Below are 114,143 nucleotides of genomic sequence, written 5' to 3' on the forward strand. Positions count from 1 at the left end.
ACAGCGCGCGCAGGGCCTGCCGAAAATGAGGGGCGCGAATTATAGCGGAAATTGCTCAGGATTTGACCAACTTTTGTACAGAAGGTTTGCCGATGTGGCCAGAGTCAGTATTTGCGCCGCCTGCCCCGGGCCTTTCGCGGGTACACCTACCCCCGCAGGGGTGGATTTGGCCTGTGGCAGCGGCTTTACCCGTCAACAGGCCCTCAAACAAAGCACCACCCTCCAGCAGCGCACCAACATGGTGCAACAAGATGTTTTCTTGCCTCTAATGGGTGCGTTTTTCAGTCATCAACCCTAAGTTAATGCCCGCAAACGCCCCCTTTTATCCCGCCCTCGCCATTTTCGGGCACTGGCATGCAATTTGCTCCCTTGTGAGGCAGGTAAGCTTGGCCGACTATCCGCGCCCGGCAACACCCCTTTTTCCAGGGCAGCGGCCCACCGCGCTCTAGACCATCCGGAGGACAACATGTCGAAGTCGGTTCAACTCATCAAAGATCATGACGTCAAGTGGATTGATCTGCGTTTCACGGACACCAAAGGCATTCAGCACCACGTGACCATGCCAGCGCGTGACGCTCTGGACGAAGACTTCTTCGAAGTCGGCAAGATGTTCGACGGTTCCTCCATCGCTGGCTGGAAAGGCATCGAAGCTTCCGACATGATCCTGATGCCGGTCGACGACACCGCCGTGCTGGACCCGTTCACCGAAGAGCCGACCCTGATCATCACCTGCGACATCGTCGACCCGTCGAGCATGCAGGGCTACGATCGCGACCCGCGCGGCATCGCCAAGCGCGCCGAAGAGTACCTCAAGAGCACCGGCATCGGTGACACCGTATTCGCAGGCCCGGAGCCTGAGTTCTTCATCTTCGACGAAGTGAAGTTCCACTCGGACATCTCCGGCTCGATGTTCAAGATCTTCTCCGAGCAAGGCTCGTGGATGACCGGCGCTGACGTGGAAGGCGGCAACAAAGGCCACCGTCCAGGCGTGAAAGGCGGCTACTTCCCAGTCCCGCCGTTCGACCACGACCACGAAATCCGTACTGCCATGTGCAACGCACTGGAAGAAATGGGCCAGACCGTTGAAGTTCACCACCACGAAGTGGCGACTGCCGGCCAGAACGAAATCGGCGTCAAGTTCAACACCCTGGTGAAGAAAGCTGACGAAGTACAGGCCCTGAAATACGTCGTGCACAACGTTGCCGACGCTTACGGCCGTACCGCCACCTTCATGCCTAAGCCGCTGTACGGCGACAACGGCTCGGGCATGCACGTACACATGTCGATCTGGAAAGACGGCAAGAACACCTTCTCGGGTGAAGGCTATGCCGGCCTGTCCGACACCGCCCTGTACTTCATCGGCGGTATCATCAAGCACGGTAAGGCCCTGAACGGCTTCACCAACCCGTCGACCAACTCCTACAAGCGTCTGGTCCCAGGTTTCGAAGCCCCGGTCATGCTGGCCTACTCGGCGCGCAACCGTTCCGCCTCGATCCGCATTCCTTACGTCGGCAGCCCGAAGGCCCGTCGTATCGAAGCGCGCTTCCCGGACCCATCGGCCAACCCGTACCTGGCCTTCGCGGCCCTGCTGATGGCTGGCCTGGACGGCATCCAGAACAAGATCCACCCAGGCGATGCTGCCGACAAGAACCTGTACGACCTGCCGCCTGAAGAGGCCAAGGACATCCCGCAGGTTTGTGGCAGCCTGAAAGAAGCCCTGGAAGAGCTGGACAAAGGCCGTGCGTTCCTGACCAAGGGCGGCGTGTTCTCCGACGACTTCATCGATGCCTTCATCGAGCTGAAGAGCGAAGAAGAGATCAAGGTCCGTACCTTCGTACACCCGCTGGAATATGAGCTGTACTACAGCTGCTGATCTGATTGGCGCCTGGCGCCGATGACATCACCAAGACGGCCTCCTTCGGGAGGCCGTTTTTGTTTATCGCTGGCCAAATCAGACACCTCCTACAAGCAGAACCTGACCGACTACGCACAATCAAGTCTCCATCAATAAGGAGAACACCATGCGCCTTGTCATCCCTTCGCTCTGCTGCTCGCTCGTACTCCTCGGCTGCAGCGTTGCCACGCCCTCCCAACCTGAATTCCACCCACTGCTTGCCCATATCGAGCACCGCCTGGACCTGGCAAGCTCGGTTGCGCGGCACAAGTGGGATCACCACTTGCCGGTAGAGGCGCCTGAACGCGAAAGACAGGTCATCACCCGTGTTCGTCAACACGCTGACAGCTATGACATCAATGCTGATCGTGCCGCCGCCTTCTTCAACGACCAGATAGAGGCCAACAAACTCATTCAGTACGCTTTGCTCGACCGCTGGACCCTACGGGGACAAAGGCCGCCAACTGAGGCCCTGGACCTGATTGATCAACTGCGCCCACGCCTGGACAAACTGCAGGCCACCCTGCTGTTCGAACTGGGCCGATTTGACCGACACCCCCCGGCCGATTGCGCGCGCAAACTTGCTGATGCCTTGATCAGCCATACCAACGACCCGTTACGCCACCTGGCCATGGTTCGCGCTACCGGGCAGCTGTGCCCTAAACGCTGAACACAGCAATGCTCTATATTGGTGCATAACAGCTACGAGTGCTCTGTCCTGCGGCCCAAAACGGGTCGTAATGAGCGCTCGAACAGCGCTTTCTGGTCCGAATAAGCGCAAACCCAGGGCTTTCTCAGGTAAATCCGCTTCTTTTCGGAGCCTTGGTTTGTTTCTTGCATTTCTTGAAAGCACAGAGTCTCGCATCAGCGGATCCACAGCGCGCCCAGCTCTGGCCACTTCTGCCAGGCAAGCGCAAAAAGAGGTCAACGACGCCTTATGACCATCAGCGATGCACAGCACCGTCTGCTTCTGGACAACCTGACCACTGCCACGCTCCTGCTCAATGCCGAGCTGCGCCTGGAGTACATGAACCCGGCCGCGGAAATGCTGTTGGCCGTCAGCGGCCAGCGCAGCCACGGGCAGTTCATCAGCGAGTTGTTCACCGAATCGACAGAAGCGCTCAGCTCATTGCGCCAAGCGGTCGAGCAGGCGCACCCGTTCACCAAGCGCGAAGCGCAACTGACCTCGCTGACCGGGCAGACCATCACCGTCGATTACGCCGTCACCCCCATTCTGCACCAGGGCCAGACCCTACTGCTGCTGGAGGTGCACCCGCGCGACCGGCTGCTGCGCATCACCAAGGAAGAGGCCCAGCTGAGCAAGCAGGAAACCACCAAAATGCTGGTGCGTGGCCTGGCACACGAAATCAAGAACCCACTCGGCGGCATCCGCGGCGCGGCGCAACTGTTGGCCCGCGAGCTACCCGAAGACGGCCTGCGCGACTACACCAACGTGATCATCGAAGAAGCCGACCGGCTGCGTAACCTGGTCGACCGCATGCTCGGCTCGAACAAGCTGCCCTCGCTGGCCATGACCAACATTCACGAAGTGCTGGAGCGGGTCTGCAGCCTGGTGGAGGCCGAAAGCCAGGGGTGCATCACATTGGTGCGCGACTATGACCCGAGCCTGCCGGATGTGCTGATCGACCGCGAGCAGATGATCCAGGCGGTGCTCAACATCGTGCGCAACGCCATGCAGGCGATCAGCTCGCAGAACGAGCTGCGCCTGGGCCGCATCACCTTGCGCAGCCGTGCCCTGCGCCAGTTCACCATCGGCCACGTGCGGCATCGCTTGGTGGCACGGGTCGAGATCATCGACAACGGCCCGGGCATCCCGTCGGAACTGCAAGACACCCTCTTCTATCCCATGGTCAGTGGCCGCCCGGACGGTACCGGGCTGGGCCTGGCCATCACCCAGAACATCATCAGCCAGCACCAGGGCTTGATCGAATGTGAAAGCCATGCAGGCCACACCGCCTTTTCGATCTACCTGCCTCTGGAACAAGGAGCCACCGCCTCATGAGCCGAAGTGAAACCGTATGGATCGTCGACGATGATCGCTCCATCCGCTGGGTCCTGGAAAAAGCCCTGCAACAAGAAGGCATGACCACCCAGAGCTTCGACAGCGCCGATGGCGTCATGGGCCGCCTGGCACGCCAGCAACCGGATGTGATCATTTCCGATATCCGCATGCCCGGTACCAGTGGCCTCGATCTGCTGGCCCAGATTCGCGAGCAGCACCCGCGCCTGCCGGTCATCATCATGACCGCCCATTCCGACCTCGACAGCGCCGTGGCCTCCTACCAGGGCGGTGCCTTCGAATACCTGCCCAAACCGTTCGACGTCGACGAGGCGGTGTCGCTGGTCAAGCGCGCCAATCAGCATGCCCAGGAGCAGCAAGGCCTGGATGTACCGCAGGCCTTGGCCCGCACGCCGGAGATCATCGGCGAAGCGCCGGCGATGCAGGAGGTGTTCCGCGCGATCGGGCGCCTGAGCCACTCCAACATCACGGTACTGATCAACGGCGAGTCCGGCACCGGCAAGGAGCTGGTGGCCCATGCGCTGCACCGGCACAGCCCGCGTGCGGCGTCACCGTTCATTGCCCTGAACATGGCAGCCATCCCCAAGGACCTGATGGAGTCCGAGCTGTTCGGCCACGAGAAAGGGGCCTTCACCGGTGCCGCCAACCTGCGCCGCGGCCGCTTCGAGCAGGCCGATGGCGGCACGCTGTTTCTCGACGAGATCGGCGACATGCCCGCCGATACCCAGACCCGCCTGCTGCGGGTACTGGCCGATGGCGAGTTTTACCGGGTTGGCGGCCACGTGCCGGTCAAGGTCGATGTGCGCATCATTGCCGCCACCCACCAGAACCTGGAATCGCTGGTGCAGGCGGGCAAGTTCCGCGAGGACTTGTTCCACCGCCTCAACGTGATCCGCATTCATATACCGCGCCTGGCCGACCGCCGCGAAGACATCCCCGCCCTCGCCCGCCACTTCCTCGCCCGCGCGGCCCAGGAGCTGGCCGTGGAGCCGAAGCTGCTGAAGCCGGAGACCGAAGAGTTCATCCGCAACCTGCCGTGGCCGGGCAACGTGCGGCAGATGGAAAACACCTGCCGCTGGATCACCGTGATGGCCTCCAGCCGTGAAGTGCTGATTGGTGACCTGCCGCCAGAGCTACTGAACCTGCCGCAGGACGCGGCCCCCGTGACCAATTGGGAGCAGGCGCTGCGCCAGTGGGCCGACCAGGCATTGGCCCGGGGCCAGACCAATCTGCTCGACAGTGCGGTGCCCAGCTTTGAACGGATCATGATCGAGACCGCGCTCAAGCATACCGCCGGGCGGCGCAGGGATGCGGCGCTTCTGCTGGGCTGGGGGCGCAATACCTTGACGCGCAAGATCAAGGAGCTGGGGATGAATGTCGCCGGCGGAGATGATGACGACAGCGAAGAGCATTGAGTCATAGGTAGGCCATGACATCCGGGGGCTGCTTTGCAGCCCCCAACATTTTAAGCCCCATGCACCGATCCTGTGCCCCCTGCACCGCCCGAAGGCACAAAACCCCTCAAAACTTGGCAAAAAAGCCCTGAAAGCCAATGTTTCCGGGTTTTGCAAAACTGGCACGCCCCCTGCAATAAGTACTGTATCTCCCAGTTTCGGGGTCCTCGGTACAGGCAGGCCGGGAAAACCCCACTTTTATTTGCAGCAGCGCAAGTTTTGGGGACCCTGGTACAGGCAGGCCGGGACATCCCCTCTTTTATTCGTGCAGCCTCACCTGCACACGCCAACGCCCAGCGTCCTCTGCACCGGCCCATTCACCGTGCAGGGGGCGCGCGGCAACCACCGTCAGCAACAAGCCTTCCTCGCTTTTCTGCACGCGCCAGCCGACCGGTTTGCCCTGCAGGTACAATTGCCCTCGCTGGGCCTTGCCCTGGGCCTCGAACAGCACCGCAACCGTCCCTTCAACGTTTTCGCCGTGCAGCTTGGGTTCTTCGTTGAACCACAGGTCGAGCCCGTCCTGCACCACCACGACCTGCTCCAGCACCCGCTCATCAGGGGTGGTCAGGCGGCCGATCATCAGGCCCACCATCAGGCCGACAATGGCCAGCGAAAGCATTACCCGCGGGAAGGCCTTCGAACGCAGGTCCGGTTCAGGGGTAGAATGCTCGTCATCTTCACGCCTGGAGCCGTGCATGTTTCACGTCATCCTTTTTCAACCAGAAATTCCGCCGAATACCGGCAACATCATTCGCCTGTGCGCCAACAGCGGTTGCGACCTGCACCTGATCGAGCCCATCAGCTTCGAGCTGGATGACAAGCGCCTGCGCAGGGCGGGGCTGGACTACCACGAGTATGCCACGCTCAAGCGCCACGAGAGCCTGGCTGGATGCCTGGAAAGCCTGGGCAACCCTCGGCTGTTCGCCTTCACCACCAAGGGCTCGCACCCCTTCCATGAAGTCACCTACCAGCCGGGCGATGCCTTCCTGTTTGGCCCTGAAAGCCGTGGGCTGCCGGCCGAGGTGCTGGACAGCCTGCCCGCCGAGCAGCGCCTGCGCCTGCCAATGCGGCCGGGGTGCCGCAGCCTGAACCTGTCCAACACCGTGGCGGTTACGGTGTATGAGGCGTGGCGCCAGAATGGGTTTGCCGGGAGCTGATCCATCGCCTGTGCCGGCCTCTTGGCGGATAAACCCGCTCACACAAAAAAGGCGACCTCGAAGGTCGCCTTTTTACAACCGGGCAGCGTTACTGAACGGTCGGAGTTTCGCCAGTTTCCTGCATACGCTGCAGCTCTTGCGCGTACAGGGCGTCGAAGTTGACCGGGGACAGCATCAGTGCCGGGAACGAACCACGGGTCACCAGGCTGTCCAGGGTCTCACGGGCGTAAGGGAACAGGATGTTCGGGCAGAACGCGCCGAGGGTGTGGCTCATCGAAGCCGCGTCGAGGTTGGCGATCAGGAAGATGCCGGCCTGCTGCACTTCGGCGATGAAGGCCACTTCGTCACCGTTCTTGACGGTAACCGACAGGGTCAGCACCACCTCGTGGAAGTCGCCTTCCAGGGCTTTCTGCTTGGTGTTCAGGTCCAGCGCAACGCTCGGCTCCCACTGCTGGCGGAAGATCTGCGGGCTTTTCGGGGCCTCGAACGACAGGTCACGCACGTAGATACGCTGCAGCGAGAACTGAGGGCTGTTGTCTTCGGCAGCTGCGCCGTTGGTCTGTTGGTCAGTCATGGCAGATCCTTATCCTAATGTTTTTGAATGCAGTGCAAATCAGGCCGCCAGCAGCGCGTCGAGCTTGCCCGCGCGCTCCAGGGCATAGAGGTCATCGCATCCACCGACATGGGTACTGCCGATCCAGATCTGCGGCACCGAAGTACGGCCGGCCTTCTGACTCATTTCGGCACGAACCTGCGGCTTGCCATCGACCTTGATTTCCTCGAACGCAATGCCCTTGCTCTCGAGCAGGTACTTGGCGCGCATGCAGTAGGGGCAGTAGTCGCTGGAATAAACGATGACGGGCTTCATATCACTTCACCAGGGGCAGGTTATCGGCTTTCCAGCTGGAAACGCCACCGCTCAGCTTGGCAGCGGTGAAACCAGCCTTGAGCAGTTCGCGGCAGAGCGTGCCGGACTGCTGGCCCATCGCATCGACGATGATCAGGGTCTTCTCTTTGTGTTTTTCCAGCTCGGCCATGCGGCTGACCAGTTTGTCTTGCGGGATGTTCACCGCACCGACGATGTGGCCCGCGGCATACTCCTTGGAGGTGCGGATGTCGATGACCAAGGCCTTGTCGGCGTTGACCAGGGCAGTCAGCTGGCCATTGCTCAGGCTCTGGCCGCCACGGCGGACTTCATTGATGAGCAACAGGACCAGCAGAACAACGAAGATCGCAACCAGGATGTAGTGATCTGTCGCGAATTGAATCAGGTGAGCAACCATCAGCGGTGTTCCAGGCGATTGAAAATGCCGGCCAGTATACACAGCCCCCCAGTGCCACCAAAGCCCGACCGGCCGGCCGGAAAAGCACCTTGGCCCTGTCAGCGTGGCCGCGCCGGTCGGGGGATAGGACGAATATTCGCCGCTGATGGCGCATTTGCCCTAAAATGCGTGTCTTTATCATCTTTGAACAACCGTGAGTTTGATTGATGACGAGTACGCCCAAACCCCTGGTCCTGATCATCCTGGATGGATTCGGCCACAGCGAAAGCCCCGAATACAACGCCATCTTTGCCGCCAACACACCGGTCTATGACCGCCTGCGCGCCACACGGCCGCATGGCCTGATTTCCGGTTCAGGCATGGATGTGGGCCTGCCGGACGGGCAGATGGGCAACTCCGAAGTCGGCCACATGAACCTCGGTGCCGGCCGTGTCGTCTACCAGGACTTCACCCGCGTCACCAAGGCCATTCGTGATGGCGAGTTCTTCAGCAACCCGGTGCTCACCGGCGCGGTGGACAAGGCGGCCGGTGCTGGCAAAGCCGTGCACATCCTCGGCCTGTTGTCCGACGGTGGCGTGCACAGCCACCAGGACCACCTGATTGCCATGGCCGAACTGGCCGCACAGCGTGGCGCCGAAAAAATCTACCTGCACGCCTTCCTCGACGGCCGCGATACGCCGCCACGCAGCGCGCAGTCGTCCATCGAACTGCTCGACACAACCTTTGCCAAGCTCGGCAAGGGCCGCATCGCCAGCCTCATCGGCCGCTACTTCGCGATGGACCGCGACAACCGCTGGGACCGCGTCGCCGCTGCCTACAACCTGATCGTCGACAGCGTTGCCGACTACACGGCAGAAACCGCCCTCGCCGGCCTGGAAGCCGCCTACGCCCGTGAAGAGAACGACGAATTCGTCAAAGCCACGCGCATTGGCGAGGCAGTCAAGGTCGAAGACGGCGACGCGGTGATCTTCATGAACTTCCGCGCTGACCGCGCCCGCGAACTGTCGCGTGCCTTCGTCGAGCCGGACTTCAACGAGTTCCCCCGGGCGCGCCTGCCGAAGATGGCGGCCTATATCGGCCTGACCCAGTACTCGGCAAAAATCCCGGCCCCAGCCGCCTTCGCCCCCTCCAGCCTGAACAACGTACTGGGCGAGTACCTGGCCAAGAACGGCAAGACCCAGCTGCGCATCGCCGAGACCGAGAAGTACGCGCACGTCACGTTCTTCTTCTCCGGTGGCCGCGAAGAGCCGTTCGAAGGCGAAGAGCGCATCCTCATCCCATCGCCGAAGGTCGCCACCTATGACTTGCAGCCGGAGATGAACGCGCCTGTAGTCACCGACCGTATCGTCGAAGCCATCGAGCAGCAGCGTTACGACGTGATCGTGGTCAACTACGCCAACGGCGACATGGTCGGCCACACCGGCGTGTTCGAGGCTGCGGTCAAGGCGGTCGAAGCGCTGGATACCTGTGTCGGGCGTATCGTCGAGGCGCTGGAAAAGGTCGACGGTGAGGCACTGATCACCGCCGACCATGGCAACGTCGAACAGATGGAAGACGAATGCACCGGCCAGGCGCACACCGCCCACACCACCGAGCCGGTACCGTTCATCTATGTTGGCAAGCGCAAGCTCAAGGTTCGCGAAGGCGGCGTGCTGGCCGACGTGGCGCCGACCATGCTGCAACTGCTGGGGCTGGAAAAGCCTGTGGAAATGACCGGCACGTCGATTCTGGTCGATGCCTGATCGGTGTATCGGGGCCGCTTTGCAGCCCCTTTACCGATGAATTCCAGACAAACGCCTCGCCGCATCTGCCGCGAGGCGTTTTTTTTGCAGGCCCGCGCGGGCATACTAGGCCAGTCTCCATCCCTGGTACGCCCAACCCCATGCTTCGCGCCCTGATCCTACTCGCCCTGTCTTGCCTGCTCAGCCCGGCGTTCGCCGATGAGCGTGCGCAGACCCAGCAACAACTGGACGCCACCCGCCAGGACATCGCCGAGCTCAAAAAGATGCTGGGCAAGCTCCAGGAAGAGAAGTCGGGCGTGCAGAAAGACCTCAAGTCCACCGAGACCGACATCGGCGATCTCGAAAAGCAGGTGGAGGCACTGCAACAAGAACTAAAAAAGACCGAGGGCGAGCTGGAGCGCCTTGATACCGAGAAAAAAAAACTCCAGAGCGCCCGCGTTGAACAACAGCGACTGATCGCCATCCAGGCCCGTTCCGCCTACCAGAACGGCCGCGAGGAATACCTCAAGCTGCTGCTCAACCAGCAGAACCCCGAGAAATTCGCCCGCACCCTGACCTATTACGATTACCTGAGCAAGGCGCGCCTGGAACAACTGCGCACCTTCAACGAGACCCTGCGCCAACTGGCCAATGTCGAACAGGACATCGGCCGCCAGCAAGCGCAGTTGCTGGCCCAGCGCGGCGACCTCGACAGCCGCCGCCAGGCGCTCGAAACCGAACGCAGCAAGCGCCAGCAAGTACTGGCCAAGCTCAACAGCGACATGAAAGACCGCGACCAGAAGCTGCAGGCCCGCGAGCAGGACCAGGCCGACCTTGGCAAAGTCCTCAAGACCATCGAGGAAACCCTGGCGCGCCAGGCCCGCGAAGCCGAGGAAGCGCGCAAGAAAGCCCTGCTGGCCCAGCAGGAGGCGGAAAAACGCCGCCAACAGGAAGCCCTGGCTGCCGCCGCCGCACGCAACGATGCCCGCGAAGCCGCAGAGCCACCGAAAAAAGCCCGCACCACCCTTGGCCCGATAGTGTCCAGCGATGGCGCAAACTACGGCGGCGCATTTTCTGCTGCGCGGGGAAAACTTCCGTGGCCCGTCAATGGTCGATTGCTGGCACGCTTCGGCGATGCACGCGGCAGTGACGCCCGCGCCAAATGGGACGGGGTGATGATCAGCGCCAACCCAGGCACTCAAGTACGCGCCGTACACGGCGGCCGTGTGGTGTTTGCCGACTGGTTGCGCGGTGCTGGACTTCTGGTCATTCTCGACCATGGTAATGGTTACCTGAGCCTGTACGGTCACAACCAGAGCCTGCTCAAGAGCGCCGGCGACATCGTCAAGGCCGGCGACGCCATTTCCACCGTGGGTGACAGCGGTGGCCAGGACAGCGCAGGCTTGTACTTCGCCATCCGCCAGCAGGGCCGGCCTACCGACCCTTCACAGTGGTGCAGAGGTTAGGGTTGCAACCCAATTCACCTTTTTACGGCGTAGCCTGAATGCTGCGCCGATGCTCCTCAAGGAGCGCCTACAGGATCAGGAGTTCGTTCGACATGCTGCACTCGCCTCGTCTCACCCAGCTGGCCCTGTCCATCGCCCTGGCGGTCGGTGCGCCCCTGGCCACTGCCGCAGAGCCGGCCAAGCCAGCCGCGGTGCCGGCCACCGAGGTGACGGCCAAGGCGCCGCTGCCGCTGGAGGAGCTGCGCACCTTCGCCGAGGTCATGGACCGCATCAAGGCCGCCTATGTGGAGCCTGTGGACGACAAGACCCTGCTGGAAAACGCCATCAAGGGGATGCTCAGCAACCTGGACCCGCACTCGGCCTACCTTGGCCCCGAAGACTTCCAGGAGCTGCAAGAAAGCACCAGCGGCGAATTCGGTGGCCTGGGCATAGAAGTTGGCCAGGAAGACGGCTTCATCAAGGTGGTCTCGCCTATCGATGACACCCCAGCGTCGCGGGCCGGTGTGCAGGCCGGTGACCTGATCGTCAAGATCAACGGCGCACCGACTCGGGGCCAGACCATGACCGAAGCGGTCGACAAGATGCGCGGCAAGATCGGCGAGAAGATCACCCTGACCCTGGTCCGTGACGGCGGTAACCCGTTCGACGTGACCCTCGCCCGCGCGGTGATCCAGGTCAAGAGCGTGAAGAGCCAACTGCTGGAAAACGACTACGGCTACATCCGTATCACCCAGTTCCAGGTCAAGACCGGTGACGAAGTGGGCAAGGCCCTGGCCAAGCTGCGCAAGGACAACGGCAAGAAATTGCGCGGCGTGGTGCTCGACCTGCGCAACAACCCCGGCGGCGTGCTGCAGTCGGCGGTAGAAGTGGCCGACCACTTCCTGACCAAGGGCCTGATCGTCTACACCAAAGGCCGTATCGCCAACTCCGAACTGCGCTTCTCTGCCGACCCGGCCGATGCCAGTGAAGGCGTACCGCTGGTGGTGCTGATCAACGGCGGCAGCGCTTCGGCTTCGGAAATCGTCGCCGGCGCCCTGCAAGACCAGAAACGTGCGGTGCTGATGGGCACCGACAGCTTCGGCAAAGGCTCGGTGCAAACCGTGCTGCCGCTGGCCAACGATCGCGCCCTGAAGCTCACCACCGCACTGTATTACACCCCTAATGGCCGTTCGATCCAGGCCCAGGGCATCGTGCCCGACATCGAGGTGCGCCCGGCCAAGCTCACCGCCGAGGTCGACACCGACAACTTCAAGGAAGCCGACCTGCAGGGCCACCTGGGCAACGGCAACGGCGGCGCCGACCGCCCGACCGGCAGCAGCAAGCGCAAGGAACGCCCGCAGGATGATGACTTCCAGCTGAGCCAGGCGCTGAGCCTGCTCAAGGGCCTGAACATCACCTCGGGCAAATGATCCAGCCGATGCGCTATCTGCTGTGTCTGCTGTTCTGTGTGTTGGCTGGCGTCGCCCAAGCGGCGCCGACCAACAAGGCCTACATGAGCATCATCATCGACGACCTGGGCCAAAGCAGCGAGCGCGACCACCGCACGCTTGCCCTGCCCGGCCCGGTCACGATGGCGATCATGCCCGACACCCCGCACGCCACCGACTTCGCCCGCCAGGCGCACAAGGCCGGCAAGACGGTGATCCTGCACATGCCCATGGATCCTGCCACCGGCCCATACGCCTGGCACCCCGGCCTGCCGCTGCCCGAACTGGCCAGCCGCCTGGATGCGGCCCTGGCCAAGGTGCCTTACGCCGCCGGCATCAACAACCACATGGGCAGCCGAATGACGGCCCAGCGGGACCCGATGACCTGGCTGATGGGTGAACTGCAACGGCGGCATCTGTTCTTCGTCGATAGCCGTACCAGTGCAGCCACCGTGGCAGCGGCCCAGGCGCAGGCCGTTGGCCTGGCGCACGTTTCGCGTGACGTATTCCTCGATGACGAGCGCTCCGTGGAGGCAATCGACCGCCAGTTGCGCCAGGGGGTTGAGCTTGCACGGCGGCAAGGCTCAGCCGTGTTGATCGGCCACCCCTACCCCCAGACACTGCAGGTGCTGGAACGCGAACTGCCCCGGCTGAAGGCTGAAGGCATCGTGCTGATCGGCCTTACGCAGATGATCGCCGAGCGTGGCAACCAGGCCATGCCTGCCCACGGCAAGCATGGCCGTTACAGCAACCGCTGAGCCCCTCAATCGAACGGGATGATACCGCTCGCCTGCTCCAGGGTCAGCTTGCCGCGGTGTACACGAACGCTCGCGGCAGCTTCTTCGCGTCCACTCATACGGCGCTGGCTCCAGGTTTTCAGGTGGCCCTGGGTAAAGTCCCGGGCAAGCGCATCAGCTGAGCGCATATGAAAATGCGCCACCCACAATGGCCGCCCCGACGTTGCTCCAGGTTGCGCCAGACGCATGATCTTGTACTCATCGAAGGTGCTGCCATTGCTCATGACTTGCCTGGGGCTGACATATTCCACCTTGAGCAAGCGTTGCTCATGCAAGAACCGCAATGCTTCAGCGCTGGGGTAGTGTGTATTGGTGTAAAGCGTGGTCAGCTTGAGGTTCTTCTCCGCTCGAAGCCGGTCCGAGGCCGCTTCCAGGCTTTTTATCAAGGCGGGGTTTGCGCCCTCCTCACCCAGCGATGTCGCCGCGCGGCCGAGCTTGTCTATCTGGCGTTCGAACAACCGCGCCAGCCGAGGGCCCTTGAGGTCGTTGTCGATGTACGCTTGCGCCTTGAGGCTCAGCTCGTCGTTTTCGTCCAGCAGGGTCTGCACGCGCATGGCTGTATCAACGGGCTCTGCCTGCGATTCGAGCGGAACCTGCTCAGCCACACGCTCTCGCCACTGGCCATGCTCCCAGTCGAAAATGGCCAGTACGACGCCGCTGAAAGGGTCACGCACCTCAAGCACTTTTTGCCCGTCGTCATCGCGCTCGGTACCGATGAGTGTTTGCCCCTCGGCGTTTCGCACTACCCGTTGCGGCTCGCTCGAAACAAGGTAGGCCGCCCGCTTCGGCGGCACGTTTGCGCCTTCCTGTTCTTTGATGGCCTCGACCAGGCGGCGACCGGCATCGAGCTTCAGTTTTTCCAGCTGGGTGCGGTACCGGTCGGTCATCGAGACTTCGACCAGCGCCCCACCATCACTGCGAATGCGTGCGCTGTTGACCAACGCCTCGGCATACTCGTCCCACGCTTCCTGAAGGATGACAACCCGGTCTTCCACCGGCAGGTTGGCGAAATCGAGCTCGCCATGAGCGCCGGCCGCATTGCGCAAGGCAGCCCCGGTAAGCTCCTCCCTGAACCGGGCTACTTTGCGCTGGCCGGTGGTGACGTCCAGGTGCAGCGCCAGATTCGCTAGGTTCATCGCCTGATGGAAACGGAACTGCACTGTGCTGAATTTGCGCAGCGCAATGAGTGAGTCAACGGTGCGACTGTGCATTTCAATGGGGCTGCTGATTACCAGATCGCCAGGCGCACCCGGCAACAGCTCGTCCAGGCGCTCGTAGGCGGCGAGTATGCGGTCTTGAAGGCCCACTACATATTCGAGTCTACGACGCAATGCTCGATAGGGCTCGAGCACCTGCAGCAGCGGCTGCCCATCGAGCCTGGCTTGCATGCGATCCAGCCCTGGGTAATCCGCCAGGTTCCACAACTCATTGAGGATGAAATCGCTGTTACGGATCTGATTGATCAGAACAGTGCGCCGCTGCTGTGAAATGACCTCTTCCCAACCGCTCCGAGCGCTGGCGAACTTGGGTTCGAACAGGGTTTCAAGAACACTTTGTATGGCTGTGTCACTTTGAACAGCCTCTTCGAGGTACCCGACCGCCTCTTCGCGCTTACTGACGATTTGTGCCTCCCACTCAGCGATACGCACAGCGTACTGACCGATGAGAGCTTGGGACGCTTCCCGCTCACCGTCACTGACAGCGGCGTCCACCCTGGCCTGTGCCCTTGCGCGCAAGGTCTTGAGCTGGGTGAGTTTGTGTTGCAGTTCCGTGATTTCAGTTCCAACCGTTCCAAACTGCGCCGTCGCACTGTTCACCTTGCCATTGAGGTTGTCGGCAAACTCCCTCAGTTTATCAAAGCGCCGGGCCAGTTGCGCTCGCGTGTCGCCCCGCCTCATTCCGCCAACCAGGCGTAACGCAGTATCCACTCGCCAAACACCCAGCGTACAGGCCAGCCATGGCCCATACCCGCCTTTAGAGTCGATCACTCGCACACCGTCCGGGCCCACTTCAACGGGGTAAGCATCACCCCCCATGGCCGCGTAGAGTCTACCTTGGACTCGATACAAACCTTCAGCATCGCCACTTGCCTGCAAGTTCGACTCATCCAGTGCTATGTCCACCCGCATGGCCCGCAGCGCCTGCCGCTGCGCAGGCGGCAGCCAGTTGAACCCGTGGTTGCCGCGCCAGCTCAAGTCAAGCTGACGCCCAGGCAGCGCTGCCAGCGCACCAATCGCCGCTTCGGCTTCAGTGGCAGGCGCCACCGACACTTCGGCAAATGCCCCGCGTTGCGCGGCAGGGCCTTCGAACTGGTCTGCGCCGGGGGGCTGCCCGGCCACACCAAGCTGCAGACTGGGTTGCCGCGCATGCAGCAACACCATCCCCAGGTTCAGCAGCAAGTCAGCGATGGCGGCGGAGCGGTCGAATTCCCCCCCCTGCTCGAGGGCCAACAGGTCGTTTTCCAGCGACGTCAGCAGTTGTACCAGCCACGCCACGCTGGCCACCGGGCCGCGCAGCGCCAGGGTGGCCAGGTCAAACAGCAGCCAAGCGCCCTGGCACAGGGTTTGCCAACGGCGCTCTGCATTGGAGGTGGATTGCATGTCAGCCAACTCGACGAGCAGGTCGCGGTTGGCGTTGTAGAGTTTGTCGTCGATATCGCTGCCCCACAGCTGCGGATCGATGACGGGTGGCTCAGGCTTCTCAGGCAGGCTGAAAGGGTCCGGCCCCAGACTCGTGACATGTGGTTCGCGGAACCCACCATGGTCATAGATAGAGCGAACCTGGGGGTCCAGCCAATCCAGAATGCTCACTTGCAACAAGGGGGACTGTTGGATGTGCTCCAGCAACGCCGCCAGGCTTGCGTATTCCCGCAGCGTGTCCTGCCTGTACAAAGGGCGATAGAACAGCACCCGCGACGGCTCGACGCAGAACAGCAAATACATGCCACGCACGTTGTCATGTTGCCCAGAGTGAGGCTGGCGCCTGAATGCCAGCGGCATCAGGACCATGCGCGGGGTTTGCGGGTCGACATGGCCAGCGCAGAAATCAACCACACACTGCAAGCCGGCATCCGTGAGCTTGCCTTCAAGCTTGCTGGTCAGCGCGCTGAACCGCAGGGCGCTGCGCCATTCCCGGCCAAATCGCCTGACGCGCTGTGCACGCTGCAGCGGGTCGTCCAGTTGGCGGGCAACGTACGCCGGGTAATTGCCACCGATATCGACCTGGCTCACCAACTGATTGGCTGCGTCGGCATCCAGCCAGGCAGGTACGTCTGCACCGTTGGCGCACCGGATACGCAGCACCGAGGCACCCCCGAGTGCACCGAGGTTGCCGATGGCGAATTCGGTGAGGGTCTTCTCGCCTTCGAGTACCACCGGCTCGCCGCCCCCTGTGCCCGTTCCGGCGCCACCCGGTACCCCACGGGCCACGAAGAACTGCAATATCAGATCGTCCGGGGATGTGTGATCGGCGTGGGCCAGGCGCATCTGCTCGCTCAGGCGCTGACGGGTGTAGTCGGCCAGGCCCTGGATGCCATCCAAGGCTGGGATACTCTCAGCGTCGAGCTGGTCGAGCGCAAGCTGCAGCAAGCCCGCGTGATAAGCCATGCTGTCATCACCGTCGCTCAGCGACAAGCCAGGCGGAGCCTCGACCGCCGGGGTATCGTCGGGGTAACGGTCGAACCACTGTGCGGGGTCGCTCATCTGAGCAAACAGCCGCTCAAGTGCCGCGACATCGGCCAACTGCCCATAGCGCACCCTGTCGACCTGAGTGAACAGCGTCTCGAGCAGCAGCCCGACTTGCTGAGCGAATACATTGCCCTCGACCGGGTAGCGTTGCCATGACAGGCCATCGAAGCTGTAGCGCTGTGCAAGCTCGTCACGCAGGGCAAGGGCGAACGCGGCCAAGGATGGAAAACCTCGCACATTGCCAGAAGGGGCGCACCACAACACGACCTGCCGTTCGTCCCATTCGCCGGTGATCAGCAGATGGCACAGCGTCTCATCCCAATACCCGGAGCCCGTCGTCAGCCGGGTTTGCACGAAGCTCACCGCCGGTTGGTCACGACCGCCCCGTATCAGGTCACGGACGCAGTCTTGCTCTTGCGCATCCAGGCCTTGTAACGGCAGGCCGCGCAGCAGAGCTGTTTTCAACAGCAACTGCAGCCACTCATCACGGCTTGCACCGCTGCTGCCCTGGCTGCGCCAATAGTCGAGCTGCGCCTGGCAAAAGTGCTGCGGCAGTTGTTCGATCAGGTCATTGATAGGGCCCGTCAAGCCACTGAGCTGCCGGGTGTCGAACGCGCTGTCGGAACCGGCGAACCGGTACGGATCGACCAAACCGAGGTTATGGTGGCGCCCATCGACAGGCTCCAGGTCGACCGAGTTGGTCTGGAGCATGGCCTGCAGCACCCTGTCGACCAGCGGCTCAGTGGACCAGTAAGGTGTGGAAGGATCAGGGCTGTCCAACATCAGCGCGTCGGCAGACGGCAAGGTAGGCTCGACGACTGCCAGCCACGGCAGCTCACTCAGCAACAGCGTGAGCAGTTGCTCGCTGACGACCTGACGCAGGGTCGGACGGTCGCCGAACTGCAGGGCAGCGGCGCGTTTGAAATCGAATGTCGAAGTGTCGGAACTGGACATGTCCAGGGCCTCCTGGTGGATGGACCAGAAGCCTTGCGCGAACGCCTGCGGTAGCGGTGCTACTTATTACATGCACAAAGGCAACAGGCCCTGCTTATCGGGCAGGGCCTGTTGCAACCGCATCAGCTGTACACACGCCCCAACAACTGGCGGTGGCTTTCGAACTGGTCCAGCACATCACGCACGATCTGTTCCGGGACAAAGCCCATCAGGTCGTACTCCTGGCTGCCATCATGCAGGTAGACCTCGGCACGGTAGAAGCGCTGGCGCACTTCCGGCTCACCCTCGACCGGGGCCTCGCTCGGCGCGGCCATGTAGCCGTCCAGGCTTACTTCGTAGACGAAGGGGTTGCCCTCTTCCATCATCACCCGCAGGCCCATGGTGTTGCGAGACTGGCCAACCCGGGACTCCACTTCGAAGCCCAACGTACGCAGCTGCTCGGCCGCTTCTTTCAAGGCCGGGCTGACCTGCTTGTCCATGAAGCGCTGTACCACCGCCTGGGTTGGCTGCAGGTCCAGCTGGGTCAGCCGCTCGCTGAAGCCGCGGCGGCCACGGGCGGCCAATTGGGCGCGCTCCTGCTCGACGGCGACGTCCTGCTTCATGGCCTTGTACAAGCCGAACATGAACAGCACCAACACCACCGAGAACGGCAGGCCGGCCAGCACCACCATGGTCTGCATGGCTTCGAAGTTGCCGGCGAACAGCAGGCCGATGGTGACCAGGGTGATGATCACCGACCAGAACACCACCATCCAGTGCGGGGCGTCTTCATCGACCTTGCCGCCTTTGCACGACAGGTTGGCCATCATCACCGCACCGGAGTCGGCCGGGGTGAGGAACAGCACGAAGCCGACGAATACCGCCACGCCGATCACGATCTTGGCCGCCGGGAAGTATTCCAGCAGTTGGTAGATCGACATCGACGGCTGTTCAAGGGCTGTCTTGCCCAGCTCCACGGCGCCCTGGTTGATCACCAGGTCCAGCGCGGTGTTGCCGAAGATCGACAGCCAGGCCAAGGTGAAGCCCAACGGGATCAGCAGCACGCCGCTGACCAGCTGGCGCACAGTGCGGCCCTTGGAGATACGGGCAATGAACATGCCGACGAACGGGCCCCAGGAAATCCACCAGGCCCAGTAGAACACGGTCCACAGGCCCAGCCAGCGCTCGGATTTACCAGCCTCGCCTTCGTAGACGTACAGGTCGAAGGTTTTCAGCACGATGCCGTTGAGGTAGTCGCCGACGTTCTGCACGAAGCCGTTGAGCAGGTGCAGGGTCTCGCCACCCAGCAGCACGAAGATCAGCAGGCCGCTGAACAGCATGATGTTCAGGTTGGACAGACGGCGGATGCCGTTCTCCACGCCCGATACCGCCGCCACGGTGGCAACGCCGGCCATCACCAGGATCACCATCAGCAGGTTGGTCTGGCTGTGCTCCATGCCGAACAGGTATTCCAGGCCCGAAGAGACCTGCATCGAACCGATACCCAGGTTGGTCACCAGGCCCAGCAAGGTGACGAACATGCCGAAGATGTCCACGGCATTGCCGGCAGCGCCCTTGACCCAACGCTCGCCGACCAGCGGGTACAGCGCCGAGCGCAGTGCCAGCGGCTGGTTGTGGCGGTAGGCGAAGTAGCCCACGGCCAGGCCGACCAGGGCGTAGATCGCCCAGCCGTGCAGGCCCCAATGCAGGAAGGTCAGCTGCAGGCCCTGGCGCGCGGCCTCGAGGCTGGCAGGGGTGCCTTCTGGCGGGTTGAAGTAGTGGTCCAGGGGCTCGGAGGCGCCGAAGTACAGCAGCGAAATACCGATACCGGACGAAAACAGCATGCCGGCCCAGGCGCCGTAGCTGAAGTCGGGCTGGTCATCCTTGCCGCCAAGCTTGAGCTTGCCGTAGTCGGAGAACGCCAGGTAGACGACGAACAGCAGGTAACCGCAGATCACCAGCATGTAGTACCAGCCGAAGGTGCGCGTCAGCCATTTCTGGGCCACGCCCAGCACTTGGCCTGCGGTTTCGGGTACAGCGATAAGCAAGGCAGTCAACGCAAGGATCAGCAGCGCCGAGGTGTAGAACACCACGCTGTTGACCCGGACCCTCTCGGCGGGGGGGTTGGTAAGGGAGGCAGAACTCATTGCACGAATGCTCCGGGCAGTACGGCTATGGAGGCTAATCAGTGTTTTCCCGAGCAATTGGTGGAATACCCCCACTGCATCAGGTGTTATAAAAGCACCCTGGAAACCGTGATCCCGAATCGAATCGTTGCAAAAAAAACAGACTCAGGCCCGCTCCAAGGGCCCTGCGCGCGGCCTTTGACCGCTCGGCAGAATCTGCATTTCGCATCGCTCATGCCCGTCAACGCCTTGTATTCCGGGGGTTACACGATTTTCCTGGGGTGTCGATTCGTGCTGCCTGGCTGCCCTCAAAGGGTGTCAATGGCACAAATTGTCGCAGAGCTTATTCTTTATTGATTGAACGTTCAATCAAAACAAAATAGACTGGCCTTCGCCGAGTCAGCCGCCCGTCGTCTGCTCGCAGGCCTGAGGAGATAGCAAGATGCCCAAGGTCGGTATGCAACCCATCCGCCGCCAGCAGTTGATCGAAGCCACCTTGTTGGCGGTCGATCAGGTCGGACTGGGGGACGCCAGCATTGCGCTGATTGCCCGGTTGGCCGGGGTGTCGAACGGCATCATCAGTCACTACTTTCGGGACAAGAACGGCCTGATCGCAGCGACGATGGGTTACATCATGAGCATGCTCAACGAAGGCGTTGCAGCGCGGCGCCAGGCACTGACGGACGACAGCCCGCGTGCCCACCTGAAAGTGATCATCGAAGGTAACTTCGATGCCAGCCAGGTGAACGGCCCGGCAATGAAAACCTGGTTGGCCTTCTGGGCTTCCAGCATGCACCAGCCCGACTTGCACAGGTTGCAGCGGATCAACGATCACCGCTTGTATTCCAACCTCTGCTGTCAGTTCCGCCGCGTCCTGCCGCTTTACCATGCGCGCAAGGCAGCCCGCGGGCTGGCGGCCCTGATCGACGGCCTGTGGCTGCGAGGCGCCCTGTCGGGAGATGCTTTCGACACAGACCAGGCGATACGAATCGCTTACGAATACATGGATCTACAACTGGCTAAACAGCAGACCCTGGGCACAATCGACCAGGCCTCTGAACAACCGCGCACGGCGATTGCCAAACAGGCAGGCGCGTGACGCAGTAGCCAACCACACACTGCACTTGCGAGGACACTATGGCCCGTTTCGGAACGCAAAAACTCTACATTGATGGCGGTTATGTCGACGCTGGCAGCGATGCCACTTTCGAAGCCATCAACCCGGCTACCGGCGAAGTCCTCGCCCATGTGCAGCGCGCCACTCAGGCCGACGTCGAAAAAGCCGTCGAAAGCGCCGAACGCGGCCAGAAAGTCTGGGCAGCGATGACCGCCATGCAGCGCTCGCGCATCCTGCGCCGCGCCGTCGACATCCTGCGCGAGCGCAACGATGAGCTGGCCCAGCTGGAAACCCTGGACACCGGCAAGTCGTACTCCGAAACCCGTTACGTCGACATCGTCACCGGCGCCGACGTGCTGGAGTACTACGCAGGCCTGGTTCCGGCCATCGAAGGCGAGCAGATCCCGCTGCGTGAAAGCTCCTTCGTCTATACCCGCCGCGAGCCGCTGGGTGTGACCGTGGGTATCGGCGCCTGGAACTACCCGATCCAGATCGCCCTGTGGAAGTCCGCGCCAGCCCTGGCCGCCGGCAACGCGATGATCTTCAAGCCTTCGGAAGTCACCTCGCTGACCACCCTGAAACTGGCCGAGATCTACACCGCAGCGGGCCTGCCTGACGGCGTGTTCAACGTCCTGACCGGCAGCGGCCGCGAAGTCGGCACCTGGCTGACCGAACACCCGCGCATCGAAAAAGTTTCCTTCACCGGCGGCACCACCACCGGCAAGAAAGTCATGGCCAGCGCCTCGAGCTCGTCGCTCAAGGAAGTCACCATGGAACTGGGCGGCAAGTCGCCACTGATCATCTGCGCCGACGCCGACCTGGACAAGGCCGCCGACATCGCCATGATGGCCAACTTCTACAGCTCCGGTCAGGTGTGCACCAACGGCACCCGCGTGTTCATCCCTGCCCCGATGAAAGCCGCCTTCGAAGCCAAGATCGCCGAGCGCGTTGCCCGCATCCGTGTAGGTAACCCGGAAGACGAGAACACCAACTTCGGCCCGCTGGTCAGCTTCCAGCACATGGAAAGCGTGCTGGGCTACATCGCCAAGGGTAAAGAGCAAGGTGCCCGCGTGCTGTGTGGCGGTGAGCGTCTGACCGAGGGTGATTTCGCCAAGGGCGCTTTCGTCGCTCCGACCGTGTTCACCGATTGCACCGACGACATGACCATCGTCAAGGAAGAAATCTTCGGCCCAGTGATGAGCATCCTCAGCTACGAGACCGAAGAAGAAGTCATCCGCCGCGCCAACGACACCGAATACGGCCTTGCCGCTGGCGTGTGCACCAACGACATCACCCGTGCCCACCGCATCATCCACAAGCTCGAAGCCGGCATCTGCTGGATCAACGCCTGGGGTGAATCGCCGGCCGAAATGCCGGTCGGTGGCTACAAGCAGTCGGGCGTTGGCCGTGAAAACGGCGTCAGCTCGCTGGCTCAATACACTCGCATCAAGTCGGTCCAGGTCGAGCTGGGCGGCTACAACTCGGTTTTCTAAACCCTGTCTAGCCACGCCCGTGCCGCCGTGCACGGGCGTCCCCGCTCCCTGATCACCGCCAAACGAGGGTACTTTCATGTCCCAAGAATTCGATTACATCATCGTCGGCGCAGGTTCGGCCGGTAACACCCTGGCCACGCGCCTGACCGAAGACGCCAGCGTCACCGTGCTGCTGCTCGAAGCCGGTGGCCCCGACTACCGCTTCGACTTCCGCACCCAGATGCCGGCCGCCTTGGCGTTCCCGCTGCAGGGCCGTCGCTACAACTGGGCGTACGAGACTGACCCGGAGCCGCACATGGACGGCCGCCGCATGGAATGTGGCCGCGGCAAGGGCCTGGGTGGCTCCTCGCTGATCAACGGCATGTGCTACATCCGCGGCAACGCCATGGACTTCGACGGCTGGGCTGAACTGCCAGGCCTTGAGGACTGGACGTACCTGGACTGCCTGCCGTACTTCCGCAAGGCAGAAACCCGCGATATCGGCCCTAACGACTACCACGGCGGCGAAGGCCCGGTCAGCGTCGCCACGCCCAAGGCTGGCAACAACCCGCTGTTCCACGCCATGGTCGAGGCCGGCGTGCAGGCCGGTTACCCGCGCACCGAAGACCTCAACGGCTATCAGCAGGAAGGCTTCGGCCCGATGGACCGTTCGGTGACCAAGAACGGCCGCCGCTCGAGCACCGCCCGCGGCTACCTGGACCAGGCCAAGAAGCGCCCGAACCTGACCATTGTTACCCACGCCCTGAGCGACCGCATCCTGTTCGACGGCAAGCGCGCCGTTGGCGTGACCTACCTGGTCGGCGACAGCGAAGAGCGCGTCGAAGCCCGCGCCCGCAAGGAAGTCATCGTCAGCTCCGGCGCCATCGCCTCGCCGCAACTGCTGCAGCGCTCTGGTGTTGGCCCGCGCGCCCTGCTGGAAAGCCTCGACATCCCGGTGGTGCACGACCTGCCGGGCGTCGGCGAAAACCTGCAGGACCACCTTGAGCTGTACCTGCAGTACGCCTGCACCCAGCCGGTGTCGCTGTACCCGTCGCTGCTGTGGTGGAACCAGCCGGCCATTGGTGCCGAGTGGCTGTTCAACGGCACCGGCATCGGCGCCAGCAACCAGTTCGAGGCCGGTGGTTTCATCCGTACCCGTCCTGAGTTCAAATGGCCGAACATCCAGTACCACTTCCTGCCGGTAGCGATCAATTACAACGGCTCCAACGGCGTCAAGGAACATGGCTTCCAGGCGCACATGGGTTCGATGCGCTCGCCAAGCCGTGGCCGCATCCAGGCCAAGTCGAAAGACCCACGCCAGCACCCGAGCATCCTGTTCAACTACATGGCCACCGAGCAGGACTGGCAGGAATTCCGTGACGGCATCCGCCTGACCCGCGAAATCATGGCCCAGCCGGCGCTGGACCCATACCGTGGTCGCGAGATCAGCCCGGGCGCGCACGTGCAGACGGACGAAGAGCTGGACACGTTCATCCGCGAGCACGCCGAAACCGCCTTCCACCCGTCCTGCTCGTGCAAGATGGGCACCGACGACATGGCGGTGGTCGATGGCGAAGGCCGCGTGCACGGCATGCAGGGCCTGCGTGTGGTCGATGCGTCGATCATGCCGATCATCATCACCGGCAACCTCAACGCCACCACGATCATGATCGCCGAGAAAATCTCGGACAAGATCCGCAACCGCAAGCCATTGGCGCGCAGCACTGCCAAGTACTACGTGGCTAACGGTGCGCCGGTCAAAGGCAAGCCGATGCGTGAAGTGAAGCAGGGCTGACCTGCACTGGCCTCTTCGCGGGGCAAGCCCGCTCCCACAGGAACCACCTATCCCTGTGGGAGCGGGCTTGCCCCGCGAAGAGGCCCACCCTGGCAGTACAAGAAAAGGCACCCACCGCGGTGCCTTTTCTACATCTGCAGAAACGCTTTACATGCTGCCAATTCATCAGGTTAGAATCGATTGGCACGCGACCTGCTAGTCATCAACGCTATCGAGTCTTCTTCCCCGCGTTTCCCGGAGTACTGCCTTTGGATGCCAGCACCATCAACAGCCTGTTTCTGATCGGCGCTTTGCTGGTGGGTGCAAGTATCCTGGTCAGTTCACTGTCGTCACGCCTGGGTATCCCTATTCTGGTCATCATCCTCGCCGTCGGCATGGTCGCAGGCGTGGACGGTGGCGGCATCATCTTCAACAACTACCCGACCGCGTACCTGGTGGGCAACCTGGCCCTGGCGGTGATCCTGCTCGACGGCGGCTTGCGCACGCGTGTGGCCAGTTTCCGCGTGGCGTTGTGGCCGGCCTTGTCGCTGGCCACCGTCGGCGTGATGATCACCACCGCCCTCACCGGCCTGGTCGCGGCCTGGCTGTTCGACCTGAGCCTGATCCAGGGCCTGTTGATCGGCGCCATCGTCGGCTCCACCGACGCCGCAGCAGTGTTCTCGCTGCTGGGTGGCAAAGGGCTGAACGAACGGGTCACGGCCACGCTGGAGATCGAGTCGGGCAGCAACGACCCGATGGCGGTGTTCCTCACCGTCACCCTGATCGAGATGATTGCCAGCGGCCAGACCGGCCTGCACTGGAGCCTGCTGGGCCACCTGCTGCGCGAGTTCGGTATCGGCGGCCTGCTGGGCCTGGGCGGCGGCTGGCTGATGCTGCAGTTGGTCAACCGCATCAACCTGGCCGGCGGCTTGTACCCGATTCTGGTCGTGGCCGGCGGCCTGGTGGTGTTCTCGCTGACCAACGCCCTGCATGGTAGCGGCTTCCTTGCCGTGTACCTGTGCGGCCTGGTGCTGGGCAACAAGCCGATCCGCAGCCGCCATGGCATCCTGCACATGCTCGACGGCATGGCCTGGCTGGCGCAGATCGGCATGTTCCTGGTGCTGGGCCTGCTGGTCACACCCCACGACCTGCTACCCATCGCCTTGCCCGCCTTGGGCCTGGCCCTGTGGATGATCCTGATCGCCCGGCCGCTGTCGGTGGTTGCCGCACTGCTGCCGTTCAAGGCCTTCCACGGTCGCGAAAAGGGCTTCATTTCCTGGGTCGGCCTGCGCGGTGCGGTACCGATCATTCTGGCGGTGTTCCCGCTGATGGCCGGGCTGCCGGATGCACAGCTGTTCTTCAACCTGGCGTTCTTCATCGTGCTGGTGTCACTGCTGGTGCAGGGCACCAGCCTGCCGTGGATGGCCAAGCTGCTGAAGGTCACCGTACCGCCAGACCCTGCGCCCATCTCACGCTCTGCGCTGGAAGTGCACATCACCAGCGAGTGGGAGCTGTTCGTCTACCGCCTGGGGGCGGAAAAATGGTGCATCGGCGCTGCCCTGCGCGAGCTGAAGATGCCTGAGGGCACCCGTATCGCCGCGCTGTTCCGTGGCGAGCAACTGCTGCACCCATCGGGCAGTACCGTGCTGGAAGTCGGCGACATGCTTTGCGTGATCGGCCACGAACATAACTTGCCCGCGCTGGGCAAGCTGTTCAGCCAGGCGCCGCAACGTGGCCTGGACCTGCGCTTCTTCGGCGACTTCGTGCTTGAAGGCGATGCCGAACTCGGCGCCGTGGCGGCGCTTTATGGCCTGAAACTTGACGGCCTGGACGCGAAAATGCCGCTGGCGCAGTTCATCCGACAGAAGGTCGGAGGCGCTCCAGTAGTAGGCGACCAGGTCGAATGGCATGGCACGATCTGGACCGTGGCGACCATGGACGGGAACAATGTGCAGAAAGTGGGCGTCAGATTCCCCGAAGGAACGCGACCCGGACCAGGATTGTTCCTCTAAACTGCGATTCTGCCCCGATCCACAATGTAGTCTGCCTATGTCCCTGCGCGTGTACCTTCGCACAGCCCTACTCGGGTTGTGCCTGTCCTTCTCGTTCGCGGCCACCGCGAACGCCGCGGCCGAAGCGCCGACCACTGCCAGCATCCAGCACAGCCTCGACAAGATTGCCGAGCGCAAGCTGCCCGAGGCCGATCAAAAGGCCCTGCAGCAGGTGCTGGAGCAAACCCTGAGCCTGCTTGCCAGCAAGGAAGACAGCGAGAAGAAGCTGGCCGCGCTCAAGCAACAGTTGGCCGGCGCGCCGAAAGAAGCCAACGACAGCCAGAAAGAACTGGCCAGGCTCAAGGACAGCAAGCCGCAACCGGTCGCCCAGCGCTACGCCACCCTCACGGTGCCGCAGCTTGAGCAACTGCTCAGCGAGCGCAGCACCCTGCAGGGTGAGCTGCAAAAGGCGCTGTCCGAAGCCAACAGCCTGATCATCAATTCCCAGACCCGCCCAGAGCGCGCCCAAGCCGAGATCAGCAACAGCCAGGCCCGCACCCAGCAGATCAACAACAACCTCAAGTCGGGCAAGGACAACGGCAAGGCGCTCAACGCCGACCAACGCAACCAGCTCAACGCCGAGCTGGCCTCGCTCAACGCGTTGACCCTGCTGCGCCGTCAGGAGCTGGCCGGCAACAGCCTGCTGCAAGACCTTGGCAGTGCCCGACACGACCTGCTGATCGAGCGCGCGGCGCGCCTGGAGCAGGAAATCCAGGACCTGCAAACGCTGATCAACGACAAGCGCCTGGCCCAGTCCCAGGAGGCCGTCACCCAGCAGTCGATCGAAGCCCAGAAGGCCGGCGGCAGCAGCCTGCTGGCCAGCGAAAGCACGATCAACCTCAAGCTTTCCGACTACCTGCTCAAAAGCACCGATCGCCTCAACGAACTGACCCAGCAGAACCTGCGCACCAAGCAGCAGCTCGACAGCCTGACCCAGGCCGACCAGGCGCTGGACGAGCAGATCAACGTGCTCAAGGGCAGCCTGCTGCTGTCCAAGATCCTCTACAAGCAGAAGCAGACCCTGCCGCACCTGAAGGTCGACCGCGACCTGGCCGACCAGATCGCCGACACCCGCCTGTACCAGTTCGAGATCAACCAGCAGCGCGAGCAGATGAGCAGCCCGGTCACCTATGTCGACAAGCTGCTGGCCAACCAACCGCCGGAAGACGTCACCCCGCCACTGCGCAAAGCGCTGCTGGAAGTGGCGATCACCCGCAGCGACCTGCTGGAGCGCCTCAACCGCGAACTCTCGGCCCTGCTCAACGAATCGATCACCCTGCAGCTCAACCAGAAGCAACTGCTGGGCACCGCCCAAGGCCTGCGCACCACCCTCGACGAGCAGATGTTCTGGATCCCCAGCAACAAGCCGCTGGACTGGGACTGGCTGCGCTACGTCCCTGAGCGGTTCGCCGACCAGGTCGCCAGCCTGCCCTGGGGCTCGGGCATCAAGGAACTGGCCGACGGCCTCAGCCAGCGACCGTTGCTGTTCCTGCCGCTGCTGCTGGTGATCGGCGGCCTGCTGTGGCGGCGCAAGTACCTGTATCAACGGCTCGGCAAGGTGCACCAGGACATCGGCCACTTCCGCCGGGACAGCCAGTGGCACACGCCCCAGGCGATCCTGATCAATATCCTCCTGGCGATGCCGGTGAGCCTGGGCCTGGCGCTGTGCAGCTATGCCTTGCAGATCGACGCCCGCGGGCAGAATGCCAACCTGGGCGCCGCGCTCTGGCAACTGGCCCAGGCCTGGCTGGTGTTCTACACCGCCTACCGCATCCTGGCGCCTGGCGGCGTGGCGGAAATCCACTTCCGCTGGCACAAGCCCCAGGTCGAGTTCCTGCGCGGCTGGGTGCGCAGGCTTGGCACCGTGGTGCTGGCACTGGTCGGCGTGGTGGCGGTGGCCGAACATCAACCTTCGGCGCTGGCTGATGACGTGCTCGGCATCGGCGTAGTGCTGACCTGCTACGCGCTGATGGCCTGGCTGCTCAGCCGCCTGCTGCTGAGCAGCCCGGCGCATCGCGACACCTCGCTGTTCCGCCGGGCGGTCGGGGTGGCGTTCACGGCCCTGCCCATCGCCTTGTTCGTAGCGGTGTGCTTCGGTTACTACTACACCGCCCTCAAGCTCACCGACCGGCTGATCTACACCCTCTACCTGCTGATGTTCTGGCTGGTGATCGAGGCTGCCTTTGTCCGTGGCCTGTCTGTGGCCGCGCGGCGCCTGGCCTACCAGCGCGCCCTGAGCAAACGTGCAGCGGCCAAGGAAGGGCTGGATGGCGAAGTGATCACCGAAGAGCCGACGCTGGACATCGAACAGGTCAACCAGCAGTCGCTGCGCCTTATCCGCCTGGCCTTGCTCGGCGGCTTCATCGCCGGCCTGTACTGGGTATGGTCGGACCTGATCTCGGTGTTCGCCTACCTCAACAACTTCACCTTGTACGAATACACCAGCGGCACCGGCGCGGCCGCCAGCATGGTGCCGATCAGCCTCGGCGACCTGCTTGGCGCGCTGGTGATCGTCGGCATCACCTTCGCCCTGGCCGGTAACTTGCCAGGTTTGCTGGAGGTGCTGGTGCTGTCGCGCCTGAACCTTGCACAGGGCAGTGCCTACGCCACCACCACGCTGCTGTCGTACACCATCGTCGGTATCGGCATCGTCAGCACCCTGTCGACCCTGGGGGTCAGCTGGGACAAGCTGCAATGGCTGGTGGCGGCGCTGTCGGTCGGCCTGGGCTTCGGCATGCAGGAGATCTTCGCCAACTTCATCTCCGGCATCATGATCCTGTTCGAGCGCCCGGTGCGCATCGGCGACACCATCACCATCGGCAACCTGTCCGGCACGGTGAGCAAGATCCGCATCCGCGCCACCACCATCACCGACTTCGACCGCAAGGACATCATCGTCCCCAACAAGACCTTCATCACCGGCCAGTTGATCAACTGGTCGCTGACCGACACGGTTACCCGGGTGACGCTGAAACTGGGCATCGACTACGGCTCCGACCTGGACCTGGTGCGCGACCTGCTGCTCAAGGGCGCCCACGAGAACCCAAGGGTGCTCAAGGACCCAGAGCCGATCGTGTACTTCCTGAACTTCGGCGAAAGCTCGCTGGACCACGAACTGCGCATGCACGTGCGTGACCTGGGGGACCGCAACCCGACCCTGGACGAGATCAACCGCTACATCAACCGCGAGTTCAAGGCGCACAACATCAAGATCTCGGTGCGCCAGGTCGAGGTGTTCCTGATGGACACGAAGGGCGGCAAGCAGCAGCTGGTGCCCGTGGAACAGCCGAAATCGGATGGCACTGCGCAGGCCTGAGTGGGCTCGAATGCTTTATTCTGTGCTGAACCCCAGGAGCAGCCCGTGAAAGCCCTCGACCAACTCACCTTCGACAACCGCTTCGCCCGCCTGGGCGATGCGTTCTCTACCCAGGTCCTGCCCGAGCCCATCGCAGACCCACGCCTGGTGGTGGCAAGCGCGTCGGCCATGGCCCTGCTCGACCTGGACCCAGCCCAGGCCGAATCGCCCTTGTTCGCCGAAGTGTTCAGCGGCCAGAAACTCTGGGAAGAGGCCGACCCACGCGCGATGGTCTACTCCGGCCACCAGTTCGGCTCCTACAACCCGCGCCTGGGCGATGGCCGCGGCCTGCTGCTGGCCGAGGTGCTCAACGAGGCGGGCGAACACTGGGACCTGCACCTCAAGGGCGCCGGCCAGACGCCGTACTCACGCATGGGCGACGGCCGTGCCGTGCTTCGCTCGTCGATCCGCGAGTTTCTTGCCTCCGAAGCCCTGTATGCCTTGGGCATCCCGACCAGCCGGGCGCTGTGCGTGATCGGCTCCAGCACCCCGGTCTGGCGCGAAACCCAAGAGAGCGCCGCCATGCTCACCCGCCTGGCGCAGAGCCACGTGCGCTTCGGCCATTTCGAATACTTCTACTACACCAAGCAGCCGGAACAGCAGCGCGTGCTGATCGACCATGTGCTGGAACAGCACTACCCCGAATGCCGCGAGGCCGAACAGCCCTACCTGGCCATGTTCCGCACCATCGTCGAGCGCAACGCCGAGCTGATCGCCCGCTGGCAAGCCTATGGGTTCTGCCACGGCGTGATGAACACCGACAACATGTCGATCCTGGGCATCACCTTCGATTTCGGCCCCTATGCCTTCCTCGACGACTTCGACGCCAACTTCATCTGTAACCATTCCGATGATCGCGGCCGTTACAGCTACAGCAACCAGGTGCCGATTGCCCACTGGAACCTCAGTGCGCTGGCCCAGGCACTGACCACGGTGATCGAGGTGGAACCGCTGAAGGAAGCGCTGGGGCTGTTCCTGCCGCTGTACCAGGCGCATTACCTGGACCTCATGCGCCGCCGCCTGGGGCTGACCAGCGCCGAAGACGAAGACATGGCCTTGGTCGAGCGCCTGCTGCAGTGCATGCAAAAGGGGGGCGTGGATTACACCCTGTTCTTCCGCAAGCTGGGCGACCAGCCACTGGCCGAGGCACTGCAGGTGGTGCGTGACGATTTCATCGATTTGGCGGGTTTTGATGCCTGGTGCGTGGATTACCTGGCCCGTTGTCAGCGCGAGGCAGGCAATGAACAAGGACGCCGTGAGCGCATGCATGCGGTGAACCCGCTGTATGTGCTGCGCAACTACCTGGCGCAGAAGGCCATCGAAGCGGCTGAAGCAGGCGACTACAGTGAGGTGCGGCGGCTGCATCAGGTACTGAGCCGGCCGTTCGACGAGCAGGCCGGGATGCAGGCCTATGCCCAGCGGCCGCCTGAGTGGGGCAAGCATCTGGAGATCAGCTGTTCTTCGTGATCCGGGGGCCGGCGCACGGCCCCCAAAATTCCAAAGGAAACCCAAATGACCGATCCACTGCTGATCCCCTGCCCCCACTGCAACGGCCTCAACCGCCTGCCCGCCACACGCCTGAGCGACGCCCCAAAATGCGGCCGCTGCAAACAGGAGGTGCTGCTCAGCCAGCCCTTCGAACTGACCGAAGCCAGCTACGCCAGCCAGGTCAAAGGCGACCTGCCGCTGCTGGTGGACGTCTGGGCCGACTGGTGCGGCCCGTGCAAATCGTTCGCCCCCACCTTCGAACAGGCGGCCCGCCAGTTGAGCGGGCGCTGCCGCTTGGCCAAGCTGGACAGCGAAGCCAACCGCAACCTGGCAGGGCAATTGGGCATCCGCTCGATCCCTAGCCTGATCCTGTTCAAGAACGGTCGAGAAGTCAGTCGCCAGGCTGGGGCGTTTCCGCTGCAGTCGTTGCTGGAGTGGCTACGCAGCCAGGGGGTTTAATTTCAAGCGTTTGCTAGAAGAGACTCGTAGGGAATACGAAGGCCATCATGCAGGCGCTTAATCATGGATAGACTGAGCCCGCGCTTTCCATTCAAGATTTCTGAAACCCGCCCGCTTGAGCCTATGAAGGGTTCAAGATCCCGTGGCGTAAGACCTTGTTGGTCCATGCAAAATTTGATGGCCTCGATGGGATTGGCGGGGTGAATCGGATAGTGCTTGTTTTCGTACACTTCGATCAGTGCCACAAGTACTTCCATTTCATCAGCTTCTGGGGTGCCCGCCTCTGCCTGAAAAATAGCTTCGAGTCGCTGAAATGCTTCTCGAAGATCGTCATCATTGCGTATCGGCTTAATATTCACAGATTGTCTCCACGTCAATCTCGTCATAGCGCTTGTGCGTACCGACGAACTTCACCCAGGCAATACCGGCTCGATACTGCATCTCGACCACTAGTCGGTACTTGTTTCCTCCGATGTTGAAGACCACGCGGTTATTGCCACATACGCTGGCATTGCCTATCTGATCCTTTACATCTTGTGGTGTTCGCCAGATGGCTTTGATCGCCATATCGTGCCAGCTTTCCAAGGGGGCCTTGGCATCGTCATGCCCAGGTAATTCCCAAAATTTCACCAAGGTGCTTTTGGCAATGACACGCATCCAAGCAAATCTCCCGTTTTGGGAGATTATGCTCGGCAACGAGGGAACGTGCAAGGACTGGGAGTGACGCCTACTCGCTGCGCTCTAGCAAATCGTGCAACTCGACAAACTGCTGGGTCAGCTTGTGCCGTGGCTCCAGGTGAATCAACGGCAAGCTGGCGTGGTGCGACTCGCGCATCTTCACCGAGCTGCTCAGGTACACCGGTAGCACCGGCAAACCCTCGGCCAGCAGCTCGTCGAGCATCTGCTGCGGCAGGCTGGCGCGGGACTGGAACTGGTTGACCACGATGCCTTCGACCATCAGGTCTTCGTTGTGATCGTCCTTGAGCTCTTCGATTTCGGCCAGCAGGCCGTAGAGCGCCTGACGCGAGAAGCTGTCACAGTCGAAGGGTATCAGCACACGATCCGCCGCGATCAACGCAGATACCGCATAGAAATTGAGCGCAGGCGGCGTATCGATGTAGATCCGTTCGTAATCCTCATCCAGCTCGTCGAGCAACTTACGCAGCTTGTTGATCTTGTGCTTGGCTTCGAGCTTGGGCTGCAGGTCGGCCAGCTCGGAAGTCGCCGTGACCACATGCAGGTTGTCGAACGGTGTTTCGTAGATATCGACTTTGTTCTTCTTGCTGAAGGGCCCGCTGGACAGGCTTTGCTTGAAGAAGTCGGCGATCCCCATGGGGATATCTTCACCCGTCAGGCCGGTGAGGTACTGAGTCGAGTTTGCCTGGGCATCCAGGTCGATCAACAAGGTCCGGTAACCTTCGCTGGCGCTGACCGCCGCCAGATTACAAGCGATGCTCGACTTGCCCACGCCACCTTTCTGATTGAACACCACGCGACGCATGAGAGACCTCCGTGTATCAACGAATGCCCGAGTATGTGGCGCCTCGGCAGCTAAGGCCAGTGGCAATTGTCGGGCGAAGATGGCCAGCCATTCACCTCACCACACTTGCCCGGTCAACAGCTCGGCGAAGGCCTTGGCCATCGCCGAGCCCCCGCGCTCACGCTGCACCAGCCACACTGCCGTCGTCGCGCCTTCGTCCAGCAGCGTGCGATACACCACACCCTCGATGCGCATGCGCTGGAACGACGCCGGTAGCACCGACACCCCCAAGCCCGCCGACACCAACCCGATGATGGTCATCGCTTCGCCCGCCTCCTGGGCAAAATGCGGGCTGAACCCCGCGTGGCGCGCCAGGCTGAGCAATTGCGCATGCAGCCCGCTGCCATAGCTGCGCGGGAAGAACACGAACGGCTCCGGTGCCAGGGAGGCCATGTGCACCCCCTGCTCGGTACCCACGGCCAATGGATGCGAGGCATTGATCACCGCCACCAACGGTTCGCGAAACAGCTCGGTCGCCACCAGCCCTTCCGGCAATGGCATGGGCCGCATCAACCCCACTTCGATCGACTCGTCGAAAACCGCTTCGGCAACATCGCGGCTGCTCATTTCCTTGAGGTTGAGGTGCACCGCCGGAAAACGCTGGCGAAAAGCATGGATGGCCTTGGGGATCTTCGACGTGAACGGTGCCGACGAGGTAAAGCCGATCTTCATCTCGCCCAGCTCACCCAATTGCGCACGCCGGGCCACGTCGGCCGCCTTTTCGACTTGCGCCAGCACTTGGCGGGCTTCTTCCAGAAACAACCGCCCCGCCTCACTCAGTTCGACCCGACGGTTGGTACGCTCGAACAGGCGAGCCCCCAGTTCCTGCTCCAGCGCCTGGATCTGCTGGCTCAAGGGCGGCTGCGAAATGCCCAGCTGCTGGGCCGCACGGCCAAAGTGCAGCTCTTCAGCCACGGCGATGAAGTAACGCAGATGGCGCAGTTCCATAATCGGCTCCAAACAAGTCGTAGAACGTCTTAAATAGGTCGAACAATATATTGGATGTAATCATTAGCCAGCTATATGCTTTTTTCATTGCGCCAGAGGTACCCGCCCGTGAAAACTGCTGTAGCCCCCCTACCCGCCGACCCAGAACCTGCCCCCCTGAACGACATGTGGATCGAAAAAGGCACCCCCGCCTTCATGAAGACTGTGCTGGCCCTGTTCAGCGGCGGCTTCGCCACCTTCGCCCTGCTTTACTGCGTGCAGCCGATGATGCCGCTGTTGTCGCAGGAGTTTTCCATCAACGCGGCCCAGAGCAGCCTGGTGTTGTCGGTTTCGACCGCAATGCTGGCGTTCGGCCTGTTGATCACCGGGCCGATCTCTGACCGCATCGGCCGCAAGCCGGTGATGGTCTTTGCGCTGGTCTGTGCGGCCCTGTCGACCCTGGCCAGTGCGGTGATGCCGACCTGGGAAGCCGTACTGGCGACGCGAGCACTGGTCGGCCTGTCGCTGAGCGGCCTGGCGGCAGTGGCGATGACTTACCTGAGCGAAGAGATCCACCCGCAGCACATCGGCCTGGCCATGGGCTTGTACATTGGTGGCAACGCCATCGGCGGCATGAGCGGGCGGCTGATCACCGGGGTGCTGATAGACTTCGTCAGCTGGCACACGGCGATGCTGACCATCGGCGGCCTGGCCTTGGTCGCGGCGCTGGTGTTCTGGAAGGTATTGCCCGAATCGCGCAACTTCCGCCCGCAGGCCGCGAACCCGCGTAGCCTGCTGAATGGCTTCGTCATGCACTTCAAGGACGCCGGGCTGCCTTGGCTGTTCCTTGAGGCGTTTCTGCTGATGGGGGCCTTCGTCACGCTGTTCAACTACATCGGCTACCGCTTGCTGGCAGGGCCTTACCACATGAACCAGGCGTTGGTCGGCCTGCTGTCGGTGGTGTACCTGTCGGGTATCTACAGCTCTGCGCAGGTGGGCGCGCTGGCCGACAAGCTGGGGCGGCGCAAGGTGTTCTGGGTCAGTATCGTGGTGATGGCCAGCGGCTTGTTGATGACATTGGCCAGCCCGCTGCTGATGGTGATCCTCGGCATGCTGGTGTTCACCTTCGGCTTCTTCGGCGCGCACTCGGTGGCCAGCAGCTGGATCGGGCGACGGGCATTGAAGGCCAAGGGGCAGGCATCGTCGCTGTACCTGTTCAGCTATTACGCGGGGTCGAGTGTGGCGGGGACGGCGGGCGGGGTGTTCTGGCACCAGTGGGGCTGGAACGGGATCGGGTTGTTCATCGGTGGCTTGCTGACGATAGCGTTGCTGGTGGCATGGCACCTGAGCAAGTTGGCGCCTAAGACACCTTGAACAAGGGGCCGCCTTGCGGCCCCGAAATCGTGGATCAGTTGACGATCTCGACAATATCCACATCCATTTCACGGCTCATCAGGTGCTTCTCCACCTCGCCGGTCAGCTTGACCTTGGTCTTGTCATTGAATGGGGTCGGTGGCAGGTCTTCATCGTCGATTTCGACGGTGATGGTGCCGGTGTTGTCCTTGAACTCGTACTTGTCGTCGTTGTTGACCTTCTTGGTCACATACCCCTGCAGCACCACCGGTGTGTCATCTGCGGCATCGTTTGCAGCCGCCACGGTAGTCACCGACTGGGCACCCGGGCCGGTATAGCTGGCCGCCAGGGCAGCGGTGCTGAACAGGGGAGCGAGGATCAGAGCAAGGTAACGGATTTTCATGAGGATCAGGTCCTGTTTCGGTTTCGATGGGACCAGATTAACGACGATCGCTGAACTCAAACTTAATGCAACAAAAAACCCGGCATCAAGGCCGGGTTCTTTGTTGCAGCTGCATCAGATCACTGGTGGTACTGCGCCGACAGCTCATGCACGGCGTTGATGAACACACCGGCGTGCTCCGGGTCGACCTCAGGCGTAATGCCATGGCCGAGGTTGAACACGTGGCCAGTGCCCTTGCCATAGCTGGCCAGAATGCGCGCCACTTCCTTGCGGATGGCCTCAGGCTTGGCGTACAGCACGGTCGGGTCCATGTTGCCTTGCAGCGCAACCTTGTCACCGACACGGCGGCGGGCATCACCGATGTCGCAGGTCCAGTCCAGGCCCAGCGCATCTGCACCCGCTTCGGCAATGCTCTCCAGCCACAGGCCACCGTTTTTGGTGAACATGATGACCGGCACCTTGCGCCCATCGTGCTCACGGATCAGGCCGCTGACGATCTTGCGCATGTAGGCCAGGGAGAACTCCTGGTAAGCCGCCGCCGACAGGTTGCCACCCCAAGTGTCGAAGATCTGCACCGCCTGTGCGCCGGCCAGGATCTGGCCGTTGAGGTAGCTGGTGACCGACTGGGCCAGCTTGTCCAGCAGCAGGTGCAGGGCCTCTGGGTTGTCGTAGGCCATGGCCTTGGTCTTGCGGAAGTCCTTGGACGAGCCGCCTTCGACCATGTAGGTGGCCAAGGTCCAGGGGCTGCCGGAGAAGCCGATCAGCGGCACGCGGCCGTTGAGCTCGCGGCGGATGGTGCTGACCGCGTCCATCACGTAGCCCAGGTCTTTTTGCGGGTCGGGAATCGGCAACGCTTCGATGTCGGCCGGAGTGCTGATCACCTTCTTGAAACGCGGGCCTTCGCCGGTCTCGAAGTACAGGCCCAGGCCCATGGCGTCGGGGATGGTGAGGATGTCCGAGAAGAGGATCGCCGCGTCCAGCGGGTAGCGGTCCAGCGGCTGCAGGGTGACCTCGCAGGCGAACTGCGGGTTCATGCACAGGCTCATGAAGTCACCGGCCTTGGCGCGGCTGGCGCGGTATTCCGGCAGGTAGCGGCCGGCCTGGCGCATCATCCACACTGGGGTGACGTCTACGGGTTGCTTGAGCAGTGCACGCAGGAAACGATCGTTCTTCAGGGCAGTCATGTCGGCATCCGGCAAAAAAGTGCGGGCATTTTCTCAGACGCCAGCACAAAAGGCACGGCCAAGGCCATGCGTTTTGTCTATTGGGTGCCGTGGATCAAGCAATTTTGTATACAAAATATGCCAAGGGCTGCTTTGCAGCCCCCGCAATCGGTCAGACTTCGAGGTAGTCCAGAATACCTTCAGCCGCTGTACGGCCTTCGAAAATGGCCGTTACCACCAGGTCCGAACCCCGCACCATGTCGCCACCGGCAAACACTTTAGGGTTGCTGGTCTGGTGCTTGAACTTACCTTTCTCCGGTGCTACCACGCGGCCCTGGCTGTCCATCTGGATGCCAAACTGCTCGAACCACGGCGCCGGGCTCGGGCGGAAGCCGAAGGCGATCACCACGGCGTCAGCCGGCAGGATCTCTTCGGAGCCCGGGATCGGCTCAGGGCTGCGACGGCCACGGGCATCCGGCTCGCCGAGACGGGTCTCGACCACTTTGACGCCTTCGACCTTGTCCTCGCCGACAATGGCGATCGGCTGACGGTTGTAGAGGAACTTCACGCCTTCTTCCTTGGCGTTCTTCACCTCTTTGCGCGAGCCCGGCATGTTGGCCTCGTCACGGCGGTAGGCACAGGTCACCGACTTGGCGCCCTGGCGAATCGAAGTGCGGTTGCAGTCCATCGCGGTGTCACCACCGCCCAGTACCACGACCTTCTTGCCCTGCATGTCGACGAAATCTTCAGGCGACTTTTCGAAGCCCAAGTTGCGGTTGACGTTGGCGATCAAGAAATCCAGCGCGTCATGCACCCCCGGCAGGTCCTCACCCGGGAAGCCGCCCTTCATGTAGGTGTAGGTGCCCATGCCCATGAACACGGCATCGTACTCGGCGAGCAGTTGCTCCAGGGTGATGTCCTTGCCCACCTCGGTGTTCAGGCGGAACTCGATGCCCATGCCGGTGAAGACTTCGCGGCGATTGCTCAGCACGGTCTTTTCCAGCTTGAATTCGGGAATGCCGAAGGTCAGCAAGCCGCCGATTTCCGGGTTGCGATCGAACACAACCGGGGTCACACCGGCACGTACCAGCACGTCAGCGCAGCCCAGACCAGCTGGGCCGGCACCGATGATGGCAACACGCTTGCCGGTCGGCTTGACCTTGGACATGTCCGGGCGCCAGCCCATGGCGAAGGCGGTGTCGGTGATGTACTTCTCCACCGAGCCGATGGTCACCGCGCCAAAACCGTCGTTCAGGGTGCAGGCACCCTCGCACAGACGGTCCTGCGGGCATACCCGGCCGCACACCTCAGGCAGGGTGTTGGTCTGGTGCGACAGCTCGGCCGCCGCCAGGATGTTGCCTTCGGAAACCAGCTTCAACCAGTTGGGGATGAAGTTGTGCACCGGGCACTTCCACTCGCAATACGGGTTACCGCAGCCCAGGCAGCGGTGCGCCTGCTCCACGGACTGCTGCGGCTTGAAGGGCTCGTAGATTTCGACGAACTCTTTCTTGCGCTGGCGCAGCAGCTTTTTCTTCGGGTCTTTACGCCCCACTTCGATGAACTGGAAGTCGTTGTTCAGACGTTCAGCCATTTTTCAAAACCTCTTTACCGCAGTCGCAAGCTAGAAGCTGCAAGCTGCAAGTCGATCACTTGGGTCCGGCAAGCCTCGCACTGCATTACCTGCAGCTTGAGGCTTGCCACTTGCAGTTGTTGTTACTGCGGGTTGGCGCGGGTGCTGGACAGCAGTTGCTTGAGGGTGGCCGCCTTGGGCTTGACCAACCAGAAGCGACGCACGTAGTCGTCCAGGTTTTCCGAGAGCTCACGCCCCCACTCGCTGCCGGTCTCGTCCACGTACTCGGCAAGGACCCGCGCCAGGTGGCTGCGGTAGGCCTCCATCGCTTCACCACTGATGCGCTGGATTTCCACCAGTTCATGGTTGAGCTTGTCGACGAAGCTGTTGTCCATGTCGAGCACGTAGGCGAAGCCGCCCGTCATGCCAGAACCGAAGTTGTAACCGGTCTTGCCCAGGACGCAGACAAAGCCGCCGGTCATGTATTCACAGCAGTGATCGCCAGTGCCCTCGACAACAGCGTGAGCGCCAGAGTTACGCACAGCGAAGCGCTCGCCCGCGGTACCGGCGGCAAACAGCTTGCCGCCAGTGGCGCCGTACAGGCAGGTGTTGCCGACGATGGCGCTGTGCTGGGTTTCGAACGGGCTGCCGGCAGGTGGCACGATGGTGACCTTGCCACCGGTCATGCCCTTGCCGACGTAGTCGTTGGCGTCGCCTTCCAGGTGCAGGTTCAGGCCACCGGCGTTCCACACGCCGAAGCTCTGGCCCGCAGTGCCCTTGAAGCGGAAGGTGATCGGCGCGGCGGCCATGCCCTGGTTGCCGTGCAGGCGGGCGATCTCACCAGAGATACGCGCGCCGATGGAACGGTCGCAGTTGCAGATGTCGAGGCTGAACTCGCCACCGGACTGGTCGCGGATCGCCGACATGGCCATCTCGACCATCTTCTCGGCAAGCTCGCCCTTGTCGAACGGCGGGTTCTTGTCGACTTCGCAGAACTGCGGCTTGTCCGCCGGAATGTGCGAGCTGCCCAGCAGTGGCGACAGGTCCAGGTACTGCTGGCGCTCGGTGTCGCCTGGCAGTATGTCGAGCAGGTCGGTGCGGCCGATCAGCTCGCCCAGGCTGCGCACGCCCAGCTTGGCCAGCCACTCGCGGGTTTCTTCGGCGACGAAGGTGAAGAAGTTGATCACCATGTCGACGGTGCCGATGTAGTGGTCCTTGCGCAGCTTGTCGTTCTGGGTGGCTACGCCGGTGGCGCAGTTGTTCAGGTGGCAGATACGCAGGTACTTGCAGCCCAGGGCAATCATCGGTGCGGTGCCGAAGCCGAAGCTCTCGGCGCCGAGGATGGCGGCCTTGATCACGTCCAGGCCGGTTTTCAGGCCACCGTCGGTCTGTACCCGCACCTTGCCGCGCAGGTCGTTGCCGCGCAGGGTCTGGTGGGTTTCGGCAAGGCCGAGTTCCCACGGCGCGCCGGCGTACTTGATGGAGGTCAACGGCGAAGCGCCGGTACCGCCGTCGTAGCCGGAGATGGTGATCAGGTCGGCATAGGCCTTGGCCACGCCTGCAGCGATGGTGCCAACGCCTGCCTCGGCCACCAGCTTGACCGAAACCAGCGCCTGCGGGTTGACCTGCTTGAGGTCGTAGATCAGCTGGGCCAAGTCTTCGATCGAGTAGATGTCGTGGTGCGGCGGTGGCGAGATCAGGGTCACACCCGGTACCGCGTAGCGCAGCTTGGCGATCAGGCCGTTGACCTTGCCGCCTGGCAGCTGGCCACCTTCGCCCGGCTTGGCGCCCTGGGCCACCTTGATCTGCAGCACTTCGGCGTTGACCAGGTATTCCGGGGTGACGCCGAAGCGGCCGGTGGCCACTTGCTTGATCTTGGAGCTGCGCACCGTGCCGTAGCGCGACGGGTCTTCACCGCCCTCGCCGGAGTTCGAGCGCGCGCCCAGGCGGTTCATGGCCTCGGCCAGCGCCTCGTGGGCTTCTGGTGACAATGCGCCCAGCGAGATACCGGCGGAATCGAAGCGCTTGAGGATGGCCTCCAACGGCTCGATCTGCTCGATCGCCAGCGGCTGGTCAGCCACTTTGACCTTGAGCAGGTCGCGGATCATCGACACCGGGCGCTGGTCGACCAGCGAGGTGTATTCCTTGAACTTGGCGTAGTCGCCCTGCTGCACAGCGGCCTGCAGGGTGTTGACCACGTCCGGGTTGTAGGCGTGGTATTCGCCACCGTGGACGAACTTGAGCAGGCCACCTTGCTGGATCGGCTTGCGCGCGCTCCAGGCTTCGGCAGCAAGCAGCTTCTGGTCGCTTTCCAAGTCTTCGAAACGCGCACCCTTGATGCGGCTCGATACACCCTTGAAGCTCAGGCCGACCACGTCTTCGGCCAGGCCGATGGCTTCGAACAGCTGCGCACCGCGGTACGAAGCGATGGTGGAGATGCCCATCTTCGACAGGATCTTCAGCAAGCCCTTGGAGATGCCTTTGCGGTAGTACTTGAACACCTCGTCCAGGTCGCCCAGCACTTCGCCGGTGCGAATCAGGTCGGCCAGCACTTCATAGGCCAGGTACGGGTAAACGGCCGAGGCACCGAAGCCCAGCAGCACGGCAAAGTGGTGCGGGTCACGGGCAGTGGCGGTTTCGACCAGGATGTTGCTGTCGCAACGCAGGCCTTGTTCGGTCAGGCGGTGGTGCACCGCACCCACGGCGAGCGAAGCGTGCACCGGCAATTTGCCCGGGGCGATGTAGCGGTCGCTCAGTACCAGTTGGGTCTTGCCGCCGCGCACCGCTTCTTCAGCCTGGTCGGCGATGTTGCGGATAGCCGCTTCCAGGCCGACACCTTGCTCGTAGTTGAGGTCGATCAGCTGGCGGTCGAAGCCTTCGCGCTCCAGGTTCATCAACGAGCGCCACTTGGCAGGCGAGATCACCGGCGAGCTGAGGATCACTCGCGAAGCGTGCTCCGGCGACTCTTGGAAGATATTGCGCTCGGCGCCCAGGCAGATTTCCAGCGACATGACGATCGCTTCGCGCAGCGGGTCGATCGGCGGGTTGGTCACCTGGGCGAACTGCTGGCGGAAGAAGTCGTACGGCGAACGCACGCGCTGCGACAGCACGGCCATCGGCGTGTCGTCACCCATCGAGCCGACCGCTTCCTGGCCCTGCTCACCCAGCGGGCGCAGTACCTGGTCACGCTCTTCGAAGGTGACCTGGAACATCTTCATGTACTGCTTGAGCTGGTCAGCGTCGTAGCTGGCCGCGCCCTGGTCGTCGGTAAGGGTCGCCTGGATGCGCGTGGCATGCTGACGCAACCAGCGCTTGTACGGGTGGCGCGACTTCAGCCGGTTGTCGATGGCGTCGGTATCGAGGATCTGGCCGGTTTCGGTGTCCACCGCGAAGATCTGGCCCGGGCCGACACGGCCCTTGGCGATCACCTCTTCAGGCTGGTAGCCCCATACGCCGATTTCCGAGGCGATGGTGATGTAGCCGTTGGTGGTGGTTACCCAGCGCGCCGGGCGCAGGCCGTTGCGGTCGAGCAGGCACACCGCGTGGCGGCCTTCGGTCATGACGATACCGGCCGGGCCATCCCACGGCTCCATGTGCATGGAGTTGTATTCGTAGAAGGCGCGCAGGTCGGCGTCCATGGTCTCGACGTTCTGCCAGGCCGGCGGTACCAGCATGCGCACGCCGCGGAACAGGTCGATGCCACCGGTGACCATCAGTTCGAGCATGTTGTCCATGCTCGACGAGTCGGAACCGACGCGGTTGACCAGCGGGCCGAGTTCTTCGAGGTCCGGGATCTGGTCATTGGCAAACTTGGTGCGACGGGCCATGGCCCAGTTGCGGTTGCCGGTGATGGTGTTGATCTCGCCGTTGTGGGCGAGGAAGCGGAACGGCTGCGCCAGCGGCCATTTCGGCAGCGTGTTGGTGGAGAAGCGCTGGTGGAACACGCAGATCGCTGTCTGCAGGCGCGGGTCATCCAGGTCTGGATAGAACGCCGCGAGATCGCGCGGCATCATCAGGCCTTTGTAGATGATGGTCTTGTGCGAGAAGCTGCAGATGTAGTGGTCGGTGTCGTGGGCGTTGGCCACGGACGAGCGACGACGGGCACTGAACAGCTTGATGGCGAATGCCTGATCGCTCAGGCCTTCACCGCCGATGAACACCTGCTCGATCTGCGGCAGGCGCTCCAGGGCCAGGCGACCGAGCACGCTGGTGTCGATCGGGACCTTGCGCCAGCCAACCAGCGTGAGGCCGGCGGCGAGGATTTCGCGGTCCATGTTGGCGCGGGCAGCTTCTGCTTTGACCGGGTCCTGGTTGAAGAACACCATGCCGACGGCGTACTGCTTGGGCAGTTCGACGGCAAAATGCTCCTGGGCCACGGCCCGCAGGAACTGATCGGGCTTCTGCATGAGCAGACCACAACCGTCACCGGTCTTGCCGTCGGCGTTGATACCGCCGCGGTGGGTCATGCACGTCAGCGCCTGCATGGCGGTTTGCAGAAGGTGGTGGCTCGGTTCGCCCGTCATATGGGCGATCAGGCCAAAACCACAGTTGTCCTTGAATTCTTCGGGATGGTACAGACCTGTTTTCATAGACACTTTCTCACCAGGTTCACCTCTCAACGGAGGTAAATCTCTTTTTTAACAACCACTTACCATCCACGCCGATCAAATGCCAGCTTTTTTGCGGTGGCCATGGAAAACCATTGTTGCACAGCGACAGCGATGCCCACAAATTTTCATGTCTCACCATTGAAAATTTATGTCGCAATTTTGAATGTTTTTGCGCCATGCGCCGTGATAGCGGCTTGACTGGAGTCTGAAGCGTTTCAGCCATGACTGCAAGAGAGGCTTGTGGCCGGCAGTCTGGGACAGAAAAGCCTGCCGCGCTCAGGCGCAGCAGGCTAGACGAAAAGTCAGGATTCGCTCAGCAACTGGGCGGCGGGGTGTTGCCGCCCGGCAGGTATCAGCGGGCCGAGGCCAGCTCTTGTTGGACGCTGGCGACGGTACGTGGCCAAGGTTTACCAGCCTGGACCTTCGCTGGCAAGTTCTTGATTGCCGCAACCGCTGCGTCGCGGTTGGCGAAGCTGCCGTAAGTTACGACGTACAGCGGCTTGCCCTGCAGGTTTTTCTTGAAGTAGCGATAGTCGCCACCCTGGGCCTTGACGAACGCCTGGGCCGAGGCTTCAGAGCTGGTACCGAGGATCTGCACCACATAATTGCCCGGTTTCTGGCCTGCATACCAACCCCCACCGGCGCTGCCACTGGCGACTGGTTTTTCGGCAGGTTTGGCGGCCGGCTTGGCACTAGCGACCTGGGTCGGCGCCGGGGCAGGCTTGGCAGGTGCAACCGGTTTAGCAGGCTGGGTTGCAACGGGTTTTGGCGCAGGCGCAACCGGCTGAACCGGGGCACTGGCGATTGGCTGCGCGGGTACCGGGGCCGGGCCAGCCGGCACACCTTGCGGTGGCGCGATGGTGGTCACGGTCGGCGGGTTGCCAGGCTGCAGTGCGGTATTGCCCGCCGGGCTGCCTTCTTCGCCATCACCCATGCCAGCGGCCTGGGCCAGTGGCTCGCGCATCACCGGTTGCGACTGACCTACCAACGGCAGTGGCATCGGCTGGGACGAGCCGGAGAATTCGATGGCCGGGTTGCCATTATTGGCCTGGGCAGCACCTGGCTGGCCTTCACCGAGGGGCAACTGAGCCTGGGCGGCCGGCACCTCGGCAGGTGCCTTGTCGCCTTTCTTGGGCATGAGAACCGCGGCAGCAACGGCGACCACGACCACTGCGGACAGCGCGAGCACGTGTTTCTTAGGCATTTTCAACCCCATGGATGGTCGCTTGGCCGTCGAACGGCTGGCGATCATGGCTTCGATCAAAGTGTCACGGGCAACCTGGTTGATAGTGCCAGGCCAACCGTCGGAGTGCTCATGGATATCGACGATCTGTTCACGGGTGAACACCTCGATGCCCCGGCCGGCGCCATCCAGACGCTGCTCCAGGTACTCGCGGGTCTCTTCTTCGCTGTAGGGGGCGAGTTCGATGACGTGGAAACGTTCTTCCTCGATGCTGAGCTCATCCAACCCGGCAATCAGCGACGATTCGCCGAACAGGAACACGTGCGGGCGCCCTTCCGGAACACCCGCCGCCAGTTCCAGCAACGCTTGGAGTGCCGACTCGTCGAGTTGTTCCGCATCATCCACCAGCAAATACACTTCCTGCCCGGTCAGCGCCAGTTGCACCACCTTGGACAAGATAGCCTGGACCTCAGGCTGGGCGACTTCCAGCGACTGCGCGACCTGGCCAAGCACACTGGCCGCATCGCTGGCGCCACGGGCGGAAACCACCACGCTCTGCACCGACTGCTTGTTGGTGCTGGCCACCAGGGCCTGGCGCAGCAGGGTCTTGCCGCTGCCCAGGGGGCCGGTGACAACCAGCATCAACTGGCTGTAACGCGCCAGGTGGTGCAGCTGGCCCAGCACCGGCTTGCGCTGGGCAGGGAAGAACTTGAAACCGGGCACGCGGGGCGCGAACGGATCGTGGCTCAACTGGTAATGGTCGAGAAAGGCCTCATCGGCATGCAAACTGGTCATTGCGCTGTCACAACCTCAAAGCTGGGCCACGATCGCGCGGTAATCCGCCGACAGCGTGGCCTGAAGAATCTCTTTCGGATAGTCGTCGGTGATCACGGCCTCGCCCATCTGGCGCAACAGCACCAGACGCAGACGACCGTCGAGCACCTTCTTGTCGACCGCCATATGCTCCATGAAATGCGCCGGGGTCATTTCCTGTGGTGGCACCACCGGCAAACCTGCGTCCTGCAACAGGCGGATTGCGCGATCACGCTCGGCCTGGTCGATCCAGCCAAGGCGCATGGACATTTCCAGGGCCATCACCGTGCCCGCCGACACGGCTTCGCCATGCAGCCAGACACCGTAGCCCATGTGGGTTTCGATGGCGTGCCCAAAGGTATGCCCAAGGTTCAGGGTCGCCCGCACGCCAGATTCACGCTCGTCGGCGCCGACCACGGCAGCCTTGGCCGCGCAGGAGCGGCTGATGGCTTCGGTCAGGGCCGCAGAATCCAGGGCACGCAGGGCATTCATATTGTCCTCGAGCCAACCGAGGAAAGGCTTGTCGCAGATCAGACCGTACTTGATCACTTCGGCCAGGCCTGCGGACAGTTCACGCGCTGGCAGGGTCTTGAGGCTGGTGGTATCGATCAGCACTGCGTTGGGCTGGTAGAAGGCACCGACCATGTTCTTGCCCAACGGGTGGTTGATGCCGGTCTTGCCACCGACCGAGGAATCGACCTGGGACAACAGGGTAGTCGGCACCTGGATGAAATCGACGCCGCGCTGGTAACAGGCTGCGGCAAAGCCGGCCATGTCGCCGATCACGCCGCCACCGAGGGCTACCACCGTGGTGCGGCGGTCGTGTCGCGCGGTGAGCAAGCCATCGAAGATCAGCTGCAGCGTTTCCCAGTTCTTGTAGGCTTCGCCATCCGGCAACACCACGGGCAACACTGAATACGCACCCAGGGTCTTGGCCAGGCGTTCGAGGTACAGAGGCGCGACGGTTTCATTGGAAACGATGGCGACCTGCCGCCCGGCAATATGCGGCGCCAGCAGCTCAGGCTGGTCCAGCAGGCCTTCGCCAATGTAGATCGGGTAGCTACGCTCGCCCAGGTCGACCTTTAGTGTCTGCATGTATCCCCACAATGTACTTGGGTGCGGCGCCGTTTGGGCGACGCACGCGGTAAGTTGAACCTCGCCTCGGCGCTGGTGGCCGAGAATAGTCCCGGCTTATCGGGGCGGCAACTGCTGCAAGCGCTCGAGAATATCGATCACCACCATGCGCGGTGGCCGCTCATCGGTTTCAACGACCAGGTCGGCGATCTCGCGGTAGAGCGGATCGCGGGCTTCGAGCAGGGCGCGAAGGGTCGCTTCCGGGTTGGCGGTGCGCAACAGCGGGCGATTGCGATCGCGTGCGGTACGACCGACCTGCTGCTCCACCGAGGCATGCAGGTAGATGACCCGGCCACCCTGGTACAACGCCTGACGGTTGGCATCACGCATGACCGCGCCGCCACCCGTGGCCAGCACCACGCCGTCGAGCGCGCAGAGCTCGGCGATCATCGCCTGCTCACGGTCACGGAAGCCCGGCTCGCCTTCCTTGTCGAAGATCCACGGGATGTTGGCGCCGCATCGCAGTTCGATTTCCTTGTCGGAATCCTTGAACAGCAGGCGCAGCTCTTTGGCCAAGAGGCGTCCAATGGTGCTTTTACCAGCGCCCATGGGCCCCACAAGTATCAAATTTCGCACAGAATCAACGACTCACAGCAATCGCCTGGTCACTCATGATACGCGGAGTCAGGAAGACCAGCAGCTCGGATTTTTTCTCTTGTAATACATCGCGTCGAAACAGCCGCCCAACATACGGCAGATCGCCGAAAAATGGCACCTTGTCGACCACATTGTTTTGCGTGGTCGAGTAGACGCCACCGATCACGATCGTCTCGCCGTCGGCCACGCGAACCTTGGCATTGACCTCGTTCTTGCGGATCGGCGGTACGTTGTTCAAGGCATTGACGTAATCAGGCTCGTCCTTGGTCACCCTGACGGTCATGATGACCTTGTTGTCCGGGGTGATTTGCGGGGTGACTTCGAGCGACAGCGAAGCCTCGCGAAACGACACCGAAGTGGCGCCGCTCTTGCTGGTTTCCTGGTAAGGCACTTCAGTGCCCTTGAGGATCCTGGCGGTTTCCTTGTCGGCCGTGACCACCTTCGGCTGCGAGATGATTTCGCCATTGCCGCTCTTCTCCATGGCACTGAGTTCAAGGTCGAGCAAGATGCCCCCGCGCAGCACACCCAGGCCCACACTGGAGCCGGCACGCTCCACGCCAAGGTCGACGAACAGCTCCTTGCCTGGCCGCACGCGCTCATCGTACAAAGGCCCACCCCAACGCACCCCTAGGCTCTTTTCGTAATCGACGCTGGCCTCGACAATACGCGCCTCGATCGCCACCTGGCGCACCGGCACATCCAGCTGCGCCACCAGTTGGCGTAGCTCGTCCAGGCGATCGGCGGGTTGGTAGGCCACCAGGGTGTTGGTGCGCGCATCGACGCTCAAACCGCCTCGCCCGGTCAGGATGCCGTCGTCCGCCAGTGTCGCCAGCAGCAGTTGCGCGAGCGCTGAAGCTTCGGCGTGATGGATCGGCATCAGCTCACGCTGCAGGGGTTGCAACTGGGCATCCAGCACCTGGCCCATGCGGGCGTCGAGCGACTGCCCGGCAAGCTCGGCCGCTGGCGCCACCAGCAGCACATTACCCTCTTCGCGACGGGCCAGGCCCTTGCTGCGCAGCACCAGATCAAGCGCCTGGTCCCAGGGCACATCCTGAAGCCGCAGGGTGATATTGCCCTGCACCGCGTCGCTGGCGACCAGGTTCACACCGGCGTAGTCCGCCAGCACCTGCAACACCGCGCGCACCTGCACATCCTGAAAGTTCAGCGACAGTGGCTCACCCCGATAGGGCATTGCCGACGCCAGCGGGATCGCCAAGACCCACGCCACCATCCATTTCCAGAGCTTCTTCATGCGGGTCCGGGACCTCCTTGTCCAGGGCTTTTCGGAGCGTGAGTATCGCGGTGCGTTCTTGCCAGGCATTGGCCATGAACCAACGTTCGCGCACTTCGACCTGCCGCTCGTCGACACGCACCACAACACCTTCATCGCGCCCCAGCCGATCACCTGGGCGCACGCGATACAGCCGCCCTGCGGACAGCAGCAGGGCTTCATGCGCTGTGCCACGTGCCAGGCTGCCGACCATTTCCAACTGTGCCAAGGGCACGCCCCCCAGTTCGCCGGGCGGCATTCGCGCCGCACCAGAGGCGAACGGGTCGAGCAAAGGCGGCATGGCCGCTGCCCTGGCGGGCAAGTCCGCCAGTGACGCGGGCGCCGGAGGCGCCGCATCGGCATGGTAGGCATGAACCCTCAGGCGCAAGCGCAACACGGTAGGCCGCCCCTCGGCTTGATGCAGGCTCATGTCTTCGACGCGCAGCAGCCGCGCCTGGCCCAGCCAGTCATCCAGCCAAAGGCGCAACGCCGTGTATCGCCCCACCACGTGCACATCCAGGGGGGTGGTTCGGTAATCGGCCTGGCTCACTTCGTCATGTATGTCTAGCCGCTCGAACAACAGGCCATATTCATGCCCCGAGGCCGCCAGGGCATCGAGCAAGTCACTCATGCGCTGCCCTGCCGAAAGCTGCCACCGGGCGAGCTGCAATGCCTGCCGCGCGGCAGCCAGAGAACCCTCTGCGCGCGCCAGCTCAACTACCTGCGCCGCCTTGGCCGCATGTGCCTCATTCAACTGCTTATGCTGGGCAGTTACCTGCGCTTGAGCCTGCCGAAGCTCCGGCAGGCGGACTGCACACCCTAGCGCCAACACCAGCACACCCAGCAGGAACGAAGCGCCCCACCGGAAGCGGCGGGACCGCTCGACCCTTGCTTGCCAACGCATCCACCACGCTGCACTCACGACCAGAACGCCGACACGCGCGCAGTCAGGACGAACTCGTCACCCGAAGGCAGGTGCTTCACATGCTTGAGTGCCAGGCCTTGCAACACTGCGGAGCGTTCGAGGTCGCGCATGAACTGGGCGACCACGGCGCCGGATGCGGCCACACCGGTGACGTGCAAACGGCCGTGCGCAAGCGTTAGCTCAGTGAGCTGCAAGCCTGCGGGCAACGCGGCCTCCACATCTGCGAGCAAGGCAGGCAGTACCCCCTGATCGGCCCTCAGGCGGGCCAGGGCCGCAACCTGCGCCTGGGTGGCATCGTGGTCGGCACGCACGTCGGTGTGCTGCTCCAGCTGCTTGCCCAGCAGCGCCAGCGCAGACTGGTGGCTGGCATTGCTCGTCGCTTGCTGCTGGGCGCGCTGGCGTGCCAGTTGGTCAATCAGCATCACGCAACAAAGCGCCAGGATTGCACTGCCAAGCAACATCCACTGGAAGCGCCGAAGCATCGAGCGGCGCTGCCGCTCGCGCCAAGGTAATAGGTTCAGACGCATCATGGGCGCATGCCCCCTGAGGCCAAGGCGCATGCCAGCAGCATGCCGCCGTCTTCCGGCGCCAGCCCCGCACGCAGCGGCAGTTGCCGACAGGGCAGGTTCACCGCTTCACTCAGGCCTTCAAGCCACCCCTGCTCAATCACCGAGCTGCTGACGACCAGCAAGCACTTCTGCTGGGCTTCGCCCGCCAAATGCGCATGCAATTGGGCAGGCATTTGCCCGAGGTGCAACTCGCGGCGCTGCGCTGGCACGCCCTGTTGCCAGCAATGCAACGTCGCACCTTGCGCCTCCAGGCGTAACAAGGCCGAGCCCGCAAGCTCGCTCTGCGGCAACATTCGCTGCAACGCGACGCTGTCGACTTCCATCACCTCCAGCTGCAGCCCGGCGGCATCAAGCAGGGCTTCAATCGGCTCCAATGAGCGCTGGCGACAGGCAGCCACCATGACATCCAGGCAGCCGGCCTGGTCCTTGGAAGGGCCAAGCACCTGAAAGTCCAAGGCCAGATCCTCCAGCGCAAAGGGGAACAGGCGATCGGCATCGGCCAGCAACTGCGCTTCCATGTCCGCCTCACTCTGGCCTGCCGGTAACTGGCAAGGCTTGCAGATCACCTGATTTGCCGGCAGCGCTAGCGCCGCCCGCCGCTGCCGAATGCCGCTGCGCCTGCAGGCACGCTGCAAGGCACCTACCACGCGCACAGGGTCGCTTGCCCAGTCACCGCCACTGTAGGGTTCATACGGTTCGTGCGCCCAGGCCGCGACCTGGCAACGCCCATTGCGCTGCCGCAGCTGCACAACCCGAACCGAATCGGAGGCAATTTCCACCCCCATCAATGAACCGGCATCCATGCCGAAACGTCCAAGCATCACTGCTCCTTTGCTGTATGCCGCAAACCCGCGTCAACACTAGGCCTGCGCGGCCGAACGGATCGACGGGCCGCCTGGCCGGTCACCCGGCGAGGCGAAAAAATGCTTATAATGCCCAGCGTTTTTGGTCCGCTGGACCCGTACGCAATTCACTTATCAACCTGGACGCCCAAAAGCCTTGATACGTCTGCTGAAGTTCTTCTGGTGGTCTTCCGTCGCAGTCATTAGCGCGCTCGTACTCGGTGTGAGCGGTGCGTTTCTGTATCTTAGCCCTAGCCTGCCCTCGGTCGAGTCACTCAGAAGCATCCAGTTGCAGATCCCCCTCAGGGTGTACAGCAGCGACGGCAAGCTGATTGCCGAGTTCGGCGAAATGCGCCGCTCGCCGATCCGCTTCGCGGAAATCCCCCCACAATTTATCCAGGCGCTTCTGTCAGCCGAGGACGACAACTTCCTCAATCACTATGGCGTCGACCCCAGCAGCCTGATGCGCGCGGCCACTCAGTTGGTCAAAACCGGTCATATCCAGACCGGTGGCAGCACCATCACGATGCAGGTGGCGAAGAACTTCTTCCTGACCAGCGAACGCAGCTTCTCGCGCAAGACCAACGAAATCCTCCTGGCCCTGCAGATCGAACGTGAGCTGACCAAGGACGAAATCCTCGAGCTGTACGTGAACAAGATCTACCTGGGCAACCGGGCGTACGGCATCGATGCGGCCGCACAGGTCTACTACGGCAAGTCGATCCGCGACGTGAGCCTGGCGCAGATGGCAATGATCGCCGGCCTGCCCAAGGCTCCTTCGCGCTTCAACCCGCTGGCCAACCCGGTGCGCGCCAAAGAGCGCCGCGACTGGATCCTGGGCCGCATGTACAAGCTCGGCAAGATTGACCAGGCCAGCTACCAGACCGCCCTGGCCGAACCGCTCAACGCCAGCTACCACGTGCCGACCCCCGAGGTGAACGCCCCGTACATCGCTGAAATGGCCCGCGCCGAGATGGTCGGCCGCTATGGCAGCGATGCCTACACCGAAGGCTTCCGTGTCACCACGACCGTGCCGAGCGACATGCAGGAGATGGCCAACAAAGCCATTCTCGGCGGCCTTTCCGACTACGACGAACGCCACGGCTACCGCGGCCCCGATGCGCGCTTCCCGGGCAAGACCCACGCAGCCTGGCTGCTGGAGCTGGGCAAGCAGCGCACCCTGGGCGGCCTTGAGCCGGCCATCGTCACCCAGGTCGACAAGGCCGGGCTTACGGTGCTGACCCGTAGCGGCCAAGAAGAAACCGTCGCCTGGGACACCATGAAGTGGGCGCGCCCGTTCCTCAATAGCAACTCCCAGGGCCGCACACCGCAGAGCCCGGCAGATGTTGCACAGGTCGGCGACCTGGTGCGCCTGCAACGCCTGGATGACGGCACGCTCAAGTTCAGCCAGGTGCCGGGCGCACAGAGCGCGCTGGTCACCCTCGACCCTTACAACGGCGCTATCCGTGCCCTGGTCGGCGGCTTCTCGTTCGAGCAGAGCAACTACAACCGCGCCATGCAGGCCAAGCGCCAACCCGGTTCGAGCTTCAAGCCTTTCATCTATAGCGCGGCACTGGACAGCGGCTACACCGCCGCCAGCCTGGTCAACGATGCGCCGATCGTGTTCGTCGACGAGTACCTGGACAAGGTCTGGCGACCGAAGAACGACACCAACACCTTCCTCGGCCCGATCCGCATGCGCGAGGCGCTGTACAAGTCGCGCAACCTGGTATCGATCCGCCTGCTGCAGGCAATGGGCGTGGACCGCACCATCGACTACATCGCCAAGTTCGGCTTCAACAAGCAGGACCTGCCCCGCAACCTGTCGCTGGCACTGGGCACGGCTACCCTGACCCCGATGGAGATCGCCACTGGCTGGAGCACTTTTGCCAACGGCGGCTACAAGATCACCCCCTACCTGATCGATCGCATCGAGAGCCGCAACGGCGAGACACTGTTCACCGCCAACCCGGCCCGTGTACCTCAAGGTGCCGAGGACCAGGCCGGCCTTGCCGCGCCTGAACAGCCGATCAGCACCGTAGCGATGCCGGGCGAGGCGCCAGCCGCCTTTGGCCAGGTCACACCGGCGCCACAAGTGCCGGCAGTGGCTGAGCAGATCATCGACGGGCGCACCAGCTACATCCTCACCAGCATGCTGCAGGACGTGATCAAACGCGGCACCGGCCGCCGTGCACTGGCCCTGGGCCGCACCGACCTGGCGGGCAAGACCGGTACCACCAACGAGTCCAAGGATGCCTGGTTCTCCGGCTACAACGCCGATTACGTGACCACGGTATGGGTCGGTTTCGACCAACCCGAAACCCTGGGCCGTCGTGAATACGGTGGCACAGCGGCACTGCCGATCTGGATGAGCTTCATGGGCGCCGCGCTCAAGGACAAGCCCAACCACGCCCCTGCGGAGCCGGAAGGCATCCTCAGCCTGCGGGTTGACCCGGTCAGCGGTCGCGCCGCCTCGCCGAGCACGCCCAACGCCTATTTCGAGCTGTTCAAGGCTGAAGACTCGCCGCCGTCGGTGGATGAGCTGGGCAACGGTGCGGCACCGGGCAGCCCGCTGCCGGCAGATGAAGCGGCGCCGATGGATCTGTTCTAAAAGCGCAGTGCTGTCTTGAGGTTTGAGTGGGCGCGTAAATCGAGCGCCGCCCGCGCGGCGCCCAATTTCGCAGCCGACAAAAGTGTGGTGACGAATCCCACTGCCCCTACGCCTCCAAGACAAAAAAAGCCCCGACTCTCACGAGCCGGGGCTTTCTTGTGTGGCTACGACCAGAATCAGCCGTTGAACACTTCATCCACGCTGTTCAGCGGGTAGTGCTTCGGATACGGCAGGGTCGCCACGCCGGATTCGATGGCTGCCTTGGCAACGGCATCGGAAACGACGGTGATCAGACGGGCATCCAGAGGCTTCGGAATGATGTACTCACGGCCGAACTCCAGGCCTTCGACGCCGTAGGCTTCGCAGACTTCCTTCGGCACCGGCAGCTTGGCCAGGTCTTTCAGGGCGATGGCGGCGGCGATCTTCATTTCTTCGTTGATGCGCTTGGCGCGAACGTCCAGGGCACCACGGAAGATGAACGGGAAGCCCAGTACGTTGTTGACCTGGTTCGGGTAGTCGGAACGACCGGTGGCCATGATCACATCGTTGCGAGTGGCGTGAGCCAGCTCTGGCGAGATTTCCGGATCGGGGTTCGAGCAGGCGAACACGATCGGGTTGGCCGCCATCGACTTCAGGCCTTCTGCGCTCAGCAGGTTCGGGCCGGACAGGCCAACGAACACGTCGGCACCGTTCAGGGCGTCAGCCAGGGTGCGCTTGTCGGTTGCGTGGGCGAACTGCGCCTTGTACTGGTTCAGGTCGTCGCGGCCAGCGTGAATCACGCCGCTGCGGTCGATCATGTAGATGTTTTCGACCTTGGCACCCATGCTGACCAGCAGCTTCATGCACGAGATGGCGGCAGCGCCGGCACCCAGGCAGACGATCTTGGCTTCTTCCAGCTTCTTGCCCGCGATTTCCAGGGCGTTGATCATGCCGGCGGCGGTAACGATCGCGGTGCCGTGCTGGTCATCGTGGAAGACCGGGATGTCGCACTGTTCGATCAGGGTGCGCTCGATTTCGAAGCACTCGGGTGCCTTGATGTCTTCGAGGTTGATGCCACCAAAAGTGATCGAAATGCGGCGAACGGTGTCGATGAAGGCTTGCGGGCTCTCCGACTCGACTTCGATGTCGAACACATCGATACCGGCGAAACGCTTGAACAGAACACCCTTGCCTTCCATGACCGGCTTCGAGGCCAGTGGGCCCAGGTCACCCAGACCGAGGATGGCGGTACCATCAGAGATCACCGCAACCAGGTTGCCCTTGCCGGTGTACTTGTAGGCCAGCTCTGGATCACGGCCGATTTCGCGCACGGGTTCGGCAACACCTGGGCTGTAAGCCAGGGCGAGGTCGCGGGCGGTGGCGGTGGGCTTGGAGAGCTCGACGCTCAGTTTCCCCGGACGAGGTTGAGCGTGATATTCGAGAGCGGCGGTTTTCAGGTCTGACATGGTGGGCATTCCGCTATTTACTGTTCTGACGGACCGCCGAGGATACGCAAAGAGCCGGGGAGTCACAAGACTGGTCGGTCACTTGTGTCAAGGCCTTTAGCCTACGACTTTACGCTATAACCCACGGGGCATAAGACTGACAGTGTGTACAATCCAATAGCGAAATGTCTACATCTTTTCAGCCTGAAATGCGTTCCAACATGCTCGGATCGGTCAATGGCAACACCCAGCGTCGCTGCCCAGGCTGCAGGCCGCCCTTGCGGGAACGATCCAGCACCCAGCCACGTGCCTCGACCTGGCGTCCTTTGAGGTTATCGAAGAAGCTGGGCGGGAAGTTGCGTTGCAGACGAGCGGGAACCTGCAGCACCACGGTGGAATCCAGCGTCAGCCAGACGCCGCCGCGATTACGCTCGACACCTTGAATGCGGCCACCGATGACAGCGAAGCCGGACTGCCGGACATCCCTCGCGCGCACCACCGGCGAACTGCGCCACAGGCCGATACCCGCCTTGCGCGCGACTTGCTCGGCCAGTTGCTGGCAACCCACCAAGCGCACATTGGGGGCAACGGCGACGCGGTAGCCAAGCCCCTCGCTGAGCAGCTGTGCTTCAAGATTGTAGCCATTGCGGCCGTAGATATGTGCCAGCGTGCGGCCGTATTTGTCTTTGGCCTCGGCACCCGGCACCAGCCCGACACGCCCGTCGCTGGCCTTGACCAAGGCCTGCAGCCGCCGCTTGGCGGCCTCGGCATAGGGCTCGCTGGTGCGCCCCTTGCGCCCGATCTCCGGGGCATTGATGCCGATCATGCGTACACTGCGGCCATCGGTCAGGCGCAAGGTATCGCCATCCACCACCTGCCGCACCGCCACGGGCTGCGGGTTGGCCGGCAGCGGGCAGAACGCCAGGGCCGGCAAATGCCAGATCACGGCCACAAAAAAAGCGCCCACAAGGGGCGCTTTTTTTTGCAACAGCGCGAAACCCGAGGGATTCGCCATGCGCATTATTACTTCTTGGCACCGAACATGCCGAAGCGATCGGCAAACTTCTGTACGCGACCACCGGTGTCCAGGACTTTCTGCTTACCGGTGTAGAACGGGTGGCACAGGTTGCAAACGTCGATCGCCAGGGTGCTACCCAGGGTCGAACGGCTTTCAAACTTGTTGCCGCAGCTGCAGGTGACTGCAACTACTTCGTAGTTCGGATGAATATTTGCTTTCATGGTCACTTCCTCGAGCTGCGTGCCGCCACCCAACACCAATTGTTGAATACCGCACGTAATTAGGCGGCGAATAATACCAGAGCCCAGCTTCAGCGCAAGTTGTCGCTTGCACCGACTGTCGTCTGCTAGGCTCGCCAGTCTTTGAAACGCCCTTGCGAGACCTTCCGCGTGTCCGATGTCATCCTGCGCCTTGCCCTGCCCTCCCCGCTGCGTCGCCTTTTCGACTACAGGGCACCGGCGAGCATGGCGCGCCAGCCCCTCACGCCCGGCATGCGCATTCGCGTGCCCTTCGGGCGCCGCGAGATGATCGGGGTGCTGGTGGAAGTGTGCGACCAGAGCGAAGTGCCCGCCGACAAGCTCAAACCGGCCACCGCACTGCTGGACCCGGTGTCGCCGCTGCCACCCGCCTTGTTCAAGCTGTGCTTATGGACCGCCCAGTACTACCAGCACAGCCTGGGCGACACCCTGAACTGGGCGTTGCCGACCTTGCTGCGCCAGGGTGAACCGGCAGAGATGCGCCAGGAACGGTTCTGGCATGTGGCCGCTGATGCCCGCCACGATGACCCGCGTATCGCCCGCGCCCCACGCCAGCGCGATGCGCTGAAGACTCTGGCGCAGCATCCACACGGCGTGGCGCACAGCCTTCTGGGCAAGCTCAACCTGAACAAGGACAGCCTCGACCTGCTGCTGGCCAAGGAACTGGTCACGGTCGAAGTTCGCCGCCACTTGCCGACCCCGCGCCACGAGCACTGGCTGGCGCAGCCCGAACTGCCGCTCAATGAAGAACAGCGCAACGCCTTCGACGCGGTATGCACGGGGTTCGGCAGTTTCAATGCCTTCCTTCTGGCCGGGGTGACCGGCAGCGGCAAGACCGAGGTCTACCTGCAGCTGATCCGCGAAACACTCGAGGCCGGTAAGCAGGCACTGGTACTGATCCCGGAAATCAACCTGGGCCCGCAGACCCTCGCGCGCTTCGAGCAGCGCTTCAACGCCCGCATTGCCTTGTTGCACTCGGCCGTCGGCGACCGCGAACGCTTGGATGCCTGGCTGGCCGCCCGTGATGGCGAGGCAGACATCATCATCGGTACCCGCTCGGCGCTGTTCACGCCGATGAAAAACCCCGGCCTGATCATCATCGACGAAGAACACGACGGCTCTTATAAGCAGCAGGAAGGCCTGCGCTACCACGCCCGCGACCTGGCCTTGGTGCGCGCCCACCAGGAGAACATCCCGATCCTGCTCGGCTCGGCCACGCCTTCGCTGGAGACCCTGCACAACGCCCAGACCGGCCGTTACACCTTGCTACGCATGAACCACCGCGCCGGCGGCGCCCGCCCGCCGCGCATGCTGCGCCTGGATGTGAAAAGCCTGCCACTGGACAGCGGCATCAGCGGCCCGTTGCAGCAGGCCATCCGCCAAACCCTGGAAGCGGGCCAGCAAGTGCTGGTGTTCCTCAACCGCCGCGGCTTTGCCCCGACGTTGCTGTGCCACGATTGCGGCTGGTTGTCCGAATGCCCTCGCTGCGATGCACGCATGACCGTGCACCAACGTTCCGGCGTGCTGCGCTGCCACCACTGCGGCTATGACGAACGCCTGCCGCACCAGTGCCCGCAGTGCAACCACGTCGACCTGCGCCCGGTGGGCGCGGGCACCGAACGGGCCGAAGAGCGCCTCAAGGTGCTGTTCCCGGACTACCCGATCCTGCGCGTAGACCGTGACAGCACGGCGCGCAAAGACGCCATGCACAACCTGTTCGGCACCATCCAGCGCGGCCAGCCGAGCATCCTGGTGGGCACCCAGATGCTCGCCAAGGGGCACCACTTCCCACGGGTGACCCTGGTGGCCATCCTTGACGCCGACGGCGGGCTGTTCTCGGGCGATTTCCGCGCCAGCGAGCGCATGGCGCAATTGATCGTGCAGGTGGCCGGGCGCGCCGGGCGTGCAGAAGAGCCCGGCAAGGTCATCATCCAGACCCATCTGGCCGACCACCCGTTGCTGGTACAGCTGACCGAACAAGGCTATTTCGCCTTCGCCGAACAGGCCCTGGACGAGCGCCGCGCGGCCGGCCTGCCGCCCTTTTCGCACCTCGCCCTGCTGCGCGCCGAGGCGCACAAACCGGGCCAGGCCGAGGGTTTTCTCGACGAAGCCTGCAGCGCGGCAGAGCGCCTGGTGACCGAACAGCAGCTCCCAGGCATTGAACTGTTGGGCCCCGTACCGGCTCCGATGGAGCGCCGAGCGGGCCGCTTCCGCGCCCAACTGTTGATACAGGCCAATACCCGGGCACCTCTGCATCGACTGATCAGTGCCTGGTTGCTAGTGTTGGAGCAGATGCCGAGCGGCCGGCAGGTTCGCTGGTCCCTGGATGTGGACCCGGTAGACCTTTACTGACAGCCCGAACCTTGGCAAAGGTTGGCAACCCGCTCTCGGCAACGGATAATGCCCAGTTTTTCCACCTGCGCATCGAAGCGCTCCACCGCGCTTGCGGTCGAAAAGAGAACCCCATGAAAGACACCATTCGCCAGCTGATCCAGCAAGCCCTCACCCAACTCGTCACCGACGGTGTGCTGCCTGAAGGGCTGTCGCCGGCGATCCAGGTGGAAAACGCCCGGGACAAGACCCACGGCGATTTCGCCAGCAACATCGCGATGATGCTGGCCAAACCGGCCGGCATGAAGCCACGCGACCTGGCAGAAAAGCTGATCACCGCGCTGCCGGCCAGTGACGACATCAGCAAGGTCGAGATCGCCGGCCCGGGCTTCCTGAACTTCTTCCAGAACACCAGTGCCCTGGCCAACCGCCTGGACGCCGCCCTGGCCGACGACCACCTGGGTGTGCGCAAGGCCGGTGCCAGCGAGAAGGTGGTGATCGACCTGTCGGCACCCAACCTGGCCAAGGAGATGCACGTCGGCCACCTGCGCTCGACCATCATCGGCGACAGCGTCGCACGGGTACTGGAGTTTCTTGGCGACCAGGTCGTGCGCCAGAACCACGTGGGCGACTGGGGTACCCAGTTCGGCATGCTGATGGCCTACCTGCAGGAAAACCCGATCACCAGCGACGAGCTGTCGGACCTGGAGAACTTCTATCGTGCGGCGAAGAAGCGCTTCGATGAATCCGAAGAATTCGCCACCCGTGCCCGTGGCCTGGTGGTCAAGCTGCAAGCCGGTGACCCTGAGTGCCTGGCGCTGTGGACCCGCTTCAAGGACATTTCGCTGTCCCACTGCCAGAAAACCTACGAGCTGCTCAACGTCAAACTGACCATGGCCGACGTCATGGGCGAAAGCGCCTACAACGACGACCTGGCCAACGTGGTCGCCGACCTCAAGGCCAAGGGCCTGCTGGTCGAGGACCAGGGCGCGCAGTGCGTGTTCCTCGAAGAATTCAAGAACAGCGAAGGCGAGCCCCTGCCGGTGATCGTGCAGAAGGCCGACGGTGGCTACCTGTACGCCACCACTGACCTGGCGGCGGTGCGTTACCGCAGCAATGTGCTCAAGGCCGACCGCGCCCTGTACTTTGTCGACCAGCGCCAGGCCCTGCACTTCAACCAGGTGTTCGAAGTGGCGCGCCGCGCCGGCTTCGTCGGCCACCCGATGCAGATGGAGCACATGGGCTTCGGCACCATGAACGGCGCCGATGGCCGCCCGTTCAAGACCCGCGACGGCGGCACCGTGAAGCTGATCGACCTGCTCACCGAGGCCAAGGAGCGTGCGTACGCCCTGGTCAAGGAGAAGAACCCGAGCCTGTCCGAAGACGAACTGCGCCACATCGGTGAAGTGGTCGGCATCGGCGCGGTCAAGTATGCCGACCTGTCCAAGCACCGGACCAGCGACTACAGCTTCAACTTCGAGCTGATGCTCAACTTCGAAGGCAATACCGCGCCTTACCTGCTGTATGCCTACACCCGCGTGGCGGGCGTGTTCCGCAAGCTGGGCAAGGGCTTCGACGAGGTCGATGGCCAGATCGTGCTGCAGGCCGAGAAGGAACAGGACCTTGCCGCGCGCCTGGCGCAGTTTGGCGAAGTGCTCAACAGCGTGGCCGACAAGGGCACTCCGCACGTGCTGTGCAGCTACCTGTACGACCTGGCGGGCCTGTTCTCGAGCTTCTACGAGAACTGCCCGATCCTCGCTGCCGACACCCCAGAGCAGCAACAAAGCCGCCTGCGCCTGGCCGCACTGACCGGTCGCACCCTCAAGCAAGGTCTGGAACTGCTCGGCCTGGAAACCCTGGAGCGCATGTAAGTTGGCTGCCAAGAAAAAACCTGCTCCAAAGCGCGGCGCCAGCCGCCAACAGGCGCCGGCCAAACAGCCGATTCCCGGCTGGGTATGGCTGGCGGTCGGGCTGACCGTAGGCGCGTTCATCGTCTTTCTGATGAAGCTGGAACCGGGTGGCGGTGACATTACGCGCACCAAGCCGGAGCAGCAGAAACCGGAAAAGGCCGCCGAAACCAGCAAGACCACAGCGACCACCCCGCAGCAGCCGGTGAAGCCGAAGTACGACTTCTACACCCTGCTGCCGGAGTCCGAAGTCATCGTGCCGCCGGAAGCGGTACCCGAGAAAACCCCACCGGTACCGGCCCAGCCGGTGACACCGGTTACCCCGGCGGAAGCGGCGAAGATCGACACGGCGCGGGCCCAGGCTGCACTGCTGGGCCAGACGCCACCCCCTGCACCGCCGGTGATCAAGCCAGCGGCGACCACCCAGTTCTTCCTGCAGGCCGGCTCGTTCCGCAAGCAGGCTGACGCCGACAAGGTCCGCGCGCAGATCATTCTGCTGGGCCAGTCGGTGAAGGTGGAGTCGGGCACGGTCAAGGACGAGACCTGGTACCGCGTGCTGGTCGGGCCGTTCAGCAATCGTGAACAGCTGACCGGGGCGCAGAAGCAGCTTGCCGGCGCTGGGTTCAGCAACCTGCTGTTGCAACAGCGCCAGACCCGCCAGTAACCAGAAGGCCTTGCCGCAGTGATGCGCCAAGGCCTTTTTCTTACCCTTTTTTCGTACGCTCAGCGCCGGTCGCTGTTGGCTTCGGAGATCTGGCTGTTCAGGGTCCAGAAGTCGTACAGCACGCCGACCAGGAACAGGCCACCGGTAAAGAAGTAGATGATCGCGGTGACCCATTTACCTTGGTACAGGCGATGCACGCCGAAGATGCCCAGGAACGTCAGCAGAATCCAGGCGATGTTGTAGTCGATTCGGCCAGCCCGGAAGCGCAAGTCAGCCTCGCGGTCCATCGCGGGAATCAGGAACAGGTCGATCAGCCAACCGATGCCCAACAAGCCCAGGGTGAAGAACCAAAGGGTGCCGGTGATCGGCTTGCCATAGTAGAAGCGGTGCGAGCCGGTGAAGCCAAAAATCCACAACAGGTAACCGATGACCTTGCTGTGGGTGTCGTGAAGCGGTTCACTCTGTTGATAACTGTTCATTCATAGCCCTCGTGGGTTATCCGAAAATTTTCTAAGAAAAAATGTGACTTTCTCGTTGCTGGCCGACGTATGGCACCCTGCCAATCGACCAACGGATCAAAAATTGATCAAAAAGCTGTTATAAAGTTGCGCGCCCAACACATAACTATTCATAAAGAGCTTCATCTATGCCGCCTTTACTCAAGACATGGCTGACCCTCTGTCTATTATTACCCTTGGCCGCCCACGCCACCAATCGTGAGCAACGTCTTCCCAATGGTTTCACCGGCTATACCACCAATGCCTCGGTGAAACACGCGCCGGCCAAGCACACCACGCTGCGCGCGCGCCCGAACAATGCCGCCAGCAGCCGCAGCGCGCCGGTGGCTGCCATGTCGCCGAAGCAGAGCAGCGATGTGCTCAGCCGCGCGGTCAATGTGCTCGGTACGCCCTATGTCTGGGGCGGCAGCAGCCCGAAGAAGGGCTTCGACTGCAGCGGGCTGGTCAAATACGCCTTCAACGACGTGGCCGACGTCGACCTGCCGCGCACCTCCAATGCCATGGCCCAAGGCCACGGCGTGAAGGTAGCCAAGGGCGACCTCAAGCCGGGTGATCTGATCTTCTTCAACATCAAGAGCCGCCGGGTGAACCACGTTGCCATCTACCTGGGCAACGATCGCTTCATCCATGCACCGCGCCGCGGCAAGCGGGTGAGCATCGACAACCTGAGCAAGCCTTACTGGCAGAAGCACTATGTCGTGGCCAAGCGCGTATTGCCGAAAGAGCAGCAACTGGCGTTGGCCAAGCGCTGATCAAGCTTTGTGTGAATGTGTAGGAGCGGCCTTGCGTCGCGAAAGGGCCGCAGCGCGGCCCCGACGATCTTTGATGCGAAGCTGAAAACCTGGGGCCGCGCTGCGGCCCTTTCGCGACGCAAGGCCGCTCCTACAAGGTTTCGGTCAATCCTTTAGCGTGCAGCTCACGCAACGCCGCCTCCATCGTCCGCATGCCCGCCGCGGCTCCCGACTGCATCACCGACTGCAACTGCGCCAGCCGCCCCTCACGGATCAGGTTACGCACCGCCGTGTTGGCCACCAGCACTTCCCGCGCCGCAACACGGCCGCCGCCCACGCGCTTGACCAGCACCTGCGCCACCACCACCCGCAACGACTCGGCCAGCATCGCCCGCACCAGTGGCTTTTCCTCGGCAGCAAAGACCTCGACCAATCGGTCGATGCTATTGATGGCCGAACGGGTGTGCACCGTCGCCAGCACCAGGTGCCCCGTCTCCGCCGCCCGCAACGCCAGGCGTATGGTCTGCAGATCACGCAACTCACCAATCACGATCACATCCGGGTCCTGACGCAGCGCACTGCGCAGCCCCTGAGCGAACCCGCCACAATGGCGGCCAATTTCGCGCTGATTGACCAGGCTGCGCTGGCTGCTGTGGATAACTTCGATAGGGTCTTCCAGCGTGATGATATGCACAGGCCGTTCGCGGTTGAGTTGATCGAGCAGCGCCGCCAAGGTGCTGGACTTGCCGCTGCCGGTTGGCCCGCCCACCAGAACCAGGCCATCGGTACACTGCGCAACAGCTAGAAACACTTCGCCCAGGTCGAGTTCATCGAGCGTCGCTATGCGTTTCGGGATCACGCGAAAGGTTGCCGCCAGGCCGTTCAACTGGCGAAACAGGTTCAGGCGAAAGCGGCCCAGCGCTGGCAGTTGCAACGCGACGTCCAGCTCATCACCCTGTGCCCATTGCTGGCACTGCTCATCCGCCAGCAAGGGTGTCATCGCATCGCTCAGGGCCGCCGACAGCAGTGGCGGCGCGTCCATGCGTTGCAGCTCGCCATCAAGGCGCAGCATCGGTACCTGGCCTGCAGCCAGGTGCAGGTCCGAAGCCCCCGCTTCCACGGCACGGGCCAACAGGTCGGTCACATCCATGAGACTCCCCAAAGGCGATCAAGCAGGTAGAATGCCGCAGACCCTATCGCCGCCGGCATCGATCCATGTCCACCATAGCAGACAACCTATCCGCCCTCGCCGCCCGCATCGCCAGCGCCGCACAGGCCGCCGGGCGGGACCCGGCCAGCATCCAGTTGCTGGCGGTGAGCAAGACCAAGCCCGCCAGCGCTATCCGTGAAATCCACGCCGCAGGCGTGCGCGATGTCGGCGAGAACTACCTGCAGGAAGCGCTGACCAAGCAGCAGGCATTGGGCGACTTGCCCTTGATCTGGCACTTCATCGGCCCCATTCAGTCGAACAAGACCAAAGCCATTGCCGAGCATTTCGACTGGGTGCATTCCGTGGACCGCCTGAAGATCGCCCAACGCCTCTCGGAGCAGCGCCCTGCCGCACTGGGGCCGCTGAACATCTGCCTGCAGGTGAATGTCAGTGGCGAAGACAGCAAGTCCGGCTGCGCCCCTGCCGACCTTCCGGCATTGGCCAAGGCGGTCGCCAGCCTGCCCAATCTGCGCCTGCGTGGGCTGATGGCGATCCCTGAACCTAGCGATGAGCGTGCCGTGCAGGAGGCCGCGTTCGCCACCCTGCGCGAGCTTCAGCAAGGTCTGGACCTTGGCCTGGACACCTTGTCCATGGGCATGAGCCACGACCTGGAGGCGGCGATCGCCCAGGGAGCGACCTGGGTACGTATCGGCACCGCCCTGTTCGGCGCCCGCGATTACGGGCCCGTCTGATTCCATGCTTTACTCACTCTTTCCCACAAGGACCTGACATGAGCAAGACACGTATTGCCTTTATCGGCGCCGGCAACATGGCCGCCAGCCTGATCGGCGGCCTGCGTGCCCAGGGCCTGGAGGCTTCGCAGATCCGCGCCAGCGACCCGGGCGCCGAGACCCGCACCCGCATCCAGGCCGAGCACGGCATCGAAACCTTCGAAGACAACGCCCAGGCAATCGCCGGTGCCGACGTGATCGTGCTGGCGGTCAAGCCGCAGGTCATGAAGGACGTCTGCCAGGCCCTGCAAGCCCACCTGCAGGAAGGCCAACTGATCGTTTCCATCGCCGCCGGCATCACCTGCGCCAGCCTGCAAAGCTGGATTGGCCCACGCCCGGTGGTGCGCTGCATGCCCAACACGCCAGCGTTGCTGCGCCAAGGCGTCAGCGGCCTGTATGCCACCGAGCAAGTCAGCACGGCACAACGCCAGCAGGCCGAGCAACTGCTGTCTGCCGTGGGCACCGCCCTGTGGCTTGATCAAGAGCAGCAACTGGACGCTGTGACCGCCGTTTCCGGCAGCGGCCCGGCGTACTTCTTCCTGTTGATCGAGGCCATGACCGCCGCCGGCGAAAAACTCGGCCTGCCCCGCGAAACCGCCTCCCAGCTGACCCTGCAGACCGCTTTGGGCGCTGCGCGCATGGCCGTTGCCAGCGATGTAGACGCTGCCGAACTGCGCCGCCGCGTCACCTCGCCAGCCGGCACCACCGAAGCTGCGATCAAGTCGTTCCAGGCCAGCGGCTTCGAAGCCATCGTCGAGCAGGCGCTGCAGGCCGCAGCGACGCGGTCCGCCGAGCTGGCCGAACAACTGGGCAAATAAGGAGCTCTAGATGAATGCACTGTCAGGCGCCGCGATTTTCGTGGTGCAAACCCTGGTCAGCCTGTACCTGGTGATCGTCCTGTTGCGCTTCGTACTGCAACTGGTCAAGGCCAACTTCTACAACCCGCTGTGCCAGTTCACGGTGCGCGCCACCCAGCCGCTGCTCAAGCCGATCCGCCGCGTCATCCCCAGCATCGGCGGCCTGGACACCTCGTCCCTGCTGCTGGCGGTGATCATTCAGGCGCTGCTGATGGCCTTCGTGCTGATGGTCACCTATGGCACCTTCGGTGATGTGCTGCACCTGTTGATGTGGGCCATCATCGGCATCACCTCGCTGTTCCTGAAGATCTTCTGGGTCGCGATGATCGTCATGGTGATCGTCTCGTGGGTCGCACCCAACAGCCACAACCCGGCTGCTGAGCTTGCGTACCAGATCAGCGAACCGGTACTGGCTCCGTTCCGTCGCCTGGTGCCAAACCTGGGCGGCATGGACATCTCGCCGATCTTCGCCTTCCTGGCCATTCAGGTCATTCAGTCGTTCGTCATGCCTCCGCTTGCCGCCTATGCGGGCATGCCGCAAGAGCTGTGGCGGATGATCTGACACCCTCCTTGGCCATCGGCGCCTTCTGCGGCAAGCCATTGCTTGCCGCAGGGGGTAGCGCTCTTTAGACTTACGCCTCCGTCAAGCGTGAGCAGGGTCGATGTCCACTGTCCTTCCCGAAGATTCCGTCGGTCTGGTTACACCGCAAACAGCCCGGTTCGAAGAGCCGCTGGCACTGGCCTGTGGCCGCTCCCTGGCCAGCTACGAGCTGGTCTATGAGACCTATGGCACCCTGAACGCCAGCGCGAGCAATGCCGTGCTGATCTGCCATGCCTTGTCCGGCCACCACCATGCCGCGGGCTACCATGCCGAAACCGACCGCAAGCCAGGTTGGTGGGACAGCTGCATCGGCCCCGGCAAGCCGATCGACACCAACCGTTTCTTCGTGGTCAGCCTGAACAACCTCGGCGGCTGCAATGGCAGCACCGGCCCCAGCAGCCTCAACCCGGCCACCGGCAAGCCCTATGGTGCCGACTTCCCGGTGCTGACCGTGGAAGACTGGGTGCACAGCCAGGTGCGCCTGGCCGACCGCCTGGGCATTGGCCAGTGGGCCGCGATCGTGGGCGGAAGCCTCGGCGGCATGCAGGCGCTGCAATGGACCATCACCTACCCCGACCGGGTGCGGCACTGCGTCGATATCGCCTCGGCGCCCAAGCTGTCGGCGCAGAACATCGCCTTCAACGAAGTGGCCCGCCAGGCCATCCTCACCGACCCGGAATTCCACGGTGGTTCTTTCCAGGACCAGGGCGTGATCCCCAAGCGCGGGTTGATGTTGGCGCGCATGGTGGGCCATATCACCTACCTGTCCGATGATTCGATGGGTGAAAAATTCGGCCGTGAGCTCAAGAGCGACAAGCTCAACTACGACTTCCACAGCGTCGAGTTCCAGGTCGAAAGCTACCTGCGCTATCAGGGCGAGGAGTTTTCCGGCCGTTTCGACGCCAATACCTACCTGCTGATGACCAAGGCGCTGGATTACTTCGACCCCGCGGCGGCCCACGGGGGCGACCTTGCCGCCACCCTCGCCGGCGTCACGGCAGACTACTGCATCATGTCGTTCACCACCGACTGGCGCTTCTCGCCGGCACGTTCCCGCGAGATCGTCGACGCACTGATGGCCGCACGCAAGAACGTCTGTTACCTGGAGATCGACTCGCCCTACGGGCACGATGCCTTCCTGATCCCCACACCTCGCTACATGCAGGGTTTCTCGAACTACATGAACCGCATCGCCATCTGAGGACAGCATGAGAGCCGATCTGGAAATCATCCACGACTGGATTCCCGCCGGCAGCCGGGTACTCGACCTGGGCTGCGGCAGTGGCGAACTGCTGGCCTCGCTGCGTGACCGCAAGCAGGTCACCGGTTACGGCCTGGAGATCGACCCCGACAACATCGCCGCGTGCGTGGCCAAGGGCGTCAACGTCATCGAGCAGGACCTGGACCAGGGCCTGGGCAACTTCGCCAGCAACAGCTTCGACGTGGTGATCATGACCCAGGCCCTGCAGGCCGTGGAGTACCCCGACCGCATCCTCGACGAGATGCTGCGCGTGGGCCGTCAATGCATCATCACCTTCCCCAACTTCGGCCACTGGCGCTGCCGTTGGTACCTGGCGACCAAAGGCCGCATGCCGGTTTCGGACTTCATGCCGTATACCTGGTACAACACGCCGAACATCCACTTCTGCACCTTCGCCGACTTCGAAGAGCTGTGCCACGAGCGCCATGCCAAGGTCCTTGACCGCCTGGCCGTCGACCACTTGCACCGTAATGGGTGGGGCGGCCGGCTATGGCCTAATCTTCTAGGTGAGATCGGCATCTATCGCGTCAGCAGCCCTGGCCTGCAGGAGCACCAGCTCGCGGTTTGACGCCCACTGGAGGAATCGCACCATGCGTCGCCTGACCCTGTTCCTGATCAGCCTGTGCCTGGCCCTGCCCGTACTGGCTGCCGATGCCGCCCGTCCCGAGCGCAAGGAAGTGTTTGGCGACGTGACGGTACACTACAGCGCGTTCACCTCGAGCATGCTGACACCAGAGGTGGCCGCAGCCACGGGCCTGGTGCGCAGCAAGAACCAGGGCGTGCTCAACATTGCCGTGCTCAAGGCCAACAAGCCGGCCATGGCGGTCGTCAGCGGCACGGTGAAGGACCTGACCGGGCGCAGTAGCCCGCTGTCCTTCAAGCAGATCAACGAACAGGGCGCGGTGTACTACATCGCCCAGTTCAAGATCGAACAGCCCGAAACCGTGACCTTCGACCTCAATGTCGAAACCGGCGGCATCAGTAACTCTCTCAGCTTCAACCAGGAAGTGTTCCCAGGCGAATGATGAATTTCCAGCAACTCGTATTGGCCAGCCACAATGCCGGCAAACTCAAGGAACTCCAGGCCATGCTCGGAGCCTCCGTACAGCTGCGCTCGATCGGCGAATTCAGCCAGGTCGAGCCAGAGGAAACCGGCCTGTCGTTCGTCGAGAACGCCATTCTCAAGGCACGCAATGCCGCGCGCATCTCTGGCCTGCCGGCACTGGCCGACGACTCGGGCCTGGCAGTCGACTACCTGGGTGGTGCGCCGGGCATCTACTCCGCACGCTATGCCGATGGCAAGGGTGATGCGGCGAACAATGCCAAGCTGCTGGAGGCCTTGAAAGAGGTGCCTGAGGCTGAGCGTGGCGCGCAGTTCGTCTGTGTGCTGGCGCTGGTGCGTCACGCCGACGACCCACTGCCAATCCTGTGCGAAGGCCTGTGGCACGGGCGCATCATGTTCGAAGCCAGCGGCGAGCACGGCTTTGGCTACGACCCGCTGTTCTGGGTACCGGAGCGCAATTGCTCGAGCGCGGACCTCGCCCCGGTCGACAAGAACCAGCTCAGCCACCGCGCCCGCGCCATGGCCCTGCTGCGTCAACGCCTGGGCCTGGCATGATCGAAACGTTGTCCACCCAGCCGTTCCCGAGGGGGGCGGCGGGTTTCGCCGTGCTGCCGCCCTTGGCGTTGTACATCCACATCCCGTGGTGCGTGCGCAAGTGCCCTTATTGCGACTTCAACTCCCACGCGGCTGGCCCCGAGCTGCCTGAAGAGGCGTACGTCGACGCCCTGCTGACCGACCTCGATCAAGAGCTTGTAGCCGTGCAGGGGCGCCCGATCAGCTCGATCTTCTTCGGTGGCGGCACGCCGAGCCTGTTCAGCGCCAATGCGCTCGGCCGCCTGCTGCGCGGTGTTGAACAGCGCATCCCGTTCGCACCAGACATCGAAATCACCCTGGAGGCCAACCCAGGCACGTTCGAGCAGGAGAAATTCAAGGCGTACCGGCAAACCGGCATCAACCGCCTGTCCATCGGCGTGCAAAGCTTCCAGCCCGCCAAACTCGAGGCGCTCGGGCGCATTCACAATGGCGACGAAGCAATCCGCGCTGCGGGCATGGCCCGCGCCGCAGGGTTCGACAACTTCAACATGGACTTGATGCACGGCCTGCCCGAGCAGTCGCTGGACGATGCCCTGGGTGACCTGCGCCAAGCCATCGAGCTGGGGCCAACCCACTTGTCCTGGTACCAGCTGACCGTAGAGCCCAACACGGTGTTCTGGAACCAGCCCCCCGAGCTGCCCGAAGACGACATCCTCTGGGACATCCAGGAGGCGGGGCAGGCGCTGATGGCCGAGCACGGCTACCGCCAGTACGAGGTTTCCGCCTATGCCCAGCCAGGCCGTGCAGCCAAGCACAACCTCAACTACTGGCGCTTTGGTGATTTCATCGGTATCGGTGCCGGCGCCCACGGCAAGCTGACCCTCGCCGACGGGCGCATCCTGCGCACCTGGAAAACCCGCCTGCCCAAGGACTACCTGAACCTGGCCAAGCCGTTCAAGGCCGGTGAAAAGCTGCTGCCGGCCGAAGAATTGCCCTTCGAATTCCTGATGAATGCCTTGCGCCTGACCGATGGCGTGGAAGCCGAACTGTTTACCCTGCGCACCGGCCTGCCGCTGGCACAGCTGGTCGAGGCACGGCGTGCCGCCGAACAAAAAGGCCTTTTGCAGGTCGAACCGGATCGATTGGTGGCCACGCCACGCGGCCAGTTGTTCCTCAATGACCTGCTGCAGTATTTCTTGACCTAAGGATGACCCATGGATCTGGTACTTGATCTGCTCGCGACGGTTTCCCGCTGGAGCCGCAGCAACCTGTCGGAGATTTCGCTGGCCTTGGTAGGCTGCCTGCTGGTGCTGTTCGGCACCGATATCAAAGCCTGGGCCGAGCAACGCATCGGCAGCTTGGCGGGCGCGCTGCGCGTGCCAGTGATGGCCTTGCTGGTGATGATCGGCAGCGGTGCGGCGCTGATCTATGCCACGCCATGGGTGGTGAAAGGGCTGAGCCAGTTCAATAACTATGCGCTGGCACCGGTGCTGCTGGTGGTGCTGGTGTTGATCGGCGTGGTGGCTGATCGGCGGGGTTGATTTACGCCTGCAGAGCTGCATCTACTCTGTGGAAGCGGAGACTCCGTCCTCTCGCTTTCATAAAAAAAAGCCGCCTCTCTCAAGGCGGTTTTTTTTTGCCTGCATTTCTGCAAGCGCTGCGGTTCAATCGGCTAAATCAGCTGATCAATCCACCTTTTCGAACTTCAAATCCCAAACGCCATGCCCCAAGCGCTCACCACGGCGCTCGAACTTGGTGATCGGCCGCTCTTGCGGACGCGGCACATAGGCGCCGTCCGCCGCCTGGTTACGGTAACCCGGCGCAGCGCTCATCACTTCCAGCATGTACTCGGCATACGGCTCCCAGTCGGTCGCCATGTGGAACACGCCACCGGGCTTGAGCTTGCGGCGCACCAGCTCGGCGAACTCCAGCTGGACGATGCGGCGTTTGTGATGGCGTGCCTTGTGCCAAGGGTCCGGGAAGAACAGCATCAGCCGGTCGAGGCTGTTGTCGGCCACGCAGCGGTTCAGCACTTCGATGGCATCGCAATCGTACACCCGCAGGTTCTTCAGGCCCTGGGTCAACACGCCATTGAGCAGCGCGCCAACACCCGGACGGTGTACTTCGACACCGATGAAGTCCAGTTCAGGGGCGGCAGCCGCCATCTCCAGCAGGGAGTGGCCCATACCGAAACCGATCTCCAGGGTGCGCGGCGCAGCGCGGCCGAACACCTGGTCGTAGTCCACCGGGCTGTCGGCCAGGGGCAGGATGAACTGTGGGCCACCCTGGTCCAGGCCGCGTTGCTGGCCTTCGGTCATGCGACCGGCGCGCATCACGAAACTCTTGATACGGCGGTGTGGGCGCTCTTCGCCTTCGGCGGTGGTCGGCGTTTCTTGCGATTCAGTCATCAGGAGCTCTTACTTGATCAGACCATCCAGCGGCGAAGAGGCGCTGGCATAGAGTTTCTTCGGCATGCGGCCGGCCAGGTAGGCCATGCGACCTGCCACGATGGCGTGCTTCATGGCTTCGGCCATCAGCACCGGTTGCTGGGCGTGGGCGATGGCCGAGTTCATCAGCACCGCCTCGCAACCCATTTCCATGGCGATGGTGGCATCGGAGGCGGTACCCACGCCGGCATCGACCAGCACCGGCACCTTGGATTCTTCCAGGATGATCTGCAGGTTGTAGGGGTTGCAGATGCCCAGGCCGGTACCGATCAGGCCTGCCAGCGGCATGACCGCAATGCAGCCGACTTCGGCCAGCTGACGGGCGATGATCGGGTCGTCGCTGGTGTATACCATCACGTCGAAACCGTCCTTGACCAGTACTTCAGCGGCCTTGAGGGTCTCGATCACGTTGGGGAACAACGTCTTCTGGTCGGCCAGGACTTCCAGCTTGACCAGGTTGTGGCCATCGAGCAGTTCACGGGCCAGGCGGCAGGTGCGCACGGCTTCGACCGCGTCGTAGCAGCCAGCGGTGTTCGGCAGGATGGTGTAACGGTCTGGCGGCAGTACGTCGAGCAGGTTCGGCTCGCCCGGGTTCTGGCCGATGTTGGTACGACGCACAGCGACGGTGACGATCTCGGCACCCGAGGCCTCGATGGCCAGGCGGGTTTCTTCCATGTCACGGTATTTGCCGGTGCCGACCAGCAGGCGCGACTGGAAAGTGCGCCCGGCCAGGGTAAAGGGCTTGTCGCTACGAACGTTGCTCATCGTTGTTCCTCGGGAAAAGGTTACTGGGCTTGCATGTGAACCGCCGAGCTGTAATCAGCCGCCGCCGATGGCGTGGACCACTTCGACCTGGTCGCCGTCGTTCAGCTGCGTGCTGTCATGCAGGCTACGCGGCACGATGTCCAGGTTCAGTTCCACGGCTACCCGGCGCCCGGTGAGTTCCAGGCGGGTCAGCAGGGCCGCGACGCTTTCGCCAGCGGGCAGTTCGTAAGGTTCACCGTTCAGTTGAATGCGCATGCGCACGGCCACCGTTGTTCTTTGGGGCCCGCATTCTAGCGCTGAACAACCCTTGAACCCAAGGGCGGTGCACGCCATTAGTCGCGATTGTGGACCGCTCGGTCAGCCCAGCCGCCAGGCTGCCAGGCCCAGGCACAACCAACCGGCCAGGAAGCACAGCCCGCCAATGGGCGTGATGATGCCGAGCTTGCTTACACCCGTCAGGGTCAGCAGGTACAGGCTACCGGAGAACAGTACGATACCCAGCGCGAACAGACCGCCGGCCCAGCCGACCAGGCGCCCAGGCAAGTGCGCCGCAAGCACGGCAACACCGAAAATCGCCAGGGCATGCACCAGTTGGTAGGTAACCCCGGTATGAAAGATGGCCAGGTAATCTGCCGTAAGGCGGTTTTTCAGCCCGTGCGCGGCAAATGCGCCCAAGGCCACACCGGTAAAGCCGAAAAAGGCGGCAAGCATCAGGAAGCTGCGAAGCATGGGAGGACTCCTACTATCGGGTCTGTATAATGGCCCCTTCCACCTGCCCGGCCAAGCCATCGACATGCTGCCATCCCTTATCCGCCGCCTCACCCGCGCCCTGCTCTGGTTCGCTGCCGGCAGTATCGTGCTGGTGCTGGTGTTTCGCTGGGTACCGCCACCCGGCACGGCGTTGATGGCCGAGCGCAAGGTGCAGTCCTGGGTGAGTGGCGAGCCAATCGACCTGCAGCGCGACTGGCAACCGTGGGAGAACATCGCCGATGACCTGAAGGTGGCGGTCATTGCCGGTGAAGACCAGAAGTTCGCCAGCCATTGGGGCTTTGACATCCCGGCCATTCAGGCAGCGCTGGCTTATAACGAACGTGGTGGCAACATTCGTGGGGCCAGTACCTTGACCCAACAGGTGGCCAAGAACCTGTTCCTGTGGTCGGGCCGCAGCTGGTTCCGCAAGGGCCTGGAGGCGTGGTTTACCGCGCTGATCGAGCTGTTCTGGTCGAAAGAGCGGATCCTCGAGGTTTACCTCAACAGCGCCGAATGGGGCAATGGGGTGTTTGGCGCCCAGGCTGCCGCGCGCTACCACTTCGGTGTCGATGCCAGCCGCCTCAGCCGCCAGCAGGCCGCGCAGTTGGCTGCCGTGCTGCCCAGCCCGATCAAGTGGAGCGCCAGCCGGCCCAGCGCCTATGTGGCCAATCGGGCGGGTTGGATCCGGCGGCAGATGAGCCAGCTGGGCGGGCCTAGCTACCTGATGCAGCTGGATGCCTCGCGCAAACTCTGATTATCCGGGGCTGCAGTGCAGCCCCAGAAGCCCATAAAAAAGCCGCACCCCTCACAGGGCACGGCTTTTCATCCAGCAAGGCGCGAATCAGGCCGCGATCAACGCCTTGACCTTGTTCATTGCGTTCTTTTCCAACTGCCGAATACGCTCGGCCGAAACGCTGTACTTGTCCGCCAGCTCGTGCAAGGTCGCCTTCTCTTCAGCCAACCAGCGCTGGTAGAGGATGTCACGGCTACGCTCGTCCAGGCCTTGCAACGCTTCGTGCAGGTTGCTGGTGGAGTTGTCACTCCAGTCGGCATCCTCCAGCTGTACCGCCGGATCGTAGCGGTGGTCTTCCAGATAATGCGCTGGCGACTGGAAAGCGCTGTCGTCGTCGGCTTCCGCCGCCGGGTCAAAGGCCATGTCCTGACCACTCAGCCGGCTTTCCATCTCACGCACTTCACGGGGTTCAACGCCAAGGCTTTCAGCCACGCGATGGACTTCATCGTTGTTCAGCCAGGCCAGACGCTTCTTCTGGCTGCGCAGGTTGAAGAACAGTTTGCGCTGGGCCTTGGTGGTAGCCACCTTGACGATGCGCCAGTTACGCAGGATGAATTCGTGGATTTCTGCCTTGATCCAGTGCACGGCAAAGGACACCAGGCGCACCCCCATCTCAGGGTTGAAGCGCTTGACGGCCTTCATCAAGCCGACGTTGCCTTCCTGAATCAGGTCGGCCTGGGCCAGGCCATAGCCTGCATAGCTACGGGCGATATGTACGACGAAACGCAGGTGGGCCATCACCATTTGCCGAGCGGCCTCAAGATCCTGCTCATAATAGAGACGCTCGGCCAGATCACGCTCCTGCTCGACCGTCAGCAGCGGGATGCTGTTGACCGTGTGCACATAGGCTTCCAGGTTTGCACCGGGTACCAAGGCATAGGCAGGTTGCAACGATGTGGTCATTCAAGAACCTCCGACTTACTAGACTCGCGCCTTGTGGGCACTGCCAACATTGACCGGAAACCGATGAACAAGTTCCCAAAACGGTAATAAAGTCAATGCTGGCACGGGAAAAACTATCGAGGCGCTAGCTCGTTCAAGTGGCGAGCGACCGCGATCCATGCACCGATATACCCTAACAGCACCGCTCCGATCAAGAGCGACAGACCATCGGACGCCGGCACGCCGCCAAGGGCGAAGTCACTGCCGTACAAGCCGGACAGCCCGACAACCGCCTGGTTCAGCCAGTTCAGGCCGAACGCCAGGATACCCCAGGCCAAGAAACCCGCACCCAGGCCGTACAAGGCACCCATGTACAGGAAAGGCCGGCGCACGTAGCTGTCGGTGCCGCCTACCAGCTTGATGACTTCGATCTCGGTGCGGCGGTTTTCAATATGTAGACGAATTGTGTTACCGATTACTAACAGCAACGCAGAAATCAGCATGACCGCCAACCCGAAGACAAAGCGGTCACCCAACTTGAGGATCGCCGCCAGGCGTTCGACCCATACCAAGTCCAGCTGTGCCACTTCGACCTTGGGCAGCTCCGATAGGCGCTGACGTAATGCCTCCAGCGCGGGCTTATCGACCTCGCTCGGGGTCACCACCACCACGCCAGGCAGCGGGTTTTCGGGGAGTTCACGCAAGGCCTCGCCCAGCCCGGACTGCTGCTGGAACTCTTCCAGCGCCTGGTCGCGGCTGACATACAACGCATCGGCCACCCCGGGCATGCGCTTGATCTCGTCACGCAGGGCCTCGCCTTCCTTGCTGCCAGCGTCAAGCTTCAGGTATAGCGAAATCTGCGCGGCGCGCTGCCAGGACCCGCCGAGCTTCTCGACGTTCTTCAGCAGCAACGACAGGCCCATGGGCATGCTCAAGGCCACGGCCATGACCAGGCAGGTAAAGAAGCTGCCGATCGGCTGCTTGCCGAGGCGACGCAAGCTGTCGGCCATGCTTGCCCGGTGGCTCTCCAGCCAGGCATGCAGCAAGGTGCGAAAGTCCGGGCCGTCATCGTCGTCGCGTTTTTTCTTTCCAGGCTGCGGGTCAGCGGGTTTCGGCGCAACCCGCTCGGAAACCTTCGGCGTACGTGTAGTGCTCATTGCCCGGCCTCCCCATCGCCGATCAGACGGCCGCGCTGCAGCGTCAGCATGCGGTGGCGCATGCGCGCGATCAGTGCCAGGTCGTGGCTGGCGATCAATACCGTGGTGCCCAGGCGGTTGATGTCCTCGAACACGCCCATGATCTCCGCGGCCAGGCGCGGGTCAAGGTTGCCGGTGGGTTCGTCGGCCAGCAACAGGGCTGGCTGATGGACGATGGCCCGCGCAATACCCACCCGCTGCTGCTGCCCCGTGGACAGGTCCGCCGGGAACAGCTCGCCCTTGTCGGCCAGCGACACACGCTCCAGCGCCGAATCCACGCGTTTGGTGATCTCGGCCTTGGACAAACCGAGGATCTGCAGCGGCAAGGCGATGTTGTTGAACACCGTGCGATCGAACAGCAACTGGTGGTTCTGGAACACCACACCGATCTGCCGACGCAGGAAGGGGATCTGCGCATTGCTGATCTGGCCCAGGTCCTGCCCTGCCAGCAGCAGCTTGCCGCTGGTCGGGCGTTCCATGGCCAGCAGCAAACGCAACAAAGTGCTCTTACCGGCACCCGAGTGCCCGGTGACGAACAGGAATTCGCCCCGGCGCGCCCGGAAACTCAGCTCATGCAAGCCTACATGGCCATTGGGATAGCGCTTGGCGACCTGTTCGAATCGGATCATGGATGCTCTCGCTCGGCGAACAGCGCCTTGACGAACGGCTCGGCTTCAAAGGTGCGCAGGTCGTCGATACCTTCGCCGACACCGATGAAACGGATCGGGATGCTGAATTGCTTGGCCAGGGCGAAGATCACCCCGCCCTTGGCGGTGCCGTCCAGCTTGGTCAGCGCCAGGCCAGTCAGCTCGACGCTCTGGTTGAAGTACTTGGCCTGGCTGATGGCGTTCTGGCCGGTACCGGCGTCGAGCACCAGCAGCACCTCGTGAGGCGCCTCGGCGTCGAGCTTGCCGATGACCCGGCGAACCTTCTTCAGCTCTTCCATCAAGTTGTCCTTGGTGTGCAGACGGCCGGCCGTGTCGGCGATCAGCACATCGACGCCACGGGCCTTGGCGGCCTGCACGGCATCGAAGATCACCGAGGCGGAGTCGGCACCGGTGTGCTGGGCGATCACCGGGATCTGGTTACGCTCGCCCCAGACCTGCAACTGCTCAACGGCCGCAGCGCGGAAAGTGTCGCCCGCGGCCAGCATGACCTTCTTGCCCTCCAACTGCAGCTTCTTGGCCATCTTGCCGATGGTGGTGGTCTTGCCAGCGCCGTTCACGCCGACCACCAGGATCACGTAGGGCTTGTTCTGCGCCTGGACCTTCAGCGGCTGCTCGACCGGGCGCAGCAGCGCGGCCAGTTCTTCCTGCAGCGACTTGTACAACGCATCGGCATCGGCCAGTTGCTTGCGGGCAACCTTCTGGGTCAGGTTCTGGACAATGGCCGAGGTCGCTTCGACGCCGACGTCGGCGGTCAGCAGGCGGGTTTCGATCTCGTCGAGCAGGTCATCATCGATAACCTTCTTGCCCATGAACAGGCTGGCCATGCCTTCGCCGATGCTGGCACTGGTCTTGGACAGGCCTTGCTTGAGGCGGGCGAAGAAGCCGGGCTTGGACTGTTCGGTGGCGACCGGTACGGCAACCGGTTCAGCTTCGACCGGGGCAGGCGCTGCGACTACCGGGCGTTCAGGGATCGCTGGCGGGGCGATAGGCTCCAGGTCCGGCACCAGGGCCACGGGCTCTTCGGCGACCGGCAGCACCAGGTTGCTGACAGGCGGTTCTGCGCCGCGAACTACCGGGGCTTCAGGGGCTTGCACCAGCGGCGAAGGGCTTTCGACCGGTGTGGCGGCTTGCGGATTCGCGGGCAAGCCCGCACCTGCCGCTGGCTGCTCGGGCTCGGGGGCCTTGAAGGCAGCAGGCGGCAGCGCAGGCTGAGGCACCTCGGGAGCAACCGGGGCCAAAGGCGCGAGCGGCGGCGCTTCAGGCAGCTCGACGGCAGGCTGCGGCGCTACCGGTTCAGCAGACTGTGGCTCGGGCGTTTGCGGCTGTTCGGCGACAGGTTGCTGCGGCTTCTTGCGAAACCAGCTGAACAGGCCTTTCTTTTCGCCAGACTCGGCCGGCGCTTTTTTGTCGTCGTTGGAACCAAACATGGAGGACGGCTATCTCAGGGTAGCGATGCGCCAGCAATGGCGCATCGGGAATTCTCTATACGCAGAACAGACTATCTTGAAGCCGGCTGGTTCATGCGCAACGTTTTGTCTTAGTGTCCTGCGGGCCAGAACGGCGACAGGCATGGTCGCCAGGCAACCGGATCAGTATCCTAGCACCTCCTGGCCCGCCGACGCTAAACCCTGCGGGCCGCCGAACAGGTTAAACACCGTATGAATGCTCTAGCCCGCCGCGCCGCTGGCCTGTTGCTCGGCACGCTCTGCCTGCCGCTCGCGGCCTTCGCCGCCGATGTGCAACCGACTCACGAATTCATCCTCGACAATGGCCTCAAGGTGATCGTGCGCGAAGACCACCGCGCACCGGTCGTGGTCTCGCAGATCTGGTACAAGGTTGGCTCCAGCTACGAGACCCCGGGCCAGACCGGCCTGTCCCACGCCCTGGAACACATGATGTTCAAGGGTAGCGCCAAAGTCGGCCCCGGCGAGGGCTCGCGCATCCTGCGGGACCTGGGCGCCGAAGAAAACGCCTTCACCAGCGACGATTACACGGCCTACTACCAGGTGCTGGCCCGCGACCGCCTGCCAGTGGCCCTGGAACTCGAAGCCGACCGCCTGGCCAGCCTACGCCTGCCCGCCGACGAGTTCAGCCGCGAAATCGAAGTGATCAAGGAAGAGCGCCGCCTGCGCACCGATGATCAGCCCAACTCGAAAGCATTCGAGCTGTTCCGCGCCATGGCCTACCCGGCCAGTGGCTATCACACCCCGACCATCGGCTGGATGGCCGACCTCGAACGCATGAAGGTCGAGGAGCTGCGGCACTGGTACGAATCCTGGTACGCGCCCAACAACGCCACCCTGGTGGTGGTCGGCGATGTCACCGTCGACGAGGTCAAGGGCCTGGCGCAAAAGTACTTCGCCGGCATTCCCAAACGCGCGGTCCCGCCAGCCAAGCTGCCGCTGGAGCTGGCCGAGCCAGGCCAGCGCCAACTGACCCTGCACGTGCGCACGCAGTTGCCAAGCCTGATCTACGGCTTCAACGTACCCGGCCTGGCGACCACCCAGGAGCCGAGCACGGTGCACGCCCTGCGCCTGATCTCGGCCTTGCTCGACGGCGGCTACAGTGCCCGCATGCCGGCCCGCCTGGAGCGCGGTCAGGAGCTGGTGGCCGGGGCGTCGTCCAGCTACAACGCCTTCACCCGTGGTGACAGCCTGTTCCTGATCTCGGCCACGCCGAACGTGCAGAAGCAGAAAACCCTGGCAGACGTGGAAAAGGGCATCTGGCAACTGCTCGAAGAGCTCAAGACCACGCCCCCTAGCGCCGAGGAGCTCGAACGCGTGCGCGCCCAGGTGATCGCCGGCCTGGTCTACGATCGCGACTCCATCAGCAGCCAAGCCACCACCATCGGCCAGCTGGAGACCGTGGGCCTGTCCTGGAAGCTGATCGACAGCGAACTGGACGAGCTCAAGCGCGTGACCCCGCAAGACATCCAGAACGCTGCGCGCACCTACTTCACCCGCGAACGCCTGAGCGTTGCCCATGTACTGCCCGAGGAGTCCGCTCATGAGTGATCGTCGCGCACCACGCCTCACCCTGCTGGCTACGGGCATCCGCGCCCTTACGCTGGCGGCAGTGCTGGCGGCCCCGGCCCTGGCCGACAACGCGCCGAAGGCCGACAGCACTGCGGCCCGCCCGGCCAATACCCTGCAGTCACTGGCCGAGCTGGATGGCAAGGCGCCCAGCCGGCGCCAGCTGAACATCCAGAACTGGACCACCGCCGAAGGCGCCCGGGTGCTGTTCGTCGAAGCCCGCGAACTGCCGATGTTCGACCTGCGCGTCACATTCGCCGCCGGTAGCAGCCAGGACGGCGCCACGCCAGGCCTGGCCGCCTTGACCAACGCCATGCTCAACGAGGGCGTGGCAGGCAAGGACGTGACCGCCATTGCCGAAGGCTTCGAAGGCCTCGGCGCAGACTTCGGCAACGGCTCGTACCGCGACATGGCCGTGGCCTCGCTGCGCAGCCTGAGCACCCAGGACAAGCGCGAACCGGCGCTCAAACTGTTCGCCGAGGTCGCCGGCAAGCCCACGTTCCCGGAGGACGCCCTCAAGCGCATCAAGAACCAGATGCTGGCCGGCTTCGAATACGAGAAGCAGAACCCCGGCAAGATCGCTGGCAAGGCGCTGTTCGGCAAGCTCTACGGCGACCATCCCTACGCTCACCCGAGCGACGGCACCGCCGAAAGCATCAACGGTATCACCCTGGCACAGCTGCGCGCCTTCCATGCCAAGGCCTACACCGCCGGCAATGCGGTCATCGCCCTGGTCGGCGACCTCAGCCGCGCCGAAGCCGAAGCCATTGCCGCCCAGGTTTCCGCCGGCCTGCCCAAGGGCCCGGCGCTGGCGGCACCGGCCCAGCCCGCTGAGCCCAAGGCGGGCCTGACCCACATTGACTTCCCGTCCAAACAGACCCACCTGATGCTGGCTGAACTGGGTATCGACCGTCAGGACCCAGACTGGCCAGCCCTGTCGCTGGGCAACCAGATCCTTGGCGGTGGCGCGTTCGGCACCCGCCTGATGAGTGAAGTACGTGAAAAGCGCGGCCTCACCTACGGCGTCTACTCGGTGTTCAGCCCGATGCAGGTGCGCGGCCCGTTCATGATCAACCTGCAAACCCGCGCCGAACTCAGCGAAGGCACACTCAAGCTGGTCCAGGACATTCTTGCCGACTACCTGAAAAGCGGCCCGACCCAGCAAGAGCTGGACGACGCCAAGCGCGAGCTGGCCGGCAGCTTCCCGCTGTCCAATGCCAGCAACGCCAGTATCGTCGGCCAACTGGGGGCCATCGGCTTCTACAACCTGCCGCTGACCTGGCTCGAGGACTTCATGCAGCAGTCCCAGGCCCTTACCGTCGAACAGGTCAAGGCCGCCATGAACAAACATCTGTCAGCCGATAAACTGGTGATCGTCACCGCTGGCCCCAAGGTGCCGCAAAAACCGCTGCCAGCCCCCACTGACAAGCCCGCCGAGCAACCGCCCGGCGTACCGGAGCACTAATGCCAAGATCCACCCCTCCCGCCCGCCCTCAAACGGGCCAAAGCAAGGGCCAGGGCCACCTGCGCATCATCGCCGGCGAGTGGCGCAGCCGCCGCCTGGCGGTGCCTGAAGGCGACGGCCTGCGGCCAACGCCTGACCGCGTGCGCGAAACCGTGTTCAACTGGCTTGCGCCTTACATCGAAGGCGCCCGGGTGCTGGATGCCTTTACCGGCAGCGGTGCTCTGGTGCTCGAAGCCTTGTCTCGCGGCGCCGAAGATGCCGTGGCCCTGGACAGCAATCCAGCCGCCATCAGCAACCTCAAGGACAACCTCGAGCTGCTGCGCTGCCCACGCGGGCAGATCCTGCAGACCGACGCGCTGCGCTACCTGCAAAACCCGGCCAAGCAGCAGTTCGACGTCGTGTTCCTCGACCCGCCTTTCCATCAGGACCTGCTGGCCAACACCTGCAACCTGCTGGAGCAGAACCAGTGGCTGCGTGAACAGGCGTGGATCTACACCGAAAGCGAGACCGCGCCCTCGGCCTTGCAAATGCCCGGTAACTGGCGCCTGCACCGCGAGAAAAAGACCGGCCAGGTGCATTACGCGCTTTGGCAGCGCGGCTGACCGCCCGACTGCACGCCGGTTTACCGTGTTGGCGTAATTAGTTACAGCACAGTAACCGGCGCCATGGCTGAAGCTGCTCCTTCGTTTCTTGCAGGAGCACTTGCGTCATGTCCGAACACCCGTTGCGCGGTGTTGCCAGGAACAACAGCCTGGCCGCGCTACTCACCAATACCACCTATCAGCGGCAAGCGGATGACCACCTGAATACCTACATCGAGCGCTTGACCCAGCTAACCCCGGAGGTGGTCCGCGAAGTCATGCAACGCAGGTTCGACCAGACGCGCCAGGTGCTTGTCAGCGTCGGCCCGCTGGTGAACCAACAACCGCTGCCGGCTCTCGACCAATAGCGCAGGTACAGGGGCAGCGTTTCATGGCACTCTAGGCAGGCACATCACGAGTCGCCCAGCATGCCCAGCCTCACTGCCCATTTTCGCCCGGCCGTCGGCCTGTCCAATCCGCACCTGCAAACCTTGTGGGGCCCGCTCTGGCGCAAGCTGCCAGCGCTGGAGCGCGACCGCGAACGGCTGTGGCTGGCCGATGGCGATTTCATCGACCTCGACTGGCATGGCCCGCACCAGGCGGATGCGCCGCTGGTGCTGGTGCTGCACGGGCTGACCGGGTCTTCCCACTCGCCTTACGTCAAAGGCTTGCAGCAAGCCCTGCAGGGCCGCGGCTGGGCAAGCGTGGCGGTGAACTGGCGCGGTTGTTCGGGCGAGCCGAACCTGCTGCCGCGCAGCTACCACTCCGGCGCCAGCGAGGACCTGGCAGAAATCGTCGCGCACCTGCGCGCCCAGCGCCCATTGGCGCCACTTTATGCTGTGGGTTATTCGTTGGGTGGCAATGTGCTGCTCAAATACCTGGGCGAAAGCGGCTCGGCCAGCCAGCTGGAGGCTGCGGTCGCGGTGTCGGTGCCGTTTCGCCTGGACCAGTGTGCCGACCGTATCGGCCAGGGTTTTTCGAAGGTCTACCAGGCCCATTTCATGCGCGAGATGCTGGCCTATGTACAGCTCAAGCAGCGCCACTTCCATGAGAAGGGCGAACACGAGCGGCTAGCAGCCCTGCAACGGCTCGGGCCCCTGACCAAACTGCGCACCTTCTGGGACTTCGACGGCAGGGTCACTGCGCCGCTCAATGGTTTCAACGATGCGCACGACTACTACCGCCGCTCATCGAGCCGCTTCTTCTTGGGCGAGAACCGCACGCCGACCCTGATCATCCACGCCAGCGACGATCCATTCGTGTCCAGCCACAGCTTGCCCTTGGCCAGCGAACTGGCAGCGCAGACGCAGTTTGAACTGCACAATCGCGGTGGCCATGTGGGTTTTGTCGATGGCAGCCTGCGCAACCCGGGGTATTACCTGGAACGGCGGATTCCGCAGTGGCTGGTAGAAGGCGCGTAGCAGCAGCCCGGGTCAATCCCCGGTCGCCACCCCACGCGCCGGATCATTGATCCACTCGCTCCACGACCCTGCATACAGCCGCCCCAGCGGATAGCCCGCCAGTGCCAGGGCAAACAGATTGTGGCAAGCCGTCACCCCCGATCCGCAGTAGGCCACCAACTGCTCTGGCGAGCGCCCCGCCAACTTTTCGGCAAACCGTTGCTTGAGTGCGTCGGCCGGTAGAAAACGCCCGTCGGCCCCCAGGTTGTCGGTAAACGCCGCGCACTGCGCACCAGGAATGTGCCCAGCAACCGGGTCGATCGGCTCGACTTCACCGCGAAAGCGCGGCAAGCCTCTGGCGTCGATCAACGTCAGCCCCGCATCGCCCAGGTGCTTGGCCAAGTGCTCGGCATCGATCAGCAACGTGTTATCCGGCTCACCTGTGAACGTACCCTTGTACTTGGGGGGTGGGTCCAGGCTCAACGGCAGGTGCGCTGCATGCCATGCCTTGAGGCCGCCATCGAGGATCGACACGCCACTGCGCTTGCCCAGCCAGGCCAGCAACCACCAGGCGCGGGCGGCAAATGCACCGGGGCCGTCGTCGTAGAGCACCACCTGGCTGTCATCGTCCAGCCCCCACTCGCGCAGGCGCTCAACCAGCCGCCCCGCATCCGGTAATGGGTGGCGCCCCGTGCGTCCCTTGCTTACCGGGCCACTGAGGTCGCGCTCAAGGTCGGCGAAGTGGGCCCCGGCAATATGCCCCTCGGCATAGCTGCGTTGGCCATAGTCCACATCCTCGAGGGCAAAGCGGCAGTCGAGAATCACCAGATCGGGCGAGCCCAGACGCTCGGCCAACTGTTGCGGGGTGATCAATTGCGCAAGGGGCATGACTATCTCCTGATCGATGGCACTCGTGCCCTGGTTTACAGTTCCAGGGCCTGGTTGAACGGTACATGGAATTCCTGGCACAGCGCGTCCACGGCATTGCGGGCGTCAACGGTGACGAAGCCGAGCTCCAGCACCAGTACCTGATAGACGCCGCGCTTGAAGGCTTCTTCACCCAGGTGCGCGGAGTGCTCACGCGTGGTGCTGAGAAAACGCACCCATGACGTCAGCACGATCCAGGCGTTGATGGTCAGCGACTCGATCTGCGCCGGCGCCATGGCCAGGATCCCCGCGTCGACAAAGCCCCGGTAGATCGCCTGGCCCTGGCGCAGGCAGCGCTCGGAAAACCGCCGATAGCGCGCGGCCAGCTCGGGGTCGCTGTCCAGCAGGTGTTCCAGGTCGCGGTGCAGGAAGCGGTAGTTCCACATCGCCGCGAGCAGGGCCTTGAGGTAGAAACGCTTGTCTTCCACCGTTGCGGCTCGCCCTTGAGGCGGGCGCAGAAAACTGTCCACCAGCGCTTCGTACTGGCTGAACAACAGGGCGATGATCGCCTGCTTGTTGGGGAAGTGGTAATAGAGGTTGCCGGGCGAGATTTCCATGTGCGCGGCAATATGGTTGGTGCTGACGCTACGTTCGCCCTGCTGGTTGAACAGCTCCAGGCTGTTCTGCACGATGCGCTCTCGGGTCTTCATGCGCGGGGCCATGCTCAGCTCCCAGTCTGCGGGCCTTGGTCAAAGGGTCATCTTACGGCTTATCCGCTGTGGAATGCACCGCTCGAACCCCAGGAAAAATTCGCACCATGGTACCGATTAGAGTATAGGCTCTAGCAACTCCCTCGCCCGGACTCGCGCCGATATGACCTCGCCCGTTGCCTTGCCTCCTGTGCATTCCGACCTCGACCTGACGGCGAGGTTCGCCGCTCAACGCCAGGCTTTTGCCGGCAACCCCACGCCACCGGCGGCGCAGCGCCGCCAGTGGCTGAAGAGCCTGCGCGAGGCACTACTGGTGGGCCAGGCGCAACTGATCGAAGCCATCGACCAGGACTTTGACGGGCGTAGTGCCGACGAGACCTTGCTGGCTGAACTGCTGCCCTCGATCCAGGGCCTGCGACACGCCGAAAGGCATTTGCAACGCTGGATGCGCCCCAGCCGGCGCCGCGTAGGCCTGGCCTTCCAGCCCGCCAGCGGGCAGGTGCACTACCAACCCTTGGGGGTCGTCGGCATCATCGTGCCGTGGAACTACCCGTTGTTTCTCGCCATCGGCCCGCTGACCTGCGCCCTGGCAGCGGGCAACCGGGTCATGCTAAAGCTCAGCGAAGCAACGCCGGCCAGTGCCCAGGCACTCAAGCAGTTGCTGGCGCGCGTGTACCCCGAAGACCTGGTCAGTGTGGTGCTGGGTGAGGTCGAGGTTGGCCAGGCTTTTGCTCGCCTGCCGTTCGACCACCTGCTGTTCACCGGCGCTACCAGCGTGGGCCGCCAGGTCATGCTGGCTGCGGCCCACAACCTGACCCCGGTGACCCTGGAACTGGGCGGCAAATCGCCGGCCATCGTCTCGGCCAGCGTGCCGCTGGACAGCGCGGCCGAGCGCATTGCCTTCGGCAAGACCCTGAACGCCGGCCAGACCTGCGTAGCCCCCGATTACGTGCTGGTGCCGCGCGAACGGCTGCAGGCCTTCAGTGACGCCTACCAGCTCGCCGTTCGCCGCCTGTACCCACATATCGCCGACAACCCCGACTACACCGCCATCATCAACCCGCGGCAGCTGCAGCGCCTGCAGCACCTGCTGGACGACGCCCGCGACCAAGGCGCCGAGGTGCTCGACCTGTACCCTGGCGAACCCCGCCAGGGGCGACGCCTGCCCCCTCACCTGCTGCTAGGGGTGAACGATGGCATGCAGGTGATGCAGGACGAAATTTTCGGCCCGCTGTTGCCGCTGGTGCCCTATGACACCCTCGACCAAGCCTTGGCCTACATCAACCAGCGCCCACGCCCCCTGGCCCTCTACTACTTCGGCTACGAGCGCAGCGAGCAGGAGCATGTACTGCGCCACACCCACTCCGGTGGCGTGTGCCTGAACGACACCCTGCTGCATGTCGCCCAGGACGACCTGCCCTTTGGCGGCATAGGGCCTTCCGGGATGGGGCACTACCACGGCCACGACGGCTTCCTGACCTTCAGCAAAGCCAAGGCGGTGCTGGCCAAGCAACGCCTGAACGCTGCCCGGCTGATCTACCCGCCTTACGGCAAGGCCTTGCAGCGCCTGGTCTACAAGCTGTTCATCCGCTGAGCCCTGGCCCATGCAGCGCCGCGACCTGCTCCGTTTCAGCCTGGGAGCCAGTGCCTTCCTCGCCACCACCAGCCTGGTCGGCTGCACGGCGCAGTCGCCCGCAACCGGCTATCGGGCACTGCGCGACGACGACCTGCCCCTGCTGAGCGCGCTGATCCCGGTGGTGCTTGCCGGCACCCAGGCCGTCGATGGGCTGGTGCTGCACAGCCTTGATCACAAACTGGCGGCGCTGTCGCCAGAGATGCTCAAGCTCACCCGGCAATTGTTCGACGTGCTCAGCCTGCCGCTGACCCGTGGCCCCCTGACCGGTATCTGGGGCGCCTGGCAGCAAGCCAGCGCCGAGCAGATCAACGCGTTTCTGCAACGCTGGCAGGGCAGCTCGCTGAACCTGCTGCGCATGGGCCATGCGTCGCTGCTGCAACTGCTGCTGATGGCCTGGTACGAACGCCCGGAAGCCTGGGCGGCCTGCGGCTACCCAGGGCCACCGAAGATCTGACCACAACAAGAGCACCGCCAATGCCTGTAATCGACCCGTTTCGCCAAGGCCTCGAACGCGGCTGGATCACCCACGACGGCTCGCGCCTGGCGAATGATCTGACCCTGCAAGCGGACATCGCCGTGATCGGCAGCGGCGCGGGCGGCGCCACCAGTGCGCAGTTGCTCAGCGCCGCCGGGTTCAAGGTATTGCTGATCGAAGAAGGCCCACTGAAGACCAGCAGCGACTTCCACCTGCTGGAGAGCGAAGCTTACGCGAGCCTATATCAGGAGGGCTTGGGGCGGATGAGCAAGGATGGCGCCATCACCATTCTGCAGGGCCGCGCCGTGGGCGGCACCACGCTGGTCAACTGGACTTCGAGCTTTCGCACACCGCCACAGACCCTGGCCCATTGGGCCCAGGAGCACCAGGTCAGCGGTTTGAGCAACGAAGCATTAGCCCCCTGGTTCGAACGCATCGAACAGCAGTTGGGCATCAGCCCCTGGGCCTTGCCGCCAAATGCCAACAACGAAGTGCTGCGCCGTGGCTGCGAACAGCTCGGCTATCGTTGGGCGGTGATACCGCGCAATGTGCGCGGTTGCTGGAACCTTGGCTATTGCGGCATGGGCTGCCCGGTCAATGCCAAGCAGTCGATGCTGGTGACCAGCATACCGGCCACCCTCGACCACGGTGGCGAGCTGCTGTACCTGGCCCGGGCAGAGCGCTTCGAGCACGACGGCGAACGCATCGCCGGGTTGCAGTGCAGCGCCCTGGACGCCAACGGGATAAACACCACCGGCAAGCAGATCAGCGTGCGCGCCCGGCACTACATTTTGGCGGGAGGCGGTATCAACAGCCCGGCGCTGTTGCTGCGCTCCAACGCTCCCGACCCGCACGCGCGCCTGGGCAAACGCACTTTCCTGCACCTGGTCAACTTCAGCGCGGCACGTTTCAACGCACGCATCGACCCCTATTACGGCGCCCCGCAATCGATCTACAGCGACCATTTTCAATGGGTGGGCGGCAGCGACGGCCCGATCGGCTACAAACTCGAAGTGCCGCCTCTGCACCCTGCCCTGGCCAGCACCCTGCTGGGCGGGCATGGCAACGACAATGCCCAGCGCATGGCCGAGCTGCCGCACACCCACGTGATGCTGGCGTTGCTGCGCGATGGCTTCCACCCCCAAAGCCAGGGAGGCGCCGTCGAGCTGCGCGGCGATGGCTCACCGGTGCTGGATTACCCGGTCAACGATTACCTGCGCGACGGTTTGCGTCGCGCCTACCGCAGCATGGCGCACATCCAGTTTGCCGCCGGTGCCACGCGGGTACTGCCGGTGCACGGCGATGCCCGCTACGCCAGCAGCCTGAGTGAAGCCCTGACGATGATCGACGAGCTGTCACTGGCGCCGTACCGCACACGCCTGGGCAGCGCCCATGTGATGGGCGGCTGCGCCCTCGGTGAAGACCCGCGCCAGGCGGTGTGCAACAGCTTGGGCCAGCACCACCAACTGGAAAACCTGTCGATTCACGACGGCTCGCTGTTCCCCACCAGCATCGGCGCCAACCCGCAATTATCGGTTTACGCCCTCAGCGCAAAGCTCACCGATGCCCTGATCACCCGCCTGGCACACAACGCATGACAACAAATGCACCCACTGTCTATAGTGCCATCAGCCGGCCGCACGACTTGGCCGGGCGCAATCGCTGCGCTACCATCCGACTCCCCAACGCACTCCAGCCAGGATGACGCGATGAACCGAGTGTTGTACCCGGGTACTTTCGACCCCATTACCAAGGGCCATGGCGATCTGGTCGAGCGCGCCTCGCGGCTGTTCGACCATGTGATTATCGCGGTGGCGGCCAGCCCCAAGAAAAACCCCCTGTTCCCGCTGGAACAACGGGTGGCGCTGGCCCGTGAGGTCACCAAGCACCTGCCCAATGTCGAAGTCATCGGCTTCTCTTCCCTGTTGGCGCATTTCGCCAAGGAACAGGGCGCCAACGTCTTCCTGCGTGGCCTGCGTGCGGTGTCCGACTTCGAGTACGAGTTCCAGCTGGCGAACATGAACCGGCAACTGGCCCCCGATGTCGAGAGCCTGTTCCTGACGCCTTCGGAGCGCTATTCGTTTATTTCCTCGACGTTGGTCAGGGAAATCGCGGCATTGGGCGGCGATATCAGCAAGTTCGTCCACCCCGTGGTGGCAGAGGCGCTGACCGAACGCTTCAAGAAGTAACGCCTGATCGCCTGAATATCGCGCCCGCGTGCACTGCGGGCGCGAATGCGGCACAATTGTGCCCATTGCGTTGAACATGCCCGGGCGGTGAGCCCCGGCCGGAGTCCCCATGTCCCTGATCATCACCGACGATTGCATCAACTGCGACGTCTGCGAACCCGAGTGCCCGAACGAGGCCATCTCCCAAGGCGAAGAGATCTACGTGATCGACCCTAACCTGTGCACTCAGTGCGTGGGCCACTACGACGAGCCGCAGTGCCAGCAGGTCTGCCCGGTCGACTGCATCCCGCTGGATGAAGCGCACCCGGAGACCGAAGAGCAACTGATGGCCAAGTATCGTCTGATCACTGGCAAGGCCTGAGCCCTGCGAATGGGCCGCCAAGCGGCCCCGATTCAGCGCTGGCAGCGCGGGCAGAACACACTGGCCCGTTGCCCAAGCTTCACCTCGCGCAAGGTCGTGCCACACAGCTTGCACGGCATGCCACCCCGCCCGTAGACGTACAGCTCCTGCTGGAAGTACCCCGGCTGCCCATCCCCGCCAATGAAGTCGCGCAAGGTCGTGCCGCCTTGCTCGATGGCCGCCGCCAGCACCCGCTTGATCTCGATGGCCAGCTTCAGATACCGCGCCCGCGATATACCGCCTGCCTCCCGGCGTGGGTCGATGCCTGCGGCAAACAACGCTTCGGTGGCGTAGATGTTGCCCACACCGACCACGATCGCGTTGTCCATGATGAACGGCTTGACCGCCATCGAGCGCCCGCGCGACAGCTGGAACAGGCGTTCACCGTCGAACAGGTCGGTCAGCGGCTCTGGCCCCAGACGCAGCAGCAGCTCGTGGTTGAGCGGGTCGAGGCTCCAGAGCATGGCGCCGAAACGGCGCGGGTCGGTGTAGCGCAGCATCAGCCCCGACTCCAGCTCGATGTCGACATGCTCGTGCTTGGCCGCCGGCAAGCCCAGCTCGACCAGGCGCAAATTACCCGACATGCCCAAATGGCTGATCAAGGTGCCGACCTCGGCATTGATCAACAGGTACTTGGCGCGCCGCTCGACGCTGACGATACGCTGCCCCGACAGGCGCACATCCAGGTCTTCGGGGATCGGCCAGCGCAGGCGCCGGTCACGCACCACCACGCGGCTGACCCGCTGGCCTTCCAGGTGGGGCGCGATGCCGCGCCGGGTGGTTTCTACTTCGGGTAGTTCCGGCATGTGTCAGTGCCCGCCCAGCTCTCGGATATTCTGCTTGAGGTTTTCGAAGTCGTAGTCCGACAAGCCAATGTAGTCGAGCACCAGCGGCCCCACCACCTCCCACTCGTGGTCAACGCTCTGGCTGCCCAGCACGCGGTAGGACGCGCAGATGTGCTCGGCCATCTTCAGCACCGCCAGCAGGTTTTTCAGCTGGCTCTGGGTATTGCGCGAAGACTCGTCGCGGAACACCGCCAAGGCATTGTGGTGGTTGGCGATGGCCGCAGTGAGGTGCTCGGGCAGACGCCAGGACTTGGCGGTGAAATACCCCACTACCGAGTGGTTGGTATTGAACGCACGGTTTTCCGTATCGACCACACGGGTTTCGCCGTCGGCCTTGGCGTAGGCCTCTTCCAGCACCTCCATGTAGTTGGGGAAGCGCTTGAGCATCAGCGGCACGCCGCAATCATGGAACAGCCCAAGGGTGTAGGCCTCGTCCGCCGACTGCATGCCGGTGCGCTTGGCCAGGGTCAGGCAGGTCATTGCCACATCCTGCGCGGTGTCCCAGAAGCGGTTCAGGGTGACGATGGTTTCGTCGCTCATTTCGCCTTTGATCGACTGGGCGTTGATCAAGTTGATGATCGAACGGCTGCCCAGCAGGTTCACCGCACGCTGGATCGAGCCAATTTTGTTGGAGAGGCCGAAATGCGGGGAGTTGACCAGCTTGAGCAAGGCGCCGGACAAGCCCGGGTCCTGGGAAATCAGCTTGGCGATGGTTTCCAGATCTGGGTCAGGCATGTACTGCTCGAACTGCAGGTCAACCATGATCTGCGGTTGCGGCGGGATGGTAATGCCTTGCAAGGCTTGCTGGATCTGTTCGGCGCTGAGTTCTTGGGACATGCGTACACACTCGTTGAGGACGGCGAATTCTAACACCGGATCGTCTGGCTTTACGGCTGGCCAGCACTTTGTCGCGCCCAGCACCGCAGCAAGGGCCAACACGGTATACTCCCGCTCTTTTTTCCCGGAGCGACGTCATGTCCCTGCCCAGCCTTCGCCTCAAAGCCAATGCCGACCGCCGCCTGCGCGCTGGCCACCTGTGGGTCTACAGCAATGAAGTCGACGTCGCCGCGACCCCGCTGCAAGGCTTGCAGGCCGGCCAGCAGGCGGTCCTCGAGGCCGCCAACGGCAAGCCGCTGGGCATCGTGGCGCTGAGCCCGAACAACCTGATCTGCGCGCGCCTGCTGTCGCGCGACGTCAAGCTGCCACTGGACAAGTCGCTGCTGGTGCACCGCCTCAACGTCGCCCTGTCGCTGCGTGAGCGCCTGTTCGACAAGCCGTGCTACCGCCTGGTCTACGGCGACTCCGACCTGCTCCCAGGCCTGGTGGTCGACCGTTTCTTCGACATCCTCGTGGTTCAACTGGCCTCGGCCACCATGGAGCTGCACAAGGACGACGTGATCGCCGCCCTGATCCAGGTGCTCAAGCCAAGCGGCATTCTGTTCAAGAACGATTCCGCCGCGCGTGATGCCGAAGGCCTGCAGCGCTACGTCGAAACCGTTTACGGCGAAGTGCCGGACTGGGTTGCACTGGAAGAGAACGGCGTGCAATTCGAGGCCCCGGTACGTGAAGGGCAAAAGACCGGCTGGTTCTATGACCACCGCATGAACCGCGCGCGCCTGGCCCCCTACGTCAAAGGCAAACGCGTGCTCGACCTGTTCAGCTACATCGGTGGCTGGGGCGTGCAGGCCGGCGCATTTGGCGCCAGCGAAGTGTTCTGTGTGGATGCCTCGGGCTTCGCCCTGGACGGCGTCGAGCGCAACGCCGCACTCAACGGCATCAGCGAGAAACTGACCTGCATCGAAGGTGACGTGTTCGAGGCCCTGCGCGAGCTGAAGGCCGCCGAAGAGCGCTTCGACGTGATCATTGCCGACCCACCCGCGTTCATCAAGCGCAAGAAAGACCTGAAAAACGGCGAAGCGGCCTACCGCCGCCTCAACGAACAGGCCATGCGCATGCTCAACAAGGACGGCATCCTGGTCAGCGCCTCGTGCTCCATGCACCTGCCCGAAGATGACCTGAACAACATCCTGCTGACCAGCGCCCGTCACCTGGATCGCAATCTGCAACTGCTCGAGCGCGGCGGCCAAGGCCCGGACCACCCGGTGCACCCGGCCATTGCCGAAACCCGCTACATCAAGAGCATTACCTGCCGGTTGCTGCCAAACAGCTGATGCACTGCCCTGGGGCCGCCTTGCGGCCCCAAAGGCACATCAGATCCCCAGCACGTACGAAGCAATCCCGAAATACACCAGCACCCCCGCCGCATCGGCAATCGACGTCACCAACGGCCCGCTGGCAGTCGCCGGGTCGAGCTTGAGCTTGGTGAACATGAACGGCAGGCTCATGCCGATCAGGCTACCCAGCAACACGATCACCAGCATGCTGCTGGCAACGATGATGGCCACGTCCACCCCACCGCGCAACGCACCCAGCGATGCCACCGCCACCGCCATGGTGGCCCCCAGCGCCAACGCCACACCGCACTCGCGCCCCAGCATCCGCAGCCAGTCACGCATCACCACCTCGCCCGTCGCCAGGCCCCGCACCATCAAGGTCGCCGACTGCGCCCCGGCATTGCCACCGCTGTCCACCAACAGCGGCAGGAAGAACACCAGCACGATATGCGCGGCAATGGTCTCTTCGAACGCGGCGATGCCCGCCCCCGAAAACAGGTTGCCGAACACCAGCAGCACCAGCCACAACACCCGCTTGCGGTACAACAGGCTGACCGTGGCATCCCGCAGGTTGCCCACGTGGTTGGTGATGGATGCGCCCTTGTGGAAGTCCTCGGTGGCCTCATCGACCACCACGTCGAGCGCATCGTCGCACGTCACCAGCCCCACCAGACGCCCGCCCTCGTCCAGCACCGGCACGGCCAGCAGGTCGTGCTGGCGTATCAGGCGGGCCACCTCTTCCTGGCGGGTCGCGGTACACACGCAGATGACCTTGTGCACCATGATCTGCTCGATCGGCTGCTCGGGGGCGGCCAGGATCAACTCGCGCAAGGACAAGGTACCGCGCAGGTTGCGCTGCTCATCGAGGACATAGGACTGATAGATCGTTTCGGCATCGGCGGCCTCGCGGCGCAGCATGTCGATGGCCTGGCTGGCAGTGAGGCCGGCATCGAGGCACGAGTATTCGCTGGTCATCAGGTAACCGGCCGTGCCTTCGCGGTAGCCGTGCGGGTGCAGCAGGTCGTCGCGACGCGCCTGGGCGGCCTGGCGCAGGTCGAGGGGGGAAACGCAGAGATCGGAAGAGTGTTGCATGAGGTTCTCCAGGCGCCGACGCAGGCACCTGCAAACCTCAGCCACACGGGCTCAAGCCTTCGCAGGCCCTGGCGACGACGCGCTCAGTGCCAATTTACGAGTTCGGTATGAACTGAAACTGGGAAGGTCCATTGAGGGTGTATCTCGTGAAGCCGCACATGCGGCGGGCGGATCATAGTCAGCCTGGGCCGGCAGGTCAGCCCTTGAAGCGCCGTTTCGGAAGGGTCCTACAAACTACCGGCTATTCGGCCAAAGCCACCGCCCAGACACATCGCCATTCCCTCGCCGCGCCAGCGGTGTAGAATCGGGCTATTCATCGCCAGTCATCCCCGGCGGGTTTATGAGCTCTGGTCGAGCACGCGGCGATCCCGTGGTGTCTTCGGCCCCATCCGTGCCAGTGGCAACCGGCCTAAGGCGCATAGGACAAGAGAAGCTCACTCCCCTTTTTGTGACCTGATTAAGCCGCCAGGAGCGCTTCATGCCTGATTATCGTTCCAAGACTTCCACCCATGGCCGCAACATGGCCGGCGCTCGTGCCCTGTGGCGCGCCACCGGGATGAAGGACGAAGATTTCAAGAAACCGATCATTGCCATCGCCAACTCGTTCACCCAGTTCGTCCCGGGCCACGTGCACCTGAAGGACCTGGGCCAGCTGGTTGCCCGTGAGATCGAGCGCGCCGGTGGCGTGGCCAAGGAATTCAACACCATCGCGGTCGACGACGGCATCGCCATGGGCCACGACGGCATGCTGTACTCGCTGCCTAGCCGCGAGATCATCGCCGACGCCGTGGAATACATGGTCAACGCCCACTGCGCCGACGCCATCGTCTGCATCTCCAACTGCGACAAGATCACCCCCGGCATGCTGATGGCCGCCCTGCGCCTGAACATCCCGGTGATCTTCGTCTCCGGCGGCCCAATGGAAGCCGGCAAGACCAAGCTGGCCAGCCACGGCCTGGACCTGGTCGACGCGATGGTCATCGCCGCCGACTCCTCGGCCTCCGACGAGAAGGTCGCCGAATACGAGCGCAGCGCCTGCCCGACGTGCGGTTCGTGTTCCGGCATGTTCACCGCCAACTCGATGAACTGCCTGACCGAGGCACTGGGCCTGGCCCTGCCGGGCAACGGTTCGACCCTGGCCACCCACTCCGACCGCGAGCAGCTGTTCCTCACGGCTGGCCGCACCATCGTCGAGCTGTGCAAGCGCTACTACGGTGAGAACGACGCGTCGGTGCTGCCGCGCAGCATCGCCAACTTCAAGGCGTTCGAAAACGCCATGATGCTCGACATCGCCATGGGCGGTTCGACCAACACCATCCTGCACCTGCTGGCCGCGGCCCAGGAAGGCGAGGTGGCGTTCGACCTGCGTGACATCGACCGCCTGTCGCGCGTGGTGCCGCAGCTGTGCAAGGTGGCGCCGAATATCCAGAAGTACCACATGGAAGACGTGCACCGCGCCGGCGGCATCTTCAGCATCCTCGGCTCGCTGGCCCGTGGCGGCCTGCTGCACACCGACCTGCCGACCGTGCACAGCCGCAGCATGGAAGAAGCCATCGCCAAGTGGGACATCACCCAGACCGACGACGAAGCGGTACACACCTTCTTCAAGGCCGGCCCGGCGGGCATCCCGACCCAGACCGCGTTCAGCCAGTCGACCCGCTGGGAAACCCTCGACGACGACCGTGAAAACGGCTGCATCCGCAGCTTCGAGCACGCTTACTCGCAAGAGGGCGGCCTGGCCGTGCTGTACGGCAACATCGCCCTCGACGGTTGCGTGGTAAAAACCGCCGGTGTCGACGAGTCGATCCACGTGTTCGAAGGCAGCGCGAAGATCTTCGAGAGCCAGGACAGCGCCGTGCGCGGCATCCTCGCCGACGAAGTGAAGGCTGGCGATATCGTGATCATTCGCTACGAAGGCCCGAAAGGCGGCCCGGGCATGCAGGAGATGCTCTACCCGACGTCGTACCTGAAGTCCAAAGGCCTGGGCAAGGCCTGCGCCCTGCTCACAGACGGTCGCTTCTCGGGCGGTACCTCAGGCCTGTCGATCGGCCACGCCTCGCCGGAAGCCGCCGCTGGCGGCGCCATTGGCCTGGTGCGCGACGGCGACAAGGTATTGATCGACATCCCCAACCGTTCGATCAACCTGCTGGTCAGCGACGAAGAGCTGGCTGAGCGCCGCGTCGAGCAGGACAAGAAAGGCTGGAAACCTGTTGAAGTGCGCCCGCGCAAGGTGACCACTGCCCTCAAGGCCTACGCCCTGCTGGCGACCAGTGCCGACAAGGGTGCGGTACGCAACAAGGCGATGCTCGACGGGCTGTAAGGCTTTTCAGCGTTCGAAAAACCGGCGCCCTGTGCGCCGGTTTTTTTATGCCTGAAGGATCAAAGGCCAGCGCCGAGCGACGAGAGCAACTACCTTGCTTACAAGTCTGCGCCGCCCCTGGCAACACATTGGCGCAACTGCGCCAGCAGCAGGGCAACCGAGCGTTTCGGTTTCGCCGCCGCTGTCAGCACAAACTGCGCATGGGGCAAGGGCGGCAGCGTTGGCACTTCCAGCAGCCCTGCGGCCAGGGCGGCCGTGCGAGTGACCGGTGTTACCCCAAGACCGCCGCTCACGGCTGTCATCAAGCCTCCGGCACTTGGGCTCTGGCAGACGATACGCCATTGCCGCCCCGCGCGCGCCAGCGCCTCGATGGCAGCAGCCCGATAGGGGCACTGGTCAGAAAACACGGCCAAGGGAACAGCGGTGGACTCATCATCTGCAAGCAGCGCCAGCGGCCCTCTCGCCCAGACCAGCGGCTCGGACCACAACACCTCACCAGGCTCATCACCGTTGCAGCGGCTACCCAAGACAAAATCCAGCCCACCGGACTGCACCAGCGGGAGCAACTCCCCGGTCAGGCCGACTTTCAGCACAAGCTCAGTATCCGGGTGAGCGACCGAGAATCGGCGCAGGCAGTCGATCACCGGCGCCTTGACCATCTCCTCGCTCAAGCCCACAAGCACCGTGCCTGAAACCCGCCGCCCCACACCAAGGCTTGCACGGGCATCGTCATGCAGCGCCAGGATGGTGCGGGCATAGCCTGCCAACCGCGCACCTGCTGGCGTCAGGCTGACCGAGCGGGTGGTGCGCTCCAGCAATTTTTGCCCGGCTTCGCTCTCGAGCCGCCGAATGTGCGCGCTGATCGCCGATTGCGTCAGGTGCAGCCGTTCGGCAGCACGGGTAAAACCACCGCTGTCGGCAACGGCAAGCAGGCTACGCAGAAGGACAGTATCGAACACGGATTGATCACCTATCTCACTCAATGAACCGAGCATACGTCATTTCTATAATGGATCATCCTCAATCACACTTTTGCGCAGCCCGCCTGTGCGTTCAAGCACCAGCGGACATGTCATCAACGCTGCCAAGGAGAAGCACCCGTGGTTGAACGTGTCTTGTATGTGTGCGCCTCACCGAGAGGAGAGCGCTCGGTTTCCGCTCAGATTGCCGAAGTCTTTCTGTCGGCGCTGGCAGAGCGCAAAGCCATAGAGGTTGACCGCCTGGACCCTTGGGAATGCGCGCTGCCCGAGGTGGATGGCGACCTGCTTGCGGCCAAGTACGCAGGGCTTGCCGATGCCCCGCTTTCACCCGCGCAAACCGCTGCATGGGCCCAGATCACAGCGCTCGCCAAACGCTTCCATCGGGCGGATACGTTGCTGTTCAGCGTGCCGCTGTGGAATTTCGGCATACCGTACAAGCTCAAGCACCTGATTGACGCGATTTCGCACAAGGGCGTTCTGTTCACCTTCGACGAGCAAGGCTTGAACGGCATGCTGGGCGGGCGCCGGGCGGTGGCCATCTACACCCGCGGACTGGGGTATGGCCCCGACTCGCAAACGCCCGACCAGGCGTTTGGCCTGGAAAAACCCTTCCTCGATGCGTGGTTCCGCTTTGTCGGCATCAACCGGGTGCACAGCATCGTGGCCGAACAAACGCTAAGCCCTGCGGGCGCCAGCGTCCGTGCCAGCGCCCTCGTAGAAGTGAGCTTGCTGGCGCGCAACATCGATCAGGCACAGGCCCGCACCATCATCGTCGGCCGCAGCGGCTGAGGTGCGCCCCGTTACTGGATCTGCTCCGGCGTGACGATCACCCAGTTCTTGTCAGCCGTCACCGGCAGCCCTTCCTTGGCCTGGGCGGCTGCATGCTTGGCGATCATCCCGTTGAGTTGGTCCATGTACTTGGCCTTGCGGTTTATCCACAGGTGGATGCCCCCCTTGCCCACATCCACGCCGTGGAACTGCATGTAACCATCGCTGGTCGGCGTGTCGCCGCCGACCAATACTGGTTTCTTCCATTCATCGATGTAGGTGAGGATCGCCGCCTGCTTGCCTGCCATCCACGTTGCCGGTGTCCACAGGTACGGCGTCAGTTCGAGGCCTTCATTGGCCTTGGGGTCATAGTGGCCGGCGCCAATCTGCTTGCGCGCCGTGGTCAGCTGGCCGCTGGCGCGGTCTTTGAGCAGCAGGCTGACACCAATGACATTCTGCGGCTTCACGTTGTAGCCGTACTTCGGGTCGGACGCGACCATGCGTACCAGTTCTTCGGAGGCGGCAGAAATTACATACACCTCGATGCCATTCTCCATCAGCTTGTTGAACAGCTCGGCCTGGCCGGCGAAGACCTTGGGCGGCTGCACCTCGATGGCCTTGACCTGGTCACCTTCGAAGTAGGTGCTGGGCACGGGCTTGCCCGAGGCCATCAAGGCATCGACCTGGGCCTTCAGCTCTTTCAGGGTAAAGCCCGAGAACACTTGGGCCACCCACGGGTAGCAGACCATGTCGTCGATTTCGCACAGGCGGTAGTAGTAACTGAACAGGCTTTCCTTGTGCTCGGCCGTGTCCTTGAACGGGATCAACTTCAACGAAGGGTCGAGCTTGTCGCGAGTCAGCAGGCCCTGGTTCTCCATGAACGGCAGCAGCGCCTCTTCAAGGTCGTAGCGGTAGCTGGTGTTGTCCATGTCGAACACCGCGTAGTTACCTTTGTTGGCGTTGGCGGCGATCATGCTGTCGAGCTGTTTGCCGGCCTCGGCGGGCCAGTGCTTGAGTTCGGTGGCCCAGGCCTGGACACTGAACAGCAGGGAAAGACCGACGGCGAAGGCTTTCGGAGCAAGCTGCATGTACGAATCTCCTGAAATGACCAGGCAACGCTAGCCCAACATCCCGCACCCGCCAGCCCTGACAACGACGCCCAGGCAGCTTGAAACGTCGTGTTCATTGCTTTTTGCGACACGCCGTTATTCCATTAACGACTAAGCAAATTCCATTTGGGTATAAATTCGTTTGTTTTCAGGCTGTTAGCATTTCCGTTCGCAATCGCTCACAGAGGCGATGCCTCTTCTGTTCTTGTTGGAGCTTCAATGAACCTGCCGCTGTCACTCAACCTGCTGGCGTTCCTGGCCCTGTTGCTGGGCCTGGCACAAACCCGCCATACCCAATGGAGCCTGGCCAAGAAAGTCTTGCTGGGCCTGGTGCTGGGCGTGGTATTCGGTTTGGTCCTGCACACGATCTATGGCGCAGGCCACCCGGTACTGAAAGCCACCATCGCCTGGCTCGACCTGGTCGGCAACGGCTACGTCGGCCTGTTGCAGATGATCGTCATGCCGCTGATCTTCGCTTCGATCCTCAGCGCGGTGGCGCGCCTGCACAATGCCTCCTCGCTCGGGCGCATCAGCGTGCTGAGCATCGGTACCCTGCTGCTGACCACGGCCATCGCCGCGTTGATCGGCATCGTCCTGACCAACCTGTTCGGCCTCACTGCCGACGGCCTGGTGGCGGGCGTGCAGGAAAGCGCCCGGCTGCAAGCGATCCACAGTGACTACGCGGGCAAGGTCGCCGACCTCAATATCCCGCAGTTGCTGCTGTCGTTCATCCCCAGCAACCCAGTGGGCGACCTGGCGCGGGCCAAGCCGACTTCGATCATCAGCGTGGTGATCTTCGCCGTATTCGTCGGCCTGGCCGCCCTGCAACTGATCAAGGACGATGCCGAAAAAGGCGAGCGCGCCCTGTCGGCCATCGACACCCTGCAGGCCTGGGTGATGCGCCTGGTACGCGTGGTGATGAAGCTTACCCCCTATGGCGTGCTGGCCTTGATGACCAAGGTGGTGGCCAGCTCCAACCTGGACGACATCCTCAAGTTGGGCAGCTTTGTGGTGGTGTCGTACATCGGCCTGGGGCTGATGTTCGTGGTGCATGCCATCATCCTGGCTGCGACCGGGGTAAGCCCGCTGCGCTTCTTCCGCAAAGTGTGGCCGGTGCTGACGTTCGCCTTCACCAGCCGCTCCAGCGCAGCCAGCATCCCACTGAATATCGAAGCACAGACCCGCCGCCTGGGCGTGCCGCAATCGATCGCCAGCTTCAGCGCCTCGTTCGGCACCACCATTGGCCAGAACGGTTGCGCTGGGCTGTACCCGGCGATGCTGGCGGTGATGGTTGCCCCGGCGGTTGGTATCGACACCTTTGACCCGCTGTGGATCGCGACCCTGGTCGCCATCGTCACCCTGAGCTCGGCCGGGGTTGCCGGGGTTGGCGGCGGTGCCACCTTCGCCGCGCTGATCGTGCTGCCGGCCATGGGCTTGCCGGTCGAGTTGGTGGCGCTGCTGATTTCGGTGGAGCCGCTGATCGATATGGGGCGAACGGCCCTGAACGTGAATGGTTCGATGACGGCTGGGGTGGTTACCAGCCAGCTGTTGAAAGAGACCGACAAAGGTGTGCTGGCCGATGATCAGCATGCAGAGTTGAGCCATAGCTGAGATGGCTAGGGGCTGCATCGCAGCCCCACACTCTCAAAGCCTTTCCCAAACGTCGAAATGGTAAGCCGGCCCAGCCCCTTCAGGCGCCTGCGGCTCACTCGATACCCGCCGCCACTGGTGCTCGTCGAACGCCGGGAACCAGGCATCGCCCTCAGGCGATAGCTCCACACGGGTCAGGTACATGCGGCTCACCAGCCCCTTCTCCAGCGCCTGCCCATACAGTTGCGCACCGCCAATCAGCATCAACTCATCGACGCCCTGCTCGCGCGCCCACTGGTCAGCCCGCACCAGCGCAGCTTCCAGTGACGCAAACACCTCGGCGCCAGGCAGTTGCAGCCCCGGCTGGCGGCTGACCACGATATTCAACCGCCCCGGCAATGGCCGGCCCAGCGAGTCCCAGGTCTTGCGCCCCATGATGATGGGCTTGCCCAGGGTCGTGGCCTTGAAGTACTTGAAGTCCCCCGGCAGGTGCCAGGGCATGGAATTGTCGATGCCGATCACGCGGTTCTCGGCGAGGGCCGCGATCAGGCTGAGAGGGAGTGTGCTAGTCATGCTGGCGAGGATAGCAAACCCGCCGTGGGTTATGCTTCTGCCCTGACCTGTGCAATGGAAGACCTTGTGACTGGATCGACGCCACTGGATAAACGCTGGCTCACCGAAGCGGTGCGCCTGCGCGAGGAACACGCCGGCCCCCTGGAAGACCAGGAGGCCAACCGCCGCGCCCGCCAAGTCGGCGGCGACCTGGCGGCCCGTATCGAGACCCGTGCGCTGTTCCTGGCCGAACGCGACGGCATGGCGACTGCCCTGCGGCACTGGAAACAGGGCGCACGCCTGGCACTGCTGGCCCTGCTGATCGTCGCTGCCTTCAGCGGCGCGGGCCTGGCCTTCGCGGCCCTGGGGGACGGCCAACGCCCGGTGAATGTGTTCTGGGCGCTGGGCAGCCTGCTTGGGCTGAACCTGCTGATGTTGCTGGGCTGGGCGATCGGCCTGGGCCTGAGCGGCGAACACGGCGCAGGCCTGGGCCGCCTGTGGCTGTGGCTGAGCGAACGCTTTGCCCGCGATGCCAAGGCCGCGCACCTTGCGCCGGCGCTGCTGGTGCTGCTGCAGCGCCAGCGGCTGAACCGCTGGCTGCTGGGCGTGCTGGTGCACGGCTTGTGGCTGCTGGCGATGAGCACAGCGCTGGGCATGCTCGTGGTCCTGCTGGCTACCCGGCGCTATGGCTTTGTCTGGGAAACCACCCTGCTCGCCGCCGAACCGTTCATCCATCTGACCCAGGCGCTCGGCGCCCTGCCTTCGCTGCTGGGCTTTGCGGTGCCGGACGAAACCCTGATCCGCGCCAGCGGCGACACGCTGCCGGCCCTGGACCTGGCGCGCCAGGCGTGGGCCAGCTGGCTGCTCGGCGTGGTGCTGGTGTATGGCCTGCTGCCGCGCCTGCTGTTGGCCGGGTTGTGCCTGTGGCGCTGGCGCCAGGGCCGCGCGCGCCTGGCGCTGGACCTCAGCCTGCCCGGCTACGCAGCCCTGCGCGAAAGCCTGATGCCCCGCAGCGAACGCATCGGTGTACAGGATGCCGCGCCCGAAACCTTGCCCCACTTCGCTGCCGGCCAACTGGAAAGCGGCAGCAGCGGTGCCCTGCTGGTCGGCCTGGAGCTGGACGACCAGCGCCCCTGGCCGCCCGCCCTGCCCAGGAACGTGACCGATGCCGGTGTGCTCGATAGCCGCGAGTCACGCAACAAGCTGCTCGAACAACTGAGCCGCTTTCCGCCTGCGCGCCTGGCCATCGCCTGCGACCCGCGCCGCTCCCCCGACCGCGGCAGCCTGGCGCTGCTCGCCGAACTGGCACGCAATGCCGGCGCCACCCGTATCTGGTTGCTGCAGGCGGCGCCAGGTCAAGCCCTGGATGCCGAGCGCCTGGGCGACTGGCACGAAGCCCTGGACCGTCTCGGCCTGCCCCACGCCGACACCTCGCCCCTGACCTGGCTGGAGCATGGCCATGACTGAGCCGCTGAAACTGGCCGTGGTCGGCCATACCAACGTTGGCAAGACCTCACTGCTGCGCACCTTGACCCGCGATGTGGGCTTTGGCGAGGTGTCTCACCGCCCCAGCACCACGCGCCATGTGGAAGGGGCGCGCCTGTCGGTGGACGGCGAGCCGTTGCTGGAGCTGTACGATACCCCCGGCCTGGAGGACGCCATCGCCCTGCTCGACTACCTTGAGCGGCTGGAGCGCCCGGGCGAGCGCCTGGACGGCCCGGCCCGTCTGGCGCGCTTCCTTCAGGGCAGCGAGGCGCGCCAGCGCTTCGAGCAGGAGGCCAAGGTGCTGCGCCAGTTGCTGGCCAGCAATGCTGGCCTGTATGTGATCGATGCCCGCGAACCGGTGCTGGCCAAGTACCGCGACGAGCTGGAAGTGCTGGCCAGCTGTGGCAAGCCCCTGCTGCCGGTGCTCAACTTCGTAGCCAGCAGCCAGCACCGCGAGCCCGAATGGCGTGAAGCCCTCGCCCGCCTTGGCTTGCACGCCTTGGTGCGGTTCGACAGCGTGGCGCCGCCGGAAGACGGCGAACGCCGCTTGTACGAAAGCCTGGCCTTGCTGCTGGAAGACGCTCGCCCTGCCCTGCAACGGCTGATCGACGACCAGCAGGCGCAACGCCAGGCCCGCCACCACAGCGGTAAACGCCTGATCGCCGAGCTGCTGCTCGATTGCGCCGCCTGCCGGCGCAGCGTGGTGGCCGAGCCTGCTGCCGAAGCCAAGGCCATCGAAGCGCTGCGCCAGGACGTGCGCCAGCGCGAGCAGCGCTGTGTCGAGGCGCTGCTCAAGCTGTACGCCTTCCGCCGTGAGGACGCCCATGCCAGCGATTTGCCGTTGCTGGACGGGCGCTGGGGCGATGACCTGTTCAACCCCGAGACCTTGAAGCTGCTGGGTGTGCGCCTGGGCAGTGGCGTTGCGGCGGGTGCTGCGGCGGGTGCCGGGGTCGACCTGCTGGTCGGCGGCCTCACCCTTGGCGCCGCCGCCCTGGCCGGGGCCATCGCCGGCGGAGCGCTACAGACGGCACGCAATTATGGGTCGCGGTTGATGGGCAAGCTCAAGGGCCAGCGCGAGCTGACCGTCGACGATACGGTGTTGCGGCTGTTGGCGCTGCGCCAGCAGCAGTTGATGGTGGCCCTGGACAATCGCGGGCATGCGGCGCAAGACAGCATTCGCCTGGGCGAACTGGATGAGAAGGCCTGGCGCGAGGGCAAGTTGCCTGAGGCCTTGATCAAGGCGCGGGCGCATCCGCAATGGTCGACGCTGAACCCAGGGGCACGGGTGAATCAGGCAGAACGGCAGGAGCAGTTGGAGGCGTTGGTTTTGCAGATTTGAGTGTTGTGAGTGGGCGGGAGGTGCATACCTTGAGGGGTGTAGCGCCTCAAGGCATGCACCTCCCAGCCCCTACGCCCTCACTGCTGCGCCACCTTCTCCGATTTGCCGTCATAGCGCTTGCGCCACTCGGCAAGAATCTCGTCGCGGTGCTTCGAAGCCCAGGCAAAGTCGTTCTTGATCAGACGCTGCTCGTAATCCGCTGGCAACTCGGTCTGCGGCTTGGCAATCCCCGGTGCAGCCAGCACCGCGAAGTTCTCCTTGTACAACTCCATCGCCGCGGGGCTGGCCGAGAAGTCAGCCAGCCGCCTGGCCGCATCGGCCTTTGGCGTGCCCTTGATCACTGCCGTCGCCTCGATCTCCCAGCCCAGCCCCTCTTTCGGCAGCACGATGTCCAGCGGCGCCCCCTGGCGCTTGAGCTGCACGGCCGGGTATTCGAACGAGATACCAATCGGGAACTCGCCCGCCGCCGCCAACTTGCACGGCTTGGAACCCGAATGAACGTACTGGCCGATGTTCTGGTGCAAGGCGTCCATATAGGCCCACCCCTGCGGCTCGCCAAAGGTCTGCAGCCAGGCACTGACATCCAGGAAGCCGGTACCGGACGAGGCCGGGTTAGGCATGACGATCTTGCCCTTGTATTCAGGCTTGGCCAGGTCCTGCCAGCTTACCGGCTTGCTCAGGCCCTGCTTTTCGGCCTCGATGGTGTTGAAGCAGATGGTCGCGGCCCAGACGTCCATGCCCACCCACGCCGGCGGGTTGGCGGCGTCGCGGTAGTTCGCCGAAATCTTGCCCAGGTCCTTGGGCGCATAGGCGTCGAGCATGCCGTTCTGGTCGAGGATGGCCAGGCTGGACGCCGCCAAGCCCCAGACCGCATCGGCCTGCGGGCGGTCTTTCTCGGCCAGCAGTTTGGCGGTGATGATGCCGGTGGAGTCGCGTACCCACTTGATCTCGATGTCTGGGTTGGCCTTTTCGAAGGCCTGCTTGTAGGTCTTGAGCTGCTCGGCTTCCAGCGCGGTATAGACCGTCAGCTGGGTCTCGGCGGCCGAAGCCTGCAGGCTGAACACGGCAGAAACGGCAGCGGCAAGTGCAAGGTGCTTGAACATGGTGGGGTTCCTTACAGGTCAGGCGGTCGCGGCGCGTTGGCGCCAGGCTTGGGAGCGGCGCAGCAGGCCGCGCGAGGCTGCGGCCAGCAGCAGTGAAGCGCTGGCACTGGTCAGCAGAATCAGGGTCGACATGGCGGCGGCACCGCCGACGTTGCCCGCGTCGTCCATGTTCAACACGGCGACGGCGGCAAGGATGGTGTCGGGGCTGTATAGGAAGATCGCCGCCGACACGGTGGTCATCGCCGAGACGAACAGGTAGCGAATGATGTCCAGCAGCGCCGGCAGGCAGATCGGCACCGTCACCCGCAGGAAGTGCCGGTACAAGGGCGCCTTGAGCGACAACGCGGCGGCCTCGAACTCGCCGTCGAGCTGGCGCAGGGCGGTGGTGGCGGTCATCTGCGCGGTGGTCAGATAATGGGCGATGGTGCAGATGACCAGCAGCCCCATGCTGCCGTACAGCACATGCAGCGGGTTGCCGCTGAGGTTGAAGAAGAACACGTAGCCCAGGCCCAGCACCAGGCCCGGCACTGCCATGGGGATGAAGCTGAGCAAGCGCAGCGCCTGGTTGAGCAGGCGTTGGCCCTGGGTCTTCTCCATCAGGTAGGCACCGCTGAAGATCACGACGCTGCCGATCAGCGCCGTGCCGATCGCCATGGTCACGCTGTTGCGGTAGGCCAGCCAGCCGCCACCGGCAGTGTCCTCGAACATGTAGTGCTTGAGCGACAGCGAGAGGTTATAGGGCCAGAACGTGACCAGCGACGAGTACACGGCCATGCCGATCACCAGCAACAGGGCCGCGCAGACCAGTACGACGATGGCCAGGAAGCAGGCATCGCGGCGGCGCGAGGGCTTGGGCTCGAACACTTGCGCACGTCCACTCATGGCCTCGCCCTGGCGTCGGCGCAACCAGGCATCGACGGCAAAACTCAACAGTGCCGGCAGCAGCAAGACCATGCCGATCAGTGCGCCGCGGCCAAACTGCTGCTGGCCCACGACAGCTTTGTAGGCTTCCAGGGCCAGCACCTGATAGTCGCCGCCGACCACGACCGGGACGCCGAAGTCAGTGATGGTCAGGGTGAACACCAGGCAGAAGGCCGCGAACACTGCCTGGCGTGTGGCAGGCCAGGTAATGCTGGAAAACGCCCGCCAAGGCCCGGCCCCCATGCTGGAAGCAGCGTCGAACAGGCGTGCATCGGCCAGCGACAGGGCTGACAGCAGAATCATCAGCGCATGCGGGAAGGTGTAGATGGCCTCGCCCAGCACGATCCCCCAGAAGCCGTAGATGTTGTCGCTCAGCAGCCCGCGCAGCAGGCCCTGGTTGCCGAACAGGTAGACCAGCGCAATGGCCGGCAGCATCGACGGCGCCAGCAGCGGCAGCAACGAGATACCCCGCCACAGGCCCTTGGCCGGGATCAGGGTGCGCTGCAAGGCGTAGGCGAACAGGTACGCCAGCGGTACCACGATGGCGGCAACGGTGAGTGCCACCGACAGGCTATTGCCGAGCAGCCAGTGGAAGCCCTCGCTGGTGAACAGTTCACGCGCTGCCGCCAGGCCGCCACCCTGGCCAGCCTCACCGCTGAAGCCGCGCCAGAAGATCGCCAGCAGCGGCATCAACACGGCCAGCACCAGCAACATCAGCAGCAACCACTTGCCACCGACGACGAACAATCGGTCACCGCGGGCGACGCCACGTTCGGACGCAGCCTTGGCCTGGGCCAGCGGCAGGGACATTGGCGCGACCATCTCAGGCAAACACCTGCAGGCTCTGCGGTGGCAGCGCCACCCAGATGTCCTGCGAGCCCAGTCGCGGCATGGCCTCGGGGGCCAGTTCGGCCAGCAATGCATGGCCGGGCAGGTCTTTGAGTTCGAAGCTCATGCGGCAGCGGTTGCCGAGGAACGTGATCTCGCGGACCTTGGCCGCAAACAGGTTTTCTTCGTGCACCACCGGGTTGACGGTGATCGCCTCCGGCCGGCAGAACAGCCGGCCGCTGCTGGCTCGCGCCGAGCCGGGGGTCAGGCGCATGCGCATGCCACCGACCTGGGCCTGGTTGTCACTGCTGCGCTGAAACGGCAGCCAGTTACCCTGGCCCACGAACTCGGCCACAAAGGGCGTGGCAGGCTGGTCGTAGATTTCCTGCGGTGTGGCGTACTGCTCGACCTGGCCGTTGTTCATCACCGCGATGCGGTCGGCCATCAGCATGGCCTCGTCCTGGTTGTGGGTGACCATCAAAGTGGTGATACCCAACTGGCGTTGCAGTTGGCGCAGCTCGGTGCACAGGTGCTCGCGAACCCGCGCATCCAGCGCCGACATCGGCTCATCCAGCAGCAACAACGAAGGTGCCGGCGCCAGGGCACGCGCCAGGGCCACACGCTGCTGCTGGCCGCCAGAAAGCTGGCCGGGGTACTTTTTTTCGCTACCGGACAGGCCAACCAGCTGGAGCATTTCAACCACCCGCTGGCGCGCTTGCTCACGGCCACTGCTCATCAGGCCGTAGGCGATGTTGGCTTCGACGGTGAGGTTGGGAAACAGCGCGTAGGACTGGAACAGGATGCCGTAGTCCCGGGCTTGGGGTGGCAGCTCGGAGATGTCGCGCTCACCGATGTACAGCTCGCCGCGGTCCTGGCGTTCGAGGCCGGCGATGCAGCGCAACAACGTGGTCTTGCCGCAACCGGATGGGCCGAGCAGGCACACCAGCTCGCCCGCGGCGATGTCCAGGGAGACATCGTTAAGCGCCGTGAAGGCGCCGAAGCGCTTGTGGATATTGCGCACTTTCATTTGTGCGCCCGAGGTGGCGTTGTTCATGGCAGGGCCTCATCGAAGAGATGGGGCCATGCTAGGAAGCCTGTGCGACGGTTCTGTGGCGTTCAGGCAAAAGCTGGCGATAGTGGTATAGGCAGATTTTGTATCTGCATCACTGACCTAGAACTGTGAACCGGCCACTTCTTGTGCAACCCCCAGAAACGCTGCAGGCAAACGCGCCTGGCGCCGCTCCTTCAGGCAGTACAGGTATTCATGCATCAGCGGCGCCCCCTCCAGCACCAACACCCGTAATTCGGGGTTGTGCGGCACTTCATGTCGGGCGATCACACTGATGCCGATGTTGCGCAACACCGCCTCACGGATCGACTCGCGGCTGCCGATTTCCAGCAATGTTGCGGCCTTGACGCCCGCCTCCTGCAGCATCTGCTCGGTCAGCTTGCGCGTGGTCGAGCCCTGCTCGCGCATCAACAGGCAATGCCCGGCCACCACGTCGATGGACACCGCCTGGCGATGGGCCAACGGATGGTTACGGTGTACCGCCACCACCAGCGGGTCGGTGCCCAGCACGCGGCGCACCAGGCGTGCATCCTCCAGCAGTTGCGACGAGGCAGCGATATCGACCCGGTAGTCTTCGAGCATTTCCAGCACTTGCTGCGAGTTGCCGATCTCCACCGTCACATCCACCTGGGGCAGGCGCTCACGGAAGATCTTCACCAGGTCGAGAATGTAGTAAGGCGCAGTGGCCGCGATGCGCAGGCTGCCCTGGGCCTGGCCACTGTTGCGCAGTTCGAACTCGATGTCGGCCTCTTGCTGCAGCAGCGCCTTGACCATCGGCAGCAGGCGCACGCCCTCCTCGCTCAGCACCAGGCGCCGCCCGCCACGGTAGAACAGCTCCACCGCGTACTGGGCTTCGAGGTTGCGGATCTGCGTGGTCACCGTGGGCTGGCTGAGCCCGAGCTTCTTCGCCGCCAGGGTGATGCTGCCCAGGCGGGCCACCATGTAGAAGGCTTTGAGCTCGGAACTCTGCATGCACGTCCTCTATCTGCGCAAAAGGCGCAAGCCGTTGAACACCACCAGCAGGCTCACGCCCATGTCGGCAAACACTGCCATCCACAAGGTGGCCATGCCGGCAAAGGTGATCGCCAGGAAAATCGCCTTGATGCCCAGGGCCAGAATGATGTTCTGCCTGAGAATCGCCGCACTTTGGCGCGACAGCCTGACGAAGGCCGGGATTTTGCGCAAGTCGTCGTCCATCAACGCCACATCGGCCGTCTCGATGGCGGTGTCGGTACCAGCAGCGGCCATGGCAAAGCCGATTTCGGCACGGGCCAGGGCCGGCGCATCGTTGATACCGTCGCCGACCATGCCCACCCGATGGCCCTGGCTGTACAGCGCTTCGATGGTCTTGAGCTTGTCGTCCGGCAACAGGTTGCCTTCGGCGCGATCGATGCCGACCTGGGCGGCGATGGCCTCGGCGGTATGGGGATTATCACCGGTCAGCATGACCGTCTTGATACCCAGCTCATGCAGCTCGGCGATGGCCTGGCGACTGCTTTGCTTGACCGTGTCGGCCACGGCGAACAACGCCAGCGGGCCGCTGCGGTCGAGCAGCAAGACCACGGTCTTGCCCTGACGCTCCAGTGCATCCAGCTGCGCCTCCAGCGCCGGCGAGCACAGGCCCAGCTCCTCCACCAGGCGGTGATTACCCAGGTGGTAGACCTCGCCCTCGATCACCCCGCGCACACCACGCCCGGCCAGGGCGGCGAAATCGCCCACCTCGCTCAAGGCCAGCCCTTGTGCCTTGCCGAACTGGGCAATGGCACGCGACACCGGGTGGTCCGAACGCTCACCCAGGCTGGCAGCCAAGGCTTGGGCACGGCCTTCGAACAGAGGCTCCAGCACCTTGGCGTCGGTCTGCACCGGCTTGCCGTGGGTGAGGGTGCCCGTCTTGTCGAGGGCCAGGTAATCCAGCTTGCGCCCGCCCTCCAGATAAACCCCGCCTTTGATCAGGATGCCCTTGCGCGCCGCTGCGGCCAGGCCACTGACGATGGTAACCGGGGTAGAAATGACCAGTGCACACGGGCAGGCCACCACCAGCAGCACCAGCGCACGGTAGACCCAGTCGAACCAGGCGCCAGCCAGGAACAGCGGCGGGATCAGCGCCACGGCCAAGGCCAGGGCAAAGACCACCGGGGTGTAGATACGCGAGAACTGATCGACGAAGCGTTGGGTGGGCGCACGGGCGCCTTGGGCCTCCTCGACAGCCTTGATGATGCGCGCCAGCGTCGATTGCCCAGCGGCGGCAGTTACGCGGTACTCCAGGGCACCGGCCTGGTTGATGGTGCCGGCGAACAGCTTGTCACCCATGGCCTTTTCCACAGGCAGGCTTTCACCGGTGATCGGCGCCTGATCGACGCTGGATTGCCCGCTGGTGACTTCACCGTCCAGGCCGATGCGCTCACCTGGCCGTACCCGCACCTGGGCACCGATGGCCACCTCACGCACCTCCACTTCACGCCACTGGCCATCGGCCTGCTGTACCGTCGCCATGTCGGGGGTGAGTTGCATCAGGCCGCTGATGGCATTGCGGGCCCGGTCCAGGGAGCGCGCCTCGATCAACTCGGCGATCGTGAACAGCACCATCACCATGGCCGCTTCCGGCCACTGGCCGATCAACACCGCGCCGGTCACGGCAATGCTCATCAAGGCGTTGATGTTGAGGTTGCGGTTTTTCAGGGCGATCCAGCCCTTCTTGTAGGTGCCCAGGCCGCAACCCAGGATTGCCGCCAAGGCCAGCGCGGCCACCAGCCACTCAGGCGCCAGCCCGGTGAAATGCACCACTTCCGCGGCAATGGCGGCAACAGCGGACAACCCCAGCGGCCACCAGCGGGTCTTGCTTGGCGAGGCGCTGGCGGCCGTTGCCGCGTCCCCTTCAATGAGGGGTTCGGCATTCATGCCCAGGCTGTCGATGGCCCGTTCGATCTCGGCGGTGCCGCCCAGCGTGTGACGCACGCCAAGTACGCGGTTGATCAGGTTGAATTCCAACTGCTCGATGCCCGCCAGCTTGCCCAGCTTGTCCTGGATCAGCGTTTGCTCGGTGGGGCAGTCCATGGCCTCGATACGGAAGCGGCTGAGCTGTGCGTCGCCGCTGGCTTTTTCGCTCAACTGCACCAACGCCGGGGCGGCGGCGCTACCGCAGCAGCTGTGGGCGTGGTGGTCATGCTTGTGGTGGGGGCTGGCAGGCTGGTTCATTGGGTCATCCTTAAAGTGAGCCTGTTGCCAAGTGAACACCCTGTAGCCACTATAGGGTCAAGCCATCCGCTGGAGATTTCGCGATGAAGATTGGAGAACTGGCAAAAGCCACCGATTGTGCCGTGGAAACCATCCGCTATTACGAGCGTGAGCAGCTGTTGCCAGAGCCGGCGCGCACCGACGGCAATTACCGGCTCTACACCCAAGCCCACGTCGAGCGGCTGACCTTTATCCGCAACTGCCGCACCCTGGACATGACCCTGGACGAGATCCGCAGCCTGCTACGCCTGCGCGACAGCCCCGAAGGGTCGTGCGGCAGCGTCAATGCGTTGATCGATGAGCATATCGCCCATGTGCAGGCGCGGATCGATGGGTTGGTGGCGTTGCAGGAGCAGTTGATGGAACTGCGGCAGCGGTGCAATGCGCAAGGGAATGAGTGCGCGATCTTGCAGCAACTGGAGGTGAACGGGGCGGTATCGTTGCCGGAAGGTGAGCATTCGCATGTGGGACGAAGCCACGGGCATTGAGCATGCTGGGGGTGCTTTGCCCCCCAGCAATTGCGAAGGTTAAACCGCCATCGGCGCCGTCATCGGCGCATGGTGCTCATACCCTTCCAGGCTGAAATCACTCGGCTCGATCTGCTCCAGCCACTGCGGCTCATACTTGCCGGTCTCGGCAAACGCTGGCACGCGGTCGCTGATCACCAGCTTCGGCGCTTGCAGCGGCTCGCGTTTGAGCTGTTCGTTGAGCATGTCCAGGTGGTTCTCATACACATGGGCATCGCCAATGAAATACGTGAACCAGCGCGGCGTGTAGCCGGTCAGGCGGCCGAACAGCGACAGCAAAGCCGCGCCCTCGGTGAGGTTGAACGGCGTGCCCAGGCCCAGGTCGTTGGAGCGAATGTACAGGGTCAGGGAAATTTCCCGAGTCTCGGCATTCGGGTGGAACTGGTACAGCAGGTGGCACGGCGGCAGGGCCATTTCATCCAGCTGGGCGCAGTTCCAGCCGTGGAACAGGATGCGCCGGCTGCCCGGGTCGTTGGCGATGGTGTCCAGGCACTGGCGCACCTGGTCGATGGCCTTGTACAGGATGACAAAGGCCTGGCCGTCTTCCTCGTCCTGGGCAATCTTGCGGAACCCCTGCTTTTCAGCCATTTCGATGGCCGCCGGGTTGCTCAGCGGTACACGCTTGTAGCCCGGCCACTGGCGCCACTGAACGCCGTAGATCTCACCCAGGTCGTCATGCCCCTGGCGGAACGGGTTGGCCAGCCACTGGGCGTTTTCGTTGGCGTTCTGGTCCCAGACCTTGCAGCCCAGGTCGCGGAATTCACCGGCGTTCTTCACGCCACGCAGAAAACCGACCATCTCGCCGATGGCCGACTTGAACGCCAGCTTGCGCGTGGTGATGGCCGGAAAGCCCTTCTGCAGGTCGAAGCGCAGCATGGCGCCCGGCAGGCTGATGGTGCGGATGCCGGTGCGGTTTTCCTGCAGGGTGCCGTTTTCGATGACGTCACGGACCAGGTCAAGATACTGTTTCATGGCTTACCTGTAGCAAGAACGGCAGGGGGATCGCCCCTGCCGTCGGGAATCAGATGGCGGGTGTCGCCGTGGGTTTGCGATTATAAGCCCACCAGATCAATCCGAGGCCGGCCAGAATCATCGGGATGCAGAGTATCTGACCCATGGTCAGCCAGCCCCAGGCGATGTAGCCCAGCTGGGCATCGGGTACCCGGACGAATTCGACGATGAAGCGGAAGATGCCGTAGAACAGCGCGAACATCCCGGAGACCGCCATGGTTGGCCGCGGCTTGCGCGAATACAGCCAGAGAATCAGGAACAGCGCCACGCCTTCCAGGGCGAACTGGTACAGCTGCGACGGGTGGCGTGGCAGTTGCTCAGGGTCGCTGAACGGCGGGAACACCATTGCCCACGGCACGTCGGTGGCCTTGCCCCACAGCTCGGCATTGATGAAGTTGCCGATACGCCCGGCGCCCAGGCCGATCGGTACCATCGGCGCGACGAAGTCCATCAGCTCGAAGAAGGTCTTGTTGTTGCGCTTGCCGAACCACAACGCCGCCAGCATCACGCCGATGAAGCCGCCATGGAACGACATGCCGCCCTTCCACACCTCGAAAATCAGCGTCGGGTTGGCCAGGTAGGCGTGCAGGTCATAGAACAGCACGTAGCCCAGGCGACCGCCGACGATCACCCCCATCGACAACCAGAACACCAGGTCGGACAGCTTTTCACGGGACCAGGTGGGGTCGAAGCGGTTCAGCCGACGCGAGGCGAGCAGCCAGGCGCCGCCAATACCGACCAGGTACATCAGGCCGTACCAGTGGATTTTCAGTGGCCCGAGGGCCACGGCCACGGGGTCTATCTGCGGGTAAGGCAGCATGGATATTCCTCTAGTTTCAAATCAGCGAGCTAAATCAAAAAGCTGAGGCCGACGCAGAACAGCAACGCGGCGAACAGACGCTTGAGCAGGCGTGGCGACAGCTTGTGCGCCAGGCGCGCGCCGAAGCGGGCGAAAAACATGCTGGTCACGGCGATGCCGAGCAGCGCTGGCAGGTACACGTAACCCAGGCTGTGCGCCGGCAGGTGCTGTTGGTGCCAGCCCAGCCACATGAAGCTCAGGGCACTGGCCAGGGCAATCGGCAGGCCACAGGCCGAGGACGTTGCCACCGCCTGCTGCATGGGCAGGCTGCGCCAGGTCAGGAACGGCACGGTCAACGAGCCGCCACCGATACCGAAGATCGCCGAAGCCCAGCCAATCACCCCGCCTGCTGCGGTCAGCGCGGGCTTGCCAGGGATGCCGCGGCTGGCCTTGGGCTTGAGGTCCAGGGCCATTTGCGCGGCGATGATCAGGGCGAACACACCGATGATCTTCTGCAGCAGCGGGCCCTGGATCAAGGATGCGGTCTTGGCGCCGACGCCGGCGCCGAGCAGGATGCCCACGGTCATCCAGGCGAAGATCGGCCATTGCACCGCTCCACGGCGATGGTGCTCGAGCACCGCATTGATCGAGGTGAAAATGATGGTTGCCAACGAAGTGCCGACTGCCAGGTGGGTCAATACCGAAGGGTCGAAGCCCTGCAAGGTGAAGCTGAACACCAGTACCGGCACGATGATGATGCCACCGCCCACGCCGAACAGCCCGGCCAGCACGCCAGCGCATGCGCCTAACAGCAGATAGAGTACGAACTCCATTCGTTGCCCCTGAGCAAATCAATCCGGCATGGTAACGGAAGCCGGGCTCGAGGCTCTAGTGAACTTCGTGACAGGATGGATCAGCACCGCCGCAGTGGGTACAGTGGCACAAAACACAGAGGCCCAACCGATGTGCCTGATCGTATTCGCCTGGCGGCCGGGGCATGCCCTGCCGCTGATCGTGGCGGCCAACCGCGACGAGTTCTATGCCCGCCCCACGCAGGCCCTGGCGGCCTGGGAGGATGCGCCTGGGGTGTATGCCGGACGTGACCTGGAGGCCGGCGGCACGTGGCTCGGCGTGGGGCCGCAGGGGCGCTTCGCTGCGCTGACCAACATTCGCGACCCTGGGCAGGCGCTTGGCGTGCGTTCCCGTGGGGAGCTGGTGGCGGCGTTTCTGCAGGGTGAGCTTGGCGTTGAAGCGTATCTGGACCAGGTGGCCAGCCGCAGCAGCCAGTATTCGGGGTTCAACCTGCTGGTGGGCGATGGTACGCAGCTGGGGTATCTGCACGCTCGAGACGCGGCGCCGCGTTTGCTGGAGGCTGGGGTGTACGGGCTTTCCAATGCCGGGCTGGATACGCCGTGGCCCAAGCTGGTCAAGGCGCGCGACGGCCTGGAACGGTTGCTGGGCTCAGCTGACCCGCAGCGTTTGCTGGCGTTGCTGGCCGATGGCGAGACGGCGCCTGAGGCTGAGCTGCCGGAGACTGGCGTGGGGGTAGCGACCGAGAAGCTGCTGTCGAGTGTGTTTATTGCCAGCCAGAATTATGGAACGCGGGCCAGTACGGTGCTGATCGTGGATGATCAGGGTGAAAGGCGGCTTATCGAACGCAGTTTCGGGCCGTTTGGGGGGCATTTGGGGGAAGTTGAGGTAATGGTCTGATAGAAGTGTTTCGGCAGTACCGGCCCCTTCGCGGGGCAGGTATCAGAGGGTCTTGTTGGCACCAGGCCCGATCATCCGCGCCAGCCCAAGGTTCTTCAACGCCAGCTGCAACG

The 114,143-nt window shown here is 63.4% G+C and carries 101 protein-coding genes (1 of these 101 cut by a window edge); 50 read left to right on the top strand and 51 right to left on the bottom strand.

From position 1 onward, the window contains the following. Positions 1-466: 466 nt before the first annotated feature. The 4 genes from glnA to ntrC all read left to right on the top strand — a co-directional run bounded on the left by glnA (position 467) and on the right by ntrC (position 5,350). Positions 467-1,873 (top strand): type I glutamate--ammonia ligase, encoded by a 1,407-nt coding sequence (gene glnA, locus LJX93_RS25015; RefSeq protein WP_033701962.1) that lies wholly within the window; start codon positions 467-469, stop codon positions 1,871-1,873. A gap of 148 nt (positions 1,874-2,021) precedes the next feature. Then, positions 2,022-2,564: a chorismate mutase gene (locus tag LJX93_RS25020; RefSeq protein WP_227696510.1), complete on the top strand. Its 543-nt coding sequence runs from the start codon at positions 2,022-2,024 to the stop codon at positions 2,562-2,564. Between the two features lie 267 nt (positions 2,565-2,831). Continuing rightward, positions 2,832-3,917 carry a nitrogen regulation protein NR(II) gene (glnL, locus tag LJX93_RS25025; RefSeq protein ID WP_033701964.1) on the top strand — a complete coding sequence of 362 codons (1,086 nt, stop codon included), beginning with the start codon at positions 2,832-2,834 and terminating at the stop codon, positions 3,915-3,917. Beyond that, on the top strand, positions 3,914-5,350 hold the full coding sequence (gene ntrC / locus LJX93_RS25030) for a nitrogen regulation protein NR(I) (RefSeq protein WP_033701965.1): 1,437 nt from the start codon (positions 3,914-3,916) through the stop codon (positions 5,348-5,350). Before glnL ends, ntrC begins: the two co-directional genes overlap by 4 nt. Before the next feature lie 298 nt (positions 5,351-5,648). On the opposite strand, the gene LJX93_RS25035 is transcribed toward ntrC, so the two are convergent. Then, positions 5,649-6,086 (bottom strand): hypothetical protein, encoded by a 438-nt coding sequence (locus LJX93_RS25035; protein WP_047582213.1) that lies wholly within the window; start codon positions 6,084-6,086, stop codon positions 5,649-5,651. On the opposite strand from LJX93_RS25035, the gene trmL reads away from it, so the two are divergent. Further along, a complete protein-coding gene (trmL, locus tag LJX93_RS25040) occupies positions 6,085-6,546 on the top strand; it encodes a tRNA (uridine(34)/cytosine(34)/5-carboxymethylaminomethyluridine(34)-2'-O)-methyltransferase TrmL (RefSeq protein WP_033701968.1) in 462 nt (153 codons plus the stop codon). The genes LJX93_RS25035 and trmL overlap by 2 nt on opposite strands. An 88-nt stretch (positions 6,547-6,634) precedes the next feature. On the opposite strand, the gene secB is transcribed toward trmL, so the two are convergent. Genes secB through LJX93_RS25055 form a run of 3 tightly spaced genes read right to left on the bottom strand, consistent with a single transcriptional unit; the run spans position 6,635 to position 7,829 of the window. Next, on the bottom strand, positions 6,635-7,120 hold the full coding sequence (gene secB, locus LJX93_RS25045; protein WP_033701969.1) for a protein-export chaperone SecB: 486 nt from the start codon (positions 7,118-7,120) through the stop codon (positions 6,635-6,637). A 39-nt stretch (positions 7,121-7,159) separates the two neighbouring features. Then, a complete protein-coding gene (grxC, locus tag LJX93_RS25050) occupies positions 7,160-7,414 on the bottom strand; it encodes a glutaredoxin 3 (protein ID WP_033701970.1) in 255 nt (84 codons plus the stop codon). Position 7,415: 1 nt separating this feature from the next. After that, positions 7,416-7,829: a rhodanese-like domain-containing protein gene (locus LJX93_RS25055; RefSeq protein WP_033701972.1), complete on the bottom strand. Its 414-nt coding sequence runs from the start codon at positions 7,827-7,829 to the stop codon at positions 7,416-7,418. 206 nt (positions 7,830-8,035) lie between these two features. Between LJX93_RS25055 and gpmI the strand changes: the two genes are divergently transcribed. The 4 genes from gpmI (at position 8,036) to LJX93_RS25075 (ending at position 13,201) form a co-directional block, all read left to right on the top strand. Continuing rightward, positions 8,036-9,571, top strand: coding sequence for a 2,3-bisphosphoglycerate-independent phosphoglycerate mutase (gene gpmI / locus LJX93_RS25060; RefSeq protein WP_156310485.1), 1,536 nt, complete (start codon positions 8,036-8,038; stop codon positions 9,569-9,571). Positions 9,572-9,711: 140 nt separating this feature from the next. Further along, positions 9,712-11,016 carry a murein hydrolase activator EnvC family protein gene (locus LJX93_RS25065; protein WP_033701975.1) on the top strand — a complete coding sequence of 435 codons (1,305 nt, stop codon included), beginning with the start codon at positions 9,712-9,714 and terminating at the stop codon, positions 11,014-11,016. A gap of 92 nt (positions 11,017-11,108) precedes the next feature. Next, a complete protein-coding gene (locus LJX93_RS25070) occupies positions 11,109-12,425 on the top strand; it encodes a S41 family peptidase (RefSeq protein ID WP_033701976.1) in 1,317 nt (438 codons plus the stop codon). A gap of 8 nt (positions 12,426-12,433) precedes the next feature. Beyond that, positions 12,434-13,201, top strand: a complete 768-nt coding sequence (locus tag LJX93_RS25075; protein ID WP_156310487.1) for a divergent polysaccharide deacetylase family protein — start codon at positions 12,434-12,436, stop codon at positions 13,199-13,201. A 5-nt stretch (positions 13,202-13,206) separates the two neighbouring features. Here LJX93_RS25075 and LJX93_RS25080 read toward each other — a convergent pair whose 3' ends face one another. Continuing rightward, complete coding sequence (locus LJX93_RS25080; RefSeq protein WP_227696511.1) at positions 13,207-17,880, bottom strand: dermonecrotic toxin domain-containing protein; 4,674 nt, start codon at positions 17,878-17,880, stop codon at positions 13,207-13,209. 122 nt (positions 17,881-18,002) lie between these two features. After that, positions 18,003-20,006, bottom strand: a complete 2,004-nt coding sequence (locus LJX93_RS25085) for a BCCT family transporter (RefSeq protein WP_095063900.1) — start codon at positions 20,004-20,006, stop codon at positions 18,003-18,005. Between the two features lie 421 nt (positions 20,007-20,427). Between LJX93_RS25085 and betI the strand changes: the two genes are divergently transcribed. The 7 genes from betI (at position 20,428) to trxC (ending at position 31,701) form a co-directional block, all read left to right on the top strand. Continuing rightward, positions 20,428-21,084, top strand: coding sequence for a transcriptional regulator BetI (betI, locus tag LJX93_RS25090; RefSeq protein ID WP_033701981.1), 657 nt, complete (start codon positions 20,428-20,430; stop codon positions 21,082-21,084). Positions 21,085-21,122: 38 nt separating this feature from the next. Beyond that, positions 21,123-22,595: a betaine-aldehyde dehydrogenase gene (betB, locus tag LJX93_RS25095; protein ID WP_033701984.1), complete on the top strand. Its 1,473-nt coding sequence runs from the start codon at positions 21,123-21,125 to the stop codon at positions 22,593-22,595. A gap of 76 nt (positions 22,596-22,671) precedes the next feature. Continuing rightward, the gene (gene betA, locus LJX93_RS25100) at positions 22,672-24,369 is read left to right on the top strand and encodes a choline dehydrogenase (protein WP_033701985.1); all 1,698 of its coding nucleotides are present in this window, start codon (positions 22,672-22,674) and stop codon (positions 24,367-24,369) included. A gap of 248 nt (positions 24,370-24,617) precedes the next feature. Next, on the top strand, positions 24,618-26,360 hold the full coding sequence (locus LJX93_RS25105; RefSeq protein WP_033701986.1) for a potassium/proton antiporter: 1,743 nt from the start codon (positions 24,618-24,620) through the stop codon (positions 26,358-26,360). Between the two features lie 37 nt (positions 26,361-26,397). Continuing rightward, a complete protein-coding gene (gene mscK, locus LJX93_RS25110) occupies positions 26,398-29,715 on the top strand; it encodes a mechanosensitive channel MscK (protein ID WP_227696512.1) in 3,318 nt (1,105 codons plus the stop codon). A gap of 45 nt (positions 29,716-29,760) precedes the next feature. Continuing rightward, entirely contained in the window at positions 29,761-31,221 is a 1,461-nt protein-coding gene (gene selO / locus LJX93_RS25115; RefSeq protein WP_162525080.1) for a protein adenylyltransferase SelO, read from the top strand. A gap of 45 nt (positions 31,222-31,266) precedes the next feature. Beyond that, positions 31,267-31,701 (top strand): thioredoxin TrxC, encoded by a 435-nt coding sequence (trxC, locus tag LJX93_RS25120; RefSeq protein WP_033701991.1) that lies wholly within the window; start codon positions 31,267-31,269, stop codon positions 31,699-31,701. A gap of 2 nt (positions 31,702-31,703) precedes the next feature. Here trxC and LJX93_RS25125 read toward each other — a convergent pair whose 3' ends face one another. The 4 genes from LJX93_RS25125 to LJX93_RS25140 all read right to left on the bottom strand — a co-directional run bounded on the left by LJX93_RS25125 (position 31,704) and on the right by LJX93_RS25140 (position 34,189). Further along, the gene (locus LJX93_RS25125) at positions 31,704-32,060 is read right to left on the bottom strand and encodes a helix-turn-helix domain-containing protein (RefSeq protein WP_227696513.1); all 357 of its coding nucleotides are present in this window, start codon (positions 32,058-32,060) and stop codon (positions 31,704-31,706) included. After that, positions 32,050-32,358: a type II toxin-antitoxin system HigB family toxin gene (locus LJX93_RS25130; protein ID WP_033701994.1), complete on the bottom strand. Its 309-nt coding sequence runs from the start codon at positions 32,356-32,358 to the stop codon at positions 32,050-32,052. Before LJX93_RS25130 ends, LJX93_RS25125 begins: the two co-directional genes overlap by 11 nt. Before the next feature lie 70 nt (positions 32,359-32,428). Continuing rightward, positions 32,429-33,202, bottom strand: coding sequence for a ParA family protein (locus LJX93_RS25135; RefSeq protein WP_047582205.1), 774 nt, complete (start codon positions 33,200-33,202; stop codon positions 32,429-32,431). Positions 33,203-33,298: 96 nt separating this feature from the next. Then, positions 33,299-34,189 carry a LysR family transcriptional regulator gene (locus tag LJX93_RS25140; RefSeq protein WP_033701996.1) on the bottom strand — a complete coding sequence of 297 codons (891 nt, stop codon included), beginning with the start codon at positions 34,187-34,189 and terminating at the stop codon, positions 33,299-33,301. Between the two features lie 165 nt (positions 34,190-34,354). Between LJX93_RS25140 and LJX93_RS25145 the strand changes: the two genes are divergently transcribed. Beyond that, complete coding sequence (locus LJX93_RS25145) at positions 34,355-35,542, top strand: MFS transporter (protein WP_202883864.1); 1,188 nt, start codon at positions 34,355-34,357, stop codon at positions 35,540-35,542. 34 nt (positions 35,543-35,576) lie between these two features. Here LJX93_RS25145 and LJX93_RS25150 read toward each other — a convergent pair whose 3' ends face one another. From LJX93_RS25150 to pilM, 11 genes are all read right to left on the bottom strand, one after another. Beyond that, a complete protein-coding gene (locus LJX93_RS25150) occupies positions 35,577-35,924 on the bottom strand; it encodes a YgiW/YdeI family stress tolerance OB fold protein (protein ID WP_033701998.1) in 348 nt (115 codons plus the stop codon). Between the two features lie 119 nt (positions 35,925-36,043). Then, the gene (gene hemE / locus LJX93_RS25155; protein WP_033701999.1) at positions 36,044-37,108 is read right to left on the bottom strand and encodes a uroporphyrinogen decarboxylase; all 1,065 of its coding nucleotides are present in this window, start codon (positions 37,106-37,108) and stop codon (positions 36,044-36,046) included. 151 nt (positions 37,109-37,259) lie between these two features. Beyond that, the gene (locus LJX93_RS25160) at positions 37,260-38,678 is read right to left on the bottom strand and encodes an FAD-dependent oxidoreductase (protein WP_033702001.1); all 1,419 of its coding nucleotides are present in this window, start codon (positions 38,676-38,678) and stop codon (positions 37,260-37,262) included. 122 nt (positions 38,679-38,800) lie between these two features. Beyond that, positions 38,801-43,246: a glutamate synthase large subunit gene (gltB, locus tag LJX93_RS25165; RefSeq protein WP_095063901.1), complete on the bottom strand. Its 4,446-nt coding sequence runs from the start codon at positions 43,244-43,246 to the stop codon at positions 38,801-38,803. A gap of 373 nt (positions 43,247-43,619) precedes the next feature. Then, the gene (locus LJX93_RS25170; protein ID WP_033702003.1) at positions 43,620-45,245 is read right to left on the bottom strand and encodes an SPOR domain-containing protein; all 1,626 of its coding nucleotides are present in this window, start codon (positions 45,243-45,245) and stop codon (positions 43,620-43,622) included. Between the two features lie 15 nt (positions 45,246-45,260). Next, complete coding sequence (aroB, locus tag LJX93_RS25175) at positions 45,261-46,358, bottom strand: 3-dehydroquinate synthase (protein WP_047582202.1); 1,098 nt, start codon at positions 46,356-46,358, stop codon at positions 45,261-45,263. Positions 46,359-46,454: 96 nt separating this feature from the next. Beyond that, on the bottom strand, positions 46,455-46,973 hold the full coding sequence (gene aroK / locus LJX93_RS25180) for a shikimate kinase AroK (protein WP_033702005.1): 519 nt from the start codon (positions 46,971-46,973) through the stop codon (positions 46,455-46,457). A 4-nt stretch (positions 46,974-46,977) separates the two neighbouring features. After that, entirely contained in the window at positions 46,978-48,246 is a 1,269-nt protein-coding gene (locus LJX93_RS25185; RefSeq protein ID WP_227696514.1) for a type IV pilus secretin PilQ, read from the bottom strand. Then, positions 48,170-49,168, bottom strand: a complete 999-nt coding sequence (locus tag LJX93_RS25190; RefSeq protein ID WP_227696515.1) for a pilus assembly protein PilP — start codon at positions 49,166-49,168, stop codon at positions 48,170-48,172. Before LJX93_RS25190 ends, LJX93_RS25185 begins: the two co-directional genes overlap by 77 nt. A 14-nt stretch (positions 49,169-49,182) precedes the next feature. Beyond that, positions 49,183-49,719 carry a PilN domain-containing protein gene (locus LJX93_RS25195; protein ID WP_033702008.1) on the bottom strand — a complete coding sequence of 179 codons (537 nt, stop codon included), beginning with the start codon at positions 49,717-49,719 and terminating at the stop codon, positions 49,183-49,185. Then, on the bottom strand, positions 49,716-50,579 hold the full coding sequence (pilM, locus tag LJX93_RS25200) for a type IV pilus biogenesis protein PilM (protein WP_227696516.1): 864 nt from the start codon (positions 50,577-50,579) through the stop codon (positions 49,716-49,718). The genes LJX93_RS25195 and pilM overlap by 4 nt, the downstream gene beginning before the upstream one ends. A gap of 181 nt (positions 50,580-50,760) precedes the next feature. On the opposite strand from pilM, the gene LJX93_RS25205 reads away from it, so the two are divergent. Continuing rightward, positions 50,761-53,211: a penicillin-binding protein 1A gene (locus tag LJX93_RS25205; RefSeq protein ID WP_371856397.1), complete on the top strand. Its 2,451-nt coding sequence runs from the start codon at positions 50,761-50,763 to the stop codon at positions 53,209-53,211. A gap of 176 nt (positions 53,212-53,387) precedes the next feature. Here LJX93_RS25205 and LJX93_RS25210 read toward each other — a convergent pair whose 3' ends face one another. From LJX93_RS25210 to rpmE, 3 genes are all read right to left on the bottom strand, one after another. After that, positions 53,388-54,656 carry a malic enzyme-like NAD(P)-binding protein gene (locus LJX93_RS25210; protein WP_027592351.1) on the bottom strand — a complete coding sequence of 423 codons (1,269 nt, stop codon included), beginning with the start codon at positions 54,654-54,656 and terminating at the stop codon, positions 53,388-53,390. Positions 54,657-54,834: 178 nt separating this feature from the next. Beyond that, positions 54,835-55,656, bottom strand: coding sequence for a thermonuclease family protein (locus LJX93_RS25215; protein WP_227696517.1), 822 nt, complete (start codon positions 55,654-55,656; stop codon positions 54,835-54,837). Between the two features lie 2 nt (positions 55,657-55,658). After that, positions 55,659-55,874 (bottom strand): 50S ribosomal protein L31, encoded by a 216-nt coding sequence (gene rpmE / locus LJX93_RS25220; RefSeq protein ID WP_033702012.1) that lies wholly within the window; start codon positions 55,872-55,874, stop codon positions 55,659-55,661. A gap of 168 nt (positions 55,875-56,042) precedes the next feature. On the opposite strand from rpmE, the gene LJX93_RS25225 reads away from it, so the two are divergent. The 3 genes from LJX93_RS25225 to LJX93_RS25235 all read left to right on the top strand — a co-directional run bounded on the left by LJX93_RS25225 (position 56,043) and on the right by LJX93_RS25235 (position 60,812). Continuing rightward, the gene (locus LJX93_RS25225; RefSeq protein ID WP_033702585.1) at positions 56,043-58,262 is read left to right on the top strand and encodes a primosomal protein N'; all 2,220 of its coding nucleotides are present in this window, start codon (positions 56,043-56,045) and stop codon (positions 58,260-58,262) included. A 113-nt stretch (positions 58,263-58,375) separates the two neighbouring features. Further along, positions 58,376-60,112, top strand: a complete 1,737-nt coding sequence (argS, locus tag LJX93_RS25230; RefSeq protein WP_047582193.1) for an arginine--tRNA ligase — start codon at positions 58,376-58,378, stop codon at positions 60,110-60,112. A gap of 1 nt (position 60,113) precedes the next feature. After that, positions 60,114-60,812, top strand: a complete 699-nt coding sequence (locus LJX93_RS25235; RefSeq protein WP_227696518.1) for an SPOR domain-containing protein — start codon at positions 60,114-60,116, stop codon at positions 60,810-60,812. A gap of 59 nt (positions 60,813-60,871) precedes the next feature. On the opposite strand, the gene LJX93_RS25240 is transcribed toward LJX93_RS25235, so the two are convergent. After that, a complete protein-coding gene (locus LJX93_RS25240) occupies positions 60,872-61,291 on the bottom strand; it encodes an NINE protein (RefSeq protein WP_033702015.1) in 420 nt (139 codons plus the stop codon). A 167-nt stretch (positions 61,292-61,458) separates the two neighbouring features. Between LJX93_RS25240 and LJX93_RS25245 the strand changes: the two genes are divergently transcribed. Further along, a complete protein-coding gene (locus LJX93_RS25245; protein ID WP_033702017.1) occupies positions 61,459-62,082 on the top strand; it encodes a C40 family peptidase in 624 nt (207 codons plus the stop codon). A 130-nt stretch (positions 62,083-62,212) separates the two neighbouring features. On the opposite strand, the gene LJX93_RS25250 is transcribed toward LJX93_RS25245, so the two are convergent. Further along, positions 62,213-63,211, bottom strand: a complete 999-nt coding sequence (locus tag LJX93_RS25250) for a type IV pilus twitching motility protein PilT (protein WP_047582189.1) — start codon at positions 63,209-63,211, stop codon at positions 62,213-62,215. Between the two features lie 65 nt (positions 63,212-63,276). Here LJX93_RS25250 and LJX93_RS25255 point away from each other — a divergent pair, with 65 nt between their 5' ends. The 9 genes from LJX93_RS25255 to LJX93_RS25295 all read left to right on the top strand — a co-directional run bounded on the left by LJX93_RS25255 (position 63,277) and on the right by LJX93_RS25295 (position 69,859). Continuing rightward, positions 63,277-63,963: a YggS family pyridoxal phosphate-dependent enzyme gene (locus tag LJX93_RS25255; protein ID WP_033702019.1), complete on the top strand. Its 687-nt coding sequence runs from the start codon at positions 63,277-63,279 to the stop codon at positions 63,961-63,963. Between the two features lie 38 nt (positions 63,964-64,001). Continuing rightward, positions 64,002-64,820: a pyrroline-5-carboxylate reductase gene (proC, locus tag LJX93_RS25260; protein WP_047582185.1), complete on the top strand. Its 819-nt coding sequence runs from the start codon at positions 64,002-64,004 to the stop codon at positions 64,818-64,820. Between the two features lie 10 nt (positions 64,821-64,830). Further along, positions 64,831-65,421, top strand: coding sequence for a YggT family protein (locus tag LJX93_RS25265; RefSeq protein ID WP_033702021.1), 591 nt, complete (start codon positions 64,831-64,833; stop codon positions 65,419-65,421). A 100-nt stretch (positions 65,422-65,521) separates the two neighbouring features. Next, positions 65,522-66,661, top strand: coding sequence for a homoserine O-succinyltransferase MetX (gene metX / locus LJX93_RS25270; protein ID WP_033702022.1), 1,140 nt, complete (start codon positions 65,522-65,524; stop codon positions 66,659-66,661). 7 nt (positions 66,662-66,668) lie between these two features. After that, positions 66,669-67,289: a methionine biosynthesis protein MetW gene (gene metW / locus LJX93_RS25275; protein WP_033702023.1), complete on the top strand. Its 621-nt coding sequence runs from the start codon at positions 66,669-66,671 to the stop codon at positions 67,287-67,289. Positions 67,290-67,311: 22 nt separating this feature from the next. Beyond that, positions 67,312-67,746 carry a DUF4426 domain-containing protein gene (locus LJX93_RS25280; RefSeq protein ID WP_033702024.1) on the top strand — a complete coding sequence of 145 codons (435 nt, stop codon included), beginning with the start codon at positions 67,312-67,314 and terminating at the stop codon, positions 67,744-67,746. After that, complete coding sequence (rdgB, locus tag LJX93_RS25285) at positions 67,743-68,339, top strand: RdgB/HAM1 family non-canonical purine NTP pyrophosphatase (protein WP_033702026.1); 597 nt, start codon at positions 67,743-67,745, stop codon at positions 68,337-68,339. Before LJX93_RS25280 ends, rdgB begins: the two co-directional genes overlap by 4 nt. Continuing rightward, a complete protein-coding gene (gene hemW, locus LJX93_RS25290) occupies positions 68,336-69,523 on the top strand; it encodes a radical SAM family heme chaperone HemW (RefSeq protein ID WP_033702027.1) in 1,188 nt (395 codons plus the stop codon). Before rdgB ends, hemW begins: the two co-directional genes overlap by 4 nt. A gap of 9 nt (positions 69,524-69,532) precedes the next feature. Then, positions 69,533-69,859, top strand: a complete 327-nt coding sequence (locus tag LJX93_RS25295; protein ID WP_033702028.1) for a DUF3392 domain-containing protein — start codon at positions 69,533-69,535, stop codon at positions 69,857-69,859. Positions 69,860-70,003: 144 nt separating this feature from the next. On the opposite strand, the gene trmB is transcribed toward LJX93_RS25295, so the two are convergent. The 4 genes from trmB to LJX93_RS25315 form a co-directional block, all read right to left on the bottom strand. After that, the gene (gene trmB, locus LJX93_RS25300) at positions 70,004-70,726 is read right to left on the bottom strand and encodes a tRNA (guanosine(46)-N7)-methyltransferase TrmB (protein WP_033702029.1); all 723 of its coding nucleotides are present in this window, start codon (positions 70,724-70,726) and stop codon (positions 70,004-70,006) included. Between the two features lie 9 nt (positions 70,727-70,735). Continuing rightward, complete coding sequence (locus LJX93_RS25305) at positions 70,736-71,530, bottom strand: thiazole synthase (RefSeq protein WP_015272152.1); 795 nt, start codon at positions 71,528-71,530, stop codon at positions 70,736-70,738. 54 nt (positions 71,531-71,584) lie between these two features. After that, on the bottom strand, positions 71,585-71,785 hold the full coding sequence (gene thiS, locus LJX93_RS25310; RefSeq protein WP_033702586.1) for a sulfur carrier protein ThiS: 201 nt from the start codon (positions 71,783-71,785) through the stop codon (positions 71,585-71,587). Between the two features lie 102 nt (positions 71,786-71,887). After that, positions 71,888-72,259 carry a DUF423 domain-containing protein gene (locus LJX93_RS25315; RefSeq protein ID WP_033702030.1) on the bottom strand — a complete coding sequence of 124 codons (372 nt, stop codon included), beginning with the start codon at positions 72,257-72,259 and terminating at the stop codon, positions 71,888-71,890. 64 nt (positions 72,260-72,323) lie between these two features. Between LJX93_RS25315 and mtgA the strand changes: the two genes are divergently transcribed. After that, positions 72,324-73,034, top strand: coding sequence for a monofunctional biosynthetic peptidoglycan transglycosylase (gene mtgA, locus LJX93_RS25320; RefSeq protein ID WP_033702031.1), 711 nt, complete (start codon positions 72,324-72,326; stop codon positions 73,032-73,034). Between the two features lie 87 nt (positions 73,035-73,121). On the opposite strand, the gene rpoH is transcribed toward mtgA, so the two are convergent. The 4 genes from rpoH to ftsY all read right to left on the bottom strand — a co-directional run bounded on the left by rpoH (position 73,122) and on the right by ftsY (position 77,246). Continuing rightward, entirely contained in the window at positions 73,122-73,976 is an 855-nt protein-coding gene (gene rpoH / locus LJX93_RS25325) for an RNA polymerase sigma factor RpoH (RefSeq protein ID WP_012312302.1), read from the bottom strand. 113 nt (positions 73,977-74,089) lie between these two features. Continuing rightward, positions 74,090-75,112, bottom strand: coding sequence for a permease-like cell division protein FtsX (gene ftsX, locus LJX93_RS25330; protein WP_033702032.1), 1,023 nt, complete (start codon positions 75,110-75,112; stop codon positions 74,090-74,092). Then, the gene (ftsE, locus tag LJX93_RS25335) at positions 75,109-75,780 is read right to left on the bottom strand and encodes a cell division ATP-binding protein FtsE (RefSeq protein WP_027592328.1); all 672 of its coding nucleotides are present in this window, start codon (positions 75,778-75,780) and stop codon (positions 75,109-75,111) included. The genes ftsX and ftsE overlap by 4 nt, the downstream gene beginning before the upstream one ends. Next, a complete protein-coding gene (gene ftsY, locus LJX93_RS25340) occupies positions 75,777-77,246 on the bottom strand; it encodes a signal recognition particle-docking protein FtsY (RefSeq protein WP_227696519.1) in 1,470 nt (489 codons plus the stop codon). The genes ftsE and ftsY overlap by 4 nt, the downstream gene beginning before the upstream one ends. A gap of 231 nt (positions 77,247-77,477) precedes the next feature. On the opposite strand from ftsY, the gene LJX93_RS25345 reads away from it, so the two are divergent. The 5 genes from LJX93_RS25345 to LJX93_RS25365 all read left to right on the top strand — a co-directional run bounded on the left by LJX93_RS25345 (position 77,478) and on the right by LJX93_RS25365 (position 82,318). Further along, complete coding sequence (locus LJX93_RS25345; protein WP_033702034.1) at positions 77,478-78,833, top strand: M16 family metallopeptidase; 1,356 nt, start codon at positions 77,478-77,480, stop codon at positions 78,831-78,833. Next, positions 78,826-80,316: a M16 family metallopeptidase gene (locus LJX93_RS25350; RefSeq protein ID WP_095063907.1), complete on the top strand. Its 1,491-nt coding sequence runs from the start codon at positions 78,826-78,828 to the stop codon at positions 80,314-80,316. Before LJX93_RS25345 ends, LJX93_RS25350 begins: the two co-directional genes overlap by 8 nt. Then, complete coding sequence (gene rsmD, locus LJX93_RS25355; RefSeq protein WP_047582174.1) at positions 80,316-80,918, top strand: 16S rRNA (guanine(966)-N(2))-methyltransferase RsmD; 603 nt, start codon at positions 80,316-80,318, stop codon at positions 80,916-80,918. Before LJX93_RS25350 ends, rsmD begins: the two co-directional genes overlap by 1 nt. Positions 80,919-81,025: 107 nt before the next feature. Beyond that, positions 81,026-81,265 (top strand): hypothetical protein, encoded by a 240-nt coding sequence (locus LJX93_RS25360; protein ID WP_033702037.1) that lies wholly within the window; start codon positions 81,026-81,028, stop codon positions 81,263-81,265. 60 nt (positions 81,266-81,325) lie between these two features. Next, positions 81,326-82,318, top strand: coding sequence for a hydrolase (locus LJX93_RS25365; RefSeq protein ID WP_033702038.1), 993 nt, complete (start codon positions 81,326-81,328; stop codon positions 82,316-82,318). Between the two features lie 12 nt (positions 82,319-82,330). Here the strand turns inward: LJX93_RS25365 and LJX93_RS25370 are convergent, their stop codons facing one another. Both LJX93_RS25370 and LJX93_RS25375 read right to left on the bottom strand, forming a co-directional pair. Then, the gene (locus LJX93_RS25370) at positions 82,331-83,185 is read right to left on the bottom strand and encodes a sulfurtransferase (protein WP_095063909.1); all 855 of its coding nucleotides are present in this window, start codon (positions 83,183-83,185) and stop codon (positions 82,331-82,333) included. A gap of 35 nt (positions 83,186-83,220) precedes the next feature. Continuing rightward, entirely contained in the window at positions 83,221-83,886 is a 666-nt protein-coding gene (locus LJX93_RS25375) for a TetR/AcrR family transcriptional regulator (RefSeq protein WP_033702040.1), read from the bottom strand. Positions 83,887-84,037: 151 nt separating this feature from the next. On the opposite strand from LJX93_RS25375, the gene LJX93_RS25380 reads away from it, so the two are divergent. The 5 genes from LJX93_RS25380 (at position 84,038) to LJX93_RS25400 (ending at position 88,535) form a co-directional block, all read left to right on the top strand. After that, the gene (locus LJX93_RS25380; protein WP_156309937.1) at positions 84,038-85,468 is read left to right on the top strand and encodes a coniferyl aldehyde dehydrogenase; all 1,431 of its coding nucleotides are present in this window, start codon (positions 84,038-84,040) and stop codon (positions 85,466-85,468) included. A 10-nt stretch (positions 85,469-85,478) separates the two neighbouring features. Then, positions 85,479-85,964, top strand: a complete 486-nt coding sequence (locus tag LJX93_RS25385; RefSeq protein WP_047582168.1) for a hypothetical protein — start codon at positions 85,479-85,481, stop codon at positions 85,962-85,964. A 20-nt stretch (positions 85,965-85,984) separates the two neighbouring features. Beyond that, positions 85,985-87,583, top strand: a complete 1,599-nt coding sequence (locus LJX93_RS25390; protein ID WP_047582166.1) for a GMC family oxidoreductase — start codon at positions 85,985-85,987, stop codon at positions 87,581-87,583. A 111-nt stretch (positions 87,584-87,694) separates the two neighbouring features. After that, positions 87,695-88,174, top strand: a complete 480-nt coding sequence (gene coaD / locus LJX93_RS25395) for a pantetheine-phosphate adenylyltransferase (protein ID WP_016489662.1) — start codon at positions 87,695-87,697, stop codon at positions 88,172-88,174. Between the two features lie 109 nt (positions 88,175-88,283). After that, positions 88,284-88,535, top strand: a complete 252-nt coding sequence (locus tag LJX93_RS25400) for a YfhL family 4Fe-4S dicluster ferredoxin (protein ID WP_027592315.1) — start codon at positions 88,284-88,286, stop codon at positions 88,533-88,535. A 32-nt stretch (positions 88,536-88,567) separates the two neighbouring features. Here LJX93_RS25400 and mutM read toward each other — a convergent pair whose 3' ends face one another. Together mutM and LJX93_RS25410 are read right to left on the bottom strand one after the other, a co-directional pair. Continuing rightward, positions 88,568-89,380, bottom strand: coding sequence for a bifunctional DNA-formamidopyrimidine glycosylase/DNA-(apurinic or apyrimidinic site) lyase (mutM, locus tag LJX93_RS25405; RefSeq protein ID WP_033702045.1), 813 nt, complete (start codon positions 89,378-89,380; stop codon positions 88,568-88,570). A gap of 3 nt (positions 89,381-89,383) precedes the next feature. Continuing rightward, positions 89,384-90,202 carry an HDOD domain-containing protein gene (locus LJX93_RS25410; protein ID WP_177326480.1) on the bottom strand — a complete coding sequence of 273 codons (819 nt, stop codon included), beginning with the start codon at positions 90,200-90,202 and terminating at the stop codon, positions 89,384-89,386. Positions 90,203-90,393: 191 nt separating this feature from the next. Between LJX93_RS25410 and LJX93_RS25415 the strand changes: the two genes are divergently transcribed. Further along, a complete protein-coding gene (locus tag LJX93_RS25415; RefSeq protein WP_033702048.1) occupies positions 90,394-91,590 on the top strand; it encodes a class I SAM-dependent rRNA methyltransferase in 1,197 nt (398 codons plus the stop codon). 39 nt (positions 91,591-91,629) lie between these two features. On the opposite strand, the gene mgtE is transcribed toward LJX93_RS25415, so the two are convergent. Then, on the bottom strand, positions 91,630-92,685 hold the full coding sequence (gene mgtE / locus LJX93_RS25420; RefSeq protein ID WP_095063912.1) for a magnesium transporter: 1,056 nt from the start codon (positions 92,683-92,685) through the stop codon (positions 91,630-91,632). 478 nt (positions 92,686-93,163) lie between these two features. On the opposite strand from mgtE, the gene ilvD reads away from it, so the two are divergent. Further along, on the top strand, positions 93,164-95,005 hold the full coding sequence (gene ilvD, locus LJX93_RS25425; RefSeq protein ID WP_033702050.1) for a dihydroxy-acid dehydratase: 1,842 nt from the start codon (positions 93,164-93,166) through the stop codon (positions 95,003-95,005). A 98-nt stretch (positions 95,006-95,103) separates the two neighbouring features. On the opposite strand, the gene LJX93_RS25430 is transcribed toward ilvD, so the two are convergent. Next, a complete protein-coding gene (locus LJX93_RS25430; RefSeq protein WP_227696520.1) occupies positions 95,104-95,964 on the bottom strand; it encodes a LysR family transcriptional regulator in 861 nt (286 codons plus the stop codon). A 141-nt stretch (positions 95,965-96,105) separates the two neighbouring features. On the opposite strand from LJX93_RS25430, the gene LJX93_RS25435 reads away from it, so the two are divergent. Further along, positions 96,106-96,774 (top strand): FMN-dependent NADH-azoreductase, encoded by a 669-nt coding sequence (locus LJX93_RS25435; RefSeq protein ID WP_047582164.1) that lies wholly within the window; start codon positions 96,106-96,108, stop codon positions 96,772-96,774. 11 nt (positions 96,775-96,785) lie between these two features. Here LJX93_RS25435 and LJX93_RS25440 read toward each other — a convergent pair whose 3' ends face one another. Next, the gene (locus LJX93_RS25440; protein ID WP_033702053.1) at positions 96,786-97,841 is read right to left on the bottom strand and encodes a phosphorylcholine phosphatase; all 1,056 of its coding nucleotides are present in this window, start codon (positions 97,839-97,841) and stop codon (positions 96,786-96,788) included. Between the two features lie 240 nt (positions 97,842-98,081). Here LJX93_RS25440 and LJX93_RS25445 point away from each other — a divergent pair, with 240 nt between their 5' ends. Further along, positions 98,082-99,473: an L-cystine transporter gene (locus tag LJX93_RS25445; RefSeq protein ID WP_033702054.1), complete on the top strand. Its 1,392-nt coding sequence runs from the start codon at positions 98,082-98,084 to the stop codon at positions 99,471-99,473. Between the two features lie 33 nt (positions 99,474-99,506). Here the strand turns inward: LJX93_RS25445 and LJX93_RS25450 are convergent, their stop codons facing one another. Then, positions 99,507-100,025, bottom strand: coding sequence for a dihydrofolate reductase (locus LJX93_RS25450; protein WP_047582159.1), 519 nt, complete (start codon positions 100,023-100,025; stop codon positions 99,507-99,509). A gap of 54 nt (positions 100,026-100,079) precedes the next feature. Between LJX93_RS25450 and LJX93_RS25455 the strand changes: the two genes are divergently transcribed. Then, positions 100,080-101,471: a DUF2868 domain-containing protein gene (locus LJX93_RS25455; RefSeq protein WP_227696521.1), complete on the top strand. Its 1,392-nt coding sequence runs from the start codon at positions 100,080-100,082 to the stop codon at positions 101,469-101,471. After that, positions 101,464-102,828: a GTPase/DUF3482 domain-containing protein gene (locus LJX93_RS25460; RefSeq protein WP_033702057.1), complete on the top strand. Its 1,365-nt coding sequence runs from the start codon at positions 101,464-101,466 to the stop codon at positions 102,826-102,828. The genes LJX93_RS25455 and LJX93_RS25460 overlap by 8 nt, the downstream gene beginning before the upstream one ends. 77 nt (positions 102,829-102,905) lie before the next feature. Here the strand turns inward: LJX93_RS25460 and LJX93_RS25465 are convergent, their stop codons facing one another. The 5 genes from LJX93_RS25465 to LJX93_RS25485 form a co-directional block, all read right to left on the bottom strand. Further along, entirely contained in the window at positions 102,906-103,931 is a 1,026-nt protein-coding gene (locus tag LJX93_RS25465; protein ID WP_033702058.1) for a putative 2-aminoethylphosphonate ABC transporter substrate-binding protein, read from the bottom strand. 18 nt (positions 103,932-103,949) lie between these two features. After that, positions 103,950-105,674, bottom strand: a complete 1,725-nt coding sequence (locus LJX93_RS25470; protein ID WP_227696522.1) for a putative 2-aminoethylphosphonate ABC transporter permease subunit — start codon at positions 105,672-105,674, stop codon at positions 103,950-103,952. A gap of 1 nt (position 105,675) precedes the next feature. Next, positions 105,676-106,734, bottom strand: coding sequence for a putative 2-aminoethylphosphonate ABC transporter ATP-binding protein (locus LJX93_RS25475; RefSeq protein WP_095063915.1), 1,059 nt, complete (start codon positions 106,732-106,734; stop codon positions 105,676-105,678). Positions 106,735-106,851: 117 nt separating this feature from the next. Beyond that, positions 106,852-107,721: a LysR family transcriptional regulator gene (locus LJX93_RS25480; protein ID WP_033702061.1), complete on the bottom strand. Its 870-nt coding sequence runs from the start codon at positions 107,719-107,721 to the stop codon at positions 106,852-106,854. A gap of 9 nt (positions 107,722-107,730) precedes the next feature. After that, entirely contained in the window at positions 107,731-109,944 is a 2,214-nt protein-coding gene (locus LJX93_RS25485; RefSeq protein WP_227696523.1) for a heavy metal translocating P-type ATPase, read from the bottom strand. A gap of 83 nt (positions 109,945-110,027) precedes the next feature. On the opposite strand from LJX93_RS25485, the gene cadR reads away from it, so the two are divergent. Then, positions 110,028-110,471: a cadmium resistance transcriptional regulator CadR gene (gene cadR, locus LJX93_RS25490; protein ID WP_033702063.1), complete on the top strand. Its 444-nt coding sequence runs from the start codon at positions 110,028-110,030 to the stop codon at positions 110,469-110,471. Between the two features lie 39 nt (positions 110,472-110,510). Here cadR and LJX93_RS25495 read toward each other — a convergent pair whose 3' ends face one another. The 3 genes from LJX93_RS25495 to LJX93_RS25505 are packed head-to-tail and all read right to left on the bottom strand — an operon-like array spanning position 110,511 to position 113,153. Beyond that, positions 110,511-111,482 carry a thymidylate synthase gene (locus LJX93_RS25495; RefSeq protein ID WP_033702064.1) on the bottom strand — a complete coding sequence of 324 codons (972 nt, stop codon included), beginning with the start codon at positions 111,480-111,482 and terminating at the stop codon, positions 110,511-110,513. Between the two features lie 49 nt (positions 111,483-111,531). After that, on the bottom strand, positions 111,532-112,341 hold the full coding sequence (lgt, locus tag LJX93_RS25500) for a prolipoprotein diacylglyceryl transferase (RefSeq protein ID WP_033702066.1): 810 nt from the start codon (positions 112,339-112,341) through the stop codon (positions 111,532-111,534). Between the two features lie 29 nt (positions 112,342-112,370). Continuing rightward, positions 112,371-113,153 carry a sulfite exporter TauE/SafE family protein gene (locus LJX93_RS25505; RefSeq protein ID WP_033702067.1) on the bottom strand — a complete coding sequence of 261 codons (783 nt, stop codon included), beginning with the start codon at positions 113,151-113,153 and terminating at the stop codon, positions 112,371-112,373. Positions 113,154-113,283: 130 nt separating this feature from the next. Here LJX93_RS25505 and LJX93_RS25510 point away from each other — a divergent pair, with 130 nt between their 5' ends. After that, complete coding sequence (locus tag LJX93_RS25510; RefSeq protein ID WP_033702070.1) at positions 113,284-114,030, top strand: NRDE family protein; 747 nt, start codon at positions 113,284-113,286, stop codon at positions 114,028-114,030. 42 nt (positions 114,031-114,072) lie between these two features. On the opposite strand, the gene ptsP is transcribed toward LJX93_RS25510, so the two are convergent. Next, positions 114,073-114,143, bottom strand: partial view of a phosphoenolpyruvate--protein phosphotransferase gene (gene ptsP / locus LJX93_RS25515; protein WP_033702071.1) — the 3' portion only. It continues 2,209 nt past the right edge of the window; the window shows 71 of its 2,280 coding nt (coding positions 2,210-2,280); its start codon lies off the right edge, out of view — the gene reads right to left on this strand; its stop codon occupies positions 114,073-114,075.

The sequence above is a fragment of the Pseudomonas sp. HN2-3 genome, from assembly GCF_020691745.1.
Taxonomy (GTDB): domain Bacteria; phylum Pseudomonadota; class Gammaproteobacteria; order Pseudomonadales; family Pseudomonadaceae; genus Aquipseudomonas; species Aquipseudomonas capeferrum.

Excerpts from the sequence above, each read along its gene's own strand:
- LJX93_RS25215 (WP_227696517.1), bottom strand. The coding sequence starts at position 55,656 with ATGCGCATGGCGAATCCCTCGGGTTTCGCGCTGTTGCAAAAAAAAGCG.
- LJX93_RS25130 (WP_033701994.1), bottom strand. The coding sequence starts at position 32,358 with ATGCGTGTCATTGCCAAAAGCACCTTGGTGAAATTTTGGGAATTACCT.
- LJX93_RS25455 (WP_227696521.1), top strand. The coding sequence starts at position 100,080 with ATGGAAGACCTTGTGACTGGATCGACGCCACTGGATAAACGCTGGCTC.
- LJX93_RS25080 (WP_227696511.1), bottom strand. The coding sequence starts at position 17,880 with ATGTCCAGTTCCGACACTTCGACATTCGATTTCAAACGCGCCGCTGCC.
- LJX93_RS25280 (WP_033702024.1), top strand. The coding sequence starts at position 67,312 with ATGCGTCGCCTGACCCTGTTCCTGATCAGCCTGTGCCTGGCCCTGCCC.
- LJX93_RS25485 (WP_227696523.1), bottom strand. The coding sequence starts at position 109,944 with ATGAACCAGCCTGCCAGCCCCCACCACAAGCATGACCACCACGCCCAC.
- mutM (WP_033702045.1), bottom strand. The coding sequence starts at position 89,380 with ATGCCGGAACTACCCGAAGTAGAAACCACCCGGCGCGGCATCGCGCCC.
- LJX93_RS25305 (WP_015272152.1), bottom strand. The coding sequence starts at position 71,530 with ATGAGCAACGTTCGTAGCGACAAGCCCTTTACCCTGGCCGGGCGCACT.
- ftsY (WP_227696519.1), bottom strand. The coding sequence starts at position 77,246 with ATGTTTGGTTCCAACGACGACAAAAAAGCGCCGGCCGAGTCTGGCGAA.
- betI (WP_033701981.1), top strand. The coding sequence starts at position 20,428 with ATGCCCAAGGTCGGTATGCAACCCATCCGCCGCCAGCAGTTGATCGAA.
- metW (WP_033702023.1), top strand. The coding sequence starts at position 66,669 with ATGAGAGCCGATCTGGAAATCATCCACGACTGGATTCCCGCCGGCAGC.
- trxC (WP_033701991.1), top strand. The coding sequence starts at position 31,267 with ATGACCGATCCACTGCTGATCCCCTGCCCCCACTGCAACGGCCTCAAC.
- grxC (WP_033701970.1), bottom strand. The coding sequence starts at position 7,414 with ATGAAGCCCGTCATCGTTTATTCCAGCGACTACTGCCCCTACTGCATG.
- LJX93_RS25255 (WP_033702019.1), top strand. The coding sequence starts at position 63,277 with ATGTCCACCATAGCAGACAACCTATCCGCCCTCGCCGCCCGCATCGCC.
- LJX93_RS25185 (WP_227696514.1), bottom strand. The coding sequence starts at position 48,246 with ATGAAGAAGCTCTGGAAATGGATGGTGGCGTGGGTCTTGGCGATCCCG.
- betB (WP_033701984.1), top strand. The coding sequence starts at position 21,123 with ATGGCCCGTTTCGGAACGCAAAAACTCTACATTGATGGCGGTTATGTC.
- LJX93_RS25055 (WP_033701972.1), bottom strand. The coding sequence starts at position 7,829 with ATGGTTGCTCACCTGATTCAATTCGCGACAGATCACTACATCCTGGTT.
- LJX93_RS25145 (WP_202883864.1), top strand. The coding sequence starts at position 34,355 with ATGTGGATCGAAAAAGGCACCCCCGCCTTCATGAAGACTGTGCTGGCC.
- LJX93_RS25065 (WP_033701975.1), top strand. The coding sequence starts at position 9,712 with ATGCTTCGCGCCCTGATCCTACTCGCCCTGTCTTGCCTGCTCAGCCCG.
- rdgB (WP_033702026.1), top strand. The coding sequence starts at position 67,743 with ATGATGAATTTCCAGCAACTCGTATTGGCCAGCCACAATGCCGGCAAA.
- LJX93_RS25380 (WP_156309937.1), top strand. The coding sequence starts at position 84,038 with ATGACCTCGCCCGTTGCCTTGCCTCCTGTGCATTCCGACCTCGACCTG.
- LJX93_RS25135 (WP_047582205.1), bottom strand. The coding sequence starts at position 33,202 with ATGCGTCGCGTGGTGTTCAATCAGAAAGGTGGCGTGGGCAAGTCGAGC.
- thiS (WP_033702586.1), bottom strand. The coding sequence starts at position 71,785 with ATGCGCATTCAACTGAACGGTGAACCTTACGAACTGCCCGCTGGCGAA.
- metX (WP_033702022.1), top strand. The coding sequence starts at position 65,522 with ATGTCCACTGTCCTTCCCGAAGATTCCGTCGGTCTGGTTACACCGCAA.
- LJX93_RS25475 (WP_095063915.1), bottom strand. The coding sequence starts at position 106,734 with ATGAACAACGCCACCTCGGGCGCACAAATGAAAGTGCGCAATATCCAC.
- ilvD (WP_033702050.1), top strand. The coding sequence starts at position 93,164 with ATGCCTGATTATCGTTCCAAGACTTCCACCCATGGCCGCAACATGGCC.
- proC (WP_047582185.1), top strand. The coding sequence starts at position 64,002 with ATGAGCAAGACACGTATTGCCTTTATCGGCGCCGGCAACATGGCCGCC.
- pilM (WP_227696516.1), bottom strand. The coding sequence starts at position 50,579 with ATGCTTGGACGTTTCGGCATGGATGCCGGTTCATTGATGGGGGTGGAA.
- argS (WP_047582193.1), top strand. The coding sequence starts at position 58,376 with ATGAAAGACACCATTCGCCAGCTGATCCAGCAAGCCCTCACCCAACTC.
- hemW (WP_033702027.1), top strand. The coding sequence starts at position 68,336 with ATGATCGAAACGTTGTCCACCCAGCCGTTCCCGAGGGGGGCGGCGGGT.
- LJX93_RS25240 (WP_033702015.1), bottom strand. The coding sequence starts at position 61,291 with ATGAACAGTTATCAACAGAGTGAACCGCTTCACGACACCCACAGCAAG.
- LJX93_RS25480 (WP_033702061.1), bottom strand. The coding sequence starts at position 107,721 with ATGCAGAGTTCCGAGCTCAAAGCCTTCTACATGGTGGCCCGCCTGGGC.
- LJX93_RS25385 (WP_047582168.1), top strand. The coding sequence starts at position 85,479 with ATGCAGCGCCGCGACCTGCTCCGTTTCAGCCTGGGAGCCAGTGCCTTC.
- gpmI (WP_156310485.1), top strand. The coding sequence starts at position 8,036 with ATGACGAGTACGCCCAAACCCCTGGTCCTGATCATCCTGGATGGATTC.
- ftsE (WP_027592328.1), bottom strand. The coding sequence starts at position 75,780 with ATGATCCGATTCGAACAGGTCGCCAAGCGCTATCCCAATGGCCATGTA.
- LJX93_RS25505 (WP_033702067.1), bottom strand. The coding sequence starts at position 113,153 with ATGGAGTTCGTACTCTATCTGCTGTTAGGCGCATGCGCTGGCGTGCTG.
- rpoH (WP_012312302.1), bottom strand. The coding sequence starts at position 73,976 with ATGACCACATCGTTGCAACCTGCCTATGCCTTGGTACCCGGTGCAAAC.
- LJX93_RS25495 (WP_033702064.1), bottom strand. The coding sequence starts at position 111,482 with ATGAAACAGTATCTTGACCTGGTCCGTGACGTCATCGAAAACGGCACC.
- mtgA (WP_033702031.1), top strand. The coding sequence starts at position 72,324 with ATGCTGCCATCCCTTATCCGCCGCCTCACCCGCGCCCTGCTCTGGTTC.
- secB (WP_033701969.1), bottom strand. The coding sequence starts at position 7,120 with ATGACTGACCAACAGACCAACGGCGCAGCTGCCGAAGACAACAGCCCT.
- ftsX (WP_033702032.1), bottom strand. The coding sequence starts at position 75,112 with ATGAGCACTACACGTACGCCGAAGGTTTCCGAGCGGGTTGCGCCGAAA.
- trmB (WP_033702029.1), bottom strand. The coding sequence starts at position 70,726 with ATGACTGAATCGCAAGAAACGCCGACCACCGCCGAAGGCGAAGAGCGC.
- LJX93_RS25415 (WP_033702048.1), top strand. The coding sequence starts at position 90,394 with ATGTCCCTGCCCAGCCTTCGCCTCAAAGCCAATGCCGACCGCCGCCTG.
- aroB (WP_047582202.1), bottom strand. The coding sequence starts at position 46,358 with ATGCAGACACTAAAGGTCGACCTGGGCGAGCGTAGCTACCCGATCTAC.
- glnA (WP_033701962.1), top strand. The coding sequence starts at position 467 with ATGTCGAAGTCGGTTCAACTCATCAAAGATCATGACGTCAAGTGGATT.
- LJX93_RS25315 (WP_033702030.1), bottom strand. The coding sequence starts at position 72,259 with ATGCTTCGCAGCTTCCTGATGCTTGCCGCCTTTTTCGGCTTTACCGGT.
- rpmE (WP_033702012.1), bottom strand. The coding sequence starts at position 55,874 with ATGAAAGCAAATATTCATCCGAACTACGAAGTAGTTGCAGTCACCTGC.
- LJX93_RS25465 (WP_033702058.1), bottom strand. The coding sequence starts at position 103,931 with ATGTTCAAGCACCTTGCACTTGCCGCTGCCGTTTCTGCCGTGTTCAGC.
- LJX93_RS25195 (WP_033702008.1), bottom strand. The coding sequence starts at position 49,719 with ATGATGCGTCTGAACCTATTACCTTGGCGCGAGCGGCAGCGCCGCTCG.
- hemE (WP_033701999.1), bottom strand. The coding sequence starts at position 37,108 with ATGACTGCCCTGAAGAACGATCGTTTCCTGCGTGCACTGCTCAAGCAA.
- cadR (WP_033702063.1), top strand. The coding sequence starts at position 110,028 with ATGAAGATTGGAGAACTGGCAAAAGCCACCGATTGTGCCGTGGAAACC.
- trmL (WP_033701968.1), top strand. The coding sequence starts at position 6,085 with ATGTTTCACGTCATCCTTTTTCAACCAGAAATTCCGCCGAATACCGGC.
- LJX93_RS25350 (WP_095063907.1), top strand. The coding sequence starts at position 78,826 with ATGAGTGATCGTCGCGCACCACGCCTCACCCTGCTGGCTACGGGCATC.
- ntrC (WP_033701965.1), top strand. The coding sequence starts at position 3,914 with ATGAGCCGAAGTGAAACCGTATGGATCGTCGACGATGATCGCTCCATC.
- coaD (WP_016489662.1), top strand. The coding sequence starts at position 87,695 with ATGAACCGAGTGTTGTACCCGGGTACTTTCGACCCCATTACCAAGGGC.
- rsmD (WP_047582174.1), top strand. The coding sequence starts at position 80,316 with ATGCCAAGATCCACCCCTCCCGCCCGCCCTCAAACGGGCCAAAGCAAG.
- LJX93_RS25390 (WP_047582166.1), top strand. The coding sequence starts at position 85,985 with ATGCCTGTAATCGACCCGTTTCGCCAAGGCCTCGAACGCGGCTGGATC.
- LJX93_RS25190 (WP_227696515.1), bottom strand. The coding sequence starts at position 49,168 with ATGCGTTGGCAAGCAAGGGTCGAGCGGTCCCGCCGCTTCCGGTGGGGC.
- LJX93_RS25075 (WP_156310487.1), top strand. The coding sequence starts at position 12,434 with ATGCGCTATCTGCTGTGTCTGCTGTTCTGTGTGTTGGCTGGCGTCGCC.
- LJX93_RS25510 (WP_033702070.1), top strand. The coding sequence starts at position 113,284 with ATGTGCCTGATCGTATTCGCCTGGCGGCCGGGGCATGCCCTGCCGCTG.
- LJX93_RS25160 (WP_033702001.1), bottom strand. The coding sequence starts at position 38,678 with ATGGCTGAACGTCTGAACAACGACTTCCAGTTCATCGAAGTGGGGCGT.
- LJX93_RS25345 (WP_033702034.1), top strand. The coding sequence starts at position 77,478 with ATGAATGCTCTAGCCCGCCGCGCCGCTGGCCTGTTGCTCGGCACGCTC.
- LJX93_RS25035 (WP_047582213.1), bottom strand. The coding sequence starts at position 6,086 with ATGCACGGCTCCAGGCGTGAAGATGACGAGCATTCTACCCCTGAACCG.
- lgt (WP_033702066.1), bottom strand. The coding sequence starts at position 112,341 with ATGCTGCCTTACCCGCAGATAGACCCCGTGGCCGTGGCCCTCGGGCCA.
- LJX93_RS25250 (WP_047582189.1), bottom strand. The coding sequence starts at position 63,211 with ATGGATGTGACCGACCTGTTGGCCCGTGCCGTGGAAGCGGGGGCTTCG.
- LJX93_RS25370 (WP_095063909.1), bottom strand. The coding sequence starts at position 83,185 with ATGCCCCTTGCGCAATTGATCACCCCGCAACAGTTGGCCGAGCGTCTG.
- betA (WP_033701985.1), top strand. The coding sequence starts at position 22,672 with ATGTCCCAAGAATTCGATTACATCATCGTCGGCGCAGGTTCGGCCGGT.
- LJX93_RS25375 (WP_033702040.1), bottom strand. The coding sequence starts at position 83,886 with ATGGCCCCGCGCATGAAGACCCGAGAGCGCATCGTGCAGAACAGCCTG.
- LJX93_RS25020 (WP_227696510.1), top strand. The coding sequence starts at position 2,022 with ATGCGCCTTGTCATCCCTTCGCTCTGCTGCTCGCTCGTACTCCTCGGC.
- LJX93_RS25245 (WP_033702017.1), top strand. The coding sequence starts at position 61,459 with ATGCCGCCTTTACTCAAGACATGGCTGACCCTCTGTCTATTATTACCC.
- glnL (WP_033701964.1), top strand. The coding sequence starts at position 2,832 with ATGACCATCAGCGATGCACAGCACCGTCTGCTTCTGGACAACCTGACC.
- LJX93_RS25360 (WP_033702037.1), top strand. The coding sequence starts at position 81,026 with ATGTCCGAACACCCGTTGCGCGGTGTTGCCAGGAACAACAGCCTGGCC.
- LJX93_RS25365 (WP_033702038.1), top strand. The coding sequence starts at position 81,326 with ATGCCCAGCCTCACTGCCCATTTTCGCCCGGCCGTCGGCCTGTCCAAT.
- LJX93_RS25460 (WP_033702057.1), top strand. The coding sequence starts at position 101,464 with ATGACTGAGCCGCTGAAACTGGCCGTGGTCGGCCATACCAACGTTGGC.
- LJX93_RS25470 (WP_227696522.1), bottom strand. The coding sequence starts at position 105,674 with ATGGTCGCGCCAATGTCCCTGCCGCTGGCCCAGGCCAAGGCTGCGTCC.
- LJX93_RS25400 (WP_027592315.1), top strand. The coding sequence starts at position 88,284 with ATGTCCCTGATCATCACCGACGATTGCATCAACTGCGACGTCTGCGAA.
- LJX93_RS25295 (WP_033702028.1), top strand. The coding sequence starts at position 69,533 with ATGGATCTGGTACTTGATCTGCTCGCGACGGTTTCCCGCTGGAGCCGC.
- LJX93_RS25170 (WP_033702003.1), bottom strand. The coding sequence starts at position 45,245 with ATGACCAGTTTGCATGCCGATGAGGCCTTTCTCGACCATTACCAGTTG.
- LJX93_RS25150 (WP_033701998.1), bottom strand. The coding sequence starts at position 35,924 with ATGAAAATCCGTTACCTTGCTCTGATCCTCGCTCCCCTGTTCAGCACC.
- LJX93_RS25265 (WP_033702021.1), top strand. The coding sequence starts at position 64,831 with ATGAATGCACTGTCAGGCGCCGCGATTTTCGTGGTGCAAACCCTGGTC.
- mgtE (WP_095063912.1), bottom strand. The coding sequence starts at position 92,685 with ATGCAACACTCTTCCGATCTCTGCGTTTCCCCCCTCGACCTGCGCCAG.
- LJX93_RS25070 (WP_033701976.1), top strand. The coding sequence starts at position 11,109 with ATGCTGCACTCGCCTCGTCTCACCCAGCTGGCCCTGTCCATCGCCCTG.
- LJX93_RS25445 (WP_033702054.1), top strand. The coding sequence starts at position 98,082 with ATGAACCTGCCGCTGTCACTCAACCTGCTGGCGTTCCTGGCCCTGTTG.
- LJX93_RS25450 (WP_047582159.1), bottom strand. The coding sequence starts at position 100,025 with ATGACTAGCACACTCCCTCTCAGCCTGATCGCGGCCCTCGCCGAGAAC.
- LJX93_RS25085 (WP_095063900.1), bottom strand. The coding sequence starts at position 20,006 with ATGAGTTCTGCCTCCCTTACCAACCCCCCCGCCGAGAGGGTCCGGGTC.
- mscK (WP_227696512.1), top strand. The coding sequence starts at position 26,398 with ATGTCCCTGCGCGTGTACCTTCGCACAGCCCTACTCGGGTTGTGCCTG.
- LJX93_RS25140 (WP_033701996.1), bottom strand. The coding sequence starts at position 34,189 with ATGGAACTGCGCCATCTGCGTTACTTCATCGCCGTGGCTGAAGAGCTG.
- LJX93_RS25440 (WP_033702053.1), bottom strand. The coding sequence starts at position 97,841 with ATGCAGCTTGCTCCGAAAGCCTTCGCCGTCGGTCTTTCCCTGCTGTTC.
- gltB (WP_095063901.1), bottom strand. The coding sequence starts at position 43,246 with ATGAAAACAGGTCTGTACCATCCCGAAGAATTCAAGGACAACTGTGGT.
- LJX93_RS25210 (WP_027592351.1), bottom strand. The coding sequence starts at position 54,656 with ATGTCAGACCTGAAAACCGCCGCTCTCGAATATCACGCTCAACCTCGT.